Annotated in this window: 100 protein-coding genes and 1 tRNA gene (2 of these 101 cut by a window edge); 41 read left to right on the top strand and 60 right to left on the bottom strand. The window is 72.9% G+C overall.

Translation table 11 applies throughout. The annotated features are described in order from the left end of the window. The 7 genes from ilvC to DEI81_RS06010 form a co-directional block, all read right to left on the bottom strand. Nucleotides 1-79: the 5' portion of a ketol-acid reductoisomerase gene (ilvC, locus tag DEI81_RS06040; RefSeq protein WP_111009593.1), read on the bottom strand. 947 nt of this gene lie to the left of the window's left edge; the window shows 79 of its 1026 coding nt (coding positions 1-79); the start codon lies at nt 77-79; the stop codon falls past the left edge of the window. Between the two features lie 74 nt (nt 80-153). Next, on the bottom strand, nt 154-660 hold the full coding sequence (gene ilvN / locus DEI81_RS06035; protein ID WP_111009592.1) for an acetolactate synthase small subunit: 507 nt from the start codon (nt 658-660) through the stop codon (nt 154-156). Next, nucleotides 657-2477: an acetolactate synthase large subunit gene (locus DEI81_RS06030; RefSeq protein WP_111009591.1), complete on the bottom strand. Its 1821-nt coding sequence runs from the start codon at nt 2475-2477 to the stop codon at nt 657-659. The genes ilvN and DEI81_RS06030 overlap by 4 nt, the downstream gene beginning before the upstream one ends. A 77-nt stretch (nt 2478-2554) precedes the next feature. Beyond that, nucleotides 2555-4249 (bottom strand): dihydroxy-acid dehydratase, encoded by a 1695-nt coding sequence (gene ilvD, locus DEI81_RS06025; RefSeq protein ID WP_111009590.1) that lies wholly within the window; start codon nt 4247-4249, stop codon nt 2555-2557. A 66-nt stretch (nt 4250-4315) separates the two neighbouring features. Then, nucleotides 4316-5092: a trehalose-phosphatase gene (otsB, locus tag DEI81_RS06020; protein ID WP_111009589.1), complete on the bottom strand. Its 777-nt coding sequence runs from the start codon at nt 5090-5092 to the stop codon at nt 4316-4318. Beyond that, the gene (gene otsA / locus DEI81_RS06015) at nt 5085-6674 is read right to left on the bottom strand and encodes an alpha,alpha-trehalose-phosphate synthase (UDP-forming) (protein WP_111009588.1); all 1590 of its coding nucleotides are present in this window, start codon (nt 6672-6674) and stop codon (nt 5085-5087) included. Before otsA ends, otsB begins: the two co-directional genes overlap by 8 nt. 194 nt (nt 6675-6868) lie before the next feature. Then, nucleotides 6869-7633, bottom strand: coding sequence for a fructosamine kinase family protein (locus DEI81_RS06010; RefSeq protein WP_111009587.1), 765 nt, complete (start codon nt 7631-7633; stop codon nt 6869-6871). A gap of 118 nt (nt 7634-7751) precedes the next feature. On the opposite strand from DEI81_RS06010, the gene DEI81_RS06005 reads away from it, so the two are divergent. Continuing rightward, nucleotides 7752-8720: a magnesium transporter CorA family protein gene (locus tag DEI81_RS06005; protein ID WP_220035637.1), complete on the top strand. Its 969-nt coding sequence runs from the start codon at nt 7752-7754 to the stop codon at nt 8718-8720. Nucleotides 8721-8766: 46 nt separating this feature from the next. On the opposite strand, the gene DEI81_RS06000 is transcribed toward DEI81_RS06005, so the two are convergent. Next, the gene (locus DEI81_RS06000; RefSeq protein ID WP_111009586.1) at nt 8767-9924 is read right to left on the bottom strand and encodes an SLC13 family permease; all 1158 of its coding nucleotides are present in this window, start codon (nt 9922-9924) and stop codon (nt 8767-8769) included. Between the two features lie 95 nt (nt 9925-10019). Between DEI81_RS06000 and DEI81_RS05995 the strand changes: the two genes are divergently transcribed. Next, nucleotides 10020-10217, top strand: coding sequence for a hypothetical protein (locus DEI81_RS05995; RefSeq protein ID WP_111009585.1), 198 nt, complete (start codon nt 10020-10022; stop codon nt 10215-10217). Here the strand turns inward: DEI81_RS05995 and DEI81_RS05990 are convergent. Continuing rightward, nucleotides 10192-11448, bottom strand: a complete 1257-nt coding sequence (locus DEI81_RS05990; RefSeq protein ID WP_111009584.1) for a mechanosensitive ion channel family protein — start codon at nt 11446-11448, stop codon at nt 10192-10194. The genes DEI81_RS05995 and DEI81_RS05990 overlap by 26 nt on opposite strands. Nucleotides 11449-11561: 113 nt before the next feature. On the opposite strand from DEI81_RS05990, the gene DEI81_RS05985 reads away from it, so the two are divergent. Continuing rightward, nucleotides 11562-13118 carry an amino acid permease gene (locus tag DEI81_RS05985; RefSeq protein WP_111009583.1) on the top strand — a complete coding sequence of 519 codons (1557 nt, stop codon included), beginning with the start codon at nt 11562-11564 and terminating at the stop codon, nt 13116-13118. Between the two features lie 153 nt (nt 13119-13271). On the opposite strand, the gene DEI81_RS05980 is transcribed toward DEI81_RS05985, so the two are convergent. Next, nucleotides 13272-13862, bottom strand: a complete 591-nt coding sequence (locus DEI81_RS05980; protein ID WP_111009582.1) for a TetR family transcriptional regulator — start codon at nt 13860-13862, stop codon at nt 13272-13274. Nucleotides 13863-13937: 75 nt separating this feature from the next. Here DEI81_RS05980 and DEI81_RS05975 point away from each other — a divergent pair, with 75 nt between their 5' ends. Further along, on the top strand, nt 13938-14699 hold the full coding sequence (locus DEI81_RS05975; RefSeq protein WP_111009581.1) for an SDR family NAD(P)-dependent oxidoreductase: 762 nt from the start codon (nt 13938-13940) through the stop codon (nt 14697-14699). Nucleotides 14700-14721: 22 nt separating this feature from the next. Here DEI81_RS05975 and DEI81_RS05970 read toward each other — a convergent pair whose 3' ends face one another. The 4 genes from DEI81_RS05970 to DEI81_RS05955 all read right to left on the bottom strand — a co-directional run bounded on the left by DEI81_RS05970 (nt 14722) and on the right by DEI81_RS05955 (nt 18192). After that, a complete protein-coding gene (locus tag DEI81_RS05970; RefSeq protein WP_111009580.1) occupies nt 14722-15204 on the bottom strand; it encodes a hypothetical protein in 483 nt (160 codons plus the stop codon). Nucleotides 15205-15459: 255 nt separating this feature from the next. Continuing rightward, nucleotides 15460-16305: an FAD:protein FMN transferase gene (locus tag DEI81_RS05965; protein ID WP_111009579.1), complete on the bottom strand. Its 846-nt coding sequence runs from the start codon at nt 16303-16305 to the stop codon at nt 15460-15462. After that, complete coding sequence (locus DEI81_RS05960; protein WP_111009578.1) at nt 16302-16769, bottom strand: FMN-binding protein; 468 nt, start codon at nt 16767-16769, stop codon at nt 16302-16304. Before DEI81_RS05960 ends, DEI81_RS05965 begins: the two co-directional genes overlap by 4 nt. Nucleotides 16770-16782: 13 nt before the next feature. After that, on the bottom strand, nt 16783-18192 hold the full coding sequence (locus DEI81_RS05955) for a ferric reductase-like transmembrane domain-containing protein (RefSeq protein ID WP_181435333.1): 1410 nt from the start codon (nt 18190-18192) through the stop codon (nt 16783-16785). Between the two features lie 210 nt (nt 18193-18402). Between DEI81_RS05955 and DEI81_RS05950 the strand changes: the two genes are divergently transcribed. The 5 genes from DEI81_RS05950 (at nt 18403) to DEI81_RS05930 (ending at nt 26117) form a co-directional block, all read left to right on the top strand. Then, entirely contained in the window at nt 18403-19290 is an 888-nt protein-coding gene (locus DEI81_RS05950; protein ID WP_111009576.1) for a siderophore-interacting protein, read from the top strand. A gap of 62 nt (nt 19291-19352) precedes the next feature. Further along, entirely contained in the window at nt 19353-21071 is a 1719-nt protein-coding gene (locus DEI81_RS05945) for a DHA2 family efflux MFS transporter permease subunit (RefSeq protein ID WP_258368525.1), read from the top strand. Between the two features lie 8 nt (nt 21072-21079). Beyond that, nucleotides 21080-21988, top strand: a complete 909-nt coding sequence (locus tag DEI81_RS05940) for an alpha/beta hydrolase family protein (protein WP_111009575.1) — start codon at nt 21080-21082, stop codon at nt 21986-21988. Nucleotides 21989-22140: 152 nt separating this feature from the next. After that, on the top strand, nt 22141-24612 hold the full coding sequence (cofG, locus tag DEI81_RS05935) for a 7,8-didemethyl-8-hydroxy-5-deazariboflavin synthase CofG (protein ID WP_111009643.1): 2472 nt from the start codon (nt 22141-22143) through the stop codon (nt 24610-24612). After that, entirely contained in the window at nt 24609-26117 is a 1509-nt protein-coding gene (locus tag DEI81_RS05930) for an NAD(P)/FAD-dependent oxidoreductase (RefSeq protein ID WP_220035636.1), read from the top strand. Before cofG ends, DEI81_RS05930 begins: the two co-directional genes overlap by 4 nt. Nucleotides 26118-26131: 14 nt before the next feature. Here the strand turns inward: DEI81_RS05930 and DEI81_RS05925 are convergent, their stop codons facing one another. The 5 genes from DEI81_RS05925 to cofD form a co-directional block, all read right to left on the bottom strand. Beyond that, nucleotides 26132-27670 (bottom strand): reverse transcriptase family protein, encoded by a 1539-nt coding sequence (locus DEI81_RS05925; protein WP_111009574.1) that lies wholly within the window; start codon nt 27668-27670, stop codon nt 26132-26134. Between the two features lie 43 nt (nt 27671-27713). Then, entirely contained in the window at nt 27714-28295 is a 582-nt protein-coding gene (gene cofC, locus DEI81_RS05920) for a 2-phospho-L-lactate guanylyltransferase (protein ID WP_111009573.1), read from the bottom strand. Beyond that, a complete protein-coding gene (cofE, locus tag DEI81_RS05915) occupies nt 28292-29128 on the bottom strand; it encodes a coenzyme F420-0:L-glutamate ligase (RefSeq protein ID WP_258368524.1) in 837 nt (278 codons plus the stop codon). The genes cofC and cofE overlap by 4 nt, the downstream gene beginning before the upstream one ends. Then, nucleotides 29125-30126, bottom strand: coding sequence for a TIGR03557 family F420-dependent LLM class oxidoreductase (locus DEI81_RS05910; protein WP_258368523.1), 1002 nt, complete (start codon nt 30124-30126; stop codon nt 29125-29127). Before DEI81_RS05910 ends, cofE begins: the two co-directional genes overlap by 4 nt. A gap of 125 nt (nt 30127-30251) precedes the next feature. After that, nucleotides 30252-31268, bottom strand: coding sequence for a 2-phospho-L-lactate transferase (cofD, locus tag DEI81_RS05905; protein ID WP_111009571.1), 1017 nt, complete (start codon nt 31266-31268; stop codon nt 30252-30254). 337 nt (nt 31269-31605) lie between these two features. Between cofD and DEI81_RS05900 the strand changes: the two genes are divergently transcribed. Both DEI81_RS05900 and DEI81_RS16165 read left to right on the top strand, forming a co-directional pair. Beyond that, nucleotides 31606-32466, top strand: a complete 861-nt coding sequence (locus DEI81_RS05900) for a DUF2382 domain-containing protein (protein ID WP_111009570.1) — start codon at nt 31606-31608, stop codon at nt 32464-32466. Nucleotides 32467-32829: 363 nt separating this feature from the next. After that, on the top strand, nt 32830-32967 hold the full coding sequence (locus DEI81_RS16165; protein WP_181435332.1) for a hypothetical protein: 138 nt from the start codon (nt 32830-32832) through the stop codon (nt 32965-32967). Nucleotides 32968-32983: 16 nt separating this feature from the next. Here DEI81_RS16165 and DEI81_RS16160 read toward each other — a convergent pair whose 3' ends face one another. Genes DEI81_RS16160 through DEI81_RS05875 form a run of 5 tightly spaced genes read right to left on the bottom strand, consistent with a single transcriptional unit; the run spans nt 32984 to nt 38679 of the window. Further along, a complete protein-coding gene (locus DEI81_RS16160) occupies nt 32984-34132 on the bottom strand; it encodes an FAD-binding oxidoreductase (protein WP_111009569.1) in 1149 nt (382 codons plus the stop codon). Between the two features lie 41 nt (nt 34133-34173). Continuing rightward, a complete protein-coding gene (locus tag DEI81_RS05890; RefSeq protein ID WP_258368522.1) occupies nt 34174-35127 on the bottom strand; it encodes an endo alpha-1,4 polygalactosaminidase in 954 nt (317 codons plus the stop codon). After that, on the bottom strand, nt 35124-36461 hold the full coding sequence (locus DEI81_RS05885) for an alpha-amylase family protein (protein WP_111009568.1): 1338 nt from the start codon (nt 36459-36461) through the stop codon (nt 35124-35126). The genes DEI81_RS05890 and DEI81_RS05885 overlap by 4 nt, the downstream gene beginning before the upstream one ends. A 60-nt stretch (nt 36462-36521) precedes the next feature. Beyond that, nucleotides 36522-37214, bottom strand: coding sequence for a response regulator transcription factor (locus DEI81_RS05880; protein ID WP_258368521.1), 693 nt, complete (start codon nt 37212-37214; stop codon nt 36522-36524). Continuing rightward, nucleotides 37207-38679, bottom strand: coding sequence for a sensor histidine kinase (locus DEI81_RS05875; protein ID WP_146244027.1), 1473 nt, complete (start codon nt 38677-38679; stop codon nt 37207-37209). The genes DEI81_RS05880 and DEI81_RS05875 overlap by 8 nt, the downstream gene beginning before the upstream one ends. Before the next feature lie 218 nt (nt 38680-38897). Between DEI81_RS05875 and DEI81_RS05870 the strand changes: the two genes are divergently transcribed. Continuing rightward, the gene (locus DEI81_RS05870; protein WP_220035635.1) at nt 38898-39149 is read left to right on the top strand and encodes an SHOCT domain-containing protein; all 252 of its coding nucleotides are present in this window, start codon (nt 38898-38900) and stop codon (nt 39147-39149) included. A 46-nt stretch (nt 39150-39195) separates the two neighbouring features. Here DEI81_RS05870 and DEI81_RS05865 read toward each other — a convergent pair whose 3' ends face one another. After that, nucleotides 39196-39648, bottom strand: coding sequence for a MarR family winged helix-turn-helix transcriptional regulator (locus DEI81_RS05865; RefSeq protein WP_111009566.1), 453 nt, complete (start codon nt 39646-39648; stop codon nt 39196-39198). Between the two features lie 200 nt (nt 39649-39848). Beyond that, a tRNA-Lys gene (locus DEI81_RS05860) sits at nt 39849-39924 on the bottom strand. A gap of 99 nt (nt 39925-40023) precedes the next feature. On the opposite strand from DEI81_RS05860, the gene bcp reads away from it, so the two are divergent. After that, on the top strand, nt 40024-40494 hold the full coding sequence (bcp, locus tag DEI81_RS05855) for a thioredoxin-dependent thiol peroxidase (RefSeq protein ID WP_111009565.1): 471 nt from the start codon (nt 40024-40026) through the stop codon (nt 40492-40494). Between the two features lie 10 nt (nt 40495-40504). Here the strand turns inward: bcp and DEI81_RS05850 are convergent, their stop codons facing one another. After that, complete coding sequence (locus DEI81_RS05850; RefSeq protein ID WP_111009564.1) at nt 40505-40879, bottom strand: hypothetical protein; 375 nt, start codon at nt 40877-40879, stop codon at nt 40505-40507. 304 nt (nt 40880-41183) lie between these two features. Here DEI81_RS05850 and DEI81_RS05845 point away from each other — a divergent pair, with 304 nt between their 5' ends. Then, nucleotides 41184-41432, top strand: a complete 249-nt coding sequence (locus DEI81_RS05845; RefSeq protein ID WP_066515941.1) for a WhiB family transcriptional regulator — start codon at nt 41184-41186, stop codon at nt 41430-41432. A gap of 135 nt (nt 41433-41567) precedes the next feature. Here DEI81_RS05845 and DEI81_RS05840 read toward each other — a convergent pair whose 3' ends face one another. After that, nucleotides 41568-43061 carry a sensor histidine kinase gene (locus tag DEI81_RS05840; RefSeq protein WP_111009563.1) on the bottom strand — a complete coding sequence of 498 codons (1494 nt, stop codon included), beginning with the start codon at nt 43059-43061 and terminating at the stop codon, nt 41568-41570. Nucleotides 43062-43200: 139 nt separating this feature from the next. Between DEI81_RS05840 and DEI81_RS16375 the strand changes: the two genes are divergently transcribed. Next, the gene (locus DEI81_RS16375; RefSeq protein WP_220035634.1) at nt 43201-43794 is read left to right on the top strand and encodes an Rv3235 family protein; all 594 of its coding nucleotides are present in this window, start codon (nt 43201-43203) and stop codon (nt 43792-43794) included. A 108-nt stretch (nt 43795-43902) separates the two neighbouring features. Here DEI81_RS16375 and secA read toward each other — a convergent pair whose 3' ends face one another. From secA to DEI81_RS05795, 8 genes are all read right to left on the bottom strand, one after another. Further along, on the bottom strand, nt 43903-46716 hold the full coding sequence (gene secA / locus DEI81_RS05830; protein WP_111009562.1) for a preprotein translocase subunit SecA: 2814 nt from the start codon (nt 46714-46716) through the stop codon (nt 43903-43905). Nucleotides 46717-46939: 223 nt separating this feature from the next. Further along, on the bottom strand, nt 46940-47641 hold the full coding sequence (gene hpf / locus DEI81_RS05825) for a ribosome hibernation-promoting factor, HPF/YfiA family (RefSeq protein ID WP_111009561.1): 702 nt from the start codon (nt 47639-47641) through the stop codon (nt 46940-46942). Between the two features lie 90 nt (nt 47642-47731). Next, nucleotides 47732-48424 carry a ComF family protein gene (locus DEI81_RS05820; protein WP_111009560.1) on the bottom strand — a complete coding sequence of 231 codons (693 nt, stop codon included), beginning with the start codon at nt 48422-48424 and terminating at the stop codon, nt 47732-47734. 101 nt (nt 48425-48525) lie between these two features. After that, nucleotides 48526-50196, bottom strand: coding sequence for an LpqB family beta-propeller domain-containing protein (locus DEI81_RS05815; RefSeq protein WP_111009559.1), 1671 nt, complete (start codon nt 50194-50196; stop codon nt 48526-48528). Next, nucleotides 50193-51845, bottom strand: a complete 1653-nt coding sequence (mtrB, locus tag DEI81_RS05810) for an MtrAB system histidine kinase MtrB (protein ID WP_111009637.1) — start codon at nt 51843-51845, stop codon at nt 50193-50195. The genes DEI81_RS05815 and mtrB overlap by 4 nt, the downstream gene beginning before the upstream one ends. Before the next feature lie 72 nt (nt 51846-51917). Beyond that, nucleotides 51918-52595: an MtrAB system response regulator MtrA gene (gene mtrA, locus DEI81_RS05805; protein ID WP_111009558.1), complete on the bottom strand. Its 678-nt coding sequence runs from the start codon at nt 52593-52595 to the stop codon at nt 51918-51920. Nucleotides 52596-52728: 133 nt separating this feature from the next. Beyond that, nucleotides 52729-54207, bottom strand: a complete 1479-nt coding sequence (gene ahcY / locus DEI81_RS05800; protein WP_111009636.1) for an adenosylhomocysteinase — start codon at nt 54205-54207, stop codon at nt 52729-52731. 105 nt (nt 54208-54312) lie between these two features. Beyond that, a complete protein-coding gene (locus tag DEI81_RS05795; protein WP_111009557.1) occupies nt 54313-54522 on the bottom strand; it encodes a DUF3499 family protein in 210 nt (69 codons plus the stop codon). A 42-nt stretch (nt 54523-54564) separates the two neighbouring features. On the opposite strand from DEI81_RS05795, the gene DEI81_RS05790 reads away from it, so the two are divergent. Then, nucleotides 54565-55017, top strand: a complete 453-nt coding sequence (locus tag DEI81_RS05790) for a metallopeptidase family protein (protein ID WP_111009556.1) — start codon at nt 54565-54567, stop codon at nt 55015-55017. Nucleotides 55018-55031: 14 nt separating this feature from the next. On the opposite strand, the gene DEI81_RS05785 is transcribed toward DEI81_RS05790, so the two are convergent. The 5 genes from DEI81_RS05785 to manA all read right to left on the bottom strand — a co-directional run bounded on the left by DEI81_RS05785 (nt 55032) and on the right by manA (nt 62108). Then, nucleotides 55032-56447: a DUF5719 family protein gene (locus DEI81_RS05785; protein WP_111009555.1), complete on the bottom strand. Its 1416-nt coding sequence runs from the start codon at nt 56445-56447 to the stop codon at nt 55032-55034. Further along, the gene (locus DEI81_RS05780; RefSeq protein ID WP_146244026.1) at nt 56444-59272 is read right to left on the bottom strand and encodes a glycosyltransferase family 2 protein; all 2829 of its coding nucleotides are present in this window, start codon (nt 59270-59272) and stop codon (nt 56444-56446) included. The genes DEI81_RS05785 and DEI81_RS05780 overlap by 4 nt, the downstream gene beginning before the upstream one ends. Nucleotides 59273-59374: 102 nt before the next feature. Further along, nucleotides 59375-59698: a WhiB family transcriptional regulator gene (locus DEI81_RS05775; protein ID WP_111009635.1), complete on the bottom strand. Its 324-nt coding sequence runs from the start codon at nt 59696-59698 to the stop codon at nt 59375-59377. A gap of 203 nt (nt 59699-59901) precedes the next feature. Further along, a complete protein-coding gene (galE, locus tag DEI81_RS05770) occupies nt 59902-60864 on the bottom strand; it encodes a UDP-glucose 4-epimerase GalE (protein WP_111009553.1) in 963 nt (320 codons plus the stop codon). Nucleotides 60865-60902: 38 nt separating this feature from the next. Next, on the bottom strand, nt 60903-62108 hold the full coding sequence (gene manA, locus DEI81_RS05765; RefSeq protein WP_111009634.1) for a mannose-6-phosphate isomerase, class I: 1206 nt from the start codon (nt 62106-62108) through the stop codon (nt 60903-60905). Nucleotides 62109-62176: 68 nt separating this feature from the next. Here manA and DEI81_RS05760 point away from each other — a divergent pair, with 68 nt between their 5' ends. Both DEI81_RS05760 and DEI81_RS05755 read left to right on the top strand, forming a co-directional pair. Beyond that, nucleotides 62177-63559: an O-antigen ligase gene (locus DEI81_RS05760; RefSeq protein ID WP_146244025.1), complete on the top strand. Its 1383-nt coding sequence runs from the start codon at nt 62177-62179 to the stop codon at nt 63557-63559. Between the two features lie 52 nt (nt 63560-63611). Further along, entirely contained in the window at nt 63612-65045 is a 1434-nt protein-coding gene (locus DEI81_RS05755; RefSeq protein WP_111009551.1) for a hypothetical protein, read from the top strand. Here the strand turns inward: DEI81_RS05755 and DEI81_RS05750 are convergent. Continuing rightward, a complete protein-coding gene (locus DEI81_RS05750; RefSeq protein WP_111009633.1) occupies nt 64999-65748 on the bottom strand; it encodes a polyprenol monophosphomannose synthase in 750 nt (249 codons plus the stop codon). The two genes, DEI81_RS05755 and DEI81_RS05750, sit on opposite strands and share 47 nt — an antisense overlap. 129 nt (nt 65749-65877) lie before the next feature. Between DEI81_RS05750 and DEI81_RS05745 the strand changes: the two genes are divergently transcribed. Continuing rightward, complete coding sequence (locus DEI81_RS05745) at nt 65878-67173, top strand: O-antigen ligase family protein (RefSeq protein WP_146244024.1); 1296 nt, start codon at nt 65878-65880, stop codon at nt 67171-67173. Between the two features lie 73 nt (nt 67174-67246). Here DEI81_RS05745 and DEI81_RS05740 read toward each other — a convergent pair whose 3' ends face one another. The 3 genes from DEI81_RS05740 to DEI81_RS05730 all read right to left on the bottom strand — a co-directional run bounded on the left by DEI81_RS05740 (nt 67247) and on the right by DEI81_RS05730 (nt 72050). Further along, the gene (locus DEI81_RS05740) at nt 67247-68572 is read right to left on the bottom strand and encodes a hypothetical protein (RefSeq protein WP_111009549.1); all 1326 of its coding nucleotides are present in this window, start codon (nt 68570-68572) and stop codon (nt 67247-67249) included. Nucleotides 68573-68722: 150 nt separating this feature from the next. After that, on the bottom strand, nt 68723-70804 hold the full coding sequence (locus DEI81_RS05735; RefSeq protein ID WP_111009548.1) for a hypothetical protein: 2082 nt from the start codon (nt 70802-70804) through the stop codon (nt 68723-68725). A gap of 223 nt (nt 70805-71027) precedes the next feature. Continuing rightward, nucleotides 71028-72050 (bottom strand): glycosyltransferase family 2 protein, encoded by a 1023-nt coding sequence (locus DEI81_RS05730; RefSeq protein WP_111009547.1) that lies wholly within the window; start codon nt 72048-72050, stop codon nt 71028-71030. A gap of 111 nt (nt 72051-72161) precedes the next feature. Between DEI81_RS05730 and DEI81_RS05725 the strand changes: the two genes are divergently transcribed. From DEI81_RS05725 to DEI81_RS05700, 6 genes are all read left to right on the top strand, one after another. Continuing rightward, complete coding sequence (locus DEI81_RS05725; RefSeq protein WP_220035633.1) at nt 72162-74720, top strand: glycosyltransferase; 2559 nt, start codon at nt 72162-72164, stop codon at nt 74718-74720. Between the two features lie 68 nt (nt 74721-74788). Beyond that, a complete protein-coding gene (locus DEI81_RS05720) occupies nt 74789-75724 on the top strand; it encodes an ABC transporter permease (RefSeq protein ID WP_111009546.1) in 936 nt (311 codons plus the stop codon). 26 nt (nt 75725-75750) lie between these two features. Then, nucleotides 75751-76995, top strand: a complete 1245-nt coding sequence (locus DEI81_RS05715) for an ABC transporter ATP-binding protein (RefSeq protein WP_111009545.1) — start codon at nt 75751-75753, stop codon at nt 76993-76995. Nucleotides 76996-76997: 2 nt separating this feature from the next. After that, the gene (locus tag DEI81_RS05710) at nt 76998-78113 is read left to right on the top strand and encodes a glycosyltransferase family 1 protein (protein ID WP_220035632.1); all 1116 of its coding nucleotides are present in this window, start codon (nt 76998-77000) and stop codon (nt 78111-78113) included. Next, nucleotides 78110-78976 (top strand): glycosyltransferase family 2 protein, encoded by an 867-nt coding sequence (locus DEI81_RS05705; RefSeq protein ID WP_111009544.1) that lies wholly within the window; start codon nt 78110-78112, stop codon nt 78974-78976. Before DEI81_RS05710 ends, DEI81_RS05705 begins: the two co-directional genes overlap by 4 nt. A gap of 48 nt (nt 78977-79024) precedes the next feature. Then, on the top strand, nt 79025-80179 hold the full coding sequence (locus DEI81_RS05700) for a glycosyltransferase family 2 protein (RefSeq protein ID WP_111009543.1): 1155 nt from the start codon (nt 79025-79027) through the stop codon (nt 80177-80179). A 93-nt stretch (nt 80180-80272) separates the two neighbouring features. Here the strand turns inward: DEI81_RS05700 and DEI81_RS05695 are convergent, their stop codons facing one another. Both DEI81_RS05695 and DEI81_RS05690 read right to left on the bottom strand, forming a co-directional pair. After that, the gene (locus DEI81_RS05695; RefSeq protein WP_111009542.1) at nt 80273-81862 is read right to left on the bottom strand and encodes a glycosyltransferase family 39 protein; all 1590 of its coding nucleotides are present in this window, start codon (nt 81860-81862) and stop codon (nt 80273-80275) included. Then, nucleotides 81849-83756 carry a glycosyltransferase gene (locus tag DEI81_RS05690; RefSeq protein ID WP_146244023.1) on the bottom strand — a complete coding sequence of 636 codons (1908 nt, stop codon included), beginning with the start codon at nt 83754-83756 and terminating at the stop codon, nt 81849-81851. The genes DEI81_RS05695 and DEI81_RS05690 overlap by 14 nt, the downstream gene beginning before the upstream one ends. A gap of 109 nt (nt 83757-83865) precedes the next feature. On the opposite strand from DEI81_RS05690, the gene DEI81_RS05685 reads away from it, so the two are divergent. The 3 genes from DEI81_RS05685 to DEI81_RS05675 are packed head-to-tail and all read left to right on the top strand — an operon-like array spanning nt 83866 to nt 87975. Beyond that, a complete protein-coding gene (locus tag DEI81_RS05685) occupies nt 83866-84795 on the top strand; it encodes a glycosyltransferase family 2 protein (protein ID WP_375334619.1) in 930 nt (309 codons plus the stop codon). After that, entirely contained in the window at nt 84785-86338 is a 1554-nt protein-coding gene (locus tag DEI81_RS05680) for a DUF2142 domain-containing protein (RefSeq protein WP_111009539.1), read from the top strand. Before DEI81_RS05685 ends, DEI81_RS05680 begins: the two co-directional genes overlap by 11 nt. After that, complete coding sequence (locus tag DEI81_RS05675) at nt 86335-87975, top strand: DUF2142 domain-containing protein (RefSeq protein ID WP_111009538.1); 1641 nt, start codon at nt 86335-86337, stop codon at nt 87973-87975. The genes DEI81_RS05680 and DEI81_RS05675 overlap by 4 nt, the downstream gene beginning before the upstream one ends. A 77-nt stretch (nt 87976-88052) precedes the next feature. On the opposite strand, the gene rfbA is transcribed toward DEI81_RS05675, so the two are convergent. After that, entirely contained in the window at nt 88053-88916 is an 864-nt protein-coding gene (gene rfbA / locus DEI81_RS05670; RefSeq protein WP_111009537.1) for a glucose-1-phosphate thymidylyltransferase RfbA, read from the bottom strand. Nucleotides 88917-88921: 5 nt separating this feature from the next. Next, nucleotides 88922-89527 (bottom strand): dTDP-4-dehydrorhamnose 3,5-epimerase family protein, encoded by a 606-nt coding sequence (locus tag DEI81_RS05665; protein ID WP_111009536.1) that lies wholly within the window; start codon nt 89525-89527, stop codon nt 88922-88924. Nucleotides 89528-89642: 115 nt separating this feature from the next. Here DEI81_RS05665 and DEI81_RS05660 point away from each other — a divergent pair, with 115 nt between their 5' ends. From DEI81_RS05660 to rfbD, 3 genes are read left to right on the top strand one after another with little or no spacing between them, the layout of a single operon-like run. Continuing rightward, a complete protein-coding gene (locus DEI81_RS05660; RefSeq protein WP_181435331.1) occupies nt 89643-91205 on the top strand; it encodes a DUF2142 domain-containing protein in 1563 nt (520 codons plus the stop codon). Between the two features lie 40 nt (nt 91206-91245). Then, nucleotides 91246-92232 carry a dTDP-glucose 4,6-dehydratase gene (rfbB, locus tag DEI81_RS05655; protein ID WP_111009534.1) on the top strand — a complete coding sequence of 329 codons (987 nt, stop codon included), beginning with the start codon at nt 91246-91248 and terminating at the stop codon, nt 92230-92232. Next, the gene (gene rfbD / locus DEI81_RS05650; RefSeq protein ID WP_111009533.1) at nt 92229-93080 is read left to right on the top strand and encodes a dTDP-4-dehydrorhamnose reductase; all 852 of its coding nucleotides are present in this window, start codon (nt 92229-92231) and stop codon (nt 93078-93080) included. The genes rfbB and rfbD overlap by 4 nt, the downstream gene beginning before the upstream one ends. A 36-nt stretch (nt 93081-93116) precedes the next feature. Here rfbD and DEI81_RS05645 read toward each other — a convergent pair whose 3' ends face one another. Continuing rightward, nucleotides 93117-94211, bottom strand: a complete 1095-nt coding sequence (locus tag DEI81_RS05645; protein WP_220035631.1) for a glycosyltransferase — start codon at nt 94209-94211, stop codon at nt 93117-93119. A gap of 63 nt (nt 94212-94274) precedes the next feature. Between DEI81_RS05645 and DEI81_RS05640 the strand changes: the two genes are divergently transcribed. Both DEI81_RS05640 and DEI81_RS05635 read left to right on the top strand, forming a co-directional pair. Further along, nucleotides 94275-95288, top strand: coding sequence for a lysylphosphatidylglycerol synthase transmembrane domain-containing protein (locus tag DEI81_RS05640; RefSeq protein WP_146242879.1), 1014 nt, complete (start codon nt 94275-94277; stop codon nt 95286-95288). 91 nt (nt 95289-95379) lie between these two features. Beyond that, nucleotides 95380-96522 carry a glycosyltransferase family 1 protein gene (locus DEI81_RS05635; RefSeq protein WP_111009531.1) on the top strand — a complete coding sequence of 381 codons (1143 nt, stop codon included), beginning with the start codon at nt 95380-95382 and terminating at the stop codon, nt 96520-96522. A gap of 71 nt (nt 96523-96593) precedes the next feature. Here the strand turns inward: DEI81_RS05635 and purE are convergent, their stop codons facing one another. The 3 genes from purE to DEI81_RS05620 all read right to left on the bottom strand — a co-directional run bounded on the left by purE (nt 96594) and on the right by DEI81_RS05620 (nt 100314). Further along, entirely contained in the window at nt 96594-97061 is a 468-nt protein-coding gene (gene purE, locus DEI81_RS05630) for a 5-(carboxyamino)imidazole ribonucleotide mutase (RefSeq protein WP_111009629.1), read from the bottom strand. Nucleotides 97062-97222: 161 nt separating this feature from the next. Next, nucleotides 97223-98929, bottom strand: a complete 1707-nt coding sequence (locus DEI81_RS15955; RefSeq protein WP_146244022.1) for a glycoside hydrolase family 6 protein — start codon at nt 98927-98929, stop codon at nt 97223-97225. A gap of 200 nt (nt 98930-99129) precedes the next feature. After that, nucleotides 99130-100314: a 5-(carboxyamino)imidazole ribonucleotide synthase gene (locus DEI81_RS05620; RefSeq protein WP_258368520.1), complete on the bottom strand. Its 1185-nt coding sequence runs from the start codon at nt 100312-100314 to the stop codon at nt 99130-99132. Nucleotides 100315-100376: 62 nt separating this feature from the next. Between DEI81_RS05620 and DEI81_RS05615 the strand changes: the two genes are divergently transcribed. Beyond that, on the top strand, nt 100377-100856 hold the full coding sequence (locus tag DEI81_RS05615) for a GtrA family protein (protein ID WP_111009529.1): 480 nt from the start codon (nt 100377-100379) through the stop codon (nt 100854-100856). Between the two features lie 82 nt (nt 100857-100938). After that, a complete protein-coding gene (locus DEI81_RS15950; protein WP_146244021.1) occupies nt 100939-101676 on the top strand; it encodes a hypothetical protein in 738 nt (245 codons plus the stop codon). A gap of 48 nt (nt 101677-101724) precedes the next feature. Here DEI81_RS15950 and DEI81_RS05605 read toward each other — a convergent pair whose 3' ends face one another. From DEI81_RS05605 to DEI81_RS05595, 3 genes are all read right to left on the bottom strand, one after another. Continuing rightward, nucleotides 101725-103032 (bottom strand): UDP-glucose/GDP-mannose dehydrogenase family protein, encoded by a 1308-nt coding sequence (locus DEI81_RS05605; protein ID WP_111009528.1) that lies wholly within the window; start codon nt 103030-103032, stop codon nt 101725-101727. Nucleotides 103033-103143: 111 nt separating this feature from the next. Beyond that, nucleotides 103144-103707, bottom strand: a complete 564-nt coding sequence (locus DEI81_RS05600) for a PH domain-containing protein (RefSeq protein ID WP_146244020.1) — start codon at nt 103705-103707, stop codon at nt 103144-103146. 4 nt (nt 103708-103711) lie between these two features. Then, nucleotides 103712-104503: a biotin--[acetyl-CoA-carboxylase] ligase gene (locus tag DEI81_RS05595; protein ID WP_111009526.1), complete on the bottom strand. Its 792-nt coding sequence runs from the start codon at nt 104501-104503 to the stop codon at nt 103712-103714. A gap of 131 nt (nt 104504-104634) precedes the next feature. Between DEI81_RS05595 and DEI81_RS05590 the strand changes: the two genes are divergently transcribed. Both DEI81_RS05590 and DEI81_RS05585 read left to right on the top strand, forming a co-directional pair. Beyond that, a complete protein-coding gene (locus DEI81_RS05590) occupies nt 104635-106248 on the top strand; it encodes an acyl-CoA carboxylase subunit beta (protein WP_181434842.1) in 1614 nt (537 codons plus the stop codon). Further along, nucleotides 106245-106508 carry an acyl-CoA carboxylase epsilon subunit gene (locus DEI81_RS05585; protein WP_111009525.1) on the top strand — a complete coding sequence of 88 codons (264 nt, stop codon included), beginning with the start codon at nt 106245-106247 and terminating at the stop codon, nt 106506-106508. The genes DEI81_RS05590 and DEI81_RS05585 overlap by 4 nt, the downstream gene beginning before the upstream one ends. A 292-nt stretch (nt 106509-106800) precedes the next feature. Here the strand turns inward: DEI81_RS05585 and DEI81_RS05580 are convergent, their stop codons facing one another. The 4 genes from DEI81_RS05580 to DEI81_RS05565 all read right to left on the bottom strand — a co-directional run bounded on the left by DEI81_RS05580 (nt 106801) and on the right by DEI81_RS05565 (nt 111198). Continuing rightward, entirely contained in the window at nt 106801-107865 is a 1065-nt protein-coding gene (locus DEI81_RS05580; RefSeq protein WP_111009524.1) for a hypothetical protein, read from the bottom strand. Continuing rightward, nucleotides 107862-109136 (bottom strand): ATP-binding protein, encoded by a 1275-nt coding sequence (locus DEI81_RS05575; protein ID WP_111009523.1) that lies wholly within the window; start codon nt 109134-109136, stop codon nt 107862-107864. The genes DEI81_RS05580 and DEI81_RS05575 overlap by 4 nt, the downstream gene beginning before the upstream one ends. Further along, nucleotides 109126-109806, bottom strand: a complete 681-nt coding sequence (locus DEI81_RS05570; protein WP_258368518.1) for a response regulator transcription factor — start codon at nt 109804-109806, stop codon at nt 109126-109128. Before DEI81_RS05570 ends, DEI81_RS05575 begins: the two co-directional genes overlap by 11 nt. A 144-nt stretch (nt 109807-109950) precedes the next feature. Continuing rightward, nucleotides 109951-111198 carry a class I SAM-dependent RNA methyltransferase gene (locus tag DEI81_RS05565; RefSeq protein WP_111009521.1) on the bottom strand — a complete coding sequence of 416 codons (1248 nt, stop codon included), beginning with the start codon at nt 111196-111198 and terminating at the stop codon, nt 109951-109953. 14 nt (nt 111199-111212) lie between these two features. Here DEI81_RS05565 and DEI81_RS05560 point away from each other — a divergent pair, with 14 nt between their 5' ends. The 4 genes from DEI81_RS05560 to DEI81_RS05545 form a co-directional block, all read left to right on the top strand. Then, entirely contained in the window at nt 111213-111977 is a 765-nt protein-coding gene (locus DEI81_RS05560) for a nucleoside triphosphate pyrophosphatase (RefSeq protein WP_111009520.1), read from the top strand. 96 nt (nt 111978-112073) lie between these two features. Further along, nucleotides 112074-113843 (top strand): biotin carboxylase N-terminal domain-containing protein, encoded by a 1770-nt coding sequence (locus DEI81_RS05555; RefSeq protein ID WP_111009519.1) that lies wholly within the window; start codon nt 112074-112076, stop codon nt 113841-113843. Nucleotides 113844-113953: 110 nt separating this feature from the next. Beyond that, nucleotides 113954-114790 carry a purine-nucleoside phosphorylase gene (locus DEI81_RS05550; protein ID WP_111009518.1) on the top strand — a complete coding sequence of 279 codons (837 nt, stop codon included), beginning with the start codon at nt 113954-113956 and terminating at the stop codon, nt 114788-114790. Then, a protein-coding gene (locus DEI81_RS05545) for a phospho-sugar mutase (protein WP_375334760.1) crosses the window boundary here: on the top strand, nt 114787-115343 show its 5' portion. Its footprint extends 1189 nt past the window's final position; only the first 557 of its 1746 coding nucleotides appear in the window; its start codon is at nt 114787-114789; its stop codon lies off the right edge, out of view. The genes DEI81_RS05550 and DEI81_RS05545 overlap by 4 nt, the downstream gene beginning before the upstream one ends.

Below are 115343 nucleotides of genomic sequence, written 5' to 3'. Positions count from 1 at the left end.
AGCCGTAGCCGATGACCGCGACCTTCTTGCCCTGGATGAGCGAGAGGTCGGCGTCGGCGTCGTAGACGATGTCAGTCACGGTGGTGGTTCTCCTTGTCGGTTCGGTGTGTCCGGTCCGGGGGTCCGCGGTGTGCCGCCCCGGGGTCATGTCGACTACGCGCGGGGGACGCGGTCGGTGATGCTCTTCGGGCCTCGGCCCATGCCGAGGAGGCCCGCCCGCGCGAGCTCCTTGATGCCGTACGGCTCCAGCACGCGCAGGATCGCCTGGATCTTGCCGGGGTCACCCGTGACCTCGATCACCAGGGAATCGGTCGCGACGTCGACGACGCGCGCCCGGAACAGGTTGACGGCCTCGAGTACCTGGGAGCGCGTCTGGTTGTCCACCCGGACCTTGACGAGCATGTGCTCCCGCTGCACGGACTGCGAGAACTCGAGCTCGACGATCTTGATGACGTTGACGAGCTTGTTCAACTGCTTCGTCACCTGTTCGAGCGGCAGGTCCTCGACGTCGACCACGACGGTGATGCGGGACAACCCCTCGACCTCGGTGGACCCCACCGCGAGGGACTCGATGTTGAACCCGCGCCGTGCGAACAGGCCGGCGACGCGCGTGAGCAGACCCGGCTTGTCCTCGACGAGGAGGGACAGGACGTGGCTCATGCGGGCCTCCCGGTCATGTCGGCGTCCTCGTCGTCCCAGCTCGGGGCGAGGTCGCGTGCGTGCTGGATCGCGGAGTTGCTGACCCCCTGCGGCACCATCGGCCACACCATGGAGTCGCGGCTGACGACGAAGTCGATGACCACGGGCCGGTCGTTCGTGGCGAGGGCGAGCCGGATCGCGTCGTCGATCTCGTCCTCGCGCTCGACGCGGATGCCGAGCGCACCGTAGGCGTCGGCGAGCTTGACGAAGTCCGGTACCCGTCGGGACGCGTGCCCCGTCTCGAGGTCGGTGAAGGAGTGCCGGCCGTCGTAGAACAGCGTCTGCCACTGTCGCACCATGCCGAGCGACGAGTTGTTGATGATCGCGACCTTGATCGGGATGTCGTTGATGACGCAGGTCGCGAGCTCCTGGTTCGTCATCTGGAAACAGCCGTCGCCGTCGATCGCCCACACGACGCGGTCGGGCTGCGAGACCTTCGCGCCCATGGCGGCGGGGACCGAGTAGCCCATCGTCCCCGCGCCGCCCGAGTTGAGCCAGGCGTGGGGGCGCTCGTACTGGATGAACTGCGCCGACCACATCTGGTGCTGACCGACCCCGGCCACGTACACGCCTTCCGGCCCGGTGAGCTCGCCGATGCGGCGGATGACGGCCTGTGGCGCGAGGAGGCCGTCCTGCGGGGCGGCGTACCCGAGCGGGAACTGCTCACGAAGCCGTCCGAGGCGCTCCCACCAGGCGTCGAGGGACGCGCGGTCGGCGACGGGGACGTCCTGCCACGCCGCCAGGAGGTCGGTGAGGACCTCTTTCGCGTCGCCCACGATCGGGACGTCGGCGAACCGGATCTTCGAGATCTCGGCGGGGTCGATGTCGACGTGCACCACCTTGGCGTCCGGCGCGAACTCGTCGATCTTGCCCGTGACGCGGTCGTCGAACCGGGCCCCGAGCGCGACGATGAGGTCGCTCTCCTGCAGTCCGAGCACCGCCGGGACCGTGCCGTGCATGCCCGGCATCCCGAGGTGCTGCGGGTGCGAGTCGGGGAACGCCCCGCGAGCCATGAGGGTCGTGACCACCGGGACGTGCGTGGCCTCGGCGAGTCGCAGCAACTCCGCCGACGCACCGGACCGGATGACACCGCCGCCGACGTAGAACACGGGCTTGCTCGACTCGGCGATGAGCTGCGCCGCGGCCGCGATCTGCTTGCCGTGCGCCTTGGTCACCGGGCGGTACCCCGGCAGGTCGACCCGCGGGGGCCAGACGAACGGCGCCGAGTTCTGCTGGGCGTCCTTCGTGATGTCGACGAGCACCGGACCGGGACGTCCCGTCGTCGCGATCTGGTACGCCGCCGCCAGCGTGCTCGGGATGTCCTCGGGCTTCGTGACGAGGAACGAGTGCTTCGTGATCGGCATCGTGATGCCGACGATGTCGGCCTCCTGGAAGGCGTCCGTCCCCATGAGCGTCGAGAACACCTGACCGGTGATCGCGATGAACGGAACGGAGTCCATGTAGGCGTCCGCGATGGCGGTGACGAGGTTCGTCGCGCCCGGACCCGACGTCGCGATCGCGACCCCGACCCTCCCGGACGCCGCCGCGTAGCCCTCGGCCGCGTGGCCGGCGCCCTGCTCGTGGCGGACGAGGACGTGGCGGATGGCCGTCGAGGCCATGAGCTCGTCGTAGAACGGGATGATCGCGCCGCCCGGCAGCCCGAAGACGTCGGTGATGCCGAGGTGTTCGAGGGACCGCAGGACCGCGCCGGAGCCGGTCAGGACCTCGGGTGCGCGCCGCGTCCCCGCGGCGGAGAGCGGAGTGGCTTCCGTGGGCATGGCACTTCCTCTGATGTGGAGCGGCGCGGTCCGCGGGGACGGCGCCGCCGTCGTGGTGCGAGGGTGGAGGTCGGCGCTCAGCCCGTGACCGCGCCCTGGGCGGCGGACCGGACGAGCTTCGCGTACTTCGCGAGGACACCGCGGGTGTACCGCGGGGGAAGCGGTGCCCAGCCGTCGTGGCGGGCCTCCAGCTCGGCAGGGTCGACCAGTAGGTCGAGCGTGCGAGCGGCGATGTCGACGCGGATCTGGTCGCCATCGCGCACGAAGGCGATGGGACCTGCGTCCACTGCCTCCGGTGCAATGTGGCCGATGCACAGGCCGGTTGTGCCGCCCGAGAATCGTCCGTCGGTCAAGAGTAGTACATCCTTGCCGAGGCCCGCGCCCTTGATGGCGGCGGTGATCGCGAGCATCTCGCGCATGCCCGGGCCGCCCTTCGGGCCCTCGTAGCGGATGACGACGACGTCGCCCTTGCCGATCCGGCCCTCGGTCAGGGCGTCCATGGCGGCCCGCTCCCGGTCGAACACGCGGGCGGGGCCCTGGAAGACCTCGGCGTCGAAGCCGGCCGTCTTGACGACCGCGCCCTCGGGCGCGAACGAGCCCTGGAGGATCGTCAGGCCACCCGTGGCGTGGATCGGGTCGTCGAGCTTGCGCATGACCTTGCCGTCGAGCTCCGGCGGATCGATCTCGGCGAGGTTCTCGGCGAGGGTCTTCCCCGTGACCGTCAGGCAGTCCCCGTGCAGCAGACCCGCGTCGAGGAGCGCCTTCATCACGACGGGGATGCCGCCGTTGCGGTCGACGTCCACCATGACGTACTGGCCGAAGGGCTTCATGTCGGCGATGTGCGGGACATTCGCGCCGATGCGGTTGAAGTCGTCGAGGGTCAGCTCGACCTCGGCCTCGTGCGCGATCGCGAGCAGGTGCAGGACGGCGTTCGTCGAGCCGCCGAGCGCCATGAGCACGGTGATCGCGTTCTCGAAGGCCTCACGGGTGAGGATCTGCCGTGCGGTGATGCCGAGGCGGAGCATCTCGACCACGGCCTCGCCGGAGCGGTGCGCGTAGTAGTCCCGACGACGGTCGGCCGACGGCGGCGCAGCCGACCCGGGGAGGCTCATGCCGAGGGCCTCGGCGAGGGACGCCATCGTGTTGGCGGTGTACATCCCGCCACAGGCGCCCTCGCCCGGGACGATCGCACACTCGATCTTCTTCAGCTCTTCCTCGGTCATGGTGCCCGCCTTGCAGGCCCCCACACCCTCGAAGGAGTCGATGATCGTGACCTGCTTCTCCGAGCCGTCGGCCTGCTTGACGTAGCCGGGCATGACGGAACCGGCGTAGAGGAACACGCTCGCCAGGTCGAGCCGGGCCGCCGCCATGAGCATGCCGGGGAGCGACTTGTCGCAGCCGGCGAGGAGGACCGTGCCGTCGAGGCGCTCCGCGTTCACCACGGTCTCGACGCTGTCGGCGATGACCTCGCGCGAGACGAGCGAGAAGTGCATGCCCTCGTGGCCCATCGAGATGCCGTCGGACACCGAGATCGTGCCGAACTGCAGCGGGTACCCGCCGCCGCCGTGCACGCCCTCCTTCGCCCCCTGCGCCAGACGGTCGAGGGAGAGGTTGCAGGGGGTGATCTCGTTCCAGGACGAGGCGATGCCGATCTGGGGCTTGTCCCAGTCCGCGTCGCCCATGCCGACCGCCCGGAGCATGCCACGCGAGGTGGTGGCTTCGATCCCGTCGGTGACAGCACGGCTGCGGGGCTTGACGTCGATATCAGGCATGGAGCGAGTCTAGATGCAGTTGGTACACCAACCGGACGCGGGGCCGTGCGCGAGCGGACGGGAGCGTCAGCGGAAGGCGCGGGCGCGCGCCAGCGCCTGCAGCACGGGCGTCAGGGCAGCAGGGTCGGCGACGCGGTGCGCCGCGCGGGTCTCCCCCGGCCCGACCTTGATGCCGACGTCACCGGCTTCCTGGTCGAGCGCCCGGAAGCCGTCCTCGTCGGTGACGTCGTCGCCCGCGAACAGGACGCGGTCGGCGTCGAGGAGCGCACGCAGCCGCTCGACGGCGTCGCCCTTCGTGACGTCGCGCACCGCGAACTCGAGGATGTCCTTACCGTCGCGCACGTGGACGTCGGGGAACGCCGCGAGCACCGTCGCCCGGGCGTCCTCCACGGCCGCTCGGGCCTCGGCCGGACCGACGCGACGCGTGTGCACCCCGAGGCCCGCGGGCTTGTGCTCGATGTGGACACCGGGATGGCGTTCGGCGACCGCATCGAGGAGCACGCCGATCCGATCCACGGCCGCGAGTTCGTCGGGCGACAGCGCGGCCTCGTCGTGGCCGTCCACCCGCCACTCGACGCCGTGCGACCCGACGAGGGACATGCCGTCGGGAGCGTGCGTCACCCGCGCCAACCCCGCGAGCGGGCGGCCCGAGACGAGGACGACGTGGGTGTCGCGTGCGCGGTCGAGGGTGAGCGCCGCGGCCCAGGAGCCCGGCAGGGCCGCCACCGCTGCCGGATCGTCCGCGAAGGGCGCGAGGGTGCCGTCGAAGTCGAGGGCGACGAGCAGTGACCGCGCCCCACCCAGCCGCTCGATCGCGCTGTCGAGCGAGGGGGCCTCAGGCATCACGCGCCTCCACCGGCGTGGTCTGCGCGAGTTCGTCGACGTGCTCGTCACCGGGGTCGGTCGCCTCGGGGTCGATGCCGCCGCCCGGCGCGTGCCGGTCGAGTGCCTCGATGAAGGACCGCGACCACCGCGCGACGTCGTTGTCCCGCACGCGCTTGCGCAGGGCGCGCATGCGGGTCGCGCGCTCGCGCTGTGGCATCTGCATCGCGCGCACGATGGCGTCCTTGAGCGCGCCGATGTCGTGCGGGTTGACGAGCAGGGCCTGGCGGAGCTCGTCGGCGGCACCGGCGAACTCGGACAGGATGAGCACGCCCTGGTTGTCGAACCGGCTCGCCACGTACTCCTTGGCGACCAGGTTCATGCCGTCGCGGAGCGCCGTGACGAGCATGACGTCGGCGGCGAGGTAGAGCGCCACCATCTCCTCGCGCGGGTAGCCGTGGTGGAGGTAGCTGATCGGCTGGTGGCTGATCGTGCCGAGGTCGCCGTTGATGCGCCCGACCGTGAGCTCGATCTCGTCGCGGAGTGCCTTGTAGGTGTCGACGCGCTCGCGGCTCGGGCTCGCGACCTGCACGAGGGTGGCGTCCTCGACGTCGATGCGGCCGTCCTCGAGGAGCTCGCCGAAGGCCTTGATGCGGTGTCCGATGCCCTTGGTGTAGTCGAGTCGGTCGACCCCGAGCAGGACCGTCTTCGGGTTGCCGAGTCCTTCGCGGATCTCGCGGGCACGGGCCTGGACCTCGGGCCGTCGGGCGATGTCCTCGTAGCTCTCGGCGTCGATCGAGATCGGGAAGTGCCGTGCCTCGACGTGCCGGACGGTGATGCCCCGTCGCGAGCGCGGGGCGTCCGGGTCGTCCACCGGGACGTCGACGATCGCACCCTTGGTCGTGTGGCCCTTGATGTGGCGCACGGCGCGGAGGAAGTTCGAGGCGTCGTCGTACCGCTGGAACCCGATGACGTCGGCGCCGAGCAGGCCGTCGATGATCTGCGACCGCCAGGGCAGCTGCGCGTAGATCCCGACCGGCGGGAACGGGATGTGGTTGAAGAAGCCGATCGTGACGTCGGGACGGAGTTCGCGGATGAGCTGCGGGACGAGCTGCAACTGGTAGTCCTGCACCCACACGACGGCGTCCTGGTCGGCGACCGCCGCCGCGGCCTCGGCGAACCGCTGGTTCACCCGCCGGTACGCGTTCCACCAGTCGCGGTGGTACGTCGGCTGCTCGATGACGTCGTGGTACAGCGGCCAAAGGGTGTCGTTGCTGAAGCCCTCGTAGTACTCCTCGATCTCGGCGTCGGACAGCGGCACCGGCACGATGTGGATGCCGTCGTTCTCGAAGGGGTCCAGGTCGACGTCGGGCTGGCCCGCCCAACCGACCCACGCGCCGTCGTTCGCGCGCATCACCGGTTCGAGCGCGGTGACGAGCCCGCCCGGCGAGTGCCGCCACCCCTCGGTCCCGTCCTCGTCGACCACGCGGTCCACGGGGAGGCGGTTCGACACCACGACGAAGCCGAACCGGTCCGTCGAGGCCGTCCGGTCAGGGGTCGGCGTCGTGTCGGTGGGCTCGGCTTCCGGGGGGACTGCGGACATTGGTGCGGGCTCTCCGTTCTGGTCCCGCCGACCGGCGACGGGAGGCGCCGGACGTCGCACGGGCGCGGGAGGCGCTCGGCACCCGTCGCGGCGGCGGGCCGGTCCAGGCTAGCAGCGGGCATCCAGGCTGCCCGGGGCGGACGTCGGGCCGATGGAGCCGGGGCGGCGGCGGGGTGGACGAGGGGCGAGGGACGTCACCGCAGCAGCGCGGCCGTCCGCCGCGCGGCGTCGACGAGCGCGTGCCCGTACGACCGCCCGTAGCCGGCCGCGTGCACCGCGAGCGGGTGCAGCTGGTGCAGCGGGATCCGCTCCCGCCAGCCGGGACGGAGGGGCCGGTGCTCCTGGTACCCCGCCACGACCTCGTCGAGGTACGGGCAGCCGAAGAGGTCGAGCATCGCGAGGTCGGTCTCGCGGTGACCGCCGTGCGCCGCGGGGTCGATGAGCACGACACCGCCCGGCGTGAAGACGACGTTGCCGTTCCAGAGGTCGCCGTGCAGTCGCGCGGCCATGTCGTCGTCGTCGAGCGCCCCGTCCGCGACGGCCTCGAGCACCCTGCCGACGGCGGCGTGCTCGTCATCCGTGACACTGCCCGCCGCGCGTGCCAGGTCGAGGAACGGTGCAACGCGCTGCTCCGCGTAGAAGCGCCCCCACGACGACGACGGCCGGCAGGACTGCGGCCGCTTGCCGATGAAGGTCGGGCCGTCCCACCCCTCGGGCGGCGCGCCGAACGCCTCAGCGCCGGCGTCGTGCGTGCGGGCGAGGTCGTGGCCGAACCGGCGAGCGGCACCGGGCGACGGCCGGACGTCGGACAGCTCCTCGAGGTCGATGTGGCGCCGTCCGACGTCGAGCACGGCCGCGACCGCGACGCCGCCAGCGGCACCGAGCCAGGTCAGTCCCGCCGCCTCCGCCGCGAAGAAGCCGTCGGGAGCGTCGGACCGCCGTTTCGTGAACACCGCCATGCGCCCAGCCTGCCCCGTCCCGGCGACCGACGAGGGCCTCCCGGTCGACACGGGTCTCGCCGTGGGCCCGGACGCGCCAGGCACCGGGCCGCACGTGGGCCTCAGTACGATGACCGGCATGGTGCGGACGCGGATGTGGCGGAACGGGACGGTCGCGGCCGAGGACTTCCCGGTGGAGGACGTGTCCGACCACCTCGAGCGTCCTGACGAGGTGGTGTGGGTCGACTTCACGGACCCGACGGCCGACGAGCTGGCGCGCATCGAGGACGAACTCGGCATCCACGCGCTCGCGAGCGAGGACGCACTCGAGCCGGGGCAACGGCCGAAGCTCGACCGGTACCACGGCGCCCTGTTCCTGGTGGCGTACGACGTGACGTGCTCGCGCGGCGGCACCGACCTGGTGACGCACGAGGTCAAGGCGTTCGTCACCGAACGCGCCGTCGTCACCATGCACGCGCCGGGCTTCGACGCGCAGGAGTTCGTGCGCCGCTGGGACGCCAACGACGACCTGGCCGGCCACGGTGCCGCGTTCCTCGTGTGGGGCGTCCTCGACGTGCTCGCGGACCACGCCACCGCGACGGTCGAACAGCTCGAGGACCTCATCGACCACCTGGAGGACGACCTGTTCGAGGTGTCCGCGCAGACGTCCCACATCCAGCGGCGGTCGTTCGCGCTGCGGAAGGCGCTCGGGACCCTGCGGCGGCTCGTCGGGCCGCAGCGCGAGGTGATCCAGACCCTCGTCCGTGGTGACGCGACGCAGGTCAGCGACGGACTGCGACCGTACTACCGCGACGTGGCAGACCACATCACGTCGGCCACGGAGCAGGTCGACCAGCTCCGTGAGTCGGTGTCGAGCGTGCTCGAGACGAACCTCAACCTCGCGTCGAACCGCATGAACCTGGTCATGAAGAAGGTGACGAGTTGGGCGGCGATCATCGCGATCCCGACCGCCATCACCGGGTGGTTCGGGCAGAACATCAAGTTCCCCGGCGAGGGCGCCTGGTCCGGGCTCGTCGCGTCCGCCGTGCTCATCGTCGTGTCCTCGGTCGCGCTGTACACCGTGTTCCGTCGGCGCGACTGGCTCTGACGCCGACGACGGCACGACCGGCCCACGCCGGGGGTGCCACCGGTGCTCAGCGGGCGACGAGGACCGCCGCGACGCCCGCCACGACGGTGAGCGGGGCGACGACGCACCCGAGCGCCGCGTAGCGACCCCACGACAGCGCGATGCCCTCGGCGCGGAGCCGTGCGTGCCAGAGCAGCGTGGCGAGCGACGCCCACGGCGTCACGAGGCACCCGGCGTTCACCCCGACGAGGAGCGCCGCGTACCGCACGGCCGCGTTGCCCGCCGCCGGCTCGAGCACGAGGTACGCGGGGAGGTTGTCGATCCCGTTCGCCGCGAGCGCGCCCGCGCCCGCGAGCCCCAGCAGGGACCCGAAGCCGTCACCGCCGTGCAGCGCCCGGACGAGCGGATCGGTCGAGCCGACCGCATGCAGGGTCTCGACGGCGACGAACAACCCCGCTGCGAGGACGAGCGGCTGCCACGGAACACGAGCGGGGCGGAGCACGTCGGGTCGGCGGACAGCGGCGACCACCACGAGGACCGCGGCCGCGGCGAGCGCCGCGACCCACACGGTGACGCCGGCGGTCAGCGCCACGACGAGGGCCGCGAGGACCGCGGAGGCCGCGACGAAGAACACGCGGTCCTCCGGTCGGCGCACGGGCGGGGGCGCGTACCCGCCGCGCAGCCGGTGACGGAACACGACGAGCAGCACGACGCACGGCACGAGGACCCCCGCGAGCGCCGGCAGCGCCATGAGCCCCGCGAACGCCGGCGGCCCCGCCAGTCCGATGCGCGAGACGGCGAGCAGGTTCGTGAGGTTCGACACCGGTAGGAGCAACGACGCGGTGTTCGCCAGCCACACGGTCGTGAGCGCGAAGGGCATCGGCGGCAGCTGGACCCGCCGAGCGAGGGCGATGACGATGGGGGTCAGGAGCACCGCGGTCGTGTCGATCGAGAGGAACACCGTGCACACGACCGCGAGCACGACGACGGCTGCCCAGAGCCCGAGGGTCCGGCCACGCCCGACCCGGGCCGCGAGGTCGGCCAGCCGGTCGAACACGCCCGCGTCCGCCGCGAGTTCGGCGACGATCGTGAGGCCCAGCACGAACGCCAGGACCGGGACCACCCGGTCGGCCAGCGCGAGGAGCGTGGGCACGGGCAGGACACCGACCACGACGCACACCGCTCCGGCGACGAGGAGCAGCGCCCCGATCGCGGCCTGACGCACGGGGCCTCCTGGTTCGTCCTGATCACCGCCCGCTGCGGACGGCGCTCCACCATACCCACGGGTAGCGTGGCCTGGAACGACACCAGGAGGCACACGTGCGGAAGTTCTTGTTCAACGGATCGGTGCTCAGCGCGCTCTTCAGCGGGTGGAGCGTCCTGCAGACGACGCGGAAGGGACCGCGCGACTGGCGCCTCGCCCTGACGTGGGTCGCGTGGCTCGCCACGACGATCGTCGCGGTCGGCACCGTCATCGAGGACGACCGGATGATCAAGGGCCGGCAGCAGGTCCGCTAGCGTCCCGCGGGTCGTGGGGCGCCCGCCGGGTGCGCTGCCACGCGGCGTCGGCGGGCGGGATCTGGTCCGGCCGGATGCCGGAGGTCTGGATCGGTCCCGTGAAGAGCGCGGCGCGGTCGCTGCCCTCGTCGCCCCCGAACAGGGCGGAGCTCGTGGCGGTTGACGGCTCGCGCCGCGACCGCGGTCGGTCCGGCGTCGGGTCGACCATCATGACCCGTTGCAGCGGCAGCGCATCGGGGTGCGTGCGCTGGATCCAGGCGATCATCTCCTCGCGGACGTAGCAGCGGAGGTCGAACAGGCCGGGTGCGTCGTGCGCCGTCACGAGGATCCGCACGTGCACGAGTCCGTTCACCGCGTCGGTGACCTGCAGGACCTTGGTGCGCCCGTCCCAGAGGTCCGTCGTCACCAGGATCCGGTCGAGCTCCGTCCGCATCTGGCCGGGGCTCACCCGCCAGTCGAGGTCGAAGTCGACGCTCCCGAGGAGCTCGCTGCTCGTCCTGGTCCAGTTCTCGAACGGCGTCGTCGTGAAGTACGTCGAGGGCAGCATGAAGCGCCGGTCGTCCCACAGGTGCACGACGACGTAGGTGAGCGTGATCTCCTCGATCCGGCCCCACTGCTGCTCGACCACCACGACGTCGTCGACCCGGACCGCGCCCGAGAACGCGAGCTGCATGCCCGCGAACACGTTGCCGAGGGTGGACTGCGCCGCGATGCCGGCGATGACGCTGATGAGGCCCGCGCTCGCGAGCACGCTCGCGCCGGCCGCCTCGATCCCCCGGAACGTCAGGAGGATGGAGCCGACGGCGATGACGACGACCACGACGACGGTGAGCCGCCGGATGATGAGCACCTGCGTGCGGATCCGCCGCGCGACACGGTTGTCGGGGACGTCCACGCGGTAGCGGTGCAGACCGAGGTCCTCGAGGAAGATCGCGAGCTCGCACGCCAGCCAGGCACCCGCCGCGATGGTCACGATGAGGAACCCGTGGGTGACGTCGTCCCGCCACGGGTACAGCCGGGCGTCCGGCCGGATGGAGGACGCGAACGCGGTCCAGAGGAACGCGACGAGCACCACCGTCCGGGTCGGGTGCTTCGTGCGGCGCGACAGCACGGCCGCCCATCGGCCTCGGCGTGCGAGGGCTCGGAACACCAGGTGGAGGACGAGCGCCGTCGCCGCGGTCAGGAGCAGCGCGAACCCGACGGCGACGAGGAGACGGATGAGCGGTGCCATCCGTCCATGGAACCACGCTGACACGTGGCGACGGCTGGACGACGACCGTCGCGCAACCGTCGCTGCCCCCTGGTCCGGGAGCACGTCCGGCAGCTCGTCGGTACGGTGGCGGGATGACCGCGCAGGACCACAGCGACACCGGACGGCCACCAGCGAACGACACCGGACGGGCGTCCGGCAACGACTTCGCCCACGAGCAGGAGGGGTTCCAGCACGGCCTGAAGCCCCGGCAGCTCCAGATGATCGCCATCGGCGGAGCGATCGGCACGGGTCTGTTCCTCGGCGCCGGCGGTCGGCTGCACTCCGCCGGACCCGCGCTGGCGGTCGTCTACCTGGTCGCGGGGATCTTCGCGTTCTTCATCCTCCGCGCGCTCGGCGAGCTCGTGCTGCACCGTCCGTCGTCCGGCTCGTTCATCTCGTACGCGCGCGAGTTCTACGGCGAGAAGTTCGCGTACGCGGCCGGGTGGATGTACTTCCTCAACTGGGCCATGACGTCGATCGTCGACACCACCGCCGTCGCCCTGTACCTGCACTACTGGGCGGGCACGCGCGCGATCCCGCAGTGGGCGCTCGCCCTGGTGGCCCTGCTCGTCGTGCTCGCCGCGAACCTCGTGGCGGTCAAGGTGTTCGGCGAACTCGAGTTCTGGTTCGCGCTCATCAAGGTCGCTGCGCTCGTGGCGTTCCTCGTGATCGCACTCATCTGGCTGTTCTTCGCGTTCCCGGTGCAGACCGGCGGCGCCAGCGTCCACACCGGCTTCTCGATCTGGGGCGACCACGGCGGGCTGTTCCCGACCGGGCTCCTGCCCGCGGTGCTCGTCGTGCAGGGCGTCGTGTTCGCCTACGCTGCGATCGAGCTCGTCGGCACGGCGTCCGGCGAGACGCAGGACACCGAGAAGGTGATCCCCCGGGCGATCAACTCGGTCGTGCTCCGGATCGCGGTGTTCTACGTCGGCTCGATCATCCTGCTGTCGCTGCTCCTGCCGTACACGTCCTACAAGGAGGGCGTCAGCCCCTTCGTCACGTTCTTCTCGTCCATCGGCAACCCGCAGGTCGGGCACGTCGTCGGATCCGTCATGAACTTCGTCGTGCTCACCGCAGCGCTGTCGTCTCTGAACGCCGGGCTGTACTCCACGGGCCGGGCGCTGCACTCGATGGGCATGAACGGCTCCGCGCCGAAGTGGACGACGAAGATGTCGAAGGGCGGGGTGCCGTTCGCGGGCATCCTGCTCACGGCCTGCTTCACGCTCGCCGGTGTCGTGCTCAACCTGTTCGTGCCGAGTCAGGCGTTCGAGATCGTCCTCAACGTGTCGGCGCTCGGGATCGTCACCGCGTGGGGCACGATCATGCTCTGCCAGATGCGACTCCGGGTCTGGGCGAAGCAGGGCCTGGCGAAGGAGCCGACCTTCCGGCTCCCGGGCGCCCCGGTGACGTCCTGGCTGACGCTCGCGTTCCTGGTGTCCGTGCTCGTGCTCATGGCGATCGACTGGCCGATCGGCACGCTCACGATCGCGTCGCTCGTGGTGATCATCCCGCTGCTCGTGGTCGGGTGGTTCCTCCAGCGCGACCGGATCCTCCGCATCGCGTCGCTCCGGGAGGGCGTCACCGGTCCGTACCCGGTCACGGGACGCGACCCGCGCGCACAGGTCCGCCGCCGCGAGGACCGCTCCTAGTCGGCAGCAGCCGCGGCGAGCCGCTCGAGGACGGGACCGGCCTGCGCGAGCCGGTCCCGGTCCTCCCGGCCGAGTCGGTCACGCCCGTGTCGGCGACGTCGATCGGCCGGTGACGGCGAACCTCGTCCGGCCGAACGCCGGGCTCGGTCGACCTCAGCCGTCCGCCGACCAGTCCCGGACGAGGCCTGCGAGAGCGCGGTCCACGACGGTCGCGGGATCGCCGCCGTCCTGCCGGGCCCAGAAGGTCATGGCGGCGAACACCGCGGCGGCGATCGCGCTGGTACGGACCTCGAGGAGCAGCGGCGACGCGTCCGGTCCGAGCCGCCGGCGCAGCTCCCCGACGACGAGGTCACGGCCCGCGCCGAGCCGGGTCACCGCACCGGCCGACAATCGCTCGTGGTCCGCGATGAGACGCAGTCGCGCCCGCGTCACGGGGATGAGCGAGGACGGGAAGGTGAGCGCGGCCACGTACGCCGTCCGCATCGCCTCGTAGGGGTCGGCCCTGTCCGGCAGCGCGGCGAGCTCGGCGGCGATCCGGTCGGCCGCCTCGGCGGTCCCGCCCCAGACGAGGTCGTCCTTGGTCCGGAACACCCGGAAGAGGGTGCGCCGACTGACGCCAGCCGCCACCGCGACGTCGTCCATGGTCACCGCATCGAAGCCGCGCTCGGCGAACAGCCGGAGCGCGACCTCGGCGACGCGGTCGGGGTCCACCTCGACGGGACGGCCCGTTCTCGCTGCTGCCACCGGGCCTCCTTTTGGCACTGGGTGCTATAACTGCTTCCGGGCCGACCCGCGGCCCGTGTTCGACGAGGAGCAATCATGACGCAGACCATCACCCCGGGACGATTCGACGGGAGGACCGTCATCGTGACCGGCGCCGGTTCCGGCATCGGCCGGGCCACCGCCACCCGGCTGGTGCAGGAGGGCGCCCGCGTCGTCGCCACCGACGTCGTCGCCGACCGACTCGACGCCCTGCGCGGCGAGCTGGCCGGGCACGACGTCGTCACCGTGGTCGGCGACGTGGCGCAGGCCCCGACGATCGACGCCGTCATCGCGGCCGCCGACGGATCCGTGCACGGCCTGGCGAACGTCGCCGGCATCATGGACGCGTTCCTGCCGCCGGCCGAGGTCGACGACGCGACGTGGGACCGCGTCATGGGCGTCAACGTGACGGGGCCCATGCGTCTGACGCGCGCGGTGCTCGGGCTCATGATCCCCGCCGGCGCGGGCTCGATCGTCAACGTGGCATCGGAGGCGGCGTTCCGCGGTTCGGCCGCCGGCGTCGCCTACACGACGTCGAAGCACGCCGTCGTCGGCCTCACGAAGAGCGTCGCGTTCTTCTACGGCCCGAGCGGCGTCCGCGCGAACGCCGTCGCGCCCGGAGCGGTCATGACGAACATCGAGGCCCCGATGCGATCGGACTTCGCCGCCGGCCGCATCGGTCCGATCATGCAGGTCGCCGTGCCCCAGCCCGCCGAGGCGGAGCGGCTCGCGGCCGCGATCACCTGGCTGCTCAGCGACGACGCCGCGAACGTGAACGGCGCGGTCCTGCCGAGCGACGGCGGCTGGTCGGTCGTCTGACCCGAGGCGGCCGCCGGCGCGGTCAGGAGGACGTGCCGGCGTCACCGGCGTCGGCACCCGTTCCGGTTCCGGTGCCCGTGCCCGTGCCCGTGCCGGTTCCGGTGCCGGTGCCGCTACCCGACCCGGTCCCGCCCGGGAGCTCCCCCGTCCCACCGCCCGGCGAGCCGTACCCGCCGGTCCCGCCGCTCGGGAACTGCTGCGTCGTCGTGCCGGACGACCGATGCCCGATGACGTACCCGCCGACGCCACCGACGAACAGGGCCACGACCGCGACCGCAGCGACGACGGCCGGCCAGAACCAGCGCCGCGACGACCTGACCGAGGTCGGCGGCAACATCACGGGCGGCACGCGCACCGACGGCACCTCGCTCCATCCCGGGACGCCGCCACGCCGCTCCCCGCCGGACATCCGGGGCATCGGATCGGGCGCCGGGCGCTGGTCCACCCCGGGAGCGGGCGTGTGCTCCCAGTCGGGGCGTCGGTCCGTGTCGTTCGTGCTCGTCATGGCTGGTCTTCCTGATCGTGGTGCTCCCGGACCTCCGGGCGTGTGCAGCGCCGCGAAGCGCCTGGATCGATGACACCGCTCCCGCCTGTGGCACCCGTATGACGGCTCGGTGCGTCCGCTCCGAGAGCACGAACTGCCGGAACGGGCGTCGCTCGGTTCCTTGGCGGTTCCTTGGTCCGGGACGAACAGGATCGTTCCCGTCGCCCCTCCTTCAGCGGAAGCGACGCCCGCGCGGTGCTCGCGCCCGGTACCCCCTTAGGCGGCGTGGGCACCGCGCCGGGTCTGCAGCTGTCGGTCGAGCCCCCACGTCGCGGTCGTGCCGTCGGGCCGCACCGCGAGGACCACGCACCCGTGCTCGGACGCGGCGAGCGCGGCGGCGGTCGCACCACCGGCCATCACGGCCGTGGCGAGGACGTCCGCGGTCACGATGTCGGCCGCGACCACGCTCGCCTGGACGAACCGCTCGCTCGTCGACTGGTCGCCGAGCGGAGACCAGATGTGTGCGCCACGCTCCGCGGTCCCCGAGGTCGCGACGGCGCGGTGCCGGGCGAGGAGCCGCACGCGACGGATGAGCGACGATCGGTCGGCGGGGTCGACGATCCCCGCGGTCCAGGGGCGCCCGGTCATGGTCGTGCCGGCGACGAGGACGTCACCACCGATGTTGCACACCCACCCCACGGCGTCGAGGTCGTCGAGCACGGCGCCGACCCGCTCGATCGCGAGCGCCTTCACGATGCCCGCGAGGTCCACGGTGCCATCGGGTCGATGGGGATCGAACGCGCCTCCCGAGCGGTTCCGCCAGTCGATCGCGAGCGCGTACACGGCTCGGTGCTCCGCGCTCGTGTCGCCGAGGCGGAGTCGGCCGTGAGCGACGTCGCTCGCCGGGGAGCGTGGGTCCCAGCGACTGAACTCGCGGTCGAGCCGGTCGACGACGGCGGTGATCCGGCCCTCCAGGCCACGGGTGTCGCCGCGGGGTCCGTCGACCCGGATCGACGCCATCGTGCCCATCGTCGGCACGACGAGTCGCACGCCGTCGGGCGCGTCGATGCCTCTGACGCCGGTGCCGTCCCCGGTCGGTGTCACCGACCCGATCGACGTCATCGCGCCTGGTCGAGCGCCGCCTGCAGTGACTGCAGGTACGCGTCGCTCGTGTAGGTCGCGCCGCTGATGGTGTCGACGTCGGCGGACTGGGCACTGAGGACCTCGTCCTCGAGGAGCGGCGCCGCCTGCTCACTGATCATGACGGAGCGCTGCTCGGCGTCGGTGAGGTGGAGGGGTGTCACGGCCGTGATCTTGCCGCCCGACACCGTGACCTCCACCTGGACGTCGCCGTACCGGGTCGACACCGTGGAGCCGGTGAAGGTCCCGTCGGTGAACGTCGCCGTGCTCGTCGAGCCGGACGACGACGAACCGGACGACGACGAGCCGGAGGACGAACCACCATCGTCGCCACTGGCCGCCGGGGTGGTCGTGGTGGTCGTCGTGTGTGGCTGCCCGACCTCCCAGGACCCCAGGACCACGGCGACCGACGCGAGGACCCCGCCGATGAGTGCCCGTTTCCTCATGACCACCCTCTCCTCACCAGTCGAATCGTTCGCGGTGCAGCCGGTCCGCGGGCAGACCTGCGCGTCGGGCGTCCGCCTCGACGAGGTCCGACCAGCCGTCCGGTCCGCAGATGTACAGGTCGCTGTCCGCGATGCCCGGCCAGACGGTGCCCGCGCTGACCCCGCGCGCCGTGTCAGCGGCGGCGAGCCACCCGTTCGGACCCCGGCCACGCGGGCCGATGCTCGTGTACACGCGGGCGCCGTGGTCGGTCGCCCACTGGAACACCTCGTCCCACAGGTACGTCTCGCGCTCGCTCCGGGCGCGGAGGAGGATCGTCACGGCGCCCCGGGGCACGTCGAGGTGGTCGAGGAACGCGCGGATCGGGGTGACGCCGATGCCGGAGGCAGCGACGGCGATCCGGTCGCCTGCCCGGACGCGGTCGGTGAAGACACCGTACGGTCCGGCGAACGACACGCGCGTTCCGGGCGGGAGCGTCGCGAGTCGACCGCTCCCGGCACCGAGGGACCGGACGGTGATCCGCAGCCGCGTGCTCGACGGAGCCGCCGACAGCGACAGCGGATGTGCGTGCCACCAGGTCTCGCCGGACCAGAACCGCCAGATGAGGAACTGTCCGCCGCGCGCCCCGAGTCGGTCGAGCCGACGTCCGCGGATCCAGAGCGACACGACGTCGGGCGCGATGCGCTCGACGTGCTCGACCACCATGCGGTGCCGGACGCTCCGGATCGCGGGCACGGTGAACCGGAACCAGCCGATCGCGCCGATCGCCGTCGCGTACAGGAGGATCCAGTACGTGCGCTGCCACGAGCCGTGTGCGAGCATGCCGCCGAGCGACAGCTGGTGTGGCAGAGCGATGAGCACCGCGACGTAGCTGAGGAGGTGGACAGCGTGCCAGCCCTCGTACGGCAGGTACCGTCGGACCGCGACGACGCTCGTCACGACCACCGCGATCATCGCCAGGATCGCGAGCAGCGAGAGGAAGACGTCGTACGTGGTGACGAGCGCCCACCCCTCGGCGAGGACATCGACGTGCGCCGCGAGCGCGTACCCGACGACGAGCAGCACCGCGTGGGCCAGCAACAGGTACAGGGACGGCTTGCCGAGGGACCGGTGCACGGCCATCGCGCTGTCGTGTCCCACCACGCGGTCGATCCACGGGATGCGGGCCGCGAGGACGATCATCACGAGCACGAGGTCGGTCCCGACGAGGCCAGCCGCGATCCCGAGGTCGGTGACGACGACACCGATGCCGTCCCACCGCACCGGGACCGCCGTGAGCCAGAGCGCGAGCGCCATGGCGGCCGAAACCCACACCGCGACGACGAGCAGGTCGACGGTGGCCTGGCGCGTCCGGTGCCGCCGGCGGAGCTGCCGCTCGGTGGGGCGCCGTGTGGGCGCTGCCCGCCCAACCGTCCCGATCGCCATGGGGTCTCCGATCCGCCGCGACGCCAGCACCCTGCCGGTGGTCGTGGGATGATCGAACGGTCTCAGGCTGTGTCGATCCCATGAGCGGGCCGGGGGCGGGTTGTGAGAACACGCGGGTTCTCCTCAGTGGCCGTACCCGCGCACGGCGGCTCCGAGAATCGACCGAGAAATGCCCGGTCACGCCGCGGATGTGCTGGGAGACTGCAGGTGATGACGAATCCCCCCGCACCCGCTGCCGCCGGACCCCAGCCGCGGCCAGCCCGAGCCCAGCACGTGTTCGTGGTCGACCGGACCGAGCGCCTCGGCCCGCACCTGGTCCGCGTGCACCTCGGCGGCCCCGCGTTCGACGACTTCGTCGCCGGGGCGTCGCCCGACCGGCTCGGCGCCGCCGACAAGTACGTCAAGCTCCTGTTCGCGCGTCCGGACCTCGGCCTCACCCCGCCGTACGACCTCGACGCGCTCCGCGGCCGACTCGCGCCCGAGGACATGCCGGTGCGCCGGACCTACACCGTCCGCGCCGTCGACCCGGTCGCCCGCACCATCACGATCGACTTCGTCGTGCACGGCGACGCGGGCGTCGCCGGCGTCTGGGCCGCGTCCGCACGGCCGGGCGACACCCTCGCGCTCTCCGGTCCCGGAGGCGGCTACTCCCCCACCGCCGACCCGGCGACCTGGCACCTCCTCGTGGCCGACGACTCCGCCTTGCCCGCCGTGGCCGCCGTCCTGGAGGCCCTGCCCGCCGCCGCCTCGGGACGCGCGTTCGTCGAGGTGGACGGCCCCGAGGACGAACTCCCGCTCGCGGCCCCGGACGGGGTCGTGGTGCGGTGGCTCCACCGCCGTGGGCCCGACGGAGCCGTCGCCGGAGCCGGGGCGCTGCTCACGGACGCCGTTCGCGGACTGTCGCGGCCCTCCCGGCCGGTCGCGGTGTTCGCGCACGGTGAGCGCGGCGCCATGCAGGCGATCCGAGCGATCCTGCAGGACGGCTGGGGAATCGAGCGCCGCGCGATGTCCCTGTCGGCATACTGGGCGCTGGGTCGCGCCGAGGACCGCTTCCAGGCCGAGAAGCGCGAGCCCGTCGGGCAGATCTTCGCCGACTGACCCCGCACCGCCCGCCCTCCGGGCCGGGTGCGCACCGCCCATCCTCGATCCGAGAGCGACCCGTGACCGAACCGACCACCCGGCAGCCGTCCGCCGACGCCGTGCCCCGCCGCGCCTGGCAGGCGATGATCGTGCTCCTCGCGGGCATGTTCATCGCACTGCTCGACACCACCATCGTGAACGTCGCCCTGCCGACGATCCGCCAGTCGCTCGACGCGTCCGAGGCGACGCTGTCGTGGATCATCTCGGGGTACGCGCTCGCGTTCGGGCTGACGCTGATCCCGGCCGGACGGGTCGGCGACCGCATCGGGCACAAGTGGGTGTTCTTCTCGGGGCTCGCGCTGTTCACCGCCGCGAGCTTCGCGTGCGGCATCGCCTCGGACGCCGTCTGGCTCGTCGTGTTCCGCGTGGTCCAGGGGCTCGCGGGCGGCATCTTCGTGCCCGCGGTCACCGCCCTCATCCAGCTGCTGTTCCCGCCGCGGACGCGCGGACGTGCGTTCGCGATCATGGGTGCCGTCATCGGGGTGTCCACGGCGCTCGGGCCGATCCTCGGTGGTCTGCTCATCCAGGCGTTCGGGGACACCGACGGATGGCGCACCGTGTTCTACGTCAACGTGCCGATCGGGATCGCGACCCTCATCGCGGCCGTCGCGCTCCTGCCGGCCCGACGCGACCTCGACGTCCGCGAGGGCGCGAAGGGCGTCGACCTCGTCGGACTCCTGCTCGTCTCCGCGGGCCTCGTCGCGCTGCTCGTCCCGCTCATCCAGGGCCAGGACGAGGGGTGGCCGCTCTGGACCTACCTGACGCTCGCGGCCGGTGTCGTGCTCATCGCCCTGTTCGCGCTGTGGGAGCTCCGGATCAGCCGCCGGGGCGCGGCACCGCTCGTCCCACCGCACCTGTTCAGCCACGGGGCGTTCACGGGCGGCGTCATCCTCGCCCTGGTGTACTTCGCCGCGTTCACGAGCATCTTCTTCACGATCTCGCTCCTCTGGCAGAGCGGCCTCGGCCACACCGCGCTCGAGTCCGGGCTCGTCGCGACCCCGTTCGCCGTGGGCTCGATCGCCGGCTCGTCGCAGAGCGCCCGGCTCGTGGGCCGGCTCGGACGCAACGTCCTCGTGCTCGGCACGGCGCTCGTCACGATCGGTCTCGTGTGGTCCTGGCTCGTCCTGCAGCTCACGGACGCGTCCGACCTGACGAACTGGGAGTTCCTGGCGCCGCTGTTCATCGCCGGCGTCGGCAACGGGTTCTTCATCGCCCCGAACGTGCAGATCATCGTCGCGACCGTCGACCCCGCCGAGGCCGGCGCCGCGAGCGCGGTCGTCAACGCGATCCAGCGGGTCGGCGCAGCCATCGGCATCGCGGTGATCGGGTCGGTGCTGTTCGGGACGCTGACGGTGTCCGGCCGCTCGAAGGCCGCGCTCGCCACCGGGTTCGGCGACGCCGCGGCCCACGCCATGCTCGTCAGCGCGGCGTTCGCGCTGCTCGCGTTCCTGCTCGTGTTCGTGCTCCCGCGGGGGCAGCAGCCCGGACGGGGACAGCAGCCCGGCCAGGGGCAGCAGCCCGGACGGGGGCAGCAGCCCGGGCAGGACGCGCAGACCGAGCCCACGCCGCACGACGAGCACACGGCCGCCGCCGACCACACGGCCCCCGCCCAGCCCACGCAGCATCACGACCACACACCGGCCCACCTCGCATCGCGGGCCCCGACGGACGCCGGTGGCACACGGGTCCCGGCGGAGCACCACGCCCGCCACGTCGCGCCGCCGGACACCGGAGCCTGATCGTCCCCATGGCCGCACCCTCCGGATCCCGCCGCGCCGTCGTGACGCGCCGGTCACTCGTCGTCGGGGCGGTCGGCGTCGCCGCGGTCGGTGCCCTCGGTGCCGCCGTCGACCTCCGGGCGCTCCCCGGGCGGTCCACCCTGTACCGGGTGCTCGGCCTGGACGGCCACGCCGGGCGCATCCCGGACGTCCGTCCCGTCCCGATGCGCTCGGGCTCGTTCACCTCGCGCGCACGACGCGGTCGACGGGTGGGCTGGACGGTCGCGGCGCCGACGTCGGACCACGCGCTCCCCGTCGTCGTCGCGCTCCACGGGTACGGGGACGACCACGCGGACCTGTTCGGGCACCGGCTCGGCCTCGACCGGTTCCTCGCCGAGCACGTCGACCACGGTGGTGCGCCCTTCGCGATCGCCGCGGTCGACGGGGGCGACCGCTACTGGCACCGGCGGGCCGACGGTGACGACCCCGCGTCGATGGTGCTCGACGAGTTCCTCCCCCTGCTCGCGCGGCAGGGACTCGACACGGGCCGCCTCGGGTTCACCGGGTACTCAATGGGCGGGTACGGCGCACTGCACTTCGCGGGAGTGCTCGGGCGCCACCGCGTCCGTGTCGTCTCCGCGCTGTCCCCCGCGCTGTGGACCACCGCCGGGGACACCGCCCGCGGTGCGTTCGACGACCCGACCGACTTCGCCGCGAACACGGTGACGGGCCGGCAGCGCGCGCTCGACGGCATCCCGGTGCGGATCGACTGCGGCACCGGCGACGGGTTCGAACCGGCGGTCCGGACGTACGTCGACGGATTCACCCGTCGTCCGGCCGGTGGGTTCGAGGCCGGCGGCCACGACATGGCGTTCTGGAGGCGCCTGGCACCCGACCACGTCGCCTTCCTCGGGCGGCACCTCACCTCGGCGACCTGACGGCCCGGCGGACGGCGGCGCCCGCCGGCCCGGCGGACGGCGGCGCCCGCCGGCCCGGCTAGCATCGGTGGAGTCACCGATCGGGCCTCGATTTGGGTCCGGGGTGCTCCGTCGAGCACCGGTCCGCCGCCCACGCCGTCCGGGAGCCCGCCATGACCGTGCCCACATCCGTGCCCACATCCGTGCCCGTCCCCACCGCCGTCCCGATCCCGGACCGGCGCGCCCCCGGTTCCCCGGCGCTCGACCGGGCCCTCGATCGCGCCGAGTCGGACGAGCCCATCGACGTGGACGACGCCACCGCCCTGCTCGGAGCCCGCGGTCGCGACCTCGACCGCCTGCTCGCCGTGGCCTCCCGGATCCGGGACGCCGGACTCGAGCGTGCCGGACGCGCCGGCGTCATCACCTACTCGAAGAAGGTGTTCCTGCCGATCACGCAGCTGTGCCGCGACCGCTGCCACTACTGCGTCTTCGTCGACACCCCCAGGGGCCTCGCCACGCGCGGCATCCCGACGTACATGGAGCCGGAGGCGATCCTCGCGATCGCCCGTGCGGGTGCGGACATGGGCTGCAAGGAGGCCCTGTTCACGCTCGGCGACCGCCCGGAGGACCGCTGGCGTGCGGCGCGCACGTGGCTCGCGGACCACGGGTACGACTCGACGCTCGACTACGTGCACGCCATGGCGCGGCTCGTCCGCGAGGAGACCGGGCTGGTCCCGCACCTCAACCCGGGCGTGATGTCCTGGGCCGAGATGCAGCGCCTCCGCCCGGTCGCGGGCTCCATGGGGATGATGCTCGAGACGACCGCGACGCGGCTGTGGTCCGAACCCGGCGGCGTGCACCACGGGTCCCCCGACAAGGACCCTGCGCTGCGGCTCCGGGTCATCGAGGACGCCGGACGCTCCCGCATCCCGTTCACCACGGGCGTCCTGCTCGGGATCGGCGAGGACCACCACGACCGCGCCGAGGCCCTGTTCGCCATCCGCGGGCTGCACGAGCGGTACGGGCACGTGCAGGAGACCATCGTCCAGAACTTCCGCGCGAAGCCCCGGACGGCGATGCAGAACGAACCGGACCTCGGCCTCGTCGAGTACGTCGCCGCCGTGGCCGTCGCGCGCGTCGTGATGGGGCCGGACACCACCGTGCAGGCGCCGCCGAACCTCACCGACGCGGCCGAGCTCGACCTGCTCGTCCGCGCGGGCGTCGACGACTGGGGCGGCGTCAGTCCGCTCACCGCCGACCACGTCAACCCGGAGCGGCCGTGGCCGGAACTCGACACGCTCGCGGACCTCACCGCCCGGTCCGGGTACACGCTCCGCGAACGGCTCACCGCCCACCCGCGGTACCTGGCCGACGCCGACCGCTGGCTCGACGACGCCGTCCGACCTGCCCTGGAGGCCCTGCAGGACCCCGTCACCCGGCTCGCGGATGAGCAGGCACCCGTCCGCGGTCGGTCCGCCACCCGCGACGACGGCGCGCCGGTGCGACTCGGGCGCGACGCGGCGGCACCGCCCGTCGGCGATCCCCGGGTCGACGCCGCACTCGCCGCGGCGACCGTCGCCGCCGGGACCGACCCGTCCGCGATCACGGACGAGGACGCCGCCGTGCTGCTCACCGCCCGTGGCGCGCAGCTCGACGCGCTCGCCGAGCTCGCCGACCGCGTGCGGGCCGCGGCGGGACTCGACGCCGTGACCCACGTCGTGAACCGCAACATCGACACCGCGCGGCTCGTCGGGGACGACCACGAGGCCGGGAAGGGGGACGGTCTGAGCGTCGACGACGTCGCTGCCCTGGCCGCCGAGGCGGCCGCGCTCGGCGCGACCGAGGTGTGTCTGCAGGGACGACCCGACCCGAGCCTCCCGGCCGCCGTGTACACCGACGTCGTCCGCGCGGTCCGTCGCGCGGCCCCTGCCCTGTCGGTGCACGCCTTCCGGCCACCCGAGCTCGTCGACGGCGCGGCCCGTGCGGGGGTCGACCTGCCCGGGTTCCTCCGGATGCTCCGGGACGCCGGCGTGACGAGCGTGCCCGGCACGGCCGCCCGTGTCCTCGACGACGACGTGCGCGCCGTGCTCAGCGAGGGGCAGGACCCACCGGCGACGACCTGGTCCGAGACGATCAGCGCCGCGCACGCGGCCGGTCTGCCCTCGACCGCGACCCTGGTATACGGGCACGTCGAGACGCCAGAACAGGTCGTCGCGCACCTCCGGACGATCGCGCGCGTGCAGGACCGCACCGGCGGGTTCACCGAGTTCATCCCGATGCCCTTCGTCCCGGCGGACGCACCCGCCGCGGTCGCGGCGGTCGCCGGGCCCGGTCCGACACCGTCGGAGTCCCGCGCGGTCATCGCGGTCGCACGGCTGCTGCTCGCGGGGCGGATCGACCACGTGCAGGCGGCGTGGACGAAGCTCGGGCTCGCGACGGCGGCCGACGTGCTCCGAGGTGGCGCGGACGACGTCGGCGGCGTCCTGCTCGACGGCGCGCTCCGACCGTCAGCCGGCCCGGAGGCGGGCCTCGTGCTCGAACGGCGGGACCTCGAGGCCCTCGCGGCAGCCGCGGGACGTCCCCTGCGGGAGCGACGGACGGACTACGGGGCCGTGACACGCGAGGGCGAGGGCTCCCCCGCGTGACCGGGCCGGTCGCACCGTCGCCCTGGCACACCCTGCCCGCCGTGGTCGACACGGTCGTGGTCGGGGCCGGCATCGGCGGGATCGCGGTGGCGTCGGGCCTGTTGCGGGCGGGGCACCGGGACCTCGTCGTCCTCGAGCGCGCGGACGACGTCGGCGGGACGTGGCGTGACAACGTCTACCCCGGCGTGGCATGCGACATCCCCGCCCGTCTCTACGCGTTCTCGTTCCGCCCGAACCCCGACTGGAGCCGCCGGTTCGCGCCCGGCGCGGAGATCCAGGCATACCTGCAGGGCGTGGCCCGCGCCGAGGGCGTGACGCCCCACGTGCGCTTCGGCACCGAACTGCTCGACGCGCGGTGGCACGAGGGACCCGAGGACGCGGCCGGCTGGGTCCTCACCACGAGCCGCGGGGTGGTCCGGTGCCGCTCGCTGGTCCTCGCGGCCGGCCGGCTGTCGGAACCCCGGCTGCCGGCCGTGCCGGGGCTCGATCGGTTCCCCGGCACCGTCGTCCACAGCAGCGCGTGGGACCCGACGACGTCGGTGGCGGGCGCGCGGGTCGCGGTGATCGGTACCGGTGCATCGGCGGTGCAGCTCGTGCCGCACGTGGCGGTCGAGGCGGCACGGACGGTCGTGTTCCAACGCTCGGCGCCCTACGTCGTCCCGCGGAACGACGAGGCGGTGCCGACGACGGAGCGCGAGCACGCCGCGGCCGACCCGGCGTTCCTCGCGCGCGAGCGCGCCACACTGTTCGACCAGGCCGAGGCTGGGCACGTCGCCCGCCGCGCTCCCGGTGCCGCCCGCGACGCCCTGCGTCGGCTCGCGCTCGACCACCTCGCCGCGCAGGTGCCCGACCCGGCGATGCGACGCGCGCTCACCCCGGACCACGAGATCGGGTGCAAGCGGGTCCTGCTCTCGGACGACTACTACCCGGCGCTGGCGTCCGGTCGCGCCGTGCTCGAGTCGTCGGCGCTCGTCGCGGTGGACGACACGGAGGCCGTCGCCGACTCCGGGCGCCGGCACCCGGTCGACGTGATCGTGCTCGCGACGGGCTTCGCCGCCACCGACCCGCCCGTCGCCCGACGCGTGCGGGGCCGCGACGGCCTGTTGCTCGCCGACCACTGGGGCGGCGGGATGACGGCCTGGGCGACGACCCTGGTGGCCGGGTTCCCCGACCTCTTCGTCGTCGACGGGCCCAACGCGGCGCTCGGCCACAACAGCGCCGTCGACATGATCGAGACGCAGGCACGGTTCGTCGTCGCGGTCCTGCGACGCGCGCGGGCCGACGGTGCGCGCACGGTCGAGGTGGACTCCGACGCCGAGCGCCGATGGACCGCGGATCTCGACGCGATGGCCGCGGGCACGGTCTGGCTGACCGGCGGATGCCGCAGCTGGTACGTCGACGAGCGGAGCGGCCGGCTCACCCTGCTCTGGCCGGGGACGGCGCGCGCGTTCCGGCGGACCCTCGAGCGGTTGGCCACCCAGCCGCTCCCCCGACGACCGGCCTGAGATGCATCGCGCGCTCACCACGCGATCCGTTCGAACTCTGCTCGCAACGTCGCTCCGCGCGCCGGGTGCACCTGCTCCACCCAGCCGACCCGTCCCTCCAGATGGGCGCGGAAGTCGGCGTGGTCGCCCCGGTCCTGCGACGCCGGTCCGTACCGCACGCAGTTGTGCAGGATCGCTCGGAGGCGGTCGAGCTCGCGTCGGCCGACGCCGGGCACCGCGTTCACGACCACGCCCGTGACCGACTGGCGGACCCCCTGCCGCCGCACGCGCGTCTTCCGGGGGTTCAGCGCGTGCCCCTCGTCGGCGACGATCCGGTCGACGCCGCGCAGGAACGCGTCGGGTCGCGCGGCGATCGCGCCGTCGCCGCTGAACGCCAGGTCGTCCGCGTACCGCGTGTAGACGGCGTCCGCGGCCTGCGCCCACCCGGCGAGCCGGGCGTCGAGTCGGCGGAGCGACAGGTTCGCCAGCGCCGGCGAGGACGGCGCACCCTGCGGCAGGTGTGGCGTGGCGAGGGCCTGGCGGAGCGCCCACCGCTCGTCGAGGTCCCCGCCCGGCGGCATCGCGCGGAGCACCGCGTCCGGCACGACGTGCGTGCACAGTCCGGTGAGCACGTGCGCCACCGGTTCGGCGTACCCGACCCGGCGGAAGATCCCGTACACGCGGGAGGCCGGGACGGCCGCGAAGAAGGACACGAGGTCGGCACTCACGACGACGTCGTGCCCGACGTGGACCTCGGCACCGGACAGCGCGCTGCGACCGCGCACGAAGCCGTGCACCGCGTCGGACAGCGGGAGGGGCGCCAACACCTGGTCGAGCACCACCCGCTGCATCGTCCGGAGCTGGTGGAGCGGCGCCTCGAGCAACCGTGGGGTCCGTCCCGGGCGCTGGACCCACCGGTGCTCGTAGTGGTGGAGCGGACTCCCGGCCGGGACCCGACGGTTCCACCCGCGGGTGTCGGCGAACCAGAGCAGCCGCTCGGTGGTGACACCGAGCAGCGCCGCGAGATCGGGCAACGCGTCGACGACGGGAACGTGCGCCGCGACCGGAGCCGCGACCACGGGTGCGACCGTGCGCACCCGGAGCCGCACGGGCCGGCGGGCTGTGAGGCGTGCGAACGCCGCGGTGAACGAGCGGTCGGACGCGAGGACCCCGGCCAGCCGACGCGGCGCGTCCCGTGGGGCGCGCGGGTACACGGCGAGGACGGCCGCGACCGCGGGCTCGACCAGACCCGGACGGCGTCCGACCGTCGTGGTGCCGGCGGCCGAGAGCTCCGCGGGTCGCCACGCCGACGCGGCCAGGAAGGCGTCCGCGAGCGCGATCGCCGTCTCGACGAGACCGGCCGAACGCTCCGGGGCGACGAGCCGCGAGGTCGGTGGCGGGTCGGCGTGCTGGTGGTCCCCGGACGACTCGTCGTGCCGTTCGGGAGCGTCAGCGCGCGGAGCGCGCCCGAGCTCCTGAGGCGTGTGTTCCTGGTCGATCCGCGTGCCCCGGGGTAGCCCCGGAGAGGATGCAGCAGCGCGTGCTCCATCCGCCTCGCCCGGGGACCACCGCACGGGCTCACCATAGTGCGCAGCGGATCGTCCTGGTGGTGCGGGATCAGGACCGGGCGAACGCCGCCAGCGTCCGCGGCCCCAGGCCGGACCCGAGGGCGGCCAGGTGCGCGCGGGTGTCGACGTCACGTCGGAGGCCGGTGAGGCCCGGCAGGTCGAGCTCCGTGTAGCCCTGGGCCCGATGGGCGCGGGCGGAGCCGCGTCCGAACTGCGGGCGGTGGTCGTGGCCGTGGAGTGCCGTGAGCAGGACGGTGCCGGTCCCGTCGGCGTCCGGCAGCACCGCGCGCGGGTACGCCGCCGCCGCCGCGAGCGCGGCACGGAGCTGCGCCGCGTCGAGTGCGGGCAGGTCGCCCTGGAGGACCGCGGTCGGGCCGTGTGCGCACGTCGCGACGCCCGCGAGCACCGCGGCGTCGAGGCCGCGGCCCGGGTCCTCGACCACGGTGACGGCGAGGGCGTGGAAGGCCGGCGCGGACGACGGGTGGGTCACGACCACGACCGGCGCGACCGTGGCGGCGACGGCGACCGTGTCGAGCGCGATGGCGAGGGCCTGCTCGGGCGTGGCCGCGAGTCGCGTCTTGGCCCCCGCCGTGCCCTTGACCGGGACGACGATGGTCCAGTCCGGGGTCACGGCACCTCGGTGGGCGGCAGGATCCGGTGGGTGCGGGTCTGCTGGGCCTGCTCGGCCGCGGCCGCGGCCGCGGCCAGACCGGCCTCGTAGCCGTCGCGGTGCGCCTCGGCGGAACCACGCCGGAACCAGTCGCGCTCGGCCGGGTACTGGAGCACCCGCGCGCCGGGCGCGGCGGCGTCGAGCAGGTGCCCGAGTCCGCGGACCACCGCGACCGGGAGGCCCGTCGCCTTGCCCTTGGCGAGGTCCGCCGCGGCGGCGATCTCGTCGCCGACCGCCGGAGCGGTCACCCCGAGTGGCCGTCCGCTCGCGTCGAGGGTCCCGGCGAGGTCGACGAGCAGCCGGACGCCACTCGCGCCGATCGCGACGTCGGTCTGCCCGGTGCGCCACGCCCGCCCGAGCGTGTCGGTGACGACCACGCCGAGGCGGAGGCCGAAGCGGGCCTCCAGGGCCGTGCGGATGCGGCGGGCGGAGGCGTCCGGGTCCTCCGGCAGACGGAGGACGGTGCCGTCGGCGGTGTTCGAGGCGTCGACCCCGGCGGCGGCACCGACGATGCCGAGCCGGTTCTCCACGATCCGGGTGACCCGCCCGTCGGGGGTGGGACGTTCGGCGACGACGCGGACGGTCTCCTCGGCGATCACGCGGTCACGATCGGCGGCGGGGGCCGTCCGCCCCTCGGCCTTCGACACGACCTTGCTCGTCACCGCGAGGACGTCGCCGTCGGCGAGCGCCTGCTCGGGGTCCGCGGCGATGGCGTCACCGATGAGCGCGGTGAGGTCGGCACCCGGAACGACCTCGGGCACGCCGCGGATGGCGAAGACGGTGAACCGGGTCACCTGGTCAGCTTCGGCAGGACCGCGTCGGAGAACACATCGATCCATTCTCGCTGGTTCCGCCCGACGTTGTGCAGGTAGATCCGGTCGAAGCCGAGGTCCGCGTACCGCTGCAACGCCCGGAGGTGCACGTCCGGGTCGCTCGAGATGACCATGCGGCCCTCGAAGTCCTCGGGGCGGACGAGCTTGGCCATCTGCTCGAACTCGAACGGCGAGCGGATGTCGGCCTTCGGGAACTTCATGCCGCCGTTCGGCCACTCGACCATCGCGTTCCGGAGCGCCTCCTCGTCGGTCGGCGCCCAGGACAGGTGCACCTGGAGGACGCGGGGCATGGTCGACGGGTCCTTGCCGGCCTCGCGCGCGCCCTCGTCGAACTTGGCGAACAGGCCCGCGATCTTCTCGAGCGGTGCCCCCACCGTGATGAGGCCGTCGACCGTCCGCCCGGCGCGCTTGGCGGTCACGGGACCGGCGGTGGCGACGAGGATCTCCGGCGGCACCTCGGGCATGGTCCACAGCCGGGTCGACTCGAGCTTGAAGAAGGTGCCGGAGTGCTTGACGTCCTTGCCCGCGGCCGAGGCCCGGAACAACTTCTGCATGACGTCGATGGCCTCGAACATGCGGTTGATGCGTTCCGGCGTCTCGGGCCAGTACTGCCCGACGACGTGCTCGTTGAGCGCCTCGCCGGATCCGAGTCCGAGCCAGTGCCGGCCCGGGTACATGGCGGCGAGGGTCGCCGACGCCTGGGCCACCATCGCCGGGTGCCAGCGGAACGTCGGAGCCGTGACGCCGGGCCCCATGTCCCCCCGGGTCCGTTCGCCGATGGCGGTGAGCACGTTCCACACGAACGAACTCTGACCCTGCGCGGGGACCCACGGCTGGAAGTGGTCGGCGGCCATCACCCCCGAGAACCCGTGCTGCTCGGCGTACTCGCTCAGCGCGACGGCCTCGGTCGGGTGGAACTGCTCGAGCATGGCGGCGTAGCCGATGGTCGGTCCGGTCACGGGATGCGTCCTCCTGTCGTGGGGGCCCGTGCGCCTGATGCATCCGCGGTCCGGGCTCCGGCTCGATCGTACGGGCGGTCAGGTCATGACGCTGGCTGCGGATCCGCGACGACCATCCGCTCCGCTCACGCTCCCCGGGCCTCCAGCCCGAGCGCCAGCGCGGCCCGCGCCATGTCGGCCGTGGCGTCGTCGTCGGTCATCCAGAGCGGGACGGCCCGGGTCGGGAGCCCGTCGCGCTGCAGCTCGGCCGCGGCGTCCGCGTCGACCTCGTCGACGAGCCAGGCGTCGAGCAGCCCGCCGTCCCGCCGGGCGCCGTAGTGCCGTGCGATCCCCGCGGCCGTCGCCTCGACGCCGGCCACCGCACAGCAGACGTCCGCCATGCCACGCACGGGTCGACCTCCGATCACCGGGGCGACGCCGACCACCGGACCCCGGGCCGCGGCGAGCGCCTCGCGGACCCCTGGCACGCCGAGCATCGTGCCGATCGACACCACCGGGTTCGACGGCGCGAGGAGCACGACGTCGGCACCACGGATCGCCGCCGCTGCCGCCGCACTGACCGACGCCCGTTCGACGCCCTGCTGCACGAACCCGTGCGTGGGGATCGCGGCGCGGTGGCGCACCCACCACTCCTCGAAGTGGATGCGGTCCCGGGTGCCGTCGGGACGGTCGACGTCGACGAGGGTCGGGACCTCGTCGTCGGTCACGGGCAGGAGCGTGACGTCGAGGGCCCACCGCGCTGCCAGCCGCGCCGTGGCCCGGGTCAGGTCGTCGCCGTCGCGGAGCATCGCGGTGCGCGCGATGTGCGTGCCGAGGTCGAGGTCGCCGAGCGTGAACCACGGCCACCCCACGCCGTAGGCGGTGAGCTCGGCGCTGACGCGTTCGGACTCACCGGCACGCCCCCATCCGCGCTCGGTGTCGTTCGCGTCGGCGAGGGCGTACATGACGGAGTCGAGGTCGGGGCACACGCGCAGCCCGGTGAGCCAGAGGTCGTCACCCGTGTTCACCACGACGGTGACGTCGAGGTCCTGCTGCCGCGCGAGGTGCCGCACGCCGCGCGCGAACCGTCCCCCGCCGACGCCGCCGGCGAGCACGGTGACGGAACGGCGGGTGGGCACGGGTGTCGAGGTCGAGGAGGCCATGCGTCTGATCCTCCCAGGCACCGGGAACGCCAGGGAACGCGGATCGATCCGGCACGGATCAGCAACACGAGGAGCACGTCCCCCACATCGTCCGACATGCGTCGTGGTGCCGCGTCCCGGGCCGCAGAAGTGCGCGAACGGCTCCGTTTGTCCCCCGTTCGATGGGTGGCACCCGGACATGCGGGACGGCACGGCCGAGAACGCGTTGCATCGCCTGCGTCGACGTCAGCCCGTACGGCGCGTCGCGATCACACCGGCGCAGGGCCCGACGTCCACGCGCTCCAGAGCAGACCGAGAAGCAGACCCGAGAAGCACCACCGACATCAGGGAGAACGCGATGATCGACACCACCACCATGAACGACATCTTCGACGCGACGGTCATCGACCGCGACGGCGACAAGGTCGGCACCGTCAAGCAGGTCTACGTGGACCAGAACGACGGTCACCCGCTGTTCGCCAGCGTCTCGACGGGACTCTTCGGCACCTCCGAGTCCTTCGTCCCGCTCGAGAACGCGGACTACAGCAACGGCACGCTCACCGTCGGGTACGACAAGGCCAGGATCAAGGACGCCCCGCGGGTGGACGCCGACGGCCAGCTCGGCATCGACGAGGAGAACACCCTGTTCTCGTACTACGGCATCACCGGCGGCACCGGCACGACGGACACCTACGCGGGCACGGACACCACCACGACCGGCACCGACACCACGGGCACGGTCGGCACCGACACCACGGGCACGGTCGGCACCGGCACCACGGGCTTCGAGGGCGCCGGCCACGACACGTCCGGCCCCGACACCGACGACGCCATGACCCGTTCGGAGCAGCACCTCCAGGTCGGCACGCAGCAGGTCCAGACCGGCCGTGCGCGCCTCCGCAAGCACGTCGTCACCGAGCAGCAGAACGTCACCGTCCCCGTCCAGCACGAGGAGGTCCGACTCGAGCGCGAGCCGATCACCGACGCGAACGTCGGCGCCGCGACCGACGGCCCGGAGCTCAGCGAGGAGGAGCACGAGGTGACCCTCAGCGAGGAGCGCGTCGTCGTCGACAAGGAGACCGTGCCGGTCGAGCGCGTCCGCCTCGGCAAGGACACCGTCACCGAGCAGGAGAACGTGACCGAGGACGTCGCGCACGAGGAGATCGAGCTCGAGGGCGACGGCGGCACCACCGGCACGACGGGCACCACGCGGAGCTGACTCCGCAGCACCGTCACCACGACGACGGCCTGCCACCCATCGGTGGCGGGCCGTCGTCGTTCGTCGTGCAGGACGCGTCCGGACCGCACGGGACGTCGACCCCGAAGAGGGGCCTGCGCGGCACCTGGGAGGCGCCGGTACGGTCGCCGCACGGGGGAACTCCGCGACACCGCCGTCCCGTCCGAGCCCGCGGGAGCGGCGGCCCCGCCGTTCCGGTTCCGCCGCCCGCCCGGGTGGCCCGAACCGTCGGCGGAGTGGGTCGCCCTGCACCAACTGTGGGAGCCGCCGGAGGGCTGGTCCCCGGCACCGGGCCTCCCGGCCGCGGCACGCCGATGGCGCTTCTGGACGCGCGATCGCGCGGCGATGCTCGCGTTCCTCGGCCCGTCGTGGTCGACGGCCCGACGCGCCCTCACCGACGGCACGCCGACCACCGCGTTCGTCGGCGGCGTCGGCGGCGGGGACGCCGCGACGATCCGCGCGATCACCTGCGGCGGGGTCTGACCGGACGACCGGCGGATCAGCGCGCGTCGGTGCCAGGGACGCCAGCGCGTCCGGGCGCGGTGTGCTCGAGCTCGGGTGCCGGTTCCCCCAGCACCCACCGGGCCACGGCGTCACCCAGCAGCGGGCCCATCGTCAGTCCGGCCGCGCCGTAGCCCGTCGCGACGACGACGCCCGGCGTACCCGGCAGCGCACCGACGACCGGCATGGTGTCGTCGGGCAGGGGCCGCAGCCCGACCCGCGTCTCGATGAGCGTCGCGTCCGCGAGTCCCGGCGCGACCGCCAGCGCGTCCTGCAGGACCTGGAGCTGCCCGGCCGCGGTGACGCGTGGGTCGAACCCGCTGCCGGTCTCGCGGGTCGCGCCGACGGCGACGCGCGAGTCGTCGAACGCCACGAGGTAGTGGTGCGACAACGGGTGGACGGAGGGCCAGGCGGACGTGTCGACGCCCTCGACGCGGAGGTGCGTGATCTGACCGCGCTGCGGTGCGACCGGGACGGCGGCACCCGTGGATGCGAGGAGGTCCCGTGACCACGCGCCCGCGGCGACCACGACGACGTCCGCCGTCGTGTCCGCGCCGTCGACGTCGACCAGCGGCCGGCCCTGCACGACGCGCACCGACCGGACGTGGCCGCCCCGCCGCACCGCGCCGAGGCGCTCGGCCGCCAGGAGGAGCGCATCACGGAGCGTGCGGCCGTCCACGCGTCCGCCGCCCTCGATGAAGAGCGCGTCGAGTCCCGCGGCGAGCGGAGGGAAGCGTCGTCGGGCCTCGGCGTTCGTGATGCGCTCCACCGCGCCGACGACCGACCCGGCGACGGCCGCCCGCGACCGGACCCGGGCCTCCGCCGCGTCCAGGAGGGCCGGGTCGGCGTTGACGACGAGCGCACCGCTCCGACGGTGGTCGGTCCGGGTCACGCCGACGCCGGCGAGCTGCGCGAGCAGGTTCGGGTAGAACGCGGCGCCCGCCGCGTAGAGGTCGAGGAACGGCCCGTCGACCGCGGACGACCAGGGCTGCAGGATCCCCGCACTCGCCGCGGTCGCCTGCCCGGTCGCGCCGTCGTCGACGACCGTCACGGCCACCCCACGGCGCGCCAGGGCGAACGCGGTGGCGGCGCCGGCGATCCCGGCTCCGATCACGAGGGCGGTGGCGGTGGTGTCGGAGCGGGGCACGGAGCGGCTTCCTGTCGGCGGGCGGGGGCGCGACGATGCTCTCACGAGCCGGCGACGAGGCAGCGCCGGTACCGGTACGCCGCGTGCGAGGGCGTGACGAGGTCACGATCGCGGAGGATCGTCATGCGCGGCCGCGACGCGGAACGGCAGGCGGCGGCGAACGTCGTGCGGAGCGCGTCGCTGTACTCGACGTCGATCACCCGTCCGCCGTACACGCGGGTGTACGCACGGCACTCGTCGTAGCGCACGCACTCCTCGGCGACGGCGAAGTCGAAGCCCGCGACGTCCCGCCCCCGCGTGCCGAGGCCCGGCGCGTTCTTCTGCCCCGCGGCGAGGCCGTCCCGGTGCGCCACGTCGACCAGGAGCGCGGCGGTGGCGAGGGCGTCAGCGCGGCTGAGGCGCCCGCGCGAGCGCGTCCACGAGTCGAGGTTGTCGAACTCGACGGCGTCGAACCCACGACGTGCACAGCGGTCCACGGTGCGGGACAGGACCCGGACGACGTCTCGACGGTGCGCCGCGGTCCCGGTGTCCAGGAGGACCTCGTCCGGCCACCCGGGATCGCTGACCGGTTTCCCCGATGCGGTCCGGAGGAGGTCCCTCGGGTGCTCGCGCCGCCACCACGCGGTGTCCTGGGGCTGGGTCTGGAACCCGTTGACGTAGCAGATCCCGTACGTGCCCGGTGCCGGATGCGCGGTGCTGTCCCGTTCGACGATCGTGACGCCGGCGGGCGGACGGTAGGCGCCGCCGAGCTGGTAGTCCGGGCGCCCGCGGGTGGGGAACGGCCGGACCGGCGGGGACGAACGCGTCGCGGTGGACGCGGGTGCCGCGACGGCGAGCCTCCCGACACCGAGCCTCCCGACACCGAGCCTCCCGATGGCGGCCGACGCGGGTCGGTCCGCCGGCACGGCGGACGCCACGGGCGGGGCGACCACCCAGCCGGCCACGACGAGCACGGCGGCCATGCAGGCCCGCCCGAAGACGCGACGAGCGGTCACCCGCCGAGCACCGCCCAACCGGAGGCCGCCAGTCGGACGCGACCGTGGTCGACCTCGCCCGCGCCCGCCTCGATCGTGGTCGACCCGGCCGCGGGCAGCGACACCACCTCGTCACCGATGTTGAGCGCGGTGACGACCGCGTCCGTGCCGATCGCCGTCCGGAGCACGATCGCCGTGTTCTCGAGGTGCACGACGTCCGTGTGCGCGCGGTGCAACCACGGGTGGCGACGCCGCACGGCGACGAGCGCCTGGTGCGTGCGGAACGCGTCCCGGCCCTCCGGATCGAGGTCGGCCGGAGCCGGTGGCACGGGTGGGAACGCCGGGCGCACGGCGTCGTCGCCGCCGACCCGGGCCTCCTTGACGCCGCGGAAGGCGTACTCGTCGCCCGCGTACACGCTCGGCACGCCGGCCACCGTGAACAGGACCGCGAGGGCGTGCGGCAGGTGCCGCGGACCGACCGCGGACGTGATGCGCGTCACGTCGTGGTTGCCGACGAACGTGCTCGGGACGAACGTCGACAGGAGCGCGTCGTGCCGGCGGATCGCGTGTGCGAGCTCGTGGCAGTTGCCGTCCGCGATGCCGTGCCAGATGCCCTGCCACAGCTCGTACTGGGTGACCGAGTCCATGGTCGAGGCCCGCACGACGGCACCGGCGTCACCGTGGATCACCTCACCCGAGAACCAAGCGTCCGGGTGCCGCTCTCGCACGCGGGGCAACACCGCCGCCCAGAACGCGGGCGGCACGGCGTACGCGGCGTCGAGGCGCCAGCCGTCCACGCCGCGGTCGAGCCAGTGGGTCATGACGTCGACGACCAGGTCGACGGTCGCCGAGGAGCCGTGGTCGAGGGCGACGAGTTGGTCGTGGCCCTCGAACACGTCCGCGTCGACGCGGTCACCGGGACGCCACCCGTCCCAGCGCACGCGGAACAGTCCGGCGGTCGGGGCCGCGGGTCCGTCCTCCTCGAGCGCTCGGAACGCCGGATGCGCGCGCCCCACGTGGTTGAACACCCCGTCGAGCAGCACCCGGACGCCGCGGTCGTGCGCCGCGGCGACGAGACGGAGGAGGTCGTCCTCGTCCCCGAGCCGCGGGTCCACCCGGAAGTGGTCGAGCGTGTCGTAGCCGTGCGTCGACGACGCGAACACCGGTCCCAGCGCGATGCCGTTCAGCCCGAGGTCGACGACGTGGTCGAGCCACGCCTCGAGTCGGCCGAGCCGGTGCTCGACCGGGCGTTCCCGTGCCGACGGCGCGGGGGCATCCGGCGGACGGATGTCGGCACCGACGAACCCCAGCGGGTACACGTGCCACCAGAGGGCGTGCTCCACCCAGGACGTCATCGACCACCTCCGGTTCGTCGGCCTGGTCGACCCTACCGATCCGCGCTGGGGGCCACGCGCTCAGGAGCCGGACCAGCCCGGTGCGACGAGGCCTGTCTCGTAGGCGAACACGACGAGCTGCGCCCGGTCCCGTGCGCCGAGCTTCACCATCGCCCGGCTCACGTGTGACTTCGTCGTCGCAGGGCTGATGAACAGGCGTTGGGCGATCTCGCTGTTCGACAGTCCCCCGGCGACCCAGCGCATGACCTCGCGCTCCCGGTCGGTCAAGCGGTCGAGTGCAGGGGTCAGTTCCGCCGGGGTGGCGTGCGTGGCGAAGGCGGCGACGAGGGACCGGGTCGCCCCCGGCGAGAGCAACGAGTCACCCGCGACCACCGTCCGGATCGCGCGGAGGAGCTCGGCCGGCTCGGTGTCCTTGACCAGGAACCCGGCCGCTCCGCCCCGGATCGCCTCGAACACGAAGGCGTCCTCCTCGAAGGTCGTGAGGACCACGACGCGCACGTCACGGAGCGCCGGGTCGGCACCGACGCGCCGCGTTGCCACGAGTCCGTCGACGCGGGGCATCCGGATGTCCATGAGCACGACGTCGGGATGGTGTTCCACGGCAGCACGCACGGCGTCCTCGCCGTCGGCGGCCTCGGCGACGACGGCCATGTCGGGCTCGGACTCGACGAGCGCCCGCAGTCCGGCGCGGACGAGTGCCTGGTCGTCCGCGATCACCAACCGGAGCGGTGCCGCCTCGCTGGCGTCATCCACGGTGTGCCTCCTGTCCTCGCTCGAGGGCAGCGGTCCGTCGGTCCGTGGTGTCCGTGCCCGTGGTCGTGGTCGTGGTCGTGGTCGTGCCGCTGGTCGGGAGCCGCGCGTGCACCCGCCACCCGCCACCGGTGACCGGGCCGGCTTCGAGCACGCCCCCGACCGCAGCCACCCGCTCCCGCATGCCGATGATGCCGTTGCCCGACGGACCGAGGCCGGCCTGGGCGCGGTCGAGGGTGTCCTGCGGGGCGTCCACCGAGGCCGACGCGGAGGACGCGGCCGACGCGGCCGGGTCCGGCGGTGCAGCAGGGCCCCTCCGCCCGCGCGCGTCGGGCAGGTCCTCCACGGTGACGTCGAGGACTTCCGCAGACGCGCCGACGACCACCGCGACACGATTCCACGGCGCGTGCTTCATGACGTTCGTCACCGACTCCTGCACGATGCGGAACGCCGTCCGATCCACGATGCGGTCGACGGCGCCGAGGTCGCCGTCGACGTCGAGCGTGACGTCGAGTCCGGCCGCCTCCGCGCGCAGGACGAGATCCCGGAGTCGATCGAGGCCGGGCACCGGGGACCGTTCGGGCACCACGACGCCCCCGTCCCCGGTCGCCTCGATCCCACTCCCGGTCGCGGCACCCGCGCCGCCGCTGTTCGTTCCCGCGTCCGGATCGTCCACCCTGCGGAGGACCCCGAGCACCGCGCGGAGCTCCACGAGGGCCTCGTGGCTGGCGTCGCGGATGCTCGTCAACGCGGCCCGGGTCGGGTCCGGCAGGTCGGCACCGAGGTGCAGCGCCACCCCGGCTTGCAGGTTGATCAGCGACATGTTGTGCGCCACCGAGTCGTGCAGCTCCCGAGCGATGCGGACGCGTTCGTCCTCCGCGCGCCGCCGGACCGCTTCCGCGCGTGCGCGGCGGGCCTCGGCCGCGCGGAGCACGCGGACGCGAGCGAGCTCGCTGAGCGCGATCGTGAGCCCACCCCACGCGAGCATGACGGTGGCCGTCCCCCAGGGCAGGACGGACGAACGCCCGGTCGCGAGGTCCACCCACGGGAGCGCGAACGCGCCGATCGCCACCGCCGCGGCCGCGGAACGGCGACGACCCGACAGCCACGCGTTCACCGCCGCCATGGTGAGGGCCGCCACGAAGGGACCCCGCGGGCTCACGAGGACCGCGTAGCCGAGGGTCGTCGCCAGCGTCACGCCGAGGACGACGACCGGCCAACGCCACCGGAACGGCAGGACGACCACCGCAGCGACGAGCATCGCGATCGCGAGCGGACCGGGTGCCGCCACGACGGCCTCCCCCGCTCCCGGCCCCCACGGCGGTCCCGGATGAGCGGGCACGGTGCCGGGCGTCGGCCCGGTCCAGCGCGACAGGACGAGGGTGCCGACGAGTTGCAGTGCCGCCACCGGGAGCACCCTGCCGACGCGCGCGAACCGCCGCCGCCCGGTCTCGGTGGGTCTCCTCATGCCCGGAAGCCTAGGTGCCGACCGGGCCGCCGTCGTCCGCCCGGGGAGGTGTCCGTGGACTCCTCCCTCCGGCGTGATGCGTGTGGAGGAACGACCTCGGGTACTGCCGTCGGGAGCACGTCCAGGAGCGTCCCCCGAGCGGACGACAGGACGACCGCGGAGCAGGAGCCTGGACCGGTCGCACCAGCGACGCCCAGCCACCGACCGAGGAGGTCACCATGACACCCGCACTCACCGCACTCGCCGCCGCACCGTCCTGGCACGGCGGCCCACCCATGGCCCCGTTCGCCGTGTTCCCCGTCGTGTTCCTCGCGACCCTCGTCGTGCTCGCCCTCGTGTTCGGGGTCCTCCGCCGCGGGCCGTGGCGCGCTCGCTCCGACGCCCGGGCCGTCCTCGCGGACCGGTTCGCGCGCGGCGAGATCGACGCGACGGAGTACCGGGCGCGGTCGTCCGAGCTCGACCGACGTTGACGCCGCGGCACCGTGCCGCACGCCGCGGTCGCCGCCGGTCCCGGGACTACGTCCCGTCTCCGCCCGCGGCGGCCGCGTCGGACACGACGCCCTGCGCCTGCTCGAGCAGCCCGGTCGCGAGGTCGTTCAGCACGAGGTACAGCCCGGCCCGGTGCTCGGCGTCGACGGCCCGCATGACCCCCTCGTAGCGGCGCCGGATCTGCGCGACGACGGCCTGACCCGCGGGTTCGAGCGTCAGCAGGGACCCGCGCCGGTCGGCCGGGTTCGGGATCCGCTTGATGAACCCGCCCGCCACGAGTCGGTCGAGCATGCTCGTGACCGCACCGGAGGTCAGCTCGAGGAACCCGGCGACCTCGGTCGGCGTGGACCGGGCCGTGTCGTCGATGAGCACGAGCGCCCGCAGCGCGTTCTCATGCACGCCCGCGAGGAGGCTCAGCTGCCGCATGAGGGCGGCGTTCGCCCGCTGTACGGAGGTGAACGCCGCGATGAGGTCGGACACGTCCTCGTCCGCTGTTCCCACCCGTCACCCCCCTGCTCCCGCCCGGAGGTACGCACGCTACACCGAGTCCAGGTCGTCCTCGGCGCGACCCGCGAGCGCCGCGGTTGCCGGACGACGCCCCCGATCGAGGGGGACGACGGCCGCGCCTGGCAACGACGAAGCCCCGGACCTGCGGCTGATGCCGGGAGGTCCGGGGCTGGTGGTGCGCCCCCTGGGACTTGAACCCAGAACCCACTGATTAAGAGTCAGTTGCTCTGCCAATTGAGCTAGAGGCGCGTACCGTCGCGGCTCGCCGCAACGGAGAACAACAATAGCATGGGTCCCGGCCGCCACGGACCACGGGGCGCCGCCACCACGTCGCGCAAGGAGCACAGGATGACCGAACGTCTCGCCGCCGGGGCCGACGCCCCCGACTTCACCCTGCCGGACGAGCACGGCACGCCGACGAGCCTGCGCGACCTGCGGGGCCGCAAGGTCATCGTGTACTTCTACCCGGCCGCGTCGACGCCCGGATGCACGACCGAGGCCTGCGACTTCCGCGACAACATGAACTCCCTGCAGGGCGCCGGCTACACGGTGCTCGGCATCAGCAAGGACGACCTCCCCGCGCTGCAGCGGTTCAAGGACGAGCAGGCCCTGACCTTCCCGCTCCTGAGCGACCCGGACCTGACGGTCCACCGCGCGTACGGCGCGTACGGCGAGAAGAACCTCTACGGCAAGGTCACGACGGGCACGATCCGCTCGACGATCGTCGTCGACGAGGACGGCCGCGTGCAGCTGCCGCTCTACAACGTGAAGGCGACGGGGCACGTGGCCGCGCTGCGGAAGAAGCTCGGCCTGGACTGAGTCCCTGCCCTCAGCGCTCGAGGTCGCGGCGGGCGAGCACCGCCGTCGTCGCCGGTGCGAAGACGAGCACCAGGGCGAGCAGCGCTGGCAGGAGCAGCACCCACCCGATCGCCGGGACCCGGAACACGCCCTGGAACGCACCGACGGCGAGGGCGATCTGGAGGAACTGCCAGACGACGACCCCGCTCCGCACCCAGGAGCGGGCGCGGGCCAGTCCGAGCACCATCGCTCCCAGCCAGATCGCGGCGACGGCGGCGAGGACGATGAGCGCCAGACCGTTCACGACCGAGTCCGGCGGGGCGACCACGAGGTCGACGACGAGCACCACCGTGAGCACCGCCACGGCGAGGAACTCGAGCCCCACGACGACCGCGAGACCGAGCACGGTCGGCGTCCGGAATGCCGCGCGATCAGGTGATTCCCGATCAGCGGCACCCTCGGGGCGCTCCGGGCGTGGGGCATCCGACACAGCGTTCCTCCAGCTCTCGACCCTTGATTTGGCCATATCAGTATGGAACGATGTTCGAGGTCGATGGAACGCCACGATGACGTGTGCGCCTCCCGCAGAGTCTTTCTCTCCCCCACAGAGAATCCCCCCGCAGTGCTGCAGCCCAGCTGGCCCACGCCTGCACTTGATTCGCCACGGCCGTTCGTCGTGCGATTCGAAGCTATTTAAGGAGCATCAACACATGGATTGGCGTGACAAGGCCGCCTGCCTCACCGCGGACCCCGAGCTCTTCTTCCCGGTCGGGAACACCGGCCCGGCCGTCGACCAGATCGAGAAGGCGAAGTCGGTGTGCGCTCGGTGCACCGTCACCGAGACCTGTCTGCAGTACGCGCTCGAGACCTCGCAGGACTCGGGCGTCTGGGGCGGTCTGAGCGAGGACGAGCGTCGCGCGCTCAAGCGCCGCGCTGCCCGCGCACGTCGCGCCTCCTGACCGAGCGCACCCGTTCCGACGCCGACGGCGCCCGGTCCCCCAGGGGACCGGGCGCCGTCGTCGTTCCACCCCACGTCGTCCTGCCGCGCCCGTCGTCCCTCGACTCGGACCCCGCGCGATCCCGAGGCCGAAGCCCTACGACTGCTCCGACCACCGGAAGGGGATGCCGATGGTGACCTCGGTACCGCTGCCGACCAAGGTGTGCCAGTCGATCGTGCCGCCGAGTTCGCCCTGGATCAGGGTCCGCACGATCTGCGTGCCGAGTCCCGCACCGACCTTGCCCTCGGGGAGTCCGCGCCCGTTGTCGCGCACCTGCACCTCGAGGTGGTCCTCGAACCGGTCGGCCACGATCTCGACCTCGCCGTCACGGCCGTCGAGCCCGTGCTCCACCGCGTTCGTCACGAGTTCCGTGAGGCCGAGCGCCAACGGCGTCGCCGCTTCGCTCGGGAGCACACCGAACTCGCCCGTCTTCTTGGGGCGCACGGTCGTGTTGTGACTCGCCGCGACCTCGGTCACGAGCATGAGCACGCGGTCGAACACGTCGTCGAAGTCCACGTTCTGGCTGAGACCGGTCGAGAGCGTGTCGTGGACGACCGCGATGGCCGCGACACGACGCATCGCCTGCTGCAGGGCCTCCCGGGCCTCCTCCGAATGCGTGCGACGCGCCTGGATGCGGAGGAGCGACGCGACCGTCTGCAGGTTGTTCTTGACGCGGTGGTGGATCTCGCGGATCGTCGCGTCCTTCGTGATGAGCTCGCGCTCCTGGTGCCGCTGCTCGGTGACGTCACGGCAGAGCACGATCGCCCCGATGCGCTCCCCGTGGTCGCGCAGGGGGATCGCGCGGAGCGTCACGGTCACGCCCTTCGCCTCGATGTCGGTGCGCCACGGAGCGCGACCGGTCACGACGAGCGGCAGGGACTCGTCCACGACGAGTTGATTCCCGAGCAGCCCGGTCGTCACCTCGGCCAGGGAGAGCCCTTCGAGCTCGCCCTCGAAGCCCATCCGGTTGAAGGCACTGAGGCCGTTCGGGCTCGCGAAGGTGACGACGCCCCCGACGTCGAGTCGCAGGAGTCCGTCGGAGGCACGAGGAGCACCCCGACGCGGACCGGTCGGTGCGCCGATGTCCGGGAAGTCCCCCGTGGCGATCATGCCGAACAGGTCGTTCGCGCTCGAGTTGAACGTCAGCTCCTGGCGGCTCGGCGTGCGCTGCTCGTTGACGTTCGAGTGGCGTGTGACGACGGCGATGGGCGCCTCCGTCGTCTGGGCGCTCGTGGCGGACAACCGACGCAGGACCGGGATCGCGCGCACGCGGGTCGGGGTGTCCTCGTACCAGTCGGGCTCCGCCGAGTCGACGATCTCGCTGCGTTCGAAGCACTGGGTGATCTGGTCGCGCCACTCGTCCCGCACGCCCTGCCCGACGACGTCGCGGTAGAACAGCGTCGCGGCAGACGACGGCCGCGCGTGCGCGACTGCCACGAACGAGCCGTCCTCCGCGGGCACCCACACCACGATGTCGGCGAACGACAGGTCGGCGAGGAGCTGACCGTCGCCCACGAGCAGGTGGAGCCACTCGACGTCCGCGTCGGTGGACCGGCCTTGGGCGAGAACGAGGTCACTGAGGGTCGACACGGAGCAAGTCTAGGTGGCCGCCTCCGGTCCTCCCTGCGACCGTCCCCACCTCGGTCCAGGGATTAAATGTCACATTCCAACGGTCAGTAGCCTGAGGGCGTGGCCGGGGAGGCCGCACCACCGCACCACGAGGGGGCTCATGGACGACCGTGCCGCACAGCGCACCGACGACGGACCGGAGGGACGGGGCACGCGCCGTCAGGGGCGGCACGCCCTGACCGAGCACGGAGCGCAGCCGGCTCCTCCGCTGCCCACGGCGCTCGACGGCGCGGTCCTCCGCCCCACGCCTCCCGGGCACGAGCCGGATCGCTCTGCCGAGCGCGCGCCGCGTCGCACCGCCGGGCCGCGCCAGCTCCGCCGCGCCGACGCCGCACCGCAGCCCCCTCGCGCAGCGCTGCCGGACCCCACCCCCGTCGCGCGGGACCTCGCCCGCTGTGTCGTCGAGATCCTCGCCGGCGCCCGTGAACTCGACCAGATCGCGCGGTGGGTGACGGACGACGTGCACCGACACCTCCAGGTCCGCGTCCGATTGGCGGCCCGCGCGCGGTCGGTACGCCGGACGGCGCCGCGCCGGCCCGTCTTCTCGATCGGTTCGGTGATCGTCCGCGAACCGAGCGACGGTGTCGCCGAGGCCACCGTCATCGTGCATGCACGGGCACGAACTCGTGCGGTCGCGATCCGCCTGGAGGGCCGCGACGGCCGATGGCGCGCGACCGCGGTCAGCGTCCTCTGACCACCGGTGCGGACCGCACCGGAGCGCAGGGCTGACCGGCGACGGGTGCGCGAACGCCGAACGGCGACGGCCCGAGGAGGACCGCCGCCGTTCCGGGAACGCTCCCGATCAGCTCTTCTTGGCCTGCGCCCGACGGTCCGCCCGGTTCGTCGGCGCCGTGTCGCGCTGCCCGAAGGCACCGCGCTGCCCGGACGCCGTCGCCGCAGCACCGAACGACGACCCCCGCTCGGGACCCGGGACCTGCTCGGCCTCGGCGACGGCCTGCTGCCGCTGCGCGAGTGCGGTCGCGGCCTGCTCGAGGCGACCGCTCTGGTCACGGACCTCGACCTCGCCGTCGATCGACGGTGCCGAGTACTCCAGACCGGCGGCCTCCGAGTCCTCGCCGAGGCCCTTGGCGTCGATGACGGCCGTCTCGCCGTCACGCTGCACCTGGACCTCGAGGTTGAACAGGAACCCGATGGACTCCTCGCGGATCTGGCCCATCATGCTCTGGAACAGGGCGTAGCCCTCGCGCTGGTACTCGACGAGGGGGTCGCGCTGCGCCATCGCGCGGAGACCGATGCCGTCCTTGAGGTAGTCCATCTCGTAGAGGTGGTCGCGCCAGCGTCGGTCGATCACCGACAGGACGACGCGGCGCTCGAGTTCGCGCATGGCCTCGTCGCCGAGGGCCTCCTCGCGCTTCTGGTACGCGAGCTTGGCGTCCGACAGGATCTCGCGGCCGAGGAAGTCGCGCGATGCCTTGCCCCGCGATCCGGCCTCGGTGATGACCTCGTCGATGGTGATCGACACGGGGTAGAGCGTCCCGAGCTCGGTCCACATCGCGTCGAGGTCCCAGTCGTCCGGGGAGCCCTCGCCCGTGTGCGAGTCGATGATCTCGTTGACCACGCTCTCGAGGAACTGCTGCGACCGGTCGTGCAGGTCGTCGCCCTCGAGGATGCGGCGCCGGTCGTCGTAGATGGCCTCGCGCTGGCGGTTCAGGACGTCGTCGTACTTCAGCACGTTCTTGCGGATCTCGGCGTTCCGGGCCTCGACCTGGGCCTGCGCGGAGCGGATCGCACGGCCGACGAGCTTGTTCTCGATCGCGAGGTCGTCCGGGACGTTCGAGCGGCCCATGAGGCTCTCGGCCGCGCCGGAGTTGAACAACCGCATGAGGTCGTCGGTGAGGGACAGGTAGAAGCGGCTCTCGCCGGGGTCGCCCTGTCGACCGGAGCGACCACGCAGCTGGTTGTCGATGCGCCGGGACTCGTGTCGCTCCGTGCCGAGCACGTACAGCCCACCGGCGTCGCGGACCTTCTCGGCCTCGACCTCGACCTCGGCCTTGACGCGGGCGAACACGTCGTCCCACGCGGCCTCGTACTCATCCGGGGTCTCGGTCGGGGACAACCCCTTCGCGTGCATCTCGGCGACGGCGAGGAACTCCGCGTTGCCGCCGAGCATGATGTCCGTACCGCGGCCGGCCATGTTCGTGGCGACCGTGACCGCACCGAGACGACCCGCCTGGGCGACGATCGCGGCCTCGCGCGCGTGGTTCTTCGCGTTGAGCACCTCGTGCTTCACGCCGCGCTTGGCGAGGAGCTTGGACAGGTACTCGCTCTTCTCGACGCTCGTCGTGCCGACGAGGACGGGCTGGCCGTTCTCGTGCCGCTGCTCGATGTCGGCGGCGACCTGTTCGAACTTCGCGGGCTCGTTCTTGTACACGAGGTCCGTCTGGTCGTTGCGCTGCATCGGCCTGTTCGTCGGGATCGGGACGACGCCGAGCTTGTACGTCGACATGAACTCCGCCGCCTCGGTCTCGGCGGTACCGGTCATGCCGGAGAGCTTCTTGTACAGGCGGAAGTAGTTCTGCAGCGTGATGGTGGCGAGGGTCTGGTTCTCCGCCTTGACCTCGACGCCCTCCTTCGCCTCGATCGCCTGGTGGATGCCCTCGTTGTACCGGCGGCCCATGAGGATGCGACCGGTGTGCTCGTCGACGATGAGCACCTCGCCGTTCATGACGACGTAGTCCTTGTCGCGCTTGAACAGGGCGTCGGCCTTGATCGCGTTGTTGAGGAACGAGATGAGCGGGGTGTTGGCCGACTCGTACAGGTTGTCGATGCCGAGGTAGTCCTCGACCTTCTCGATCCCGGGCTCGAGCACGCCGACCGTGCGCTTCTTCTCGTCGACCTCGTAGTCGACGCCGGGACGCAGGCGCGTGGCGATCGTGGCGAACTCGGTGAACCAGCGGTTGGCCTCGCCCGAGGACGGTCCGGAGATGATGAGCGGCGTGCGGGCCTCGTCGATGAGGATCGAGTCGACCTCGTCGACGATGGCGAAGAAGTGCCCGCGCTGCACCATGTCCGACGCCTGCCACGCCATGTTGTCGCGCAGGTAGTCGAAGCCGAACTCGTTGTTCGTGCCGTACGTGATGTCGGCGGCGTACTGCTCGCGACGCTCGGCGGGCTCCTGCCCCGCGAGGATGCAGCCGGTGGTCATGCCGAGCGCGCGGAACACGCGGCCCATGAGCTCGGACTGGTAGCTCGCGAGGAAGTCGTTGACGGTGATGACGTGCACGCCGCGCGAGGCGATGGCGTTGAGGTACGCGGCCGTCGTCGCGACGAGCGTCTTGCCCTCACCGGTCTTCATCTCGGCGATGTTCCCGAGGTGCAGCGCGGCACCGCCCATGAGCTGGACGTCGAAGTGACGGAGCCCGAGCGTGCGCTTCGACGCCTCACGCACCGCGGCGAACGCCTCGGGCAGCAGGTCGTCCAGGGACTCGCCGTTCGCGTACCGCTCGCGCAGCTCACGCGTCTCGTCGCGCAGTTCCTCGTCGCTGAGGGTGGCGAAGTCGTCCTCGAGGTCGTTGATCGCCTCGGCGTAGGCCTTGAGGCGTCGGAGCGTGCGCCCTTCGCCGATGCGGAGGACCTTCTCCAGCACGTTGGTCAATCGAGACTCCTCATGGTGTCGTCTGGCGCTGATCGCTCGGGGCCTCCGGACGGCCGGTCGCGCGCGCCTGATCAGCCAGCCATGCTAGCAACCTCCGCGCCCGCACACCTGGGCAGCGGGCGCTGCCGGAGCCGATGGATGCGCCCGTTCGCTCGGGGCGGACACAAGGGCCCCGACCGCACCGTGTGGTGCCGACCGGGGCCCTCGTGGTCGTGCGCGGAGGTCAGACGGTCACGCCAGCGCGTTCGACCGTCGCGGCCTCTTGCTGGACGGGTGCGGCGTCGTCCAGGGCGATGACGCCGTAGTCCCAGCCCTTGCGGCGGTACACGACGCTGGGGCGTTCCGTCTCGGCGTCGATGAAGAGGTAGAAGTCGTGGCCGACGAGCTCCATGTAGTACAGCGCGTCGTCGACGGTCATCGGGGACGACGCGAAGACCTTCGTGCGGATGACGACGGGGTTGTAGGCGTCCTCGTCCGCCGCCTGGGCCTCGTCCGTCACGACGGGCAGGCTGCCGGTCGCGACCGTCTCGATGAGCGTGCCGTCGGCGGGCACGACGTCCATCGTGGCGAACCCGTCACCCGCCGCCTCGGCGACCGAGGTCGGGCGGTGACGGCCCCGGTGGACCTTCTTGCGGTCCTTCGCACGCCGCAACCGCTCGGCGATGCGGGCGAACGCCAGGTCGAACGCCGCGTACTTGTCGGACGCGGTCGACTCGGCGCGGATGAGCGGCCCGGGACCGATGAGGGTGAGCTCGACGCGGTCGTCGCCGCTCGCCCCGCTGCTCTTCTCGTGGTGTCGACTGACCCGGACCTCGAAGGCCACGGCACGATCGGCGAGCGCGTCGATCTTCGCGGACTTCTCCTCGGCGTAGGCGCGGAAACGGTCGGTGATCCCGACGTTCCGTCCCGTGATCGAGATGTCCATGGCGGCTCCCATCCAGACTCGGCGCGTCGCCTCCTCGTGGCGACTCCAGACGCCTTTCGAGCGAGCGTAGACCCGGGTGCACGCGACGATTCAGGGTCCGGTCCCAGCCTCCGACGGGGAGGACGGCTCCACGCTCGCCGTCGCCACGCACCGCACCACGCGGCCGCCCGCGGCGCGGACCGCCCGGATCGCCTCGGCCATGGTCACCCCGGTCGTCACGACGTCGTCGACGAGCACGACGGCGCGGTCGCGCACGTCCACCGCGCGGAGGGTGCCGACCGTCGCGGTCACCCGGTCCACCCCCGACAGCGACTTTTGGCCGCCGTCGCGCCTGCCGCGGGCCCGCGGGTCCGGCACCCGTCGGAGCACGCGAGCGGTCCGGAAACCACCGCGACGGAGCAGGACGACGACCGGGTCGAATCCCCGCCGCCGACGTCCCGCCCGCGAGGACGGCACCCGGACCACGACCGCGTCGGGCGCCTCGGCGAGCGCCCCCCGGAGTGCCCGCACGGTGGGGCGGGCCAGCGGTCCGACGACGTCGAGCCGTCCGTGCACCTTGAACGCGAGCACGAGGGCCCGGGCCGTCCCGCGGTAGGTGAACGGGGCGTCGAGCCGGACGCCGGCCACGAGCCGGACGCACGACGGGGTCGCGGCGAGGTCCTCGAGACACGCGTGACACACCGGGCGGTCGTCACGCCCGCAGACGACGCACGACACCGGCAGCAGCACGCCGAGCGCCTCGATCGCCGCGTCCCGCCACCGGTCGGCTTCCCGCTCCCCCATGCCTCGATCGTCGCGCCGCGGCCGCGTGACTCGGCGCCGGATCCATCAGTCGGTGGACGGCGGTCCGGACGGGAGCACCTGGGGAGGACGGGCCTCCCGGCCTACCGCTGCGTGCCGAGGACGGCCGCCGTCACGCCGCTGTCGTCCCAGCCACCGCCGCTCTCGGCGAGCACACGGCCGTCGGTCATGCGCAGCAGCAGCGAGTCGGACGCACCGCCGACGATCGTCGTCGCCGAACCGGACGGGCGGTTGAGCGTCGTCGAACGCCCGCCGATGGTCGACGACGTCACGGTCGAGCCGGTCGCGGTGGAGCCGAGCGACGCCACCTCGAGGTCGCTCTGCCACGTCGCGTCGACCGGGGTGCCCGCGGCGACCGGCACCCGGACGGGTGCGCCGAGCGCGGTCGGCTGCTTCTGCGAGTTCCGGAGCACGCCCATGACGTACAGGGCGGCACCCTCGTCGGTGTCGATGAGCGCGAGTGCCCGGGTGGCGTCCCGCGACACGCGGAACGCGACGAGTCGGCCGTCGGGCAGGCTCGACGAGATCGGGTGCGGATCGCCCTCGAGCCCGTACGCGACGACCGACCGGGGGTCCGCCGCCTGGGCCGACCACACGAAGCCCTCGTCGTCGATGGACGGCGCGACGAGACCGCTCCGCGTGTCCACCTGCACGGGAGCGCTCGAGCCGGACCGGACGGCGTCCACGCCGTCGGCCGTGCCGACCGCGGCGGAGGTGCCCGCCGCCGTCACCTCGAGTGACGTCGGGTCGAGGCCGCGGATCTTGTCCGCGATGCCGGCGAGTTGGTCGACGGCTCCCGCGGCTGCGTTGCCGACGGCGTTCTTCGCGACGACGAGCGGCCGGGCGTCGACGTCGGGGTCGCGTTCGGCGTTCGTGCCCGTCGAGTCGGGCACGTCGAGGCTCGTGCCCTCGACCGTGATCGTCACGGACGAGATGCTCGCGACCGACGCCAGGCTCGCGGTGAGCTGCTCGCGCATCCGGACCTTCTCGACCGTGGTCGCTTTCAGCGCGTCACTCGTCAGGTCGACCTGGGCGGACCCGCTCTCGATCGTCACGGCGTTGAGGGACAGCTGCGTGCCCTCGGGGAACGCCGTGACGACCGCTCCCTTGAGCCACTCGCTCGGCCCGGCGAGCAGCGCGCTCGCGATCCGCGTGCTCGTCGACGACCGGGCGAGGAACCACCGTTCCTCGGGCACGAGGTAGTGGTACGTCGGGTCGTAGAAGTAGAGGGCGTGCGCCTGGAACACCGACTCGAAGCTGACGGGCGACAGGATGATCCCGCCGGGCGCGTAGCTGATCCGCCACTGCCCGTGTTCCTTGCGGAACTGGAACGTCAGCGTCGACGTCGCGTCGCTGTCGGCCTGCGTGTACTCGCCGTCGGCGTCCACCGTGGCCGACACCGTCATCGTGTACGAGAGCCGACGGTCCCCGGTGCGCGCGACGGTGCCGCTCCCCTGGCGGACGGTCACACTCTGCCGCGGGTTCCACCGCTGCGCGAACCCCGTCGTCAGGAACTCCCGTGCCACCGCGTAGTTGTCCTGGGCACCGGTGGCCGCGTCGATGAACTGTCGGAGGACGGTCTCCTGGTCCGAGCCCTTGACCGGCCCGTTCGGGCGGTAGTCGACGCCGGACGGCGCCTGGTCCTCGACGCGGCCGCCCTTCTGCACGGCACCGCCGGTCGGGATCGCGGCGCAGGCGGTGAGCACGACGAGCACGAGCGTCGCGACGAGCGCGGTGAGGACGCGCCGGGTCACCGCTGCGGCCCTCCGTCGCCGTCGGCGGCGACGGCCGGGAGGCGCGGCTCGTCCTCCAGGTCGTCGAGCGCGGGCAACGGGATCACCGACCGCGTCACCGCGTCGCCGGCGCGGCGCGGGAGCGTCAGCACGAACACCGATCCGACCGTCGGCCGCGACCAGACGTCGATCCGCCCGCCGTGCAGGTGTGCGTCCTCGAGGCTGATCGCGAGCCCCAGGCCGGTCCCGCCGATGGTCCGCTGTCGACTCGGGTCGGCCCGCCAGAACCGGTCGAACACGCGCTCGACGTCCTGCGGGGGCATCCCGACGCCCTGGTCGCGCACGGCGATCGCGACCGTGTCGGCGTCGCTGTCAACCACGACCTGCACCGGCTTGGCCTCGCCGTGCTCGATCGCGTTCCCGACGAGGTTGCGGAGCACGCGCCGGATCCGTCGTCCGTCGGCCTGCACGACGACGTGGCCGCCCGGTGTGGCGACCTGCAGCTCGACTCCGGCCGACTCGGCGAGCGGCCGGAACTCGTCGACGATGTCGGTCGCGAGCGCCGCCGGCACGACCGGCTCCGTCTCGAGCTGCACCGCCTGGGCGTCGTACCGCGAGATCTCGAGCAGGTCCGCCAGCAGCCACTCGAACCGGTCGATCTGGGTGTGCAGGAGCTCGCTCGACCGGGCCACCGCTGGTTCGAACGCGTGCCGGGCGTCGAACAGGACGTCGCCCGCGAGCCGGATGGTCGTCAGGGGCGTGCGGAGCTCGTGGGACACGTCCGACACGAACCGCTGCTGCACGCGGGACAGCTCGGCGAGCTGGGTGATCTGCCGGCTCATCACGTCGGCCATGCCGTTGAAGCTCGTGGCGAGGATCGCGATGTCGTCCTCGCCCCGCACGGGGATACGTTCGTCGAGTCGACCGGCGGCGATCTTGCGGCTCGTCTCGGCCGCGACGCGCACCGGGCCGACGACGAGGCGGACGACGAGCGACGTGACGAGCGCGATGAGCACGACGAGCGCCACGCCGCCGACGGACAGCGTCTGCGACACGAAGTCCAGCGTCTTCTGCGCGTCGCTGAGGTCGTAGACGAGGTACAGCTCGTACTGCCCGGCGCTGGGGATCTGGAGCGTCGACCCGACCGCGAGCCCCGGTTCCCGTCGTCCGCCGTCCTCGAGCGCGACCGCCTGCAGCCGGAGCGCACCGGAGTCCTTCGCGACGGCCTTCCGCAACTCGGGCGTGATCACCGAGTCCGGGAAGTCGGGGCTCGCGATGTTCTGGAGCGTCTGCGTGGTGGACTGCCCCGGGGTGCGGAGGATGGCGATGCTCGTGCCGCCGGGACTCGTCGTGGTGGTCAGGATCGAGGTCTGCGCCTCGTTCTGCAGCGTCTCGAGCTCGACCTGGTTGTTGTCCTCGGCGGCGGTGGCGGCGTCGAAGATGTTCTGGGCGAGGACCGTCGCACGTTCCGACTCGGCCTCGATCTGGTCTCGCCGTTGGGCGTAGACGTTGTTCGTGATGCTCAGGGTGATCGCGGTGCCGATGACGCTGACCGCGAGCCCGGTCGTCAGGACCGTGATGGCGACCGCGCGGAACAACAGGGACCGTCGCCAGAGGAACGCGACGGCGCGCCACCCCCGCCGGATCCATCGCCGGGTGCGCCGCCACACCTGCCGGACGGTGACCACCCCGGGGGACGTGACGGATGTCGGCGTCGCACGGGCCGCGGGCCTGGCCAACGGCTAGCCCTGCGAACCCGCCCGGTAGCCGACGCCGCGCACGGTGGTGACGATGCGCGGGTTGTCCGGGTCGTGCTCGATCTTGGCGCGCAGCCGCTGCACGTGGACGTTGACCAGTCGCGTGTCCGCCTTGTAGTGGTACCCCCACACCTGCTCGAGCAGCATCTCGCGCGTGAACACCTGGTTCGGCTTCTCGGCGAGGGCGCGCAGCAGGTCGAACTCGAGCGGGGTGAGTGCGATCGGGGTGCGGCCGCGGCGGACCTCGTGCCCGGGGACGTCGACCGTGAGGTCCCCGACGGTGAGGACGGCCGCGTCGCTCGCCACCGGGCGCAGGCGCGTGCGGATGCGCGCGACGAGCTCCTTCGGGTTGAACGGCTTGACCACGTAGTCGTCGGCACCGTTCTCGAGGCCGGACACGACGTCGGCGGTGTCGCCCTTGGCGGTGAGCATGATGATCGGCGTGCCGCTCTCGGCACGGATCCGGCGACAGACCTCGATCCCGTCGACACCCGGCAGCATGACGTCGAGCAGCACGAGGTCCGGTCGCGTGCTCTGGAAGGCCTCGAGCGCGTCGGTGCCGTCCTCGCTGAACTCGAGCTCGAACCCCTCGGACCGGAGGACGATCCCGATCATCTCGGCGAGCGCCTGGTCGTCGTCGACGACGAGGATGCGCGGGCTCATGGTCCCCCTCAGGATCGGTGGTGCCGGACGTGGCGACGCGCCCGTGCTGCCACCATAACCGAGGGACCCGGTCACGACGGCCGGGCGCGGCGAGGCGACGGTCCGCGGGGATCGCCGCCGCGCCGCCGGGACGTCAGTAGCGGTAGTGCTCGGGCTTGTAGGGGCCCTCGACCGGCACGCCGATGTAGTCGGCCTGTCGGGCGTCCAGCGTGGTCAGCTCGACGCCGAGCGCGTCCAGGTGCAGTCGTGCGACCTTCTCGTCGAGGTGCTTCGGCAGCACGTACACGTCGGTCGGGTACGCCTCGGGTCGGGTCCAGAGCTCGATCTGCGCCAGCACCTGGTTCGTGAACGAGTTGCTCATGACGAACGAGGGGTGGCCGGTCGCGTTGCCGAGGTTCATGAGCCGCCCCTCGCTGAGGACGAGGACGCTCCGGCCGTTCGGCAGGCGCCACTCGTGCACCTGGGGCTTGATCTCGATCCGCTCCGCCCCCTCGAGCCGCTCGAGTCCGGCCATGTCGATCTCGTTGTCGAAGTGGCCGACGTTCGCGACGATCGCCAGGTGCTTCAGCCCGAGCATGTCGTCGACCGTCACGACGTCCACGTTGCCCGTGCAGGTCACGACGATGTCGACCTGGTCGAGGACGGATTCGAGCCGGGCGACCTGGAAGCCGTCCATGGCCGCCTGGAGCGCGCAGATGGGGTCGACCTCGGACACGATGACGCGGGCACCCTGTCCGCGGAGCGCCTCGGCCGCGCCCTTGCCGACGTCGCCGTAACCGACGACGAACGCGACCTTGCCGCCGATGAGGACGTCGGTGGCCCGGTTGAGGCCGTCCGGCAGCGAGTGCCGGATGCCGTAGCGGTTGTCGAACTTCGACTTCGTCACGGAGTCGTTGACGTTGATGGCCGGGAACCGGAGGACGCCGGCGCGCGCGAGCTCGTACAGACGGTGCACGCCCGTCGTGGTCTCCTCGGTCACCCCGCGCAGCTCGGCCGCGATCCGGGTCCACCGGTCGGGCGAGGTCGCGAGCGACTCGGCGATCGTGCGGAGGACGACGAGACGCTCGGCCGCGGCGTCGGACGCCGGTTCGGGGACGGCTCCGGCGGACTCGGCGTCCGCACCCTCGTGCACGAGCATCGTGGCGTCGCCGCCGTCATCGAGGATCATGTTCGGCCCGATCCAGTCGGCGCCCTCGGCCGCGGCCTCGGCCGACCAGTCGAAGATCCGGTTCGTGCACCACCAGTACTCGTCGAGGGTCTCGCCCTTCCAGGCGAACACCGGGACACCGGCGGGGGCGTCCGGGGTGCCCGTGGGGCCGACCGCGACCGCCGCGGCCGCCTCGTCCTGCGTCGAGAAGATGTTGCAGCTCGCCCAGCGCACGCGGGCACCGAGCGCGACGAGGGTCTCGATGAGCACGGCCGTCTGCACGGTCATGTGGAGCGATCCCGCGATCCGCGCACCCGCGAGCGGCTGCGACGCACCGAACTCCTCGCGCAGTGCCATGAGGCCGGGCATCTCGTGCTCGGCGAGGCGGATCTGGTGTCGGCCGGCCTCGGCGAGCGTCAGGTCGGCGACGCGGTGGGGCAGCGCGGTCTGCATGTCGGTGGGCATGACCACCAGTCTCCCACCCTCCGGCCGGGAGGCACGTGGCGGGCTCGCACCGCGCCTCCCGGCCGGCGGGCGGTGGCGACCGCCGGGCGACGGACCCGGCCGGCGTCAGTCGCGCCCGAGGGGCGCGCGGCGCACCACCTGCCACCCCCGTGGGACCGAGAGGCGTTCGGCGTGCCGGCCACAGAGGTCGTACCCGTGCGGCTCGACCCGGATCGACAGCGGTCCCACGACGACCATGGAGTCGGCGTAGTCGTACGTCAGGGTCGCCACGGCCCCCGCCCCGCAGGCGACCTTGCTGCAGATCCGCACGTCCATCTCCCGCCCAACCTACCGGGCACCCGGCAGTACCATGGCCGCATGGTCCGCCGACGCCCCCTCGTGACGCCCGTCGACCGGGCCCGCGGTCGCTCGCGGCACGGCCGGGGCGGGCGCTCGTCGGTCACCGGGCCCGACCTCGCGCCCGTGGTCACCCGGGCCGAGGCGTTCGACCGCATCGTCGGCGACACGGCGCACTACCTGGTCGAGCTGTGGCCCGACGAACTGCGCGGCGTCGTGTTCCAGGTGGCGGACATGCCGTCGACCGCGACCGCACCCGACCCGGCGGACCGGACGGTGCCACGCTGGCGCATCGACCGACGGCCGGACCGCGTGACGATCTACCGGATCCCGGTCGAGCGGCTGACGCACCTGCCCGAGAAGGACGACGTCGACCGCCGGATCGTCGTCGAGACCGCGGTGTTCCGGGCGGTCGCGGAGCTCCTCGACAAGGACCCCTGGGACCTCGCCCCGGACCGGTACCGGCACCTCTGACCCCGTCCCGCCGATCAGGGGTAGACGGTGATCGGCGTCGACGCGGTGGCACCCGGGCGCAGCGGGAACCCGGCGATCCCGGCGTCGCCCGCGTAGGACACTCCCGCGACCAGCCCGCGGACACCGCGGAGCGTGAGCGCGGTGCTCGTCGGCACCGTCGTGTCCGCCGTCGTCCCCGCGGCGACCGTGACGGTCGTGCGCTCCCCGCCCGCCGCCATGGTCACCGTGGCGTCGGAGGTCGTGGGGTTGACGAGCGTGAGGCGGGCGCCGGGACCGTCGACGACGTCGACGAGGGTGGTGCCCGTGAGCGTCGGCGCGGACGCGAACCACCCGAGGTCGGTCCGGCCGTCGGTCGTCGGCGTGCTCGTCCGGGCCCCGGCGACGATCGGCACGTCCGCGGTGACCGTCACCGTGTACCGGCCGTCGGCGAAGTCGTCGAGGGGCACGTCCGTCACGACGCCGCCGTCCGCCGTGGCCTGGACCGTGGTCCCACCGCCGTCCGCGGTCGTCAGGGCCATGGTCAGGTGCGCACTCGCGTCACCCGGCACGAACACGCGGACCACCGGTGCTGCGTCGGCGGTGTCGTCGCCGTGCTGCGCGCCGTCCGTGTCGCGGAGCACGACCCCGGGGATCGTCTGCGTCCGGGACGGTGTCGCCGCCGCCTGCACGACGTCGGCCCCACCCGGGGTGAGGGTCCGCACGATGCTCTCCTGCATGGTGGCGACGATCTGACCGCCGGAGGACGTCACGTGCACGACCGGCGACGCCGCGTCGGAGACGAACCCCGCCAGCGGCACGACCTTCTGCGTGTTCGGTGCGACGACGATGCCGGTGGTGCCGGGCGCCGACACCTTGCCCGTCGTCGTGAAGACGTCGAGGTCCACGGTCGCGTTGACGTCGGTGGGGTTCGCCAGGGTGACGATGCTCGTCCGACCGGTCTCGGTGGAGCCGCCGACGAGCCAGCTCGACGTCGACGGGTCGTCGCACGCGGCGGCGGCGAGGCCCGCGACCTCGTCACCGTCGGCCTCCTGGATGCCGCTCCCGGCGACGGTCGGGGTGGTGCGCCCGGCGCGTGCCGTGACGACGGTCGGGTCCGAGCCACCGCTGCTCGCGGCGGCCAGGGTCGACCGGTGCACCTGTCCCGTGGTCGACGCCGCGGCGACGGTCTCGTGGCCGACCCGGGAGGCCGTGGTCGCGTCCGCACCGGACGCGTCGGCCAGCTGGAGGAGGCCGCCCGCGCACACCCGGGAGGCGTCCGCGGGGACGGGGGTCACGGTCCGCCCGGCGGGTCGCGCCGTGATGCCGGTGAGGTCCGCGGCGTGCGCGGCGCCGATGGTGCCCGCGGCGACGAGCACGGCGACGAGCGCGGCGCTCCCCCGGACCGCCCATCGCCGTCCGTTCCGCTGACCGTTCGTGGGCTGCTGGGTCATTCGCGCTCCTCGTCGAAGGTGGTCGCGGGTTCGTCGGCCTCGATCACGTGCGACACCGCCCGCCGCCGACGCGGCCCCGTGGGGATCGCGAGGAGTGCGGTGGCGCCGAACACGACGCCGAGGACGACGAGGAACAGCGCGTGGGCGGCGGACGCCGCGGCGGTGCCCGTGGCGGGCCGGTCGACGCGGCCGTCGTAGGTCCACAGGACGCCGGTGCCGGTCGCGCCGATGCTCGTGAACCGGGCGTCCTGGCCGATGGAACCGGCGGCGCGGTCGTGCAGTGCCTCGGCGGCTCGGGAGTCGGGTCCGTCCGCGAGCAGGACGAACCGCACGCCGAGCCGGCGGAGGTCCTCGCGCGGGTCGAAGCCGCTCCGGCTGGCGAGGTTCGCCGCGAGCGTCGTCAGGCGCCGGTCGTCCGGACTGAGGCGGTGGGCGGTGGCCTGGACCGTCGACTGGTCGTCGAGCGTCGCCCCCTGCCCGCGCTCCAGGGACACCCCGAGCGTGCCGTCGCGCTGCGGGGTCAGGACGAGCGTGCCGACGTCGGGGTTCGTCCGTGCCTCCGCGTTGACGTAGGCGCTGATCACGCGCCCCGTGGTCGGGCTGATCGCCGCCGTGCCGAGGTACAGACCCGCGAACACCGGCGCGACCGTCACGCCCGTGAGCACCGCGGCGACGAGTCCCAGACCGGGCGCGAGTCGCGGCAGCGTGTCGAGCCCGACCACCGCGGCCACGACGAGCGCGAACCAGGACACGCTGAGACCGCTGCCGGGCCACACGATGGTCGTGGTGGACCCGACGCCGGACAGCGCGAGGTGCGTGGCGCCGAAGGCCGTCAGGTACCCGACGAATGCGAACCCGAGCGCGACCGCGGCGAGGTGCCAGCGTCGGCCGAGCAGCGCACCGATGGCGGTCGCGCCGACCGGGAGCGCGAGCACCGCGAGCGCGATCGGGAGGACCGTGGTGGCGAACCCGGCGGCGTGCGACGCCGTCGTCCACCCGTTCCAGTCCGGGAGCGGGGATCCGATCGCCAGCTGGAGCGCCGACGGCGCCCGGGTGGCGTCGGGCACGCCGGGGTCGGCGAGGACGCCGAGCGGCGTTCCCGCGCGGAGCTGCGTGATCACGAGGGGGGCGAACAGCACGACCGCGGGCAGCGGGATCGCGATGCGCCGGAGGAGGTGCCGCCAGCCGAAGGCGAGGGACGCCAGCCACGTCAGCACGAGCACCGGGATGAGCGACGGGGCGCTCGCGAGCACGGCTGCGAACAGCAGCGCAGCGCCCGCCGACGACGCCCAGGACCGATGGGCGCCGAGGAGGGTGAGGAGCAGCCACGGCAGGAGCACGTGCGCGATCACGGCGCCGACGTGCCCGCTCATCACGGCCGTCACGAGCGACGGCGAGAGCGCGTACAGCGTCGCACCGACGACCGGCACCCAGACCCGCGTCGTGAGCCGGCGCGACGCGAACCACGCGCCGAGGGCCGACAACGGCACCGCGAGCAGCATGACGAGCACGATCGACGTGGACGGTGACCAGAACGTGAGCGTGCCGAGTACCGCGAGCACCGCCGCGAACGGGTCACTCGGCCCCGTGAACCCGGTCGTGTGCCATCCGTACCCGACGTTCTGCCAGAGCCGACCGACCGTCGTGCTGAGCGGCAGCAGCCCGCCACCCGTCAGCGCGGGTGCCCCGAGCAGCGGGCCGAGCAGCACCGCCGTGACGACCGCGGCGGCGAGGACGGTCCACAAGCCGCCGTCGCCGAGGAACGACGCGCGGGGCACGGCGGCGTCCTCGACCCGGGCGAGCTCGAGGTCGCGCGCGGTGACCCGGTGCTCCCGGACGCGGCCCAGACTCACGCGGAGCGGCTCGACGGCGGCCCAGCCGACCCGGCGGTTCCGCGCGAGGGTCCGACGTGCCCGTCCCACGCCACCGCCGAAGGCCACGGCGACGGCGGCACCGATCTCGGCACCGACGGCACCGGGGTGCTTCGCGACGAGGCGCCCGACGCTCCGGACGATCGCGAGCGGCACGAGCGACAGCCAGTGGAGCCAGAGGACCGCGGGCGGTGCGTACACGAGACGCCGGTGCAGCTGGGCCTGCCGCCGGAAACGGAGGCGACGGGTCTCGGACACCGACCGTCGTCCGAAGTCCTCGGGGCCGCCGGCGCTCGTCACCCGGGCCTCGGGCACGACGCTGACGCGGTGGCCGGCGAGCCGCGCCCGGACGCAGAAGTCGAGCGCGGCGTCGACGTGCGGCAGTCCCGGGTCGAAGCCGCCGAGCGCGGTCCAGACGGAACGGCGGACGAGCATCCCGGCGACACCGACGCCGAGCACGTCCGCGTGCGCGTCGTGCTGTCCCTGGTCGAGCTCGTCGGCGACGAGGACCGTCGACCGTCCGAAGCGGGTCATGCTCTCGCCGAACTCCCGGATGCGCGTGGGCTCCTGGGCGACCATGACCTTCGGCCCGGCGACCGCGACGGACGGCGCGATCTCGACCGCAGCGAGGAGCTCGGCGAGCGCGGTCGGCGCGGGGGCGTTGTCGTGCCCGATGAGCCACAGCCACTCGTCGACGGACTCGTCGGGTGCGGCGTGCGGTGCGACGCGCTCCCCCTGGGCCACCGCCTCCCCGAACGGCCGACCGGCCGGGATCCGTGCGAGCTGCGCGGACCCGCCGAACGAGAGCTCGTCGGTCGAGCCGTCGGTGGACCCCACGTCGACGACGACGAGGGCTTCCGGGGGGCGGGTCTGGGCGGCGAGCGCGTCCAGGGTCCTGTCGAGGAACTCCGCGCCGTTGGCGCAGACGAGGATCGCGGTGACTCTGGGCTGCATGACGCCGGTCACTCTACGTCCGGTCCGGAGCGGCTCCCGGGAGGCGCGGCGCGCGTTTCGGAGACCGCTCCCGCCGACGCGGATCCGGTGCCGACGACCGGACTAGGCGCGCTTGCGCAGCTTCCGTCGTTCGCGCTCGCTCATGCCGCCCCAGATGCCGAACCGCTCGTCGTTCTCGAGCGCGTACTCGAGGCACTGGGAGCGGACCTCGCACGAGGTGCAGATCTTCTTGGCCTCGCGCGTCGAGCCGCCCTTCTCCGGGAAGAACGCCTCGGGGTCGGTCTGCGCGCACAGCGAGTCGACCTGCCAGGCGAGCGGGTTGTCCCCCTGGTCCTCGCCGGCACGACGGACCCCGGGGACGCCGAGGTCGACGGGGTCGACGTGCCAGTCGTCCGGGACGCCGGACCGGAAGTCGGAAGCGTTCACCCTGATCACCCCTTGCTCCACCGCTGAACGGTCGTGTTGGCCACGGTCGCGGCGAGCGCCGCAGCACTAATTACACAGGTGTGATTCCCTGAGGTCAAGTCGGCGGATCATAAAACCGTCGACCTCGTATCGAAGGTCATGTCCCCCGTTCTGGCGTGTCGCGCGGCGCGTCGTCCGTGGTGTACGGGGCCGCCGGACGGCGGTCAGGAGGCGTTTCGGCGGGCCTCCCAGGCGCTCGTCACCATCTCGTCGAGCGAGTGGCGCATGGCCCAGTCGAGGTCGCGCGCGGCGAGTTCGCCGGTCGCGACGATGCGTGCCGGGTCACCCGGACGGCGGGGCGCGACGGTGGGCTCGAAGTCGATCCCGGTGCCCCTGGCCATGGCCGTCATGATCTCGCGCACGGACACACCGTCACCGCTGCCGAGGTTGTACGCACGCTCGAGCCGGTCCCCCGCGTCGAGGCGCTGGGCGGCCACCGCGTGCGAGTGGGCGAGGTCCGCGACGTGGATGTAGTCACGGACGCACGTGCCGTCGGGCGTCGGGTAGTCGTCGCCGTTGATCCGCGGCGTCCGTCCGGCCAGCAGCGCGTCGAACACGAGCGGGAACAGGTTGTGGGGGCTCGCGTCGTACAGATCGGGTCCACCGGAACCGACGACGTTGAAGTACCGCAGGCTCGTCGTGCGGAACCCGGCCGCGACCTCCATGTCGTGGAGCAGCCACTCGCCGATGAGCTTCGACTCGCCGTACGGGGACTCCGGCGCCTTCGGGGTGTCCTCGACGACGACGTCGACGTCGGGGGTGCCGTACACCGCCGCGCTCGACGAGAACACGACCCGGTCGACACCGCGGTCCGCCATCGCACCGAGCAGCGTCGCCATGCCGGTGACGTTCTGCTCGTACGTGTGGAGGGGACGCTCGACCGAGACGCCCGCGTACTTGAACCCCGCGACGTGCACGACACCGGTGACACCGTGCTCGTCGATGGCGTGCCGCACGAGGTCGCCGTCGAGGATCGTGCCCTGGACGAACGGGACGTCCTCGGGGACGAACGACGCGAACCCGCTGGAGAGGTCGTCGAGGGCGACCGTCTCGAGCCCCGCGGCCCGCAGGGCGCGTACGACGTGGGAACCGATGTACCCGGCACCGCCGGTGACCAACCAACTCATGGCGCTACCGTACCGGGACGGCGCGCCCCGACCGCGGCTCAGGCGGGGGTGGCGATGAAGACGGTGGCGGTGCCGCCCCCCGCGGCGTCGGTCTCGACGGTGACCGTGCCCTCGTCGGGCGTGACGTAGCAGGACTCCCCCCGGCGCAGCATGGTCGCCGACCGTGCTCCGACGAGGGTCGCGGCGCCCTCGGTGCAGATCGCGATGGACGGTCCGCCGAGCGGCACGACCCCGCCGGCGCCCAGCCCGGCCGTGGCACCGGCGCTCGACACGCGGACGAGTGCGAACCCGACGCCCGCGGGTGCGAACCGGTCCACACCCGGCGCGACGGGCTCGGGCGTGAGCAGCGGCGGCGGCCCCGGCGTGAAGTCGAGCACGTGCAGCAACTCCGGCACGTCGACGTGCTTCGGCGTCAGGCCACCGCGCAGGACGTTGTCCGACGGCGCCATGAGCTCGATGCCGAGGCCCTCGAGGTAGGCGTGGATGTTGCCGGCCGGCAGGTAGAGGGCCTCGCCCCGGGCGAGCGAGACCCGGTGCACGAGCAGGGCGACCGCGACGCCCGGGTCGTCCGGGTACGACGCGGCGAGGTCGACGACGGTCGCGGTGTTCGGCGTCGGGTCCTCGACGGCGGTCGCGAGTTCCCCGAGCACACGCACGAGGGAGCGCGCGTCGTCGTCCGCGGTGACGAGCCAGCGGACGGTCTCCTCGAGGCCCTGGTCGCGCAGCCGGTCGGCGAGCGGCGCCGTGCGACCGGTCCCGCCGTCGATGCGGACGATGTCGGCGAGCGCCTCGTCCACCGGGCGGAACCCGCTCAGGGCCTCGAACCGCTCGCTCAGCGCGACGACGAGCTCGGGCTTCGGGTACGGGTCCTTGTAGTTGCGCTCCGCGGCGTCGACGGGGATCCCCGCCGCCTCCTCGCGCGCGAACCCGTCGCGGGCCTGCTCGGGCGTGGGGTGCGCCTGCAGTGACAGCGGTGCCGCGGCGGCGAGCACCTTGAGCAGGAACGGGAGGCCCTCGGCCCCGCCACCGAGCGCGGCGTCCGGTTCCTCGCGGATCCAGTCGGCGAGGGTGTCCGCACCACCGACCATCGCCGGGTTCACCACGACGCTCGGGCTGCCCGGGTGCGCTCCGAGCCAGAGTTCGGCCTGCGGCTGACCGGTGACGGTGCGGCCGAGGAGTTCGGGGATCGCGGTGCGGGAGCCCCAGGCGTAGTCGCGCGGGGTGTTCGTGATGCCGAGGAACATGGCTCCGACCATATCGGCAGGGGCCGACGGCAGTGGTCCCGGGCCCGCGGCCCGGTAGCCTCGTCGTCGTGACGAACACCTGGCCGTGGACCCGCGGACGCGTCCCGGAGCGTGAGGCGTTCGGCTTCGCCGCCACCGTGCTCTTCATCGTCTTCACCGGCGACGGCATCCCGAACACCATCAGCTGGATCGGATGGGCGGTCGTCTGCGCCGGCGCGGGTGCCTGGGGGGTCGCGATCGCGATCCGGGCCCGGCCGTCGTTCCGGCGCACGCCGAACGCCCTGTGGGTGTACATCGCGTGGTGCCTCGTGAGCGTCGCGTGGTCGCACTGGCGGGTCGCGACGACCGCGAGCATCGCCGCGCAGCTCCTCTGCGCCCTCATGGCGGTCGTCATCGCCTCGACCCTGAGCTGGCGGCGGATCCTCGACGCGCTGAGTCTCGCACTCCGCTGGGTCCTCGCCCTGTCCCTCGTGTTCGAGGCGGCCGTCGCGGTCCTCGTCCGCCACCCCGTCTACCCGGTGTGGACGCACTACGGTGGCCGGCACGTGCCGGCCGCGTTCGCGTTCTCGCGGGCGGAACTGTTCACCGGCGGACGCATCCAGGGCCTCCCGGGCAACGCGAACCTCCTGGCCATGGTGGCGTTGCTTGCCGCGATCGCGGTCGGCGTGCAGCTCGCCGAGGGGCGCATGCGGCGCGTGCGCGCGACCGGGTGGCTCTCCGTGGCCGCGGTGCTGTTCCTGCTCACCCGCTCCTCCACGGTGGTGGCCGCCGCGGCCGTGACCGCGCTCGTGCTCGTCGGTGCGCTCGTGATCCGTCGCGTGCCCACCGGACGACGGACCCCGCGGTACCTCGCCGGGATCGCGATCGCGTTCGTGCTCGCCGGCCTCGTGGCGCTGCTCTGGCGGCCGGTGCTCGCGCTGGCGGGCAAGAGCCCGGACCTGACCGGACGCGGGAAGATCTGGCGGGCGGTGTGGGGCCTCGTCGAGCAGCACCCCGTGCTCGGGTGGGGGTGGCTCGGGTACTGGTGGCCCGCCATCGAGCCGCTGAACCACCTCGCCGTGCGCAACGGCGTCACGTACCTGCAGGCGCACGACGCGTTCCTCGACGTCTGGATGCAGACCGGCGTCGTCGGGGTGGTCCTGTTCGGCCTCGCCGTCCTCACGACGCTCGTGCGGTCGTGGGCGAGCGCCACGGCGTTCAGCTACGACGCCGACCACCGCCCGCGGGCGTTCGCGCCGGTCTCGCTGCTCGCCCTGCTCGTCGTGGTGGCGCTCCTCGTGCAGAGCGTCACGGAGTCCCGGCTCCTCTACGAGGGCGACTTCATCCTCTTCGTGCTCGTCGCGGTGAAGACCCGGATCGTGGCCGTCGGCGACGAACCGCCGTCGATCGGGGACGGACCGCGTGTGCCGGTCCGCAGCCGGTCCTTCCGTCGTGCCGCGGCCGGCCGCTGACCCGCGACCGGCTACGGTTGACGCCGACCCCGCCCCCGTCCGAGAGGACCCCATGACCGCGCCGGCCGTCCTGCGCTCCCGTCCGCACCCGCTCGAGGTCGTCGGCATGGTGCTCGCCACCGTGCTCCTCACGGTCCTGAGCGCCGCGGACAAGCTCACCTGCTCCAAGGGCGTCTTCGCCTCGAACGGCGCGAGCACCGACCCGTACCAGGACGTCGTCCGCAAGGCCTGCTACTCGGACGTGCTGTCGCTCTGGGGCAGCCGGGGGCTCATCGCGCACCTCGTGCCCTACGTGCACGGGACGTACACGGCCGACCCGCCGGCGGTCCACGGCGGCACGGTCGAGTACCCGGCACTGACGGGCCTGTTCGTCTGGCTCACCGCACTCCCGGTGTCCACCGACGTCGGGTTCCTGCTCGTCACCACCTGCGTGTTCGCGGTCGTCGGCGTGCTCGTGACCCTCCTCCTGGTGCGTGTCGCCGGTCGGCGGGCCTGGGCCTGGGCAGCGACGCCGCCGCTCGCGCTCTACGCCCTGTACAACTGGGACGTCTTACCCGTCCTGATGACCGCGCTCGGGATCGCGCTCGTCGTCGCGGGCCCGCGGCGCTGGTCGCCCACCACCCGCGTGCTCCTCGCGGCCGCTGCGTTCGGGGTCGGCGGCGCGCTCAAGCTCTACCCGATCATGTTCGTGCTCCCCCTGGCCCTCGCGGTGCTCACCGACGGACGCGGTCGGACGATCGGTCGGCGTCTCCTCCGGGCCCTCGCGCCCATCGGCGTCGCGGTGGGGGTCGTCGCGGTCGTCAACGTCCCGCTCGCGGTCGTCAACTTCACCGGGTGGTTCTCGGTCTTCCGGTTCCAGGCCGCCCGCAACATCGATCGCGCGACGCTGTCGATCTGGTACTGGGGGCTCCGTCCGTGGTCCGACGACGGCACCGAGCACATCCAGCACCTGATGAGCGCGGCGTCGACCGCCGCGACCGCCGTCGGCATCGTCGTCGTCGTGGTCGTGAGCCTGCTGCTCGCACGCGGCGGTCGGCCCTACCCCTGGCTGCAGACGAGCGCGGCGCTGCTGTGCGTGTACATGGCGTTCAACAAGGTGGACTCGCTGCAGTACACGCTCTGGCTGCTGCCCTTCTTCGTCACGGTGCGGATCCGCGTCGGTTGGATCGCCGCCTACCTCGTGGCCGACCTGTGCGCGTTCGTCGGGTGGTTCCGGTGGCTGTACTACCTGACGCTCGGGCATCCGACCGGGACCACGTGGGCCGACCAGGCGCTCGCACTCGGCGTCTGGGGACGGGCGGTGCTGCTCGTCTGCATGGTCGTCGCGTTCCTGGCGTCACCGACGGCGCGCCTGCGGGGCACGGCGGACCCAGCGCTGCCGGAGCGCGGCTGGACGGACCGAGTGGCGGACACCGGGGACGGCGGCGCCCACGCGGAGCTCAGCGGCGCCGACGCCCGAACCGGCGCTGCAGTCCCCACTGCGTGACCCGCGCCATCGCCTCGAGCACGATCGCCCGGCTCATCTTCGAGGTGCCGAGCACGCGGTCGCGGAACTCGATGGGGCGCTCGACGATGCGGCCTCCCGCGTCGTGCACCCGTAACGTCATGTCGACCTGGAAGCAGTAGCCCTTCGAGTCGATGGTGTCGAGGTCCATCTGCGAGATCGCGTCGGCGCGGTACACGCGGAAGCCGGCGGTGATGTCGTGGACGTCGAGCCGCAGCATCCACCGCGCGTACCAGTTCCCGCCGCGGCTCAGGAGCTCCCGCGACCGCGGCCAGTCGACCACAGAGCCCCCCGTGACCCAGCGCGACCCGATCGCCAGGTCGACGCGGGCTCCGGCGGGTGCGTCGGCGACCGCACGGACGAGGTCCGGGAGCGCGGACGCCGGGTGCGACCCGTCCGCGTCCATCTCGACGAGCAGGTCGTACCCACGCTCGATCCCCCATCGGAACCCCGCGACGTAGGCGGTGCCCAGGCCGAGCTTGCCGCTGCGGCGCATCAGGTGCACGCGATCGTCCCCCGCCGCGATGGCGGCCACGATGTCCGCGGTGCCGTCGGGGCTGCCGTCGTCGACGACGAGCAGGTGCGCTTCGGGCACCACCCCGAGGACCCGTTCCGTCACGGCGGTGATGTTCTCCGCTTCGTCGTAGGTGGGGACGATGACGAGCGGACGGACGGACGACGGCATGGTGCGGACGGACTCCTCGGACGCGAGCGTGGACGGTCGAGCGTATCCCATGCTCGGTCACGCGCCCGGGAACGGCCGCCGTGCCGCGTGGTCCGGGCCGCGGCGCTCCGGGTACGAGATGATTGGTCCGTGAGCTCAGCACCCGGACGCCGTGTCCTGGCGCGCCGGTACGTGTCCGCGTGGATCGGGTTCTCCGCCGGCGGCCGGTTCTCGCAGGCGCTCGCGACCGTGATCGTGGTGTTCGCGTTCGGGTCCCCGACCGTGCACGTGCTCGTCGGCGCGGCCGGCACCGGTGCGGTCCTCGTGTCCCTGGTGGTCCTGGCCGGTCTCAGCCTGCTCGGGCAGCGCTACCGGATCGACTGGCACGGCGTGCTCCCGTTGAGCCTGCTCGGCCTCGTCGGGTACATGGCGCTCAGCGTCCTGTGGAGCACGTACTCCTGGTCGTCCCTGCGCGGGTTCGCGTCCACGATCGGGTTCGTGTCCCTCGGGCTGTACCTGGCGCTCGGACGCGACCTCGTGCAGGTGGTGCGCGCCTCGGGCGACGCGCTCCGGATCCTCGTCGTGACGTCACTCGGGCTCGAGGTCCTGAGCGGCCTCGTGCTCGACGTCCCGATCCCGGCGCTCGGGATCACCGGCGACATCGCCTACGGCGGCCCGATCCAGGGCGTCGGCGGCACCCGGAACTTCATGGGGTTCATCGCGGGCATGGCGCTCGTGACGTTCGTCATGGAGATCCTCACGCACAGCGTCACCCGGTGGCGGGGCATCGCGTCGGCCGCGCTCGCCCTCATCACGCTCATGCTCGTCCAGTCCCCGATCACGGGCATCGCCATGATCGCACTCGCGGTGGCGGCGCTCGCGATCGTCGCGCTCCGCCGGGCACCGCTCCCCCGCCGTCCCGGCATCAACGCGGCGCTCGGCGTGCTCCTCCTCGCCGCCGTCGTCACGGGGTTCGCGCTGCGTCACCCGTTGCTCCGCGGGATCGGAGCGGCCGAGGGCACCGCCACCCGCATCGCCCTCTGGTCGCGGATCCGGATCCTCATCGAGGCGTACCCGATCCAGGGCTGGGGCTGGGTGGGCACCTGGCCGACCGACGTGTTCCCGTTCGACACGCTGCTGACCGAGTCGGGTCGCCCGTTCGGTTCCGGCCTCAACGCCCTCGTCGACGCCTGGTTCCAGATCGGGCTCGCGGGCATGCTCGTCCTCGTCGCGACCGCCGGACTGGCGTTCGCGCGTGCCTGGGTCACCGCCACGACGTTCCCCGGGGTCGCCTACGTGTGGCCCGCCGTCGTGCTCGTCCTCATCGGCGTGACGAGTGCGGCCGAGAGCTACCTGCTCCACGGCGCGGGGTTGATGATGTTCGTCACCGTGCTCGTGATCACCGCGCGACGCCGGTCCTGGCGCTCACGCCTCCGGCGCCCCTGAAGCCCGTGCACCGGTGCCCCCGCGGCGTCCGCCGGTGCGTGGGTGCACGCGCCGTGGGTGCACCCGCCGTGGGCTAGTGCTCCAGCCAGGTGCACGGCACTGCGGCCACCCACCCGGTCGGGGCCTCGAGGAGTCGTGCCGGCTGCGCGGGTCGGACGTCGCACTCCGCGGTCCACGCCGTCACCTGGTCCGACCACAGCGGCCCGGCCTCGCGCTTCTGGCCGTCGACGGGCGCGTTCAGGGCGAACGCCACGGCCACCGCGGCGGCGACGACTCCGGCCACGGCGAGGAGGCCGACCCGCAACACCCGACGCCGTGCCGCGACCGCGCGGGCCGCGAGGACGTCGGCGGCGACGAGGACCGCGGCGAGCAGGAACATCGAACTCGGCGCACCGTAGCGGATCGTCCAGACGGTCCGCAGCTGCGCGGTCGTGTACTCCGCGTACTCGTAGACCGTGTTGGCGTTGAGGTACACCGACCCCGCCCAGACGAGGAGCGAGCCGTACAGCAGCACGACGATCGCGCCGCGCTGCCACCAGCCGCCGAGCACCACGCCGAGCACGAGCAGGGCGAGGACGAGCAGCGCCGGCACGACGAGGACCACGAACCCGTGGATCGCCGCCTCCGTCCCGACGTCCGCGATGTTCCACGTCGCGGCGCCGCCGACGACCTCGAGGAGGTAGCCGACGACCATGTCGGCCACCGAGACGGGCACGTGCTCCGAGGCGGTCCGCGCGTTGGACAGCGTCGTCAGGACCTGTGCACCGGTGCCGATGACGGCACCGGCGACGACGGGCCACTTGCGACGTGAGCGGATCCCGACGAGGAGCACGGGCAGGAACGCGATCGACTGGATCTCCGAGAGACCGATGAGCACCGCGACGACCGCCAGCACGCCGGAGTGCCACCACGACCGGACGACGACCCCGAACACCCACGGGGCGAGGAACAGGAGGTACGAGTGGATGTTGGCGGCGTTGCCGGAGATCTCGATCGGGGCCAGCGGGAGCAGCACGGGCACGAGACCGAGGAGCACCCGAGCCACCCAGGACCGGACGACGGCGCCGGACAGGACGAACACGCCCGCGCCCGCGGCCGCGGCGACGGCACAGCAGAGGGCCGTGTCGACCTCGGCGAAGCGGCCGGGTGACGCCACGTGCTCCGCGAGGGCGATCACGGCCCGCGGGACGACGTGCAGGTACCCCTGGTAGGGCACGAGGAGCGACCCGACGGTGCCGTGGGTGAACAGATCCTGCAGGAAGAAGCGGCCGTCCTCGGCCCAGAGCGTCCCCCGGCTCTCGGGAGTGAGCCGGAACCACGCGACGAGCGTGCCGACCGCCCACAGCGCCACGGCGCCGATCGCGACGACGACAGGGTGGACCGTCCGGTTCCTGAGCACCGCACGATCATGCCAGACCGCTCACCCGCTCCGTCGCCACGGCACGGCGAGCGTGTCCGGCGGCCTCACCCGCGTGGGGCGAGCGTCTCCCGCGGCCTCACCCGCGTGGGGCGGGCCGGTCTCCCGCGGCCGCACCCGCGCACGCCGCGGTCAGCGGACGGTGACGGTGCTGCAGCCGAGCGTCGGGTTGCTGCCGCCGGTCGCGTCGATCGCGTAGACGCACACCCGGTGGCTGCCCTTCGCGGCCGGGACCGTGGCGTCGAACCCGTGCGCCGTGCCGATCCCGCTGAAGGAGCGGGCGACGTCCGGTCGGCTGGTCGACGCGGTCAGCGCGGTCGCGCGGGTGTCGACGTACACGTGGACCGCGATCGACGTCGTCGGTGCGTCCGGGTCGAACGTCCACCCACGGACGTGGACGCCGCCGGTCACCGCCGCGGCCTGGTCGAGGCTCCCCTTCGGGGCCTGGTTGACGACCGAGACGGTCCGACAGCCGAGGCTGGTGTCCGATCCGGCGCCCGTGTTCACGGCGGTCACGCAGACCGTGTGCGACCCGTTGCCGGCCGGCAGCGAGGTCGAGAACCCGTGTGCGGCCCCGTACACCGGGTAGAGCCGCGCGACGTCCGAGCGTGACGCGGAGGCTGTCACCCGCTGCGCCTTCCCGTCGACGGTCACCGTGACGGCCACCGGACCGGTGGTGTCCCCGTCGAGGGCCCAGCCCGCCACCGCGACCGAGTTCGTCGTGGTGGTCACGCCGTCGAGCGACCCCGTCGGGCTCGAGCCCGGGACGTGCACGGTGCTGCACGACCCGATGAGCGCGTTCGAGCCCTCGTCGACGTTGATGCCGTAGACGCACACGGTGTGGGTGCCGGCGGTCGCCGGGAGCGTCTCGTCGAACCCGTGCGCGGACCCGAGCCCGGAGGCGCGACCGACGTCGGAGCGCGCGCCGGACGCGAGGGTGGTCGTGTGCGTGTGGTCGACGTAGACGGCCACGCGGATGGAGTCCGACGTCTGGGGATCGAGCGTCCACCCGCGGACGCGGATGCCGCCCGGCGACGCCTGCGCCTGGTCCACCGCCCCGATCGGGGACGCGCTCGTCACGGTCAGCGTCCGGCACCCGAGCGCCGTCGTCTGGCCGCTGCCCACGCCGACCGCGGTCACGCACACCTGGTGACTCCCCGCGGCGGCGGCGAGCGTCCCGGAGAAACCGTGGTCCGAACCCCGGCCCGGGTAGGCCCTGCCGACGTCCGCGCGCGTCTGGTCGGCCGTCATCGTCGTGGGGCTGCCACCGTCCACCGTGACCCGGACCCGGATCGGGTCGTCGACGTCGCCGTCCATCGCCCAGCCTCGGACGCTCAGCTCGTCGAACCCGCCGGTCGCCCCGTCGAACGACCCGACCGGCGACGCCGCGCCGGCCGTCGGGTCGCCGAACCAGTCGTTGTACAGGCGCCAGAAGTTCCGGTTGCCGTACGCCGAGCACGCGTCCCCGGTGCCGTAGAGGTTCGCCAGCGCCGCCGCGTTCGGCGTGTACGGCGTGTAGTAGTAGAGGTCGGCGGTCGCCTGGTCGGTGATCGTGACCGACTTGGTGCCGCACGAGGTCGGGACGTCGTACTGCACCGCGGCGGTCGTGCCGGGTGCGTACCAGGTGAAGTACTTGCTCGTGCCGGCGGGGTTCGCGTACCGCTTCCACTGCCAGGCGGCCCAGTACACCTGGTTGCCGACCCCCGAGTACGCCGGGTCGCAGGCGCCGTTCGTCGTGTCCGGGCAGGCGTAGCCCATGGCCCGCGAGAGCACGCCCGACGAGGGCTTCTGTGCGGTGCTGCCCGACACGAGTCCCTGCTCCTTCTGCAGGGTCACGAGGATCACCTTGGGGCTGATGCCGCACGCGACCGCCACCCGGGTGATGATCGTCGCCGCGCTCAGGCCCGATCCGCCGGTGACCGCCCCGCACATGGGGTCGGCGGCGTGCGCGTTCAGCGACGACGTGCCGACGTTGAGGCACGAGGTCGACTTGCACGTGCCGATCTGGTCGTCGAGGAACGACTGGACCGCCGACGCGGACATCGCGTCCCCGTCGAAGAAGTTGGCGTCCGAGATGATGTTCCCCGCCTGGAACGACGACCCGCTGAGCGCGCGGGCGGCTTCCTCCCCGGGCGAGCGCGGTGCGACCTGGAACCCGACGAGCACGGTGGCCAGGGCGAGCACCGCCAAGACCGTCGCCAGGAGCTTGTTCACGTCGTCGGTCTCCTCTTCGCCGTGGCGTCGGTGCTGGTCCGGTCCGCGGGCGCGGCGATCATCGGATGAGGTCGCATGACCACATCAGGTCCTCAGGGTCACTCAGGCTACGGGAACCACTCCAGTCACACAGCCCCCGATCCGTCCCCCGAACGGGCGGCACGACGGAACGGCCGGGAGGCTCGACACACCTCCCCGAGGCCGCTGCGGCGGGAGGGTGTGCTCAGTCCGCCTCGAGGAGCTCCTCGACCCGCCGACGGTCCGCACGGGTGGCACCGTCGCCGCGACGGGCGCGACGGGCATGGCGGACCAGGCCCGGGGCCTCCCGGACGAGACGCCGCCACTGCGCGGGCGTGAGCTGTGCGCGGTCGGGGCGCGCGAGGTCGAGGAGGGCGCGCACCGTGGTCCGGAGCACCACCCGCAGCGTCGTGCCGGCCGTCGCGTTGCGCAGGACGACCGCGAGCCGGTTCCGGATGCTCTGGTAGCGGACCAGAGGTGAGTCGCTGCCCGAGCTCGCCGCGTGCCGATGGACCACCACGGCGTGCGGCGCGTGCCCGATGTCCCACCCTGTCAGGCGCAGCCGCCACGACACGTCGACGTCCTCGTAGTACATGAAGAGGTGCGGATCGAACCCGCCCACCTGGTCGAGCGCCTCGCGACGGATGAACGCGGCGCCGCCGCTGAACCCGAACACGGGGGTCGTCTCACGCGGCCCCTCGATCGGGGCGAGCCAGTCGCGGTCGCGGCCGTTGCCGCTCCGGGACAGCACGACGCCCGTGCCGTTGACGAGGTGGACGCCGCCCTCCGAGCGCCGCCAGCGTGCCCCGTCGGGCGCGACGAGGTCGTCGGGGTCGCGGCCGTCCGGGTCCGGGCGGAAGGTGCCCTCGAGCAGGGCGGTCGCGGCGACCGCGGCGGTACGGGGTCCGGCCGCCTCGAGCGCGGCCACGCCGTGTGCCAGGAAGCCGTCGTCGGCGACCGCGTCGTTGTTGAGCAGGGCCACGACCGTTCCCCGTGCGGCCGCGATCCCGGCGGTCACCCCGCCCGCGAAACCGCTGTTCCGGTCGATCGGCACGACGACCACCCGCGGCAGGTCGCGACGGAAGCGGGCGACGTCGGCGTCGCGGGCCTCGTTGACGACGAGCACCACCTCGACGTCGTGCTCGCTGCGCTGCGCGAGGACGGACTCCACCGCGCGCACGGTCAGGTCGGCGCGGTGCCAGTCGACGACGACGACCGAGACGAGCATCCGACCATCATCCCGCACCACCGGCGGTCTCCACGGTCCCGCGCCGGGGGGCTGGCTATACTCGCCACGGCCAGTGCGCCACGACCGCCGTCGACATCTGGAGATCCCGTCTTGACCGTCACCACCACGGGCACCGTGTCCGTCGTCATCATCAACTTCCGCGGCACGGACGACACCCTGGAGTGCGTCGCGCGGTTGAACGAGGTCGACTGGCCCGCACGCCAGCTCGAGATCGTCGTCGTCGAGAACGGCTCCGGCGACGACAGTGCGACCCGCCTCCGGGCGGCCCTCGGCGACCAGGCGAACGTCAAGCTCGTCGTGTCCGACGAGAACCTCGGGTTCACCGGCGGCAGCAACCTCGGCGCCCGCACGGCGACCGGCGAGTTCGTGGCGTTCCTCAACAACGACGCCAAGCCGGACCCCCAGTGGATCCGCGAAGGGCTCGCCGCGTTCGCCGCGAGCCCCCGCATCGGCGCGGTCGCCAGCAAGGTCCTCGACTGGGACGGCACGGCGATCGACTTCGTCGAGGCCGGGCTGACCTGGTTCGGCATGGGCTACAAGAACCACACGACCGAGCCCGACGACGGCCGGTTCGACCGCGAGAAGGACATCCTCTTCGGCACGGGGTCGGCGCTCTTCGTGCGCCGGGCACTGTTCCTCGAGATCGGCGGGTTCGACGAGGACCTGTTCATGTTCTACGACGACGTCGACCTCGGGTGGCGGCTGAACCTGTACGGCTACCGCGTCCGCTTCGCGCCGAACTCGATCGTGTACCACAAGCACCACGGCTCGATGAAGAGCTTCGGCGAGTACCGCGAGATGTACCTGCTCGAGCGCAACGCGCTGCACATGCTCTACAAGAACCTCGACGACGCCAGCCTCGGCACGATCCTCCCCGCGGCCCTCGCCCTCCTCGCCCGTCGCGCCGTCGCCAAGGGCGAGCTCGACAGCGAGTCGTACGACCTCCGCCGCTTCACCGGGGCACCGGACGAGCACGAGCCGACCACACCGGTGTCGAAGGACACCGTGGCCGGTCTGTTCGCGGTCGACCAGTTCGTGGCCGACCTGCCGAAGCTCCGGCAGAGCCGGGCCGAGGTGCAGTCCCGTCGGGTGAAGACCGACAAAGAGGTCTTCCGGCTCTTCGGGAACATCTTCCACCCGCTGTTCGGCAACGACTACTACCTCGAGGGCTTCACCGCCATCCAGGACGCGTTCCAGGTGAACCGGCCGATGATGCGCAAGCGCGTCCTCATCATCACGGGCGACGCCCTCGGCGAGAAGATGGCCGGGCCGGGCATGCGGGCGTGGAAGATCGCCGAGGCGCTGAGCGAGCACAACGACGTCCGCCTCGTCACCTGGAACGTCGCCAACCGGGCCTCGGACCAGTTCGAGGTGCACCGCGTCCGTCTGCAGGACGAGCGCGCGATGAAGGTGCACGAGGAGTGGGCCGACGTCATCTTCTTCCAGGGCTTCGCACTGCGGCACTTCCTGACGCTGCAGGCCTCGAACAAGATCATGGTCGTCGACCTCTACGACCCGATGCACCTCGAGCAGCTCGAGCAGGGACGCGAGATGGGCGACGCCGCGTGGCGGAACCAGGTCCTCGTGACCACCGAGGTCGTCAACGAGCAGCTCCAGCGCGGCGACTTCTTCCTGTGCGCCTCGGAGCGACAGCGGTTGTTCTGGATCGGGCAGCTCGCGGCCGTGGGTCGCGTGAACCCCGACACCTACGCGCAGGACGAGAACCTGAAGTCCCTCATCGCGATCGCACCGTTCGGCATGGACTCGACGCCGCCGCAGCACACCCGCAAGGCGATCCGCGGTGTCGTGCCCGGCATCGGCGAGGACGACAAGGTCGTCATCTGGGGTGGCGGCATCTACAACTGGTTCGACACCCCGACCCTGGTCGAGGCCGTCGCGAAGGTCGCCGAGCGCCACGACGACATCCGCCTGTTCTTCCTCGGTGTCGCGCACCCGAACCCCGACGTGCCCGAGATGGCCATCGTGGCGAAGACCCGCGAGATCAGCGAGAAGCTCGGGCTGACGAACAAGCACGTGTTCTTCAACGAGCAGTGGGTCGCGCTCGACGACCGCCAGAACTACCTGCTCGAGGCCGACGCCGGCGTCTCGACGCACTTCGCGCACGTCGAGACGACGTTCTCGTTCCGCACCCGGATCCTCGACTACATGTGGGCGAACCTGCCGATCGTCACCACCGAGGGCGACAGCTTCGGCGACCTCGTGGCCGCCGAGGGCATGGGCGTCTCCGTCCCGGAGCGTGACGTCGACGCCCTCGCCGACGCACTCGAGGCGATGCTCTACGACGAGGCCGCCATCGCCGAGGCCCGAGCACAGGTCGCCCGGGTCCGTGCGGACTTCACCTGGGAGAAGGCGCTCGCGCCGCTCATCGAGTTCGCGCACGACCCGTACCCGGCTCCCGACCGCGCGAACGCCGCTGTCGAACGGGAGCGCACGGGCGGAGGCGTCGTCATCCCGCAGATCGGCAAGTCGCGCGAGCAGCGGTTCCACGAGATCGCGAACAGCCGGCACGGGCTCCGTCGCGACGTCATGCTCGCGAGGCACTACCTGACCGACGGCGGCGTCCAGGAACTCGCGGGCAAGGTGCGCAACCGTGTCTCGACGATGCGCGCGAGCAAGTACGGACGCTGAGTGCGTGGCGGTGCCGGCCGGATCGGCGCGAGGTATAGTTTCCTGTTCGTCCGACGAGTGAGGTACACATGAGCACGACCATCGCCGACCGGACCGTCGCCGACCGGACCGTCGCCGACCGGTTCGCCCGTCTCCGCACGGAGCAGCTGGTGCCCGCGGGCCGGACCGCCGGGGGTACCTGGGGGTCGGTGCGCGAGATCCACGGTCAGCGCCAGCTCCTGGACCTCCTGATCCGCCGCGACCTGAAGTCCCGCTACAAGGACAGTGCACTCGGGTTCGCCTGGTCACTCATCCGGCCGCTCGTCCAGCTGGGGATCTACTGGCTGATCCTCGGCAAGATCCTTGGCTCGTCCCGGGCGATCCCCGAGTTCGCCATCTACGTGTTCGCCGGGCTGACCCTGTACGGGCTGTTCAGCGAGATCGTGTCCGGCGCGACCGGCTCCGTCGTCGCGAACGCGGGCCTCCTCAAGAAGGTCTACGTCCCGCGCGAGATCTACCCGCTCTCCGCGGTGGGCGGCGCGCTGTTCAACTTCGGGATCCAGATGGTGATCCTGCTCATCGCGACGGCCGCGTTCCGGTCCTTCCCGATGAACGAGGGGATCCTGTTCTTCTTCCCCGCCACGCTCGTGATCCTGATCTGGGCCACCGCCATCGGCCTGCTGTTCTCGGCACTCAACGTGTACCTGCGGGACATGGCCTACCTGGTCGAGGTCCTGATGATGCTCTTCATGTGGGCGTCCCCGATCGTCTACTCGTGGCAGATGGTGCACGACCGGGCGATCGCCGCGGGGATCAGCTGGATCCTGCCGATCTACGAGAACAACCCCGTCACGCTCGCCATCCTCGGCTTCCACCGCGCCTTCTGGACCGCCGGCGGTCCCGAGCAGTACCCGGACCACATGCTCCTCCGCCTGGTGATCGCCGGTGTCGTGGGACTCGTCGCGCTCTTCTTCTGCCAGCGGGCGTTCGCCCGACTGCAGGGGAACTTCGCACAGGAGATCTGAGTCCTCGGGACCGAGAAAGGCATCACATGTCGATCGACAACGACCTCATCGCCCCGAGCGAGACCGAGGACGCCGTGTTCGAGGACGCCCCGACCGTCGTCAGCATCCGGAACGTCTCGAAGCGCTTCGTCATCCGGAAGGACAACTCCCTCAAGGAACGGATCGTCACGCTCGGTCGCGCCGGGCGCCGACACAGCGAGGACTTCTGGGCCCTCAAGGACGTCAACCTCGACATCCCGGCCGGGACGACGATCGGACTGCTCGGGCCGAACGGATCGGGCAAGTCGACCCTGCTCAAGGTGATCGGCGGCATCCTCGAGCCCAGCACGGGGTCGGTCGCTCGGCGCGGGCGCCTCGCTGCGCTCATCGAACTCGGTGCGGGCTTCCACCCGGACCTCACCGGCCGCGAGAACGTGTTCCTCAACGCCGCGATCCTCGGTCTCACACAAGAGGAAGCCGAGGAGAAGTTCGACGACATCCTCCGGTTCAGCGGCATCGGCGAGTTCATCGACACGCAGGTCAAGTTCTACAGCTCGGGCATGTACGTCCGGCTCGCGTTCGCCGTCGCGATCCACACCGACCCGGACGTCCTCCTCGTCGACGAGGTCCTGGCCGTGGGCGACGAGCAGTTCCAGAAGAAGTGCCTCGACAAGATCCGCGAGTTCCAGCAGCAGGGTCGGACGATCATCCTCGTCAGCCACTCCCTCGGACAGGTCCAGGAGCTCTGCGACCACGCCGTCGTCCTGCACCACGGCGAGGTCAAGTTCCAGGGGTCCGCGCGGCACGCCGTCAAGAACTTCCGCGAGATCCTCGAGGGTCGCCGCGTCGCCGAGGCCGAGGCCGCGGGCGAGGAAGCGACGCCCGGCAAGGTCGAGCGCGTCGAGATCGCCGCGCCGGGCCGCGCGCCGGGCGAGGAACTCCAGCCGGGCGACGACCTCGTCATCCGGATGACCGTGTCCCACACGTCGCCGCTGGAGGAGTGGAACTCGGGGTTCAAGATCGAGAACCAGCACGGCCACCTCGTGTACGGAACGGACAGCCGCAAGATCGGCTTCACCCACCAGCCGTTGCACGGTCGGACCATCGTGGAGTACCGGCTCCGGGACATCCAGTTCGGTGGTGGCCCGTACTTCATCCACTGCTTCCTCGCCAAGAAGACCGGGGAGCACATCGCGATCCTGCGCGAGGCGGCCCGGTTCGTCATGGCCGACGACGACCGTCACGCCGGGATGACGCGGGTGTCGACCGTCGCACGCGAGATCCCCGCCTGACGGTGGTCGACCTCCCGGTCCTCGTCGACGCGACCAGTCTCCCGCCGAACCGCGGAGGCGTGGCGCGCTACATCGTGGGCCTGTTGCGCGGCCTGGCCGAGGACGGCGTGGCGGTGGGTGTCGTCGTGAAGCCCGACGACCTGTCGTGGCTCCGATCGGTGGCGCCGTCGCACCGCTACGCGGTCGCGCCCGCCGCCGTGGCGCGTCGTCCGGTCCGACTGCTCTGGGAACAGGTCGGGCTGCCGCTCCTGGCCCTGCGGGCGCGGGCACGGGTGCTGCACTGTCCCCACTACACGTTCCCCCTCGCCGCTGGCCGCAGGTCCGTCGTCACGCTGCACGACGCGACCTTCTTCAGCGACCCCGACGCACACGGGGCCCTGAAGCGCCGGTTCTTCCGGCTGTGGACCCGACTCGCCCGCCGTCACGCGCGGGCCACGGTCACGCCGAGCGCCGCGACGGCCGCGGAGATCGCCCGCTTCCTGCCCCACACCGCGGTCCCCAACGTCGTCGCGCACCTCGGCGTCGACCCTGCGGTGTTCCACGAGCCGACCCCGGAGGCCGTGCGCTCGTTCGCGGCCGAGCACGACCTCGACCCCCGCGAGGGCTGGGTCGCGTTCCTCGGGACCGTCGAGCCCCGGAAGCAGGTCGCCGCCCTCGTCGCCGCACACGCCGAACTCCCGGACGCTCCCCCGCTCGTCGTCTCCGGCGGCCTGGGTTGGGACCCGACGGCTCGGGACCTGCTCGAACGCGCGGGGAACCAGCCCGGCGCCCGCCTCCGTCACCTCGGTTTCCTGCCCAACGACCATCTCGCCGCGTTCCTCGGCGGCGCGACCGTCGTGGCGTACCCGAGCACCGGCGAGGGCTTCGGACTCCCGGTCCTCGAGGCCATGGCGTGCGGTGCCGCCGTCCTGACGACGCGCCGTCTGGCGATCCCGGAGGTCGGAGGCGACGCCGTCGCGTACGTGGAGCCCACGGCGGACGCGATCGCCGCGGGTCTCGCGGGCCTGCTCGCCGACCCGGCGCTGCGCTCCACCCTCGCCACCGACGGCCGACAGCGTGCGCAGACCTTCACCTGGCGCGCGTGCGCTCGCGTGCACGAGGAGGTCTACGCGGCATGACGACGACCGAACGACGCACGGCCCACGTCGGGATCGTGACCGTCAGCTACAACTCCGGCCGCTACCTGACCGACTTCCTCGCCTCGACCGGTGCGTCGTGCTCCGGCCGGGTCCCGGTCGTCGTCGCGGACAACCGGTCCGACGACCTGGCCGGGCTCCGCGCGGCGACGGAGGCGAGCGGTGCCGTGTTCCTGGAACTCGGCACCAACGCCGGGTACGGCAGTGCGGTGAACCGCGCCGTGGCCGCGCTCCCCCCGGACGTCGACTGGGTGCTCGTGTCGAACCCGGACGTCGTCCTCGCGCCCGGCTCCGTCGACCGCCTCCTCGCGACCGGCTCGGAACGAGCGGACATCGGCGCCGTCGGCCCGGCGATCGTCGAACTGGACGGGACCGTCTACCCGTCGGCGCGCGCCGTCCCGTCGCTCCGGAACGGGCTCGGCCACGCGCTGTTCGCCAACGTCTGGCCCCGGAACCCGTGGACCGCCCGGTACCACAGCGACCGCGACGGCGCCCGACGACGCGACGCCGGCTGGTTGTCGGGGGCGTGCCTGCTCGTGCGCCGCAGCGCCTTCGAGCGCATCGGCGGGTTCGACGAGCGCTACTTCATGTACTTCGAGGACGTCGACCTCGGCTACCGGCTCTCCAGAGCCGGCTTCCGGAACGTGTACGAGCCGGCGGCTCGCGTCACGCACGTCGGGGCGCACTCCACCCGTGGCGTGTCCGAGCGGATGCGCCGCGCACACCACGCGAGCGCGTACCGGTTCCTCGCCTCGAAGTACCACGGGTGGTACCTGTGGCCGCTGCGCGTCGCGCTCAGGCTCGCCCTGGGTGTCCGCAGCAGGATGCACGGTTCGACCATCTGACCACGTCGGCCTCCCAGGCCGACCCGACACCTCCCCGGGACTCCACCGATGAAACTCGCAGTCACGCTCATGGTCCGCGACGAAGCGGACGTCATCCGACCGTGGTTGGACCACCACCTCGCACAGGGCGTGGACGTCTTCGTCATCACCGACAACGGATCGGTCGACGGCACCCGCGAGGCCCTCGAGGCGTTCGCGGCGTCCGGCGTCGCCGAGGTCGACCTGCGACACGACCCGGTGCACCGGAAGCAGCAGAGCGAGACCGTGACACGGATGGCCCGCGAGGCGCACACGCTGCACGGTGCCGACTGGGTCGTCAACGCGGACGCCGACGAGTTCCTGTTCGCCAAGGACCGCAGCCTGACGCTCCACGAGGTGTTCGAACGGCTCGACCCCGCGGTGAACGCGTTCGTCGTCCCCGTCGTCAACATGGTCGGTCCCCTCGCTCGGCACGGCGCCGGTCTGTCGCGGCTCCTGTGGCGCGACGAACGCTCCGCGTCCGAACTGCACGCAGCGGGCCTCATCTCGCAGCCGTCCGGGAACGCGATCCACGTCGGACACCCGGACGTCGCCGTCGTCCAGGGCAACCACCTCGTGACCATCCCCGCGGGCGAGGCCCCCGCCGAGGACCTCGCGCTCGAGGTCCTGCACTTCCCCTGGCGATCGTGGGGGCAGTACGAGCACCGCGTCGAGATCGCCGGTCGCGCGTACGAGGCGAACCCCGACCTCAACCCGAGCCCGAACCACCACGGGATGCGTGACTACCGGCGCCTCCAGGAGGGCGTCCTGCTCCACTACTACGCGCTCCGCCACGTCACCGAGGCGGAAGCCGAAGCGGGGCCGTTCACCCGGGACGACTCCCTCGTCCGCTCGTTCGCCGACCGCGGGACGCCGCTTGCCGACGGCGAGGACGAGGTCGTCCCGGAGGACGAGTTCGTCGACCTGCGCCGGGTCGGAGCCGCGTTGGCGGCGCGCGATGCCGAGGTCGACCGCCGCGAGACCGAACTTGGACGCGTCCGCGAGAACGTGCGGCTGCTCGAGTCGACGGTGCAGCACCAGCAACTCCGGATCGACGCCGTCGAGCAGCTCGCGAACCACCGGGAGGCCGAGCTCCAGCGCATGCGGGCGCGGCGCGTCGTGCGTATGGCCGACCGTGCGGGCGACGTGGCCCGGTCGGTCCGGTCGCGCATCCGCGCGCACTGACACGCGCACTGACACGCGGTCGTCCTCGCTGCGACGCGGAGGTGCCGGAGACGCCGGAGTCTCCGGCGACGCCGGAAACTCCGGACGCGACGCTCAGGCGCCGTCGGGCCGTCCGCCGTGGTCGGCGTGGACGTCGGGCTCGGAACCCGCGTCGACGCCGACTGCTGGCGGCCGCCGGAGGCGGAGCACGACGGCCGCCACCACCATGAACGCGAAGACGACGAGCGAGACGACGTAGTCGCCACGCGTGGCGGTCAGCGCGATCGCCGGGCCGACCGGGGTCACGAGCCCGACGGCGCTCGAGTAGGCCACGACGGCGCAGATCGACCACAGCACCGTCAGGACCGTGCCCGCGATGCGCCCGAGCGCGGTCAGTCCGATCGCCCCGACGATCGCGGTGACCGGGACGAGCGGGAGCGCGTAGCGCGTGTTCGGGGCGCCACCGCCCATCACGAACCGGACCTCGAGGAACACCGTCAGCACGACGACCGCGACCATCATCGCCGCGAGCCACCACCCTGCCGGGACACCCCAGAGCGGCCGCCCGACGACCCCGGCGACCTCGGCGACCTCGGCCGGCTGCCCATCGGCGGCGGCGGAGCCGTGGCGGCGTCCGCGTGCAGGCAGCGTGCGGACGAGGACGACGACACCGACGACCGCGGCGAGCACGAGCGGTGCGAGGAGCAGGACCCACGTGAGCGGGCTCGTCGTCGGCAGGCCGGCCCGGTACACGGCGAACAGCTGCTCCCAGAACCCCTTGTCGGTCACGACGGACGACGCGGTCCGGTCGTGCCGACCGAGGTGCGCCGCGGCCCAGGCCGGGTGGCTGCCGGCGACGTTGCCGGTGAGCGCGCGATTGCGGAGGTAGAACCACCCCGCCCCGAGCGCGGCGACGACACCGACGACGACGGCCGCCAGCACCCGGCGCCCCCACGCCCCGCGCGCGGTGACGGCACGGGTCGGCGCGACGAACAGGGCGACGACGAGGCCCAGGAGGAAGACGGCGAACACGAGCCGACTCAGCATGCCGCCCACGCCGACGAGCGCCGCGGCGACGACGAGCCGCGTCGTCAGGCCGGTCCGCAACGCCCGCGCCGCCAGCCCGATCGCGAGCGCGCAGAACGTGACGTTGACGAGGTCGTTGTAGATCGCGCCACCGACGAGGATGAGCATGCCGGTCGACGCGGTGGCGAGCGCGGCCACGACCGCGACGACGCGGTCCCCCGGACGCACCTGCCGCGCGGCCCACCACGTCGCGAGCACCGTCGTCCCCGCGATGAGCGCGTCCTCGAACCGGCCGGCGATCACCGCGATGTAGAGGTGGTTGCCGTCGATGAGCGGTCCGACCACGGGCGCGAGGAGCGCGTAGAACAGCGGCGGGTGCTGCGAGACCCACTGCACGGGCGGGACGGCCCCGAAGGCGGGGTGGAACTGGATCCCGCGCTCGAAGACCGGGAGGTGACCGTGCCACACCTCGTAGGCGTAGTCGAGGTGCGCGGTCTCGTCGGCCGTCGACAGCGGCCCGTTGCTCAGCGCACGGGCGACCGAGGCGAGCACGACGAACACCACGGCGGCGACCAACCCGGCGACCTCGAGCCGCGCGTCCCGCCGCGCCCGTCCCTCCCGGCGTCGCTCCCGCGTCGCACTCCGGGGTCCCTCGGCCCACGACTCAGCTGCGGACACGGAGGACCTCCTCGATCAGGACGGCGGCTCGGCGGTCGAACGAATGGTGTTCGGCGAACACCGCGGCACGCGCCGATCGGATCATCTCGTCGCCGGGTTGCGCGGCCGCGACGACGCGCCGCAGGTCGTCCGGACCGCCGGCCGTGACCACGACGCTCGGTCCTGCGACCTCGCGGATGCCCGGCACGTCGTCCGACACGACGATGGCCCCCGTGGCGGCGGCGTCGAAGAGCCGGTTCGACAGGAACCCACCGTCGGCCATGTCGGGCCAGTGGTCGTTGAGCACGACCCGAGCGCTGCGGTAGGCGTCGGGCAGGTGGTCGTTCGGGAGGAACGCCCCGCGGACCAGGGGCGCCACCGGTGTCGCGTCCCACCCGGATCCCCACACCGTCAGGTCGAGGCCGGCCGCCACCGCGTCGGCGACGACCGGCCGGACGGTGTCGCGGGTCTTGCCCACGAAGAGGACGTCGCTGGCGAGTTCGGGATCGGACGGTCCGGGTGCGAACCGCGCGGGATCGGTGGCCTGGAGCAGCGTCCGGACGGGCAGTCCCGTCCGGGCCGCCGTGGCGTCCGCCCACCGAGCGCCCGCGGCGAAGCGCAGGTCGAACCGGGCGAGCTCCGGGTCGGTGACGAGGTCGGGGTGACTGATCACCCAGAGCACGTTGACGGCGCCGGGGACGACCGGGGTGTCGTCGAGTCCACGGAGCACGAGGCTGACGTCGTCGAGGTGCTCGGAGCGCGGACGGACGTGCCGGTCCCGCGCGTCGACCACGACCTCCTGACCCGCTCGCCGCAGGGCGGCCGCGAGGTCCTGGGCGAAGAACAGGTCGCCCCAGTCGTCACCGCGGGGGCCGGCGTGGGCCGCGATCTTGAGCGACCAGCGCAGACGGACGGCGCGATCGGTCGCGTGCACGGCCCGCACGAGCCACGGCACGGGGACGCGCAGCGCGACGGGACGCCCCGCAGGACCGGCGTCGACGCGTGCGATGGCGAGACCGCGCGCGGCGAGGGTCGTCGGCGTCCAGGCGTCCGCTCGGTCGTCCCACCCGCGGACGACCGCCTCGGCGTCGGTGTCGAGGCGCCGCGGAGTCTCGCGCGCGTCCCGGTACACGCGTCCGACCGGCACGGCCCGCACGGCCCCGCCGTGCACGTCCGCAGCGGCACGTGTCCAGGCGGCGAGCGTGACCTGTGCGTCGATCGTGCGCGGCGGGATCCCGACTGCGCTCGTGTGGACGGCGAGGACGGGTTCGTCGGCGGCGAAGACCACCGTGCCCGCCTCGCCGACGTCCTCGACCGGGAACCCCTCGAGGACCGGCCACGTGGGCCACCCTGGACGGATCAACCCGGCACCCGCGCTCGCGACGAGGTCGTCGCGGGTGCGCACGACCGCCTGGACCACCGCGGTGTCCGGCGTGAGCGCGTCGAGGAGGCGTCCCCACGCCTCCGGCTCGGCGTCGAGCGCCGCGTCGACCACGAGCAGACGCGCTCCGACCACGGCCGGGAGCGCGGCGGCGACGGCGCCGCCGACCGTCGCGTGCACGCGCTCGTCGACGCCCTGCCACCCCTGCGGGACGCGCGGTACGGGATGTGCGGTGGCGGGTCCGGCGTGGACGTCGTACGTGGCCAGGAGCACCTGCGCGGCGTCGACCGAGGCTGCGGCCGCGTCGAGGGCGGCGGCGCGGTCGGTGAGCGACGTCCGGACGTCGGCGAGCACGAGGACGGTGGTCACGTCGGCGCGGAGCGCCGCATGGTCCACGCCGCGCTGGTCGATCTCCGTCGCGATGCCGAGCACGACGGGTCCGTGCCCCGCGTCGGGTGGGCTGACGTCACGACCGGCCAACAGGCGTCGAGCGACACCCGCAGCGACGCGAGCTGGTCCCCGGGTCAGCGCCATGCGTCCGAGGGTAGTGCCCGCGCGCCGCCGACACCGTTCCGCTCACGACCTCCGCTAGGATCGACAGCGCTGTCCAGAGCCCGAGGTGTTCCGAATTTTGAAACTGTTCGTGCAGATCCCCGCCCTCAACGAAGAGGCCACGATCGCGTCCGTGATCGATTCGATCCCCCGCGAGATCCCCGGCATCGACGAGGTCGAGCTGCTCGTGATCGACGACGGCTGCTCCGATCGCACCGTCGAGGTCGCGCGCGAACACGGCGTCAAGCACTTCGTGCACCACACGACGAACATGGGTCTCGCGCGGTCCTTCCGGGACGGCGTCGACTACGCGCTCCTGCACGGCGCCGACATCGTCGTGAACACCGACGGCGACAACCAGTACCCGCAGGCCATGATCACCGAGCTGGTGCAGCCCATCCTCCGGCGCGAGGCCGACATCGTCATCGGTGACCGGCAGACCCGCACCATCGAGCACTTCTCGGCCTTCAAGAAGAGCATGCAGCAGTTCGGCAGCTGGGTCGCCAGCCGCGCGGCCGGCCTCGACCTGCCCGACGCCGCGAGCGGCTTCCGCGCGTACTCCAAGTACTCGCTCATCCGGCTGAACATCGTGACGCGCTTCAGCTACTGCATGGAGACCATCGTCCAGGCGGGGTACAAGCGCCTCGCGATCGCCAGCGTGCCGATCACCACGAACCCGAAGACCCGCGAGTCCCGCCTCTTCAGCAACATCTGGCAGCACATGTTCCAGTCGGGGTCCGCGATCGCCCGGGTCTACCTGATGTACCGACCCATGGCCCTGTTCGCCTGGATCAGCGTGCTGCTCGCCGTGTGCGGGCTCATCCCGTTCGTCCGGTACCTCGTCCTGCTGGCGGTGGACGGCGGGGGCAACCACCTGCAGTCGCTCATCCTCGGCGTCGTCCTCGTCATCACGGCCCTGCTCTCGATCGTGATCGGCGTGGTCGCCGACCTGACACGCCTGAACCGGACGTTGCAAGAGGAGACACTCGACCTCCAGAAGCTCGCCCGGTATGGCGATTGACGCCCCTCCGATCACCCGTCGCGAGCGCATCGCCGTCGTCGCGCTGACGGTCGCGTTCGGGCTGGTACTCGCGCTGTGGGCGGTCCTGACCCCGCTGTTCCACACGCCGGACGAGGCCGCGCACGTGGACGCCGTGGTGCACGTGGCGCGCGGCGACGGCTGGGCGGCACCCGGGCACCTCCGCTACGAGGGCGCGACGGTCCAGGCGCAGGCGCTCGTGGGACACGTCCCGACCGACCAGGGCCCGACGTGGGGCGCGCTGGAACGCCGGTACACGCACGAGACCGGCGTGAACCAGATGACGCAGCACCCGCCGACGTACTACGTGCTCGCGGCCGGTGTCCTGCACCTCGTGCACTACGAGCACCTCCGGTACGACCTCGTCGTGCTCACCCTGCGGCTGTTCGACGCCCTCCTCGTGCTCGCACTCCCCCTGCTGGCGTGGGCGACGACCCGACGGCTGACGGGCTCACCCGCCGCGGCGCTCGTCGGCGGGGCAGCCGTCCTCGCGGTGCCACAGGTCGCACAGATCGGTGCCTCCGCGAGCAACGACCCGCTCGTCATGCTCGCCGGTGCGCTCGTCACGTGGCTCGGGGTCCGGGTCGTGACGGGCGACGTCCGACGCCGCACGCTCCTGGCGCTGTCGGTCGCGCTCGGACTCACGGTCGCGTCGAAGGCGACGGGTCTGCCCGCGATTCCGTTCGTCGCCGTCGCCGCGTTCTGGTCCGGTGTCGGTGTCCTCCGTCCCGCGGTGCGCGCGCTCCGGGCGCTCGTCGCGCTCGCCGTCGCCGGGGTGCTCGGCGGCTGGTGGTGGCTCCACAACATCGTCGTGTACCACGCGCTCCAGCCGAACGGACTCATCGCCCTCCGTCCGGACGAGCCCTGGACCGGCGGGGCGACGCCGAACCTCGGCCAGTTCTTCAACAGCGAGTGGACGGGCCTCGGACCGACGTTCTGGGGTGACTTCGGACGCGCTCAGTTCCCGATGACCCCGGTGCTGACGGACCTGCTCACGATCGTCGGGATCGGCGGGATCGTCGTGTGGGGGTTCCGGCGCGGCCCCGCGCTCCGCTCGGTGATCGCGCTCGCGGTGTTCCCCGCGTTCCTCGTCGCGACCCAGCTGCTCAACAACTGGCAGAGCTACGACCGCACGCAGTTCATCGGCGGCGTGCAGGGCCGGTACTTCTTCCCGGGCATCGTGGCCCTGGTGGCGTTGAGCGCGCTCGCGTGGCGACGCGCCGTCCTGACGCCCGCAGGTCGCGCCCGGTTCGGCCGGGTGGCCCTGGTGACGGCCGTGCTCGTGGCCGCGTACGGCGTCACCGTCGGGTACCGCGGCTTCTGGGAGAAGAACCAGTTCCTCGTCACGCAGGACGGCCTCCACCGGCTCGCGAGCGTGAGTCCCGTCGGCGGCGCCGGCGTGACGGTCCTCACCGTGCTCCTCGGCGTCGCCCTCGTCGCGGCGGCCGTCACCACGTGGTGGGCGATCCCCGCAGCCGCGGCGGCGCGGACGCGCGCGGCGCGGAGCGAGGAGGTCCCGGTATGACCGCCGCCGAGCGCCTCCAGGCCACCGCGGTGGTCGTGCCCCGCCCCCGGGTGACCCGGCGCGAGGTCGTGGTGGTCGCGGTGGTCACGCTGGCGTTCGCGCTCCTGCTCGTCGTGTGGGCGCTCGTCACCCCGATGTTCCAGGCCCCGGACGAGGCCGCCCACGTCGACGCCGTGCTGCACCTCGCGCTCGGCGGCCACTGGGACGCCCCCGGGCAGCTGCACTACCTCAACGCGACACGTGCCGCGGTCGACTCCGCCGCGTCGACCCCGCCCCTCCAGCGGCCCACCGTCGGTGCCCTCCTCGCGGCGCACCCTGGCGAATCGGTGCTCGTGGACCAGATGTCGCAGCACCCGCCCACCTACTACCTGGCCGCGGCGGTCGTCCTCCGGATCCTCCACCTCCACGACCTCCGGTGGGACGTCGCCGTCGTCGTGCTCCGCCTGGTCGACGCCCTCCTCGTCGCGCCGCTGCCGGTCCTGGTCTGGGCGACGGTCCGGCGGCTCACGCGGACGCCGCGACTGGCAGCGGTCGCGCCGTTCGCGCTGTTCGCGGTGCCCCAGCTCGCGCAGATCGGATCCTCCGTCACGAACGAGGCCCCCGTGTTCCTCCTGGGCGGCCTGCTGACGTGGTTCGGCGTCCGGATCCTCACCGGTGACCGGCGCTGGTGGACGACACTCGCGCTCGGGCTGACGTTCGCCGTGCTGGCGTCGGTGAAGGCCACGGGCCTCCCGGCGGTCCTGTTCGTCGCCGTCGTCGTGCTCGCCGCACGCGCCCTCCCCTGGCGGGCACGGCTGGCCCGCGCCGGGGTGGCGCTCGCGATCGGCGTGGTGCTCGGCTCCTGGTGGTGGGTGCACTGCCTCGTCGCCTTCCACACCCCGCTGCCGAACGGTCTCGCCGGTCTCACCCCGGTCACGCCGTGGCCGCCCGGCTCGACGCGGAACCCGGGGCTGTTCGTCGACCAGCAGTGGGACGGACTGACGCGCTCGTTCTGGGGCGAGTTCGGCGGCTTCCAGTTCCCGATGACCCCGATCCTCACCGACCTCCTGTCGCTCGTGGCGCTGCTCGCGATCGCGTGGTCGTTCACCCGCCGTTTCCCGCAGCGCGGTGCCGTCGTCGCACTCGGCGCGCTGCCTGCGTCCGTGCTCCTCGCCGTCGTCGCGTACGACTGGCGGTCCTACGGTGGCCTGCACCAGATCGGCGGCACCCAGGGGCGGTTCCTGTTCGTCGCACTCGTCGCGGCGATCGCGATGAGTGCGGTCGCCTGGTCCGCGCTCGTGGTCCGGCCGGTGCTCCGTCGCCGGGCCGCCCGGGTCCTCGTCGTCGCGGCCCCGGCCGTCGGTGCGTACGGCTTGAGCGTCGCCTACCGCGGCGAGTACGAGCAGACGAACCTCGGGATCACGCGTCCCGGGCTCGCGCACCTCGCGTACACGACGCCGCTCGGGTCGCACACCCTCGCCGTGGTCGGCGTCCTCATGGCGGTCGCGGTGGTCGTCGCGGTGGTGCTCGCGTGGCGCTGGTGCGGGCTCGGGTCCGGTCCGGACACGACCGGCCGGGAGGCCCCGCCCACCCCGGTCCCGTCGGTCACCGCCACGGTCCCCGCGACCGCGACCGACCGCCTCCCGGACGTCGACTGACGGAGCGCGGGACGCGACGACGCCCCGGCTCCTGGCGGAGGTCCGGGGCGTCGGGGTGCCGCGCGACGGGACGCGCGTCAGGCGTCGAGGAGGCGCTGCAGGTACACGCCGTACCCGCTCTTCGCGAGCGGTGCGGCGAGCGCGGCGAGCGCGGCGTCGTCGATCCAACCGTTCCGCCAGGCGATCTCCTCGATGCAGCCGATCTTGTGGCCCTGCCGGTCCTCGATCACGCGCACGTACTCCGACGCCTGCATCATCGACTCGAAGGTGCCGGTGTCGAGCCATGCGGTGCCGCGGTCGAGCACCTGGACGTTGAGCGCACCGGCCTCGAGGTACCGCTCGTTGACCGTCGAGATCTCGAGCTCACCGCGGGCACTCGGCTCGATCGTCTTGGCGATCTCGACGACGCGGTGGTCGTAGAAGTACAGCCCCGGCACGGCGTAGTTCGACTTCGGCTCGGCGGGCTTCTCCTCGATCGAGATCGCGCGGAAGGCGTCGTCGAACTCGACCACGCCGTAGGCCTTGGGGTCGGAGACGTGGTACGCGAAGATCGTCGCGCCGTCGATGTGTGTGTTCTTGCGGAGGTTCGTGCCGAGGCCGACTCCGTGGAAGATGTTGTCGCCGAGGACGAGCGCGACGCTGTCGTCCCCGATGAAGTCCTCGCCGATGACGAACGCCTGCGCGAGGCCGTCGGGCGAGGGCTGGACCGCGTACTCGATCGTCATGCCGAGCGCGGAGCCGTCGCCCAGGAGCGCACGGAACTGGTCGTTGTACTCCGGCGTCGTGATCACGAGGACCTCGCGGATCCCGGCCATCATGAGCGTCGACAGCGGGTAGTAGACCATCGGCTTGTCGTAGATCGGCATGAGCTGCTTCGAGATGCCCTTGGTGATGGGCCACAGCCGCGTGCCGGAACCGCCGGCGAGGATGATGCCCTTCATCGCGATCAGGCCCCCTTCAGCGAGTCGTAGAACGACCGGGCGTCCGCCCACTGCGGCAGCAGCCCCTGTGCCTCGGCCTCGGCGAGCGTCGGCGCCTCGGTGTCCTTCGGGGACAGCAGCAGCTCGCCCGCCTCCTCCGGGAACGCGAGCCCGATGGCCGGGTCGACCGGGCTGATGCCGTGCTCGCGCGTGGGCTGGTAGACGTCCGTGACGAGGTAGGACACCGTGGCGCCCTCCGTCAGTGCGACGAAGCAGTGCCCGAGCCCCTCGGACAGGAAGATCGCCCGACGGTCCTCGTCATCGAGGAGCACCGAGTCCCACTCGCCGTACGTCGGCGAGCCGACCCGGATGTCGATGACGAAGTCGAGGACCGCGCCGTGCGTCGCCGTCACGTACTTGGCCTGGCTCGGCGGGATGTCCGCGAAGTGGATGCCGCGGACGGTGCCGCGCTTCGACACGGACGTGTTCGCCTGCTTGAGGTCGATCGAACGGCCGGTGGCCTCGGCCAGGCGGTCGAAGCGGTACCACTCGAGGAACACGCCACGGTCGTCCCCGAACTGCTTCGGCGTGATCTCGTAGCTGTCGGGGATCTTCAGTTCGCGGATCTGCACCCCGAGAGCGTAGCAAGGCACCGGTTCGCGCCCTCGCCCGGGAGCGGCGCGGCGCGGGTCGGCGGGTGGGCGGGGCGGTAGCCCATCGGTAAGCTCGCCGACGATGGAGGTCCGGATGCCAGTCACCCGCACGGAGCGCTGGACGATCGGCTCGATCACCGCGGCGTTCACCCTCCTGCTCGTCGTCTGGGCGCTCCTCACGCCGCTCTTCCAGGCGCCCGACGAACTGCCGCACACCGGTGCCGTCGTGGCGATCGCCACGGGTGAGGGCTGGCCGGTGCCGGGCGCACTGCGGGTGTCGAACGCGCTCCTCGCGGCCCGCGCCGAGGTCGCGACGACCGCGCCGGCCGACCGGGGCACCTGGGCCGAACTCGTCCGTGCCGCCCCCGGTGCGAGCGCCGGGGCGGACCAGATGACCCAGCATCCACCGACCGCCTACGCCCTGGCGGCCGTCGTGCTCCGCGTGGTCGGGTTCGAGGACCTGCGGTGGGACCACGTGATCGTCGTCCTCCGCCTCCTCGACGTCGCACTCGTCGCGCCCCTGCCCATGCTCGTCTGGGCTGCCGGCCGTCGCCTCACGCGGTCCCGGCGGTTCGGCGTCGTCGCGGCTGCGGCCCTGGCGGCCGTGCCGCAACTGGCCCAGATCGGTTCCTCGGTCACGAACGACGCGCTCGTGATCCTGCTCGGCGCGGTCGTGACCTGGCTGGCGGTCCGAGTGGCCACCGGCGATCTCCGGTGGCGCACCACGGTCGCACTCGGCGCCGCCCTCGGCGTCCTGGTGGCCACGAAGGCGACCGGGTTCCCCGCCGTCCCGCTCGTCGGCCTCGCCTTCGTCGTGGCCACCACGGCTCGTCTCCGCGTACGGCTGGGACGTGCGGCGGTGGCCCTCGCGATCGGCGCCGCGCTCGGGGGCTGGTGGTGGGTCCGCAACGTCGTGCGCTACGGCACCGTCCAGCCGAACGGGCTCGCCGGCACCTGGACGGCGTCGCCGTGGGCCCCGGGCCAGCAGCGCGACCCGGGGTTCTTCCTGTCGAGCGAGTGGTCCGCGCTCACGACGTCGTTCTGGGGTCGGTTCGGACTCCTCTCGTACCCGATCGACCCCGTCGTGGTGGTGGCGTTGACCGTCGTCGGGCTCGTCGCCGTGGTCGCCGCGGTCGTGCTCCGCTCGCGGTGGCGGGGACCCGTGCTCGCGCTCGTGACGTTCCCGGTGGTGTCCCTGCTCCTCCTCCTGGCGAACAACTGGCAGTCGTACGGTCGGCTGCACCGGATCACCGGGGCGCAGGGGCGGTACTTCTTCGTGGCGCTCGCCGCGCTCCTGCTCGTCGCCGCCGTCGGCGGACTCCGTCTGCTCCCGGCGCGCTGGTGGCCCGTCGCCGGTCGGGTCGTCGCGGTCGGGGCGCCCGTCATGGCGGTCTACGGACTGTCCGTCGCCTACCGCGGCTTCGACGAGGGCGCGGCGCTCCGTGTCACCCGCGCCGGCCTCGCCCACCTCGCCGCGACCACCCCGCTCGGTGCGCCGGTCCTGCTCGCGGCCGTGTGCCTCCTGGCCGTCGCCGGGAGCGCGACGGTCGTCGCGGTGTGGCGATCGGCCGGCCGCGGGAGCGACGTCGGAACGACCCCCGTCGGCGCGGGACCGGACCGCCCGTCGCTCCGACGAGCCCCCGCGGCGTCCCGCTAGAATCCTCGGCGACCCTCCGCCAGACCGTTAGGAACAGTCCGTGAAGATCCTCGTCACCGGTGGAGCCGGGTTCATCGGCTCCAACTTCGTCCGACGCACGCTCGAGGACGCCTACCCGGGCCTCGAGGGCGCCGAGGTCGTCGTCTACGACGCGCTGACCTACTCCGGCAACGAGCAGAACCTCGCCCCGGTCGCCGACTCCCCGCGCTACACCTTCGTGCACGGCGACATCACCGACGCGGCCAAGCTCGACGAGGTCGTCCCCGGCATCGACGCGATCGTGCACTTCGCCGCCGAGTCGCACGTGGACCGTTCCGTGCGGGACTCCGGCGTCTTCGTCGAGACGAACGTCGTCGGCACCCAGCGCCTCCTCGACGCGGCCCTGCGGCACCGCACCCAGCGCTTCGTGCACGTCTCCACCGACGAGGTCTACGGCTCGATCGCCGAGGGGTCGTGGACCGAGGACCGGCCGCTCGAGCCCAACTCCCCGTACTCCGCGTCGAAGGCCGGCAGCGACCTGCTCGCGCGCAGCTACCACCGCACCCACGGGCTCGACCTGTCGATCACACGGTGCTCGAACAACTACGGCCCGTACCACTTCCCCGAGAAGGTCATCCCGCTGTTCGTCACGAACCTCATCGACGACCAGCACGTCCCGCTGTACGGCGAGGGCAACAACATCCGCGACTGGCTGCACGTCGACGACCACACGCGCGGCATCGCCATGGTCCTGACCCGGGGTCGCGCGGGCGAGATCTACAACATCGGCGGCGGCACGGAGCTCACGAACAAGGAGCTGACCCAGCTGCTGCTCGACGCCACGGGCAAGGACTGGTCGTACGTCGACCGCGTGGCCGACCGGCTCGGGCACGACCTCCGCTACTCCGTCGACATCTCGAAGATCCAGGCCGAGCTCGGCTACGAGCCCCTCGTGCCGTTCGAGCAGGGCCTCGCCGACGTCGTGCAGTGGTACCGCGACAACCGCGCGTGGTGGGAGCCGCTCAAGGAGCGTGCGGCGCTCGCATGACCCGGTACCTCATCACCGGCGCCGGCGGCATGCTCGGCCAGGACATCCAGCAGGCGCTCCTCGGGCGGGCGGTGACCGCGCTGACGCGTGCCGAACTCGACATCAGCGACGGCAGCGCCGTCGGTGCCGCGGTCGAGGGCCACGACGTCGTCATCAACGCGGCGGCGTACACGAAGGTCGACGACGCCGAGACCGACGAGGCCACGGCGCGGCGCGTCAACGCCCAGGGCGCCGAGATGCTCGCCCGGGCCGCGGTCCAGTCCGGCGCCCGGCTCGTCCACGTGTCGACGGACTACGTGTTCGACGGCACGGCGACGACGCCCTACGCCGAGGACACGCCGACCCACCCGGTGAGCGCCTACGGTCGCACGAAGGCCGAGGGCGAGGCGTTCGTCCGCTCCGTCGCCCCGCACTCGTCGTACATCGTCCGGGGCGCGTGGCTCTACGGCGCCGGCGGCCCGAACTTCGCCAAGACGATGCTCCGGCTCGCAGCGTCACACGACACGGTGAGCGTCGTCACCGACCAGGTCGGCCAGCCCACGTGGACGGGCGACCTCGCACGGCAGATCGTCGCGCTCCTCGACGCCGACGCTCCCGCCGGGGTCTACCACGGCACGAACAGCGGACAAGCCTCGTGGTTCGAGTTCACCAAGGCGATCTTCGCCGAGGCCGGCCTCGACCCGGAGCGCGTGCTCCCGACGGACAGCAGTGCGTTCGTCCGTCCGGCACCGCGTCCGGCCTACAGCGTGCTCGGGCACGACGGCTGGGCGGCGGCCGGGATCGCGCCGATGCGCGACTGGCGGGACGCCCTGCACGCCGCCGCGGCAGCGGGGGTCCTGACCGCCTGAGGGGCCGAAGCGCGTGGCCGCACGCGCCGGCCACGGTCAGCGCCGGGCGAGCCGCTCCTCGAGCGGGGCGACCACCGCGGCCGGTCGGAACCCGGCGGCACGGCTCCGGGCGGCCCTCCGGAGCGCCGCCAACCGATCACGGTCCTCGGCGAGTTCGCGCAGCGCGGCCCCGAGCGCGGCCGCGTCCCCCGGCGGCACGAACAGCGCGTCCTCCCCGAGCATCCGCCGCTGCGGGACGGTGTCGCTCGTCACGATCGCGGTGCCCGCCGCGGCGCACTGGTACACCTTGTTCGGCACCACCCGGAGCGCCTTGTCGGTCGTCCCGAACACGCCGAGACCGACGTGGTGCGCGGCGACCACGGACGGCAGGTCGGCGGCCTCCACCCACGGCGTCCAGATGACGTCGGGTCGGTCGCCGACGGCCGCGCGCGTGGCGTCGAGGTCCTGACCGGCCCCGATCATGGAGACCTCGACGAGCCCCTCGGGGAGGCCCGCGAGCGCGTGCCCGATCACCGCGGCCCCTTGGAGGGGCGTGAACAGTCCGAAGAACACGACGCGGACGGGTCCGTCCCCGGGCTCGGGCGCGGGCTCGACCGCGGACCACTCCGCGGGCGCGCCGACGGGCACGACGACCGCCTTCGACCGCAGCGCGGCCGGCACGAGGTCCCGGTGTTCCTCGGTGTCGAGGACGATGACGTCGGCGATGGTGAGGGCGGCGCGGTCGAGCCACCGGAGGGCGCGCTGGACGACGCCACCGCCGACGCCGCGGTCGGCCGCCGTGTCCGCGGCGAAGATCAGGTGGTCGAGCACGATGGTGGTCCAGGGGAACAGCGCTCGCGCCAACCAGACGTCGAAGTGCCCCATGTACCCGACGAGCAGTGCGTCGGGACGACCGGCGGCCCGGACCCGCAGTGCCCGGACGGCGAGCCGGCTCCACGACGACAGCAGCCGCACGGCCATCCGGACCGCCCCGGTCCGCGACCCGAGCATGGCCACGCGGTCCCGGGTGCTCAGGCCGAGCGGCACGTTCGCCTCGACGACCCGGTGGCCCCGGGCACGGAGGCCCTCGACGAGGACCGTGACGCGCGGGTGGTTCGCCGCCTGGTACGTCCCGAATGCGAGAATGCGCACGTGGCCTCGTGTCCTCCCTGCCCGGGCCGATGCGTCATCGGCCGCGAACTACCCTAGGTGATCATGACCACGAGCCCCGAGACGCCGCCCGCCCCGCGACGCAGCCGCCGGACCGTCATCCGCGTCGTCGCCCTCGTGCTCGCACTGGCGCTGTGCGTGGCGTTCCTCGTGCCGCGCGCGGACGACATCGCCGCCGCCTTCGCGCGGCAGCGTCCGGCGCCGCTCGCGCTCGCACTCCTGCTCGGGTTCGCCGCGACGTGGGTGACGTTCCTGTCCTGGCGGAGCCTCCTGGCCGGCGCGGGGCACCGCCTCCCGCTCGGTGCCGCGCAGCGCGTGTTCTTCCTGTCACAGATCGGCAAGTACATCCCGGGCTCGGTGTGGCCGATCGTCGCGCAGGCGGACCTCGGCCGCGAGCACAAGGTGCCCGCGGCCAAGAGCGTCGCCGTCGGCATGCTGACCCTGCTCGTCAGTTGCGGTGCCGGCGTCTGCGTGGCGGCCGTCACGATCCCGTTCGTCGCCCCCGGCGCCTTCCGGACCTACTGGTTCGTGCTCCTGCTCGTGCCCATCGTCGTCGCCGCACTCCACCCGTCCGTGCTCGGCTTCGGCATGCGCCTGGCCTCACGGGTGACGCGTCGGGAGCTCGGTCAGCTCACGATCCCCTACCCGACCCTGGCCCGCGCGTTCGGGTGGGCGGCGCTCGCCTGGGGGCTGTTCGGCACGCACATCGCCCTCGTCCTGTCGCCGCTCGCGCACCTCCGCCCCGGCGTGTTCCTGCTCGTGATCGGCGGCTACGCGCTCGCGTGGCTCGTCGGCTTCGTCGTGTTCTTCCTGCCGGCCGGGCTCGGCGGGCGGGAGGCCACGCTCACCGCGCTGCTCGTGGCGGGCGTGCCGCTCGCCAGCGGGACCGCGGTGAGCGTCGCGGTGATGTCCCGGGTGCTGCTCACGGTCGTCGACGTCGTGTTCGCGGCCGTGTTCGTGCTGAACCGGCGGCACCGTCCCGTGCCGCCCGTCGCGGTCCCGACCGAGCGGGACGACCTCGGCGCGCTCGGCTCTCGCGGAACTCCAGGGCAGCACTGATAGGTTCGTGCGGCCTGCCGGGGACGTCCGCGGGCCGAGCGAGACCGGGTCCGACGCGTCGTCGGCGAACTCCAGGAGACCGAACAGCCCCATGACCACCCTCCGCGTGATCGTCGACCAGATCGTGGCCCCGGTGCCGGGCGGGATCGGGCGGTACGCCGAGGAACTGACGCGGGAACTCATCGCCACCGCACCGGCGGGCTGCGACGTCGAGGGCATCGTGTCGGCCGTCGACGCCGGGGACCTGGCGCACATCCGGACGCTCCTGCCGGGCCTGGCGGACCTCGAGCGCCTGTCGCTGCCCCGCCGCGAGCTCTCGCTCGCCTGGCAGGGCGGGTTCGCCCACGGCGCCAGCCGCGGGATGGTGCACGCGCCGAGCGTGCTCGCCCCGTTGGTCAAGCACGACCGTGGTCTGGAGCCGGGCCGGCAGACGGTCGTCACGGTGCACGACGTCGTGCCGTGGACCCACCCCGAGACCCTGACGCCCCGCGGTGTCCACTTCCACAAGGCGATGGTGAAGCGCGCGTACAAGTACGCGGACGCCGTCGTGGTGCCCACGCACGCGGTCGCGGCCGAGCTCAACGAGATCCACCGGTTCGAGGACCGCCTCCGCGTGATCGGTGGAGCGCCGAGCGGGCGACTCCGGGTCCCGGTCGACGCCGACGTGCGGGCCGAGCGCCTGGGCCTCCCGGAACGGTACGTGCTCGCGGTGGGGACGCTCGAACCGCGCAAGGGCCTCGGGCACCTCATCGCGGCGATGGCGCGCCCCGATGCTCCCGCCGACCTCCCGCTCGTCATCAGCGGTCCGGACGGCTGGGGCGACGTCGACGTGGCCGGCACGGCCGCCGCCGCGGGCCTCGCCCCGGACCGCGTCAAGGTCCTCGGACGGATCGAGGACGCCGACCTCGCGGTCGTCTACGCCCGCGCGTCGGTGTTCGTGTTCCCGAGCCTGGCCGAGGGCTTCGGCCTGCCCGTGATCGAGGCGATGAGCCTCGGCACGCCGGTCATCCACTCGGACGCGCCGGCCGTGCGCGAGGTCGCCGCGGACGCCGCGGTCGTGGTCGACACGAACCCCATCGAGACGTACCCGGAACGGCTCGCCCACGCGATCTTCCAGGTCGTCGGCGACCAGGCGCTCGCCGCGCAGCTCCGGGTCGCCGGTCCCGACCGCGCGCGCATGTTCGATTGGCGCGACTCGGCCGCCGAGGTCTGGCACCTGCACGCCGACCTCTGAGCGGCACGCGCGGGAGGCCCGTCACCGGCCTCGCCGCGTCGCCCGGGACGCCGTGGTCGGCCCGGCACCCCTCAGAGCTGCGCGCGGAGCGCTGCCGCCTTCTGCTCGACGAGGTCCTCGAGTCCCGCGGCGTAGTCGGCCAGACGCGCCGAGACGGCGGCGTCGGCGGAGCCGATGATGCGGGCCGCGAGGAGCCCCGCGTTGGCCGCGCCGTTGATCGAGACGGTCGCCACGGGTACTCCCGCGGGCATCTGCACGATCGACAGCAGTGAGTCGAGGCCGTCGAGCCGCGCGAGCTGCACGGGGACGCCGATGACGGGCAGCGTCGTCACGGCGGCGAGCATGCCGGGGAGGTGCGCCGCACCACCCGCGCCGGCGATGACGACCTGGATGCCGCGACCGGCGGCCTCCCGACCGAACCGCATCATCTTGTCGGGCGTGCGGTGGGCGGAGACGACGTCCGCCTCGAACGGGATGCCGAGCTCGGTCAGGATCTCGGCGGCCGCGCGCATCGTCGGCCAGTCCGAGTCGGATCCCATGACGATCGCGACGAGCGGGGACGACGGTGCGGTGGTGTCGGTCACGGGTCGATGTTACCGGCGCGGGACGGGCCACCGGCCGCGATCCGTCCGTCCGTTCGTCCGTCCGTCCGCGCGTCGAGATGGCCGCGCCGGCACACCGGCCACCGCGGTCGGTGGGCCTACCGGCTCGTGTTCGGCACCGTGACGGTCTTGCACCCGAGACTCGTGTCGGCGCCACCGCCGACGCTCACCGCCGTCAGGCAGACCCTCCGCGACCCGGCCGCCGCGGGGACGAGTGCGGTGAAGCCGTGGGACGCCCCCGCGCCGTACACCCGCGCGACGTCCTTCCGCGTCGTGTCGGCCGTGAACGTGGTCGTCGTCGACCCGATGGCGGCCCGGACGGTGAGGGCGGTCCCGGTCTGGTCGCCGTCGAACGCCCATCCGGCCACCCGGATGCCACCGGCCGCGCCGGTCGCCGAGTCGAAGGATCCCTTCGGGCTGACGGACGGGACGGTCACGGTCCTGCATCCGAGGCTGCTGTCGCCGCCGCCCGCGACCCCGGCCGCGCTCGCGCAGACCGCGTGCTTCCCGCTCGTCGCCGGGACGGTGGCGGAGAACCCGTGCGCGGCCGTGACGCCGTAGGCGCGCGCGACGTCGGGCCGGGTGACGTTCGCGGTGATCGTGGTCGCCGCGCCGTCGACGGTGATCCGGACGGACAGGGGCGTTCGGGTCGCGTCGGGATCGAAGGCCCATCCCTGGACGGTGACACCGGCCGTGACCGCGGTGGCGCGGTCGAACGACCCCTTCGGGGCGGATCCCGCGGGCGCGGTCGTGCCGCCGTTGCCGGAGCTCGCGCTCACGGTGCCGTTCGGGTCCAGCACGGCGTTCGCGACGAGGGCCCGGGCGTAGCTCGGGTACCACTCCCCTGCGGCGGGCGCACCGCCACAGGAACCGTCGCTCGCGCCGGGGGTCTTCACCCACAGGAGGGCGTCGAGCGCCGTGCCGTCGTCGACGACGCGCGGGGCCGCGCCGAGTCCGGCTCCGGGCCCGTTGCACCAGGTGCCCCGCCAGCCCTGCCCGTTGCGTGACGTGTCGATGACGTAGTGGGCGCCGCCCGTCGCCGCGGAGACCTGCTGGTCGTAGGCCTGCTCCTGCGCGGTCGGGTAGTAGTTCGCGACGTTGCTGAAGAAGCCGCGCGCATCGGCGACACCCGCGGAACGGAGGCGCTGCGCCATGGTGGCCGGGGGGACCCAGTTCGAGTTCCCCCCGTCGAGGTACGCCGGGACCCCCGCGGCGGTGAAGGCGCTGACCTCGTGCGACAGGAGCGCGTACCGGCTCGTCGCCTCGTCGGGGCAGCTGCTCAGCATCGCGAGGGAGTCCGGCTCGACCATCACGGCCGCTCGCTTCCCCCGCAGAGTCGATGCGATGAGGTCCACCCACCGCGTGTACTGCGTCGCGGTCATGCCGCCGGACGAGTAGCCGCCGCAGTCGCGGTTCGGGATCGCGTAGGTGACGTAGACGGGCGTCGCGCCCGCCCCGGCCGCCGCGGCCTCCGTCGAGGTGAGGAGGTCGACGAGCTGCGCGTTCGAGTACCACTCGCCCAGCCAGATCGCGACCGGGTACTGCGCGATGGCGCGGGCGGCCGCGGCCCCGCTGCTATCGCCCGCCGCCGCGAGGCTGCTGGCCGCCTGGGCCGCCTGGCTCGTGGGCTCGCGGTACGGTCCGCCGGCGAAGACGCCGCTCGACGCGGCGCTGTGGACCGTGGCGGCGGTGAGGGGTCTGCCCGACGCGGCGGACGCCGCGGACACGGGCACGACGGCGATCGAGACGACCGCGGCGGCGGCCGCGACGATCCCGGCGGTCGTGGCGCAGAGAGAGCGGAGCATGGACGTTCCTGACGGCGTGGTGGGCGCGGTCGTGCGTCGGGGACGCACGGGGTGGAACGTGCGTCGGGAGCACACGTGACTGGCTGTTGTCCATGACAACAGCAGTGGTCACCCCTGTGCACCGCCCAGTCCGGGGGATCCCCCATCGGGGGACGGCGCCGGTCGGGAGGGACGGCGCCGGGCCGTCGCGCGGCCGCCCGTCAGTCGTCGAAGTGCGCTGCGGCCGCCCGGGCACGGAACACGACGTCGTCGACGTCGTCGCCCGTGACCGTGACGTGGCCGATCTTCCGCCCGGGGCGCGGCGCCTTGCCGTAGAAGTGGTACTTCGCCTCGGGGAACTCGGCGAGTGCGGCGGGGTAGCGCGACGCGAGGTCGCCGTCGGCCGGGCCGCCGAGCACGTTCACCATGGCCGCGGTGGGCGCGTGCATGCCCGGCGCTCCGAGCGGCAGGTCGAGGACCGCGCGAAGGTGCTGCTCGAACTGGCTCGTCGTGGCGCCGTCGATGGACCAGTGCCCGGTGTTGTGCGGCCGCATCGCGAGTTCGTTGATGAGGATCCGCTCATCGTCGGTCTCGAACAGCTCGACCGCGAGCACGCCCGTGACGTCGAGCTCCTCGGCGATGCGGACGGCGATGTCCTCGGTCGTGTCCGCGATCCGCCCCGCGCTGCCCGGCGCCGGCGCGATGACCTCGGCGCACACGCCGTTGCGCTGGACGGTCTCGACGAGGGGCCACGGGACGACCTCGCCCGAGGGACGCCGCGCCACGGACTGCGCCAACTCCCGCGTGAAGGCGACGAGCTCCTCGACGAGCAACGCGTCACCCGAGGCGGTCTCGGCCAGGGCGGTGAACCAGTCGTCGGCCTGGTCGGACGCCGTCACGACGCGGACGCCCTTGCCGTCGTACCCGCCACGGGCGGTCTTGACGACCGCGCGGCCGCCGTGGGCGTCGAGGAAGGCGCCGAGTTCGGCCGCGTCGTGCACGGCGGCCCAGTCCGGCACGGGCAACCCGAGCGACGACAGCCGCGTGCGCATGACGATCTTGTCCTGCGCCACGGCGAGGGCGGCGGGGCCGGGACGCACGGCCACGCCGGCGTCGACGAGGGCGGCCAGCACGTCCTGGGGCACGTGCTCGTGGTCGAACGTCACGACGTCGACCTCGCGCGCGAAGGCGAGCACGGTCGCGGCGTCGTGGTAGTCACCCGTGGCCGTCGCGGCGATCGAGGCCGCCATGCCCAGCTGCTCCGCGAGCACCCGGATGTCGAGGCCGAGTTCCACGGCCGGCGGCACCATCATCCGGGCCAGCTGTCCGCCACCGATCACGCCGACGCGCAACGCCATGTCCGTGTGTTCCCTCCACGACGACCGGGACCGATCCCAGCCCGTCATCTATACTCGCGGCGGCCGTTCTCGCATCCGCCGGCCACAACTCTACGGAACCGGGAGGGCCCGTGCGGCGTCTCTTCGCACAGCTCGCGCGCTTCGGCATCGTCGGAGCAGTCGGGTTCGTGGTCGACACCGGCCTGTTCAACCTCCTCCGCCTCACCGTCCTCGCCCCCGAGCACGTGCACGCCGGTCCCTTCTTCGCCAAGCTCATCTCGACCACGGTGGCGATCCTCGTGAACTGGGTCGGGAACCGCTACTGGACGTTCCGACACCAGCGCCGTTCCGTGGCCGTGCGTGAGGGCATCGAGTTCGTCGTCGTGTCACTCGGCGGCATGCTCATCTCCCTCGGGTGCCTCTGGATCTCGCACTACGTCCTCGGCTACCACTCCGCGCTCGCGGACAACATCTCGTCGAACGTGATCGGCCTCGTGCTCGGTACTGCCTTCCGGTTCTGGCTGTACAAGGTGTGGGTGTACCACCCGGACCGCACCCTGGACACGCAGGACCGCAGCGTCCCCGCGGTCGCAGCCGACACAACGCCCTGACCGCGAGCCGTCGTCGGCGCGTTCCACGACCCTCCCGGCCGTTGCGGGGTGGGGCGGGGGCCCACCTGCCAGGATCGGGTCCATGCCAGGTTCTCGCCGTCGGGGCGGTCTCGTCCCGCTGCCCGTCGTCGTGTCACTCGGGGTCGGCGTGGCCCTCGCCCTCACGGGGTGCAGCGGCGGCGGCGACCCGACACCGACACGGACCGCGCACGGCGCGAGCGCGACGCCCCACCCGACCGGCGACGCCACCACCGCGACGGGTGCGACGGCGGGTGCTGCCCCGATCAGCAGCGGCGTGCCATCGGGACCGGCGTCAGCCGACCCGGGAGCGACCGCGGGTGCCGGCGGGTCCGGCTCCGGCGGGTCGTCGTCCTCGGGCGGGGCCGACACCGGGACGACAGCGCCGGTCGACGTCGCCGGGATCGCCGCGCAGGGCGTCACGGCCGCCGGTGGTGGCACCGTCATCGCGTTCTCGAAGTCCGGTGCCGACGGGTGGACCGTGCTCGTCGTGGGGACCGGCGGGGCCGAGACGCAGTCGGTCGTCTCGGGGACGACGGAACGGGTGATCAGCGGCCCCTTCCCGAAGCAGGTGGACGCCGCGACGCAGGCCGCGGACGCCGCCGCGGCGACGGCGGCACACGTCGACGTCGCCCACGCCGCCACGACGGCGACCGCCGCGGTCGACGGCGGCAGGGTGACGTCCCTCCGCCTCGGCGCCGCCGGATCGTCGCACCGGTGGACCGTGCTCGTCAGTGCCGGCGGCACCACCCACACGGTCGTCGTCGACGCGACGACCGGCAGCGTCGTCTCGACGGCCTGACGGACGGGCGGGCGCGGACCGGGCGGCCGGTGGAGCGTCGGACTCCCGTCAGCGCCCCATGCCGCGGTACGTGAACCCCGCCTGCCGCCAGGCCTGCGGATCGAGGCAGTTGCGGCCGTCGACGATCGCCTTGGCCGCCACGAGGGCACCGACCGCGGCCGGCTCGAGGTCCCGGAACTCCTGCCACTCGGTCAGCACGAGGACGACGTCGGCACCGCCGAGGGCCTCCGCGGCGCTCTCGGCGTAGGTGAGTTCGGGATGGACGCGCTGCGAGGTGTGGACGGCCTCGGGGTCGTAGGCCACGACCACGGCCCCCGCCGTCCGCAGCCGTGCCGCGATGTCGAGCGCCGGGGAGTCGCGCACGTCGTCCGAGTCGGGCTTGAACGCCAGACCGAGCACCGCGACGCGGCGGCCCTGGACGTCACCGCCGAGGAGCTCCGTCGCGACGTCCACGAGGCGGTCGCGACGCCGCAGGTTCACGGCGTCGACGTCCTCGAGGAAGTCGAGCGTGTGCGGCAGGCCGAGTTCGATCGACCGGGCACGGAAGGCACGGATGTCCTTCGGCAGGCACCCGCCCCCGAACCCGAGGCCCGCGTTGAGGAACCGCCGGCCGATGCGGGCGTCGAGCCCGATGGCGTCGGCGAGGGCGGTGACGTCGGCGCCGGTGACCTCGGCGATCTCGGCCATCGCGTTGATGAACGAGATCTTCGTCGCGAGGAACGCGTTCGCGCTCACCTTCACGAGTTCGGCCGTCGCGCGGTCGACCACGAGTCGGGGCGTCCCCGCGGCGAGGGCCGCGGCGTAGACGTCGTCGAGCACCTCGACCGCGCGCTCACCCTCGACCCCGTCCGGCACGCCGTACACGATCCGGTCCGGGCTGATGGTGTCCTGCACGGCGAAGCCCTCGCGCAGGAACTCGGGGTTCCAGACGAGCGTCGCGTCGGGTTCGGCCGCGGCGAGGTCGTCCGCCAGGCGCGCCGCCGTGCCGACGGGCACGGTCGACTTGCCGACGACGAGCTGTCCGGCACCGACGTGCGGCAGCAGTGCGGCCACCGCCGCGTCGACGTACCGGAGGTCGGCCGCGCCGTCGGCACCCTGCGGGGTCCCCACGGCGAGGAAGTGCACCTCGGACCCCGCGACGTCCGCGATCTCCGTCGTGAACCGGATGCGGCCGGTCGCGAGGGCCTCGCTGAGGATCTCGGGGAGTCCCGGCTCGAAGAACGGTGCCTCACCGCGGGACAGCGCCGCGATCTTGACGGGATCGACGTCGACGCCGACGACCTCGTGTCCGAGCTTGGCCATGGAGACGGCGTGGACGGCACCGAGGTACCCACAGCCGATCACTGAGATGCGCACCCGACGAACTTACCGGAGCGTGCCGACGCCGAGCGGCCGGACGCACCGGGGCCTCACCCGGCGCCCCACCCCCGGTCTCCCCGTGGGCCCGGACCCCGGATCACCGGCGCGTCATGACCGAACGCCTCCCGGTCCGACGTCGTCGGGCCCGGGGCCGCGGAGGATCTCCTCCCACGTCGGACCGGTGCCGTGCGCGGCGGGCGGCGGTGCGGCACGGCCGGCGAGCTCCTGCACGGCGGCCGCCACGAGCGCGACGCCCGGCACGTCCCAGAACAGCACCGGACGGTCCGACGCCCCCTGCACGACCACGTCCCCGGATCCGCAGAGCCGCTGCCCGATCGAGCGGTGCACGGACACGACGAGCGCTGGCGTCAGCACCACCTCGGTGCGGTGCCGCATGAGGACCCCCTCGTGCGCGACGAGTCGGTGCGTGGTGACGACGAACCGCGTCGACAACCAGCGGAGGAACGGCACGAGCGCCCCGAGCACGAGCACCACGAGCGCCGCCACCGACACGACGAGGTCGACCCACGCCCACTGCGCGTGGAACACGCCGTGACCGTAGCCGTAGCCCGCGGCCGCGACGAGGAGCGCGACGACGGGCCGGACCAACTGGCGCCCGGAGGGCCGGATCCGGGCGACGACGCGCTCGCTGGGTCCGTCCTCGTCGGGCATGGCGTCATGCATACCGCAGGTGCGTCACATCGCCCACGGCGATCGCCGTGACGGCACCGGATGCACGGCCTGCTCCCGGCGTGGACGCAGTGCCGGGCCCCTCGACGACCAGACGCCCCTCGTCGTCGAGGTCCCTCGCGGTCCCCTCGAGCACGGACCCGTCCGGGAGCTCGACGCGCACCTCGCGTCCGATGGTTCCGCACGCCGCACGGACCCGGGCGCGCACGGCGGGCAGGTCCGCGGACAGACCGGACACGGCCTCCCGGAACCGCGTCCAGAAGCCGGCCAGCACGACGTCGGCGAGGTCGTCGGCGCCCCCACGCGCACCGGCGAGCGCGAGCGACGTCGCGACGGGTGTGGGCAGGTCGTCCTCGGTCAGGGTGAGGTTCACGCCCGCGCCCACGACGACGGACCCGTCCGCGGCGACCTGGGCGAGGATCCCGCACAGCTTCCGGTCGTCGACGAGCACGTCGTTCGGCCACTTCACGGCGACCGCGGTCGCCGTGACGAGCGGCGCGACCGCGTCCCGCATCGCCACGCCGGCCACGAGCGGCAGCCAGCCCCGCGCCACCGGGTCGAGGTCCGCGCGGACGAGCACGCTGACCGCGAGCGTGCGACCGGGCGGCGCCGTCCACACGCGGTCGAGCCGCCCGCGCCCGGCCGTCTGGTCGAGTGTGGCCAGCGCGGCGAGGTGATCGGTCGCCGGGGCGGTGGCGAGGAGATCCGCGTTCGTCGACCCCGTCGACGCGACGATCGTGAGCGGCACCCCGGCGGCACGGGATCGTTCGAACGACATGCGAGCCAATGTACGGGTCGCGCGCCCGCCGGGAGCACGTCCACCGGTTGCATGACACCGTGCACTCCGACCCCCAGGAACCGTGGGGACCCTCCAACGGACGGCGCTCGACCGGCCGGTAGGGTGATCGGGTGAGCACCCCCGAGTCCCCCAACGGCGTGGACGCGCCGGACCTGTCGACCACCGCCGGGCGCCTCGCCGACCTCCGGGTGCGGTACCACGAGGCCGTGACCGCCGCAGGCGAGGCCGCGATCGCGAAGCAGCACGCCAAGGGCAAGATGACCGCCCGCGAGCGCATCGCGGCGCTCCTCGACGAGGGCTCGTTCGTCGAGCTCGACGAGTTCGTGCGGCACCGCACCTCCGCCTTCGGCATGGATGCCAAGCGCCCCTACGGCGACGCGGTCGTCACGGGTACGGGCACGATCCACGGCCGGCAGGTCGCCGTGTACGCGCAGGACTTCACGGTCTTCGGCGGATCACTCGGCGAGGTCGCGGGCGAGAAGATCGTCAAGGTCATGGACCTGGCGCTCAAGACGGGTGTCCCGATCATCGGGATCCTCGACTCCGGTGGCGCGCGCATCCAAGAGGGCGTCGTCGCACTCGGCAAGTACGGCGAGATCTTCCGCCGGAACACCGCCGCGTCCGGCGTCATCCCCCAGATCTCCATCGTCATGGGTCCGGCCGCGGGGGGCGCGGTGTACTCCCCCGCCCTCACGGACTTCGTGATCATGGTCGACAAGACGAGCCACATGTTCGTCACGGGACCGGACGTCATCAAGACCGTCACCGGCGAGGACGTCGGGTTCGAGGAACTCGGCGGCGCGCAGACCCACAACGCGGTGTCCGGGGTGTCGCACTACCTCGCCGAGGACGAACAGGACGCACTCGACTACGCCCGCTCGCTGGTCGGGTTCCTGCCGGACAACAACCTGTCCGACGCCCCGGCCTACGACACCGCGGTCGAGCTCGAGACCACCGACGCGGACCGGGAGCTCGACGTCGTCATCCCGGACTCGACGAACCAGCCGTACGACGTCATGACGGTCATCGACCACGTCGTCGACGACGGCGACTTCCTCGAGGTCCAGCCGCTCTTCGCACCGAACATCGTCATCGGGTTCGGTCGCGTCGAGGGACGCACGGTCGGCGTGATCGCGAACCAGCCGCAGGCGATGGCGGGGACCCTGAACATCGACGCCGGCGAGAAGGCGGCCCGCTTCGTCCGGTTCTGCGACGCGTTCTCCATCCCGATCCTCACGCTCGTGGACGTCCCGGGGTACCTGCCGGGCACCGACCAGGAGTGGACGGGCGTGATCCGGCGCGGCGCGAAGCTCCTGTACGCCTACGCCGAGGCCACGGTGCCGCTCGTCACGGTCATCACGCGCAAGGCGTACGGCGGGGCCTACATCGTCATGGGCTCCAAGCAGCTCGGCGCCGACATCAACCTGGCATGGCCGACGGCCGAGATCGCCGTGATGGGCGGCCAGGGCGCCGTCAACATCCTCTACCGGAGCGACATCAAGCGCGCCGAGGAGGCCGGCGAGGACGTCGCCGCGGTCCGGGCGCAGCTCGCCAACGAGTACACGTACAACGTGGCGAGCCCCTACCTGGCCGCCGAGCGCGGCGAGCTCGACGGGATCATCCAGCCGCACGCGACGCGGGTCGCCGTGGTCAAGGCCCTGCGCGCCCTCCGCGGCAAGCGTGCGGCCCTCCCGCCCAAGAAGCACGGGAACATCCCGCTGTGAGCGCCGACGCGAGCGCGTCGGACCGGCCGGGAGGCCCGGGGAGCGCCGACGGGATCGACCTCTCGGTGGTCGCGGGGTCGCCGACACCCGAGGACATCGCGGCCGTCACGGCCGTGCTCCGCGCTGCCGCCGACGCCGCAGCGGCGCGCGGCCGCACCGTGGTGTCGGTCGACCCCCGCGCCGGGTGGGAGGCCGCCAGCCGCTCTCCGCGGACGATGCCGTCGGGTGCCGCCAGCACCTGGTCCCGCTCGCTCCGCTGATCCCGGGCACCGCCGCGGCCACGCCGCGACATTCCGGGGTACGACATCCAGGAATGTCCCCCGAAATGACGACTGTCGCGGGACCGCGGCCGTGTCATCATCGAAGTGTTCGATGTGCCTCTTCGAGGAACATCGCCGAGTGACGACCGATTCGGGTTCGGCGTCGCTCCCGTCGAGTCAGAGCGACATTCGGGTTGTCGCTCTGACTCGTTCCCTTCGACGAGCGGGCTGGTGGACCACCGGCCCGCTTCGTCGTTCCACGAGGCGCGTGAGCGTCGCGGGACGCCGTCCCTCAGCCGGCCGGGCGCGGGTCGAGGTGCCGTGGGATCTCGAGCCACAGCACGACGGAGTCGTCCTCGTCGCCGTCCTCGTCGTCGAGACCGGCTCCGAGCGCCGCGGACTCGCTCGCGTCGCCGTCCAGGCGGAGTCCGACGACCGTGACGGCGGTGTCCGATCCCCCGGGAACGGTGCGGATCACCACGGTGTCGGCACCCGCGGCAGCCCGGAGGCCCCGCGCCAGCTCCGCGTGGACGCGCGCGCGGTCCTCGTCCTCGAGTTCGTCGAGACCACCCTCGTCGAGGAGCTGGACGGTGGCACCGGCGCGCCGCAGCGCCATGACCTCGTGCCGGACCTCGTCCGAGAGCAGGCTCCGCCCCCGGATCTCGTCGCGGATGGCACCCTCGAGGTTGATGGACTCGAGTCGCTCCTCGGCGGACAGGTCCCCGCAGGTGGCGATGATCCGCTGGAGCATCGGCAGCGCCATGCGGGTCGTCTGCTCGAGCCGGAACTGCCGCTCGTGCACGTGGGCGTCCTGTGCCGCCTGCCAGTCGACGGTCTCCTGCTCGGCCCGGACGAAGTCGCGGAGCACGCGGGTCGCACCGTTCATCGCGGCGACGAACGCCGACGCGATGGCCACCCACGACAGGCTCCCGATCACCCCGAGCGACGCCAGCCCGCCGGGTCCCGCCCACAGCACCGAGTGGAGCGCGAGGAACCCGACGCCGATCCACGCGAACGCCGTGCGCTGGCGGACGACGAGGATGACCATGAGCGTCCCGACGGCCGCGACGTACCAGGTCGCGTACCCGGTGCCGACCGAGGCCGGGGGGACCTCCGGCGCGATGACGAGCGGCATCACGACCGACGTGGCGAGCGCGAAGCAGGCCGACCACACCGGGAGCGTGCCGTCCGTCGTGACGAGGGCGGCAGCGGTGGCGGCGACGTAGAGGACCATGCACGCGATGACCGGCTGGACGTCCCGGACCTCGGACAAGGACGTCACGGCGAGCACCAGGTGGTACAGCGAGAAGATCGCGGCGAGCGCGGTGGCGACGCCGGCGGGGAGGGAGGCCCTCATCGTCCACCCCGCGACGGAGCCGCCTCGACCGGGACGGACGCGGGCGCAGCCGCGGGCGCCCAGGTGAGCACGACGCGGGTGCCGCGACCGGGCGCGCTGACGAGCCGCGCCTCCCCGCCGGCGACCCCGACGCGCTCGATGATGGACCGACGCACGCCGAGCCGCTCGGCCGGCACGGCCCCCGGATCGAACCCGGCGCCGTCATCGCCGATCTCGATGCGCACGCCGGCGGCGCCGATCCCGATGAGCGTGACCCACCGACGGACGGCGTCGTCGCCCGCGTGTTGCACGCTGTTCACCGCGGCCTGCAGGGTCGCGGCGGCGAGGGCCTCGGCGACCGACGCCGGCAGATCGCGGTCGTCGACGTCCTGGGAGCGGACGTCCACGGGGGCGGCGAGCGCCCCGACGGTCTCCACCACGCGGGACCGGACCGCGGAGAACGGCACCGGCGGCACCACGGCGGGGCCGCCCCGCGCGGCCGCCGCGTCGAGGTGGGCGATCGCGTTCCGCGCCATCGTCGCCGCGAGGGTCTTCGCCTCGGGGGTGTCGGCGCGCGCCGCCGAGAGCAGGGTGGTGAGCACGCTGTCGTGCACGATGGCGTCCACCTGCACCCGCTCGAGCTCGATGGCGTGTTCGCGCATGGCACGGGCGTAGCGCTGCACCGCGGTCGCCTGCGCGGCGTCGACGGCGGCGGCGGCACGGCGGATCACGACGATGAGCACGAGGGCCGCGCCCCCGAGGATGATGACGTACACGCCGTCGAGCACGGCGCGGGGCAGCGAGACGGCGCCACCCGATGGGGTCATCCGGACGACGACGTAGGCGACGGGCACGAGGACGTTGTAGACGGCTGCGATCTGCCACGTGCGGAACGCGATGGCAGCTGCGATCGTCGCGACGTTGCACAACCACCAGAGCCAGGGCACCTGCGCCTGCGGGAGGCTCCCCGGCACCGTCAACGGCCAGGTGACGAGCGCGACGAGGAACACGACCGCGACGACGATCTGCGCGGTCCGCGCGAGCCGGCGGACGACGGCCGTCGCCCCGACGAACACGATCGAGGCGCAGACGACGAGCGCCACGACGAGTCCCCACACGGGGTCGAGCGACGGGAGCTGCTGGAGCACCGGCGGGACGGTGACCGCGCCGAACCCGAGGGCCGCCGCGGCGAGCATGACCGCGATGGCCCGCTCGAGGGTGGTCGCGGTGATGGCCGGCCGGATGCTCCGGCTCGGGTCCGCCGCGACCGGCGGTGCGGCGTCAGCGACCATCGCCGTCCGCGTCGAGTCCCGGCAGGATGCCGTCCTCGACCGCACGGCGCAGCAGATCGACCTTGGTGGGGGCCGGGCGTCCGACCTCGACGTACTTCACGCGGATGCGGTCCAGGTACTCGCGCGCGGTGGAGTAGCCGATGCCGAGCTGCTGGGCGGCGAGCTTGAGCGGCAGCCCGGACGCGTACAGGTGCAGGATCTCGCGTTCGCGACGCCCGAGCTGGGCCTTGGCGAAGTCGCGGTCGGCGTCGATGGCGCTCGCCCACTCGAGGTTGTTGAGGACGTCCCCGCGGGCGACGGTCGCGACCGCGGCCATGACGGTCTTCGTCGCGGAGGACTTCGGGATGACCCCGGCGGCACCGGCGGCGAGGGCCTCTCGGACACTCGCGACGCGGTCGGCGATGCTGTGCACGAGGACGGCGGCCCCCGTGCCCTGGACGTGCTTGACGTTCTCGGTCACGGTCGAGCCGTCGCCGAGGGACAGGTCGAGCACGACGACGTCGACCTCGCGCCCGGCGAGGGCCTCGACGTACTCCGGGACGCTCGCGGCGGTGAGCACGACCTCGTAGCCCTCGGCCTGGCACGCGGCCTGGATGCCGAGCCGGACGGACTCGTGGTCGTCGACGATCGCGACCCGGACCGGCCTGGTCGTCGTGCTCGTGTGGTCCACGCTGGTGGACGTCGTTCCTGATGCCACGGTCGCCTCGCTTCCGGCGTGCGGCCCCTGTTCCGCTCGCCGTCACCATCGTACTCAGGCCGCCACCAGCATCGGGCTCGGTTCCGGTCCGCGGTTCGGGGGACGGCGAGGACGGGGTCAGACCTCGGGGACGAGCCGCGCCACGGCCTCGACGTGGTGCGTGTGCGGGAACAGGTCGTGCCCGCGGACGTCGTCCAGCCGGTACCCGAGCTCGGCGAACGTGGCGACGTCGCGCGCCAGCGCGACGGGGTCGCACGCGACGTACACGACCTGGGCGGGCGCGAGCGCGACGACGGACTCGACCACGTCCCTCCCGGCCCCGGCCCGCGGCGGGTCGAGCACGACGGTGCCGGCGGCCAACCGGTCCCGCTCGGTCCGCCCGACGGTGTCCAGCGTGCGCCGCAGCCACCGGTCGACGCGCCCCGTCTCGGCACGCGCTCCGACCCATTCGGCGAGGTTCTCCTGGGCGTGCTCGGTCGCGGCCGCGGCGCTCTCGACGCTCGTGACGCGGTATCCACCTCCGACGAGGTCACCGAGCGCCGCCGCGAGCAGCCCGACGCCGCCGTACAGGTCGAGGTGGTGGCCCTGGGGGTCGAGCCGGTCCGGATCCACGGCGCGCCGGACGGCGTCGGTCAGGACCCGGGGTGCGGCACGGTGCACCTGCCAGAACCCCGTGTCGTCGACGGCGAACACCCGCTCGCCGACCCGTTCGTGCACGACGGTGGGTGCCTGCGCGTCGATGACGAGCCGACCCTCGCCCGACCCCTCCGACGGGGCCAGGACGTCGACCACGGCCGCGCCCGGCATGGTCCTCGCGCCGAGCGGTGCGGCCGCCGCGACGGCGGCCGCCGCGAGCGGCAGGTCGTGCACCGCGACGACGTGGTGCGAGCGCGCGGCGAAGGGGCCGGGCGTGCCGTCCTCGTCGACGTGCAGCCGGACGCGGGTGCGCCAGCCGAGACCGTCCGCGGCGTCGTCCCCGGGCGCGGCGACGACCTCGACGTCGGGCAGGTCGAGGTGCGCGAACCGCGCGAACGCCTCGACGAGGACCTGCTGCTTCAGGGCCCGCTGGTGCTCGAGTGCGATGTGTCCGAACTCCGCACCACCGGCCCGCTCGGCGGGATCGCGCTCGATCGCGGCGGCCTCCCAGACGTGCGGACGACGGTGCGGTGACGGCGCGAGCACCTCGACGGTGTCCGCGCGCCAGAACGACTTCTTCCGGTCCTCACCCACCCGGGCGACGACCCGCTCGCCCGGGATCGCGTCGGTCACGAACACGACGCGTCCCTCGTGCCGCGCCACCGTGATCCCGCCGTGCGCGATCCCGGTGACGTCGAGTTCGAGCAGCGTTCCGACCTGGTCACCCATGGAACGATGGTCGCATGCGCACCCGCCTGTACCTCGCGAGCACCTCCCCGGCACGGCGGGCCCTCCTGGCCCAGTCGGGGATCGAGCCCGTCCTCGTGGCGCCCGGCGTCGACGAGGAGTCCACCGCCGCCGCCGAGGCACAGCGCCTCGGTCGGGCGCTCACGGGCCCCGAGCTCGTGTCGCTGCTCGCCGTCGCGAAGGCCCGCGCCGTCGCGGACCGGTCGATCGCCGGCTCCCCCGTGGACGGTGTCGTCCTCGGAGGCGACTCCGCGTTCGAGGTCGACGGCCACCTGTACGGCAAACCCCACGACCCGGTCGTCGCGCGCGAGCGGTGGCGCGGGATGCTCGCGGCCGGCGGCGGCACGCTGTGGTCCGGCCACTGCGTCGTCGACCGCCGACGGGTCCGGCCGGGAGGCTCCGGTACGGCCGCGTCGACGACCGCCGACGACCACGCGACCGGTGCGCATGCGGGACTTGCGGGCCAGGCCGGTGCCGTTCCTCCCGGCATGCGGATCGAGGGTGACACCGTCGTGGCGGTGGACGGTGCGCGGCTCACCTTCGCCGACGACGTCGACCCCGACGAGGTGGCGGCGTACGTGGCGACCGGCGAGCCGCTCGAGGTCGCGGGCGCGTTCACGATCGACGGCGCCGCCGCCGCGTACATCACCCGGATCGACGGTGCCCCGAGCGCGGTCGTCGGACTGTCGCTGCCCATGCTGCGGTCGATGCTCCGCCACGGCTTCGGCATCGCCTGGCACGATCTGTGGGCCACCGCCTGACCCGGAGGGCGTTGTAGCAACCGCACGGCCGGACCACGCCTTCTTTGTGCATGCCGGTCAATGGGGGCACCCGGGGCGCGAATACGCTGAGTTCTCATGCCCCGTATCAGCAAGGTCCTCATCGCGAACCGTGGCGAGATCGCGGTCCGGATCATCCGAGCGGCACGTGACGCGGGCAAGGCCTCGGTCGCCGTCTACGCCGACCAGGACCGTGACGCCCTGCACGCCCGCCTCGCCGACGAGGCCTACGCGCTGAACGGGACGACGAGCGCCGACACCTACCTCGTCATCGACAAGATCGTCTCCGTCGCCCGACGCTCCGGTGCCGACGCCGTGCACCCCGGGTACGGGTTCCTCGCCGAGAACGCGGACTTCGCCCGCGCGGTGATCGACGCCGGACTCGTGTGGATCGGCCCGTCGCCCGAGGCCATCGAGCGGCTCGGCGACAAGGTGTCCGCCCGGCACGTGGCGGAGGCGGTCGGCGCGCCGCTCGCACCCGGCACCATCGAGCCGGTCCAGGACGTCTCCGAGGTCGTGGCCTTCGCGGACGAGGTCGGCCTGCCCGTCGCCATCAAGGCGGCGTTCGGCGGCGGCGGTCGTGGCCTCAAGGTCGCCCGGACCCGCGAGGAGATCCCCGAGCTGTTCGACTCCGCCACCCGCGAGGCCGTGGCGGCGTTCGGACGCGGCGAGTGCTTCGTCGAGAAGTACCTCGACGAACCGCGCCACGTCGAGACCCAGTGCCTGGCCGACGCCGAGGGCAACGTCGTCGTCGTGTCGACGCGTGACTGCTCGCTGCAGCGCCGCCACCAGAAGCTCGTCGAGGAGGCCCCGGCGCCGTACCTGACGCCGGAGCAGACCGAGCAGCTGTACACCTCTTCGAAGGCCATCCTGCGCGAGGTCGGCTACCTCGGCGCGGGCACCTGCGAGTTCCTGGTCGGTCGGGACGGCACCGTCTCGTTCCTCGAGGTGAACACGCGCCTGCAGGTCGAGCACACGGTGTCCGAGGAGGTCACCGGCATCGACCTGGTCCGCGAGCAGTTCCGCATCGCCGAGGGCGGCACGCTCGACTACCCGGACCCGGAGGCCCGTGGGCACTCGTTCGAGTTCCGCATCAACGGCGAGGACCCCGGCCGCAACTTCTTCCCCGCGCCCGGCCCGGTCCACGTGTTCCACGCCCCGTCCGGTCCCGGCGTCCGCGTCGACTCCGGCGTCGTCTCCGGCGACGTCGTCACCGGTGCGTTCGACTCGCTGCTCGCCAAGCTCGTCGTCACCGGAGCGTCGCGCGCCGAGGCGTTGGAGCGTTCGCGTCGTGCGCTGGCCGAGTTCGAGGTCACGGGCCTCCCGACCGTCCTGCCGTTCCACCGCGCCGTCGTGGAGGACCCGGCGTTCGCCACCGCCGACGACGCACCGTTCAGCGTGTACACCCGCTGGATCGAGACCGACTTCGTCAACGAGATCCCCGCGTGGTCGGGCGAGCCCGAGGCGCTCCCCGAGCCGCCGGCGCGCGAACGGGTCGTCGTCGAGGTCGCGGGCAAGCGGATCGAGGTCACGATGCCGAGCGTCGTCGGCGTCGCGGCGTCCCCCCGGCACCGGACCGCTCCCCCGAAGCGCCGCACCTCCACGGTCCGGGGCGGCGGCGCCGGTGGTCCGTCCGGCGCGAGCGTCACCTCGCCGATGCAGGCGACCGTCGTCAAGCTCGCCGTCGAGGAGGGCCAGGAGGTCGTCAAGGGCGATCTGCTCGTCGTGCTCGAGGCCATGAAGATGGAGCAGCCCGTGCAGGCGCACCGCGACGGCGTCGTGCGCGCCGTGAACGCGCCCGTCGGGCAGACCGTGTCCTCGGGACACGTGCTGCTCGAGCTCGCGTAGCGAGGCCCTTAGCGCGGCCCTGGTCCTCCACACGCCGGGAGGCGCGGCGCGGCTCCACACGCGGGGGCCGTCGACGAGCGCGCGGGCGAGGCGCATCTAGAGTTGTCGGCATGGCCACCACGACCAGCGAGAACCCCCTGAACGACCCCGCGGTCGACCCGTTCGAGGTCGCCCGTGACGCCGCCGCCGTGATCGCGGACCGCTCGGGCATCGAGCACCACGACATCGCCCTGACCCTCGGGAGCGGTTGGGCGAAGGCCGCGGACCTCCTCGGCGAGACCGTGTCCGAGGTCCCCGCCACCGAGGTCCCCGGGTTCAGCGCCTCCGCGGTCGTCGGACACACCGGGACGCTGCGATCCGTGCGGATGCCTGACGGGCGGCACGCGCTCGTCATCGGCGCTCGGACGCACTACTACGAAGGCCACGGCGTCCGCCGGGTCGTGCACAGCGTCCGCACCGCTGCCGCGACCGGCGCGTCGATCATGGTGCTCACGAACGGCGCGGGCGGCATCAAGGAGCACTGGAAGCCCGGCACGCCCGTCCTCATCAGCGACCACATCAACCTCACCGCGGACAGCCCGCTCGAGGGCGCGACCTTCGTCGACCTGACCGACCTGTACTCCGCACGGCTCCGCGCCGTCGCGAAGGAGATCGACCCGACGCTCGACGAGGGCGTGTACACGCAGTTCCGCGGGCCGCAGTACGAGACCTGGGCCGAGGTGCGGATGGCCCGGACGATCGGCGGTGACATCGTCGGCATGTCCACCGCGCTCGAGGCCATCGCCGCGCGGCAGGCCGGCATGGAGGTGCTCGGCTTCTCGCTCATCACGAACCTGGCTGCCGGGATCCAGAAGGAACCCCTCTCGCACGCCGAGGTCCTGCAAGCCGGCAAGGACGCCGAGCCCGTGATCGCCGACCTGCTCGCCCGGGTCGTGGCGGCACTGTGAGCGGCACGGTGTCCGGCGCGCACGACCCGGACGACGAGTCGACCCGCGCAGCCCTGCTCGATGCCGCGACGCGCTGGCTCGACCAGGACCCCGACGACGAGACCCGCGCCGAACTCGACGCGCTGCTCCGTGCTGCCCGCGACGACGACGACTGGGCGCCGCTCGCGGACCGTTTCGGGTCGCGCCTCGCGTTCGGCACGGCCGGCCTCCGGGGCGAGCTCGGCGCCGGACCGACCCGGATGAACCGCGTGCTCGTCACCCAGGCCGCGGCGGGACTCGGACGCTTCCTCATCGACTCCGGGCGCGTCCGCAGTGTCGTCATCGGCTACGACGGCCGCGTCAACTCCGACGTGTTCGCCCGCGACTCCGCCGAGGTCCTGGCGGGGCTCGGCATCGAGGTCACGCTGCTGTCCGAGGCCCTGCCGACGCCCGTGCTCGCGTTCGCCGTCCGACACCTCGACGTCGGCGCCGGGGTGATGGTGACCGCGAGCCACAACCCGCCGCGGGACAACGGCTACAAGGTGTACCTCGGCCAGGGCGACCACGGCTCCCA

This window comes from Curtobacterium sp. MCBD17_013 (genome assembly GCF_003234565.1).
GTDB lineage: Bacteria > Actinomycetota > Actinomycetes > Actinomycetales > Microbacteriaceae > Curtobacterium.
The sequence above is the reverse complement of the archived record's forward strand: the minus strand, read 5'-3'. Positions and strand labels throughout refer to the sequence as shown.

Excerpts from the sequence above, each read along its gene's own strand:
- DEI81_RS05845 (WP_066515941.1), top strand. The coding sequence starts at position 41,184 with ATGGATTGGCGTGACAAGGCCGCCTGCCTCACCGCGGACCCCGAGCTC.
- DEI81_RS05990 (WP_111009584.1), bottom strand. The coding sequence starts at position 11,448 with ATGGCACCGCTCATCCGTCTCCTCGTCGCCGTCGGGTTCGCGCTGCTC.
- cofG (WP_111009643.1), top strand. The coding sequence starts at position 22,141 with ATGACCGTGCCCACATCCGTGCCCACATCCGTGCCCGTCCCCACCGCC.
- rfbD (WP_111009533.1), top strand. The coding sequence starts at position 92,229 with ATGACCCGGTACCTCATCACCGGCGCCGGCGGCATGCTCGGCCAGGAC.
- DEI81_RS16375 (WP_220035634.1), top strand. The coding sequence starts at position 43,201 with ATGGACGACCGTGCCGCACAGCGCACCGACGACGGACCGGAGGGACGG.
- DEI81_RS05790 (WP_111009556.1), top strand. The coding sequence starts at position 54,565 with ATGGTCCGCCGACGCCCCCTCGTGACGCCCGTCGACCGGGCCCGCGGT.
- DEI81_RS05550 (WP_111009518.1), top strand. The coding sequence starts at position 113,954 with ATGGCCACCACGACCAGCGAGAACCCCCTGAACGACCCCGCGGTCGAC.
- DEI81_RS05950 (WP_111009576.1), top strand. The coding sequence starts at position 18,403 with ATGACGAATCCCCCCGCACCCGCTGCCGCCGGACCCCAGCCGCGGCCA.
- ilvD (WP_111009590.1), bottom strand. The coding sequence starts at position 4,249 with ATGCCTGATATCGACGTCAAGCCCCGCAGCCGTGCTGTCACCGACGGG.
- galE (WP_111009553.1), bottom strand. The coding sequence starts at position 60,864 with ATGAGTTGGTTGGTCACCGGCGGTGCCGGGTACATCGGTTCCCACGTC.
- otsB (WP_111009589.1), bottom strand. The coding sequence starts at position 5,092 with ATGCCTGAGGCCCCCTCGCTCGACAGCGCGATCGAGCGGCTGGGTGGG.
- DEI81_RS05720 (WP_111009546.1), top strand. The coding sequence starts at position 74,789 with ATGAGCACGACCATCGCCGACCGGACCGTCGCCGACCGGACCGTCGCC.
- DEI81_RS05700 (WP_111009543.1), top strand. The coding sequence starts at position 79,025 with ATGAAACTCGCAGTCACGCTCATGGTCCGCGACGAAGCGGACGTCATC.
- DEI81_RS05575 (WP_111009523.1), bottom strand. The coding sequence starts at position 109,136 with ATGGTCGCTGACGCCGCACCGCCGGTCGCGGCGGACCCGAGCCGGAGC.
- DEI81_RS05965 (WP_111009579.1), bottom strand. The coding sequence starts at position 16,305 with ATGACGTCGATCGGGTCGGTGACACCGACCGGGGACGGCACCGGCGTC.
- ilvN (WP_111009592.1), bottom strand. The coding sequence starts at position 660 with ATGAGCCACGTCCTGTCCCTCCTCGTCGAGGACAAGCCGGGTCTGCTC.
- ahcY (WP_111009636.1), bottom strand. The coding sequence starts at position 54,207 with ATGCCCACCGACATGCAGACCGCGCTGCCCCACCGCGTCGCCGACCTG.
- DEI81_RS05785 (WP_111009555.1), bottom strand. The coding sequence starts at position 56,447 with ATGACCCAGCAGCCCACGAACGGTCAGCGGAACGGACGGCGATGGGCG.
- DEI81_RS05885 (WP_111009568.1), bottom strand. The coding sequence starts at position 36,461 with ATGACGTCCTGGGTGGAGCACGCCCTCTGGTGGCACGTGTACCCGCTG.
- DEI81_RS05595 (WP_111009526.1), bottom strand. The coding sequence starts at position 104,503 with ATGTCGTTCGAACGATCCCGTGCCGCCGGGGTGCCGCTCACGATCGTC.
- DEI81_RS05640 (WP_146242879.1), top strand. The coding sequence starts at position 94,275 with ATGACCACGAGCCCCGAGACGCCGCCCGCCCCGCGACGCAGCCGCCGG.
- DEI81_RS16165 (WP_181435332.1), top strand. The coding sequence starts at position 32,830 with ATGCTCGCGTTCCTCGGCCCGTCGTGGTCGACGGCCCGACGCGCCCTC.
- cofD (WP_111009571.1), bottom strand. The coding sequence starts at position 31,268 with ATGGCCTCCTCGACCTCGACACCCGTGCCCACCCGCCGTTCCGTCACC.
- DEI81_RS05750 (WP_111009633.1), bottom strand. The coding sequence starts at position 65,748 with ATGCCGTCGTCCGTCCGTCCGCTCGTCATCGTCCCCACCTACGACGAA.
- DEI81_RS05660 (WP_181435331.1), top strand. The coding sequence starts at position 89,643 with ATGCCAGTCACCCGCACGGAGCGCTGGACGATCGGCTCGATCACCGCG.
- DEI81_RS05635 (WP_111009531.1), top strand. The coding sequence starts at position 95,380 with ATGACCACCCTCCGCGTGATCGTCGACCAGATCGTGGCCCCGGTGCCG.
- DEI81_RS05555 (WP_111009519.1), top strand. The coding sequence starts at position 112,074 with ATGCCCCGTATCAGCAAGGTCCTCATCGCGAACCGTGGCGAGATCGCG.
- DEI81_RS06030 (WP_111009591.1), bottom strand. The coding sequence starts at position 2,477 with ATGCCCACGGAAGCCACTCCGCTCTCCGCCGCGGGGACGCGGCGCGCA.
- DEI81_RS05565 (WP_111009521.1), bottom strand. The coding sequence starts at position 111,198 with ATGGGTGACCAGGTCGGAACGCTGCTCGAACTCGACGTCACCGGGATC.
- DEI81_RS05970 (WP_111009580.1), bottom strand. The coding sequence starts at position 15,204 with ATGACGAGCACGAACGACACGGACCGACGCCCCGACTGGGAGCACACG.
- DEI81_RS06010 (WP_111009587.1), bottom strand. The coding sequence starts at position 7,633 with ATGGCGGTGTTCACGAAACGGCGGTCCGACGCTCCCGACGGCTTCTTC.
- DEI81_RS05960 (WP_111009578.1), bottom strand. The coding sequence starts at position 16,769 with ATGAGGAAACGGGCACTCATCGGCGGGGTCCTCGCGTCGGTCGCCGTG.
- bcp (WP_111009565.1), top strand. The coding sequence starts at position 40,024 with ATGACCGAACGTCTCGCCGCCGGGGCCGACGCCCCCGACTTCACCCTG.
- DEI81_RS05870 (WP_220035635.1), top strand. The coding sequence starts at position 38,898 with ATGACACCCGCACTCACCGCACTCGCCGCCGCACCGTCCTGGCACGGC.
- manA (WP_111009634.1), bottom strand. The coding sequence starts at position 62,108 with ATGTTCCTCGGCATCACGAACACCCCGCGCGACTACGCCTGGGGCTCC.
- hpf (WP_111009561.1), bottom strand. The coding sequence starts at position 47,641 with ATGGACATCTCGATCACGGGACGGAACGTCGGGATCACCGACCGTTTC.
- DEI81_RS05675 (WP_111009538.1), top strand. The coding sequence starts at position 86,335 with ATGACCGCCGCCGAGCGCCTCCAGGCCACCGCGGTGGTCGTGCCCCGC.
- DEI81_RS05690 (WP_146244023.1), bottom strand. The coding sequence starts at position 83,756 with ATGGCGCTGACCCGGGGACCAGCTCGCGTCGCTGCGGGTGTCGCTCGA.
- DEI81_RS05780 (WP_146244026.1), bottom strand. The coding sequence starts at position 59,272 with ATGCAGCCCAGAGTCACCGCGATCCTCGTCTGCGCCAACGGCGCGGAG.
- DEI81_RS05715 (WP_111009545.1), top strand. The coding sequence starts at position 75,751 with ATGTCGATCGACAACGACCTCATCGCCCCGAGCGAGACCGAGGACGCC.
- otsA (WP_111009588.1), bottom strand. The coding sequence starts at position 6,674 with ATGTCCGCAGTCCCCCCGGAAGCCGAGCCCACCGACACGACGCCGACC.
- DEI81_RS05730 (WP_111009547.1), bottom strand. The coding sequence starts at position 72,050 with ATGCTCGTCTCGGTCGTCGTCGTCGACTGGCACCGCGCCGACCTGACC.
- DEI81_RS05755 (WP_111009551.1), top strand. The coding sequence starts at position 63,612 with ATGACCGCGCCGGCCGTCCTGCGCTCCCGTCCGCACCCGCTCGAGGTC.
- purE (WP_111009629.1), bottom strand. The coding sequence starts at position 97,061 with ATGGGATCCGACTCGGACTGGCCGACGATGCGCGCGGCCGCCGAGATC.
- DEI81_RS05900 (WP_111009570.1), top strand. The coding sequence starts at position 31,606 with ATGATCGACACCACCACCATGAACGACATCTTCGACGCGACGGTCATC.
- DEI81_RS05620 (WP_258368520.1), bottom strand. The coding sequence starts at position 100,314 with ATGACGGGCTGGGATCGGTCCCGGTCGTCGTGGAGGGAACACACGGAC.
- DEI81_RS15950 (WP_146244021.1), top strand. The coding sequence starts at position 100,939 with ATGCCAGGTTCTCGCCGTCGGGGCGGTCTCGTCCCGCTGCCCGTCGTC.
- DEI81_RS05560 (WP_111009520.1), top strand. The coding sequence starts at position 111,213 with ATGCGCACCCGCCTGTACCTCGCGAGCACCTCCCCGGCACGGCGGGCC.
- DEI81_RS06005 (WP_220035637.1), top strand. The coding sequence starts at position 7,752 with ATGGTGCGGACGCGGATGTGGCGGAACGGGACGGTCGCGGCCGAGGAC.
- DEI81_RS05600 (WP_146244020.1), bottom strand. The coding sequence starts at position 103,707 with ATGCCCGACGAGGACGGACCCAGCGAGCGCGTCGTCGCCCGGATCCGG.
- DEI81_RS05975 (WP_111009581.1), top strand. The coding sequence starts at position 13,938 with ATGACGCAGACCATCACCCCGGGACGATTCGACGGGAGGACCGTCATC.
- DEI81_RS05940 (WP_111009575.1), top strand. The coding sequence starts at position 21,080 with ATGGCCGCACCCTCCGGATCCCGCCGCGCCGTCGTGACGCGCCGGTCA.
- mtrA (WP_111009558.1), bottom strand. The coding sequence starts at position 52,595 with ATGAGCCCGCGCATCCTCGTCGTCGACGACGACCAGGCGCTCGCCGAG.
- DEI81_RS15955 (WP_146244022.1), bottom strand. The coding sequence starts at position 98,929 with ATGCTCCGCTCTCTCTGCGCCACGACCGCCGGGATCGTCGCGGCCGCC.
- DEI81_RS05795 (WP_111009557.1), bottom strand. The coding sequence starts at position 54,522 with ATGGACGTGCGGATCTGCAGCAAGGTCGCCTGCGGGGCGGGGGCCGTG.
- DEI81_RS05820 (WP_111009560.1), bottom strand. The coding sequence starts at position 48,424 with ATGGGGGAGCGGGAAGCCGACCGGTGGCGGGACGCGGCGATCGAGGCG.
- DEI81_RS05705 (WP_111009544.1), top strand. The coding sequence starts at position 78,110 with ATGACGACGACCGAACGACGCACGGCCCACGTCGGGATCGTGACCGTC.
- DEI81_RS05955 (WP_181435333.1), bottom strand. The coding sequence starts at position 18,192 with ATGGCGATCGGGACGGTTGGGCGGGCAGCGCCCACACGGCGCCCCACC.
- DEI81_RS05875 (WP_146244027.1), bottom strand. The coding sequence starts at position 38,679 with ATGAGGAGACCCACCGAGACCGGGCGGCGGCGGTTCGCGCGCGTCGGC.
- DEI81_RS05580 (WP_111009524.1), bottom strand. The coding sequence starts at position 107,865 with ATGAGGGCCTCCCTCCCCGCCGGCGTCGCCACCGCGCTCGCCGCGATC.
- DEI81_RS05985 (WP_111009583.1), top strand. The coding sequence starts at position 11,562 with ATGACCGCGCAGGACCACAGCGACACCGGACGGCCACCAGCGAACGAC.
- rfbA (WP_111009537.1), bottom strand. The coding sequence starts at position 88,916 with ATGAAGGGCATCATCCTCGCCGGCGGTTCCGGCACGCGGCTGTGGCCC.
- DEI81_RS05680 (WP_111009539.1), top strand. The coding sequence starts at position 84,785 with ATGGCGATTGACGCCCCTCCGATCACCCGTCGCGAGCGCATCGCCGTC.